This is a genomic window from Streptomyces virginiae (assembly GCF_000720455.1).
Lineage (GTDB): Bacteria > Actinomycetota > Actinomycetes > Streptomycetales > Streptomycetaceae > Streptomyces > Streptomyces virginiae.
The window spans coordinates 56,562-169,001 of sequence record NZ_JOAK01000003.1 but is presented as its reverse complement, the minus strand read 5'-3'; the positions used below and the strand labels follow the sequence as shown (position 1 = coordinate 169,001).

99 protein-coding genes and 1 pseudogene (2 of these 100 running past the window's edge) are annotated in these 112,440 nt (G+C 73.8%); 51 read left to right on the top strand and 49 right to left on the bottom strand.

Features of this window, described 5'->3' with window-relative positions; genetic code table 11:
- Positions 1-580: pseudogene (locus IG86_RS44140) on the bottom strand (DUF6777 domain-containing protein); its annotated part reaches 653 nt to the left of the window's first position; the annotation flags it as partial.
- A gap of 57 nt (positions 581-637) precedes the next feature.
- Here IG86_RS44140 and IG86_RS0106055 point away from each other — a divergent pair.
- On the top strand, positions 638-1,930 hold the full coding sequence (locus tag IG86_RS0106055) for a streptophobe family protein (protein ID WP_030818522.1): 1,293 nt from the start codon (positions 638-640) through the stop codon (positions 1,928-1,930).
- 60 nt (positions 1,931-1,990) lie between these two features.
- On the opposite strand, the gene IG86_RS0106050 is transcribed toward IG86_RS0106055, so the two are convergent.
- Positions 1,991-2,671, bottom strand: coding sequence for a hypothetical protein (locus IG86_RS0106050; protein WP_030895277.1), 681 nt, complete (start codon positions 2,669-2,671; stop codon positions 1,991-1,993).
- A 5-nt stretch (positions 2,672-2,676) separates the two neighbouring features.
- Positions 2,677-5,046, bottom strand: a complete 2,370-nt coding sequence (locus IG86_RS0106045; protein WP_030818526.1) for an FHA domain-containing protein — start codon at positions 5,044-5,046, stop codon at positions 2,677-2,679.
- A gap of 179 nt (positions 5,047-5,225) precedes the next feature.
- Here IG86_RS0106045 and IG86_RS0106040 point away from each other — a divergent pair, with 179 nt between their 5' ends.
- The 5 genes from IG86_RS0106040 to IG86_RS0106020 all read left to right on the top strand — a co-directional run bounded on the left by IG86_RS0106040 (position 5,226) and on the right by IG86_RS0106020 (position 10,492).
- On the top strand, positions 5,226-6,254 hold the full coding sequence (locus IG86_RS0106040; RefSeq protein WP_030895275.1) for a cation diffusion facilitator family transporter: 1,029 nt from the start codon (positions 5,226-5,228) through the stop codon (positions 6,252-6,254).
- Positions 6,255-6,284: 30 nt separating this feature from the next.
- Positions 6,285-6,806: an NUDIX hydrolase gene (locus IG86_RS0106035; RefSeq protein ID WP_030895273.1), complete on the top strand. Its 522-nt coding sequence runs from the start codon at positions 6,285-6,287 to the stop codon at positions 6,804-6,806.
- 48 nt (positions 6,807-6,854) lie between these two features.
- On the top strand, positions 6,855-8,105 hold the full coding sequence (locus tag IG86_RS0106030; protein ID WP_030895270.1) for a Tm-1-like ATP-binding domain-containing protein: 1,251 nt from the start codon (positions 6,855-6,857) through the stop codon (positions 8,103-8,105).
- Between the two features lie 153 nt (positions 8,106-8,258).
- Positions 8,259-9,884 carry a serine/threonine-protein kinase gene (locus IG86_RS0106025; RefSeq protein WP_030895268.1) on the top strand — a complete coding sequence of 542 codons (1,626 nt, stop codon included), beginning with the start codon at positions 8,259-8,261 and terminating at the stop codon, positions 9,882-9,884.
- Positions 9,881-10,492, top strand: coding sequence for a hypothetical protein (locus IG86_RS0106020; RefSeq protein ID WP_030895265.1), 612 nt, complete (start codon positions 9,881-9,883; stop codon positions 10,490-10,492). The genes IG86_RS0106025 and IG86_RS0106020 overlap by 4 nt, the downstream gene beginning before the upstream one ends.
- Here IG86_RS0106020 and IG86_RS0106015 read toward each other — a convergent pair.
- Positions 10,470-10,742, bottom strand: a complete 273-nt coding sequence (locus tag IG86_RS0106015; protein ID WP_045936872.1) for a DUF6191 domain-containing protein — start codon at positions 10,740-10,742, stop codon at positions 10,470-10,472. The genes IG86_RS0106020 and IG86_RS0106015 overlap by 23 nt on opposite strands.
- A 166-nt stretch (positions 10,743-10,908) precedes the next feature.
- The gene (locus IG86_RS0106010; protein WP_030818541.1) at positions 10,909-12,198 is read right to left on the bottom strand and encodes an ATP-binding protein; all 1,290 of its coding nucleotides are present in this window, start codon (positions 12,196-12,198) and stop codon (positions 10,909-10,911) included.
- A 162-nt stretch (positions 12,199-12,360) separates the two neighbouring features.
- On the opposite strand from IG86_RS0106010, the gene IG86_RS0106005 reads away from it, so the two are divergent.
- Both IG86_RS0106005 and IG86_RS0106000 read left to right on the top strand, forming a co-directional pair.
- Positions 12,361-13,815, top strand: a complete 1,455-nt coding sequence (locus IG86_RS0106005; protein WP_030895262.1) for a glycosyltransferase family 39 protein — start codon at positions 12,361-12,363, stop codon at positions 13,813-13,815.
- A 164-nt stretch (positions 13,816-13,979) separates the two neighbouring features.
- Positions 13,980-14,756 carry a trypsin-like serine peptidase gene (locus tag IG86_RS0106000; protein WP_030895259.1) on the top strand — a complete coding sequence of 259 codons (777 nt, stop codon included), beginning with the start codon at positions 13,980-13,982 and terminating at the stop codon, positions 14,754-14,756.
- Between the two features lie 43 nt (positions 14,757-14,799).
- Here the strand turns inward: IG86_RS0106000 and IG86_RS0105995 are convergent, their stop codons facing one another.
- The 6 genes from IG86_RS0105995 to IG86_RS0105970 form a co-directional block, all read right to left on the bottom strand.
- Positions 14,800-16,008: an acyltransferase family protein gene (locus tag IG86_RS0105995; protein ID WP_078848384.1), complete on the bottom strand. Its 1,209-nt coding sequence runs from the start codon at positions 16,006-16,008 to the stop codon at positions 14,800-14,802.
- 220 nt (positions 16,009-16,228) lie between these two features.
- Positions 16,229-16,720: an NUDIX hydrolase gene (locus IG86_RS0105990; RefSeq protein ID WP_030818549.1), complete on the bottom strand. Its 492-nt coding sequence runs from the start codon at positions 16,718-16,720 to the stop codon at positions 16,229-16,231.
- Between the two features lie 35 nt (positions 16,721-16,755).
- Positions 16,756-18,396 (bottom strand): apolipoprotein N-acyltransferase, encoded by a 1,641-nt coding sequence (lnt, locus tag IG86_RS0105985; RefSeq protein WP_078905812.1) that lies wholly within the window; start codon positions 18,394-18,396, stop codon positions 16,756-16,758.
- A gap of 96 nt (positions 18,397-18,492) precedes the next feature.
- Positions 18,493-19,008, bottom strand: a complete 516-nt coding sequence (locus tag IG86_RS0105980; RefSeq protein WP_030818553.1) for a hypothetical protein — start codon at positions 19,006-19,008, stop codon at positions 18,493-18,495.
- 70 nt (positions 19,009-19,078) lie between these two features.
- Positions 19,079-19,642 (bottom strand): dihydrofolate reductase family protein, encoded by a 564-nt coding sequence (locus tag IG86_RS0105975; protein ID WP_030818555.1) that lies wholly within the window; start codon positions 19,640-19,642, stop codon positions 19,079-19,081.
- Positions 19,643-19,726: 84 nt separating this feature from the next.
- A complete protein-coding gene (locus IG86_RS0105970; RefSeq protein ID WP_030818557.1) occupies positions 19,727-20,791 on the bottom strand; it encodes an FAD-dependent oxidoreductase in 1,065 nt (354 codons plus the stop codon).
- Positions 20,792-20,877: 86 nt separating this feature from the next.
- On the opposite strand from IG86_RS0105970, the gene IG86_RS0105965 reads away from it, so the two are divergent.
- Together IG86_RS0105965 and IG86_RS0105960 are read left to right on the top strand one after the other, a co-directional pair.
- Positions 20,878-21,468, top strand: a complete 591-nt coding sequence (locus tag IG86_RS0105965; protein WP_030818559.1) for a TetR/AcrR family transcriptional regulator — start codon at positions 20,878-20,880, stop codon at positions 21,466-21,468.
- Positions 21,465-22,397, top strand: coding sequence for an ADP-ribosylglycohydrolase family protein (locus tag IG86_RS0105960; RefSeq protein WP_030895237.1), 933 nt, complete (start codon positions 21,465-21,467; stop codon positions 22,395-22,397). Before IG86_RS0105965 ends, IG86_RS0105960 begins: the two co-directional genes overlap by 4 nt.
- A gap of 90 nt (positions 22,398-22,487) precedes the next feature.
- Here IG86_RS0105960 and IG86_RS0105955 read toward each other — a convergent pair whose 3' ends face one another.
- Positions 22,488-23,279 (bottom strand): glutamate racemase, encoded by a 792-nt coding sequence (locus IG86_RS0105955; protein ID WP_030895234.1) that lies wholly within the window; start codon positions 23,277-23,279, stop codon positions 22,488-22,490.
- A gap of 310 nt (positions 23,280-23,589) precedes the next feature.
- Here IG86_RS0105955 and IG86_RS0105950 point away from each other — a divergent pair, with 310 nt between their 5' ends.
- The 5 genes from IG86_RS0105950 (at position 23,590) to IG86_RS0105930 (ending at position 29,788) form a co-directional block, all read left to right on the top strand.
- Positions 23,590-24,780: a glycosyltransferase gene (locus IG86_RS0105950; RefSeq protein ID WP_030818565.1), complete on the top strand. Its 1,191-nt coding sequence runs from the start codon at positions 23,590-23,592 to the stop codon at positions 24,778-24,780.
- Positions 24,781-25,027: 247 nt separating this feature from the next.
- Positions 25,028-25,534: a DUF6643 family protein gene (locus IG86_RS0105945; RefSeq protein WP_030818567.1), complete on the top strand. Its 507-nt coding sequence runs from the start codon at positions 25,028-25,030 to the stop codon at positions 25,532-25,534.
- A 52-nt stretch (positions 25,535-25,586) separates the two neighbouring features.
- The gene (locus IG86_RS0105940; RefSeq protein WP_030895232.1) at positions 25,587-26,411 is read left to right on the top strand and encodes an MOSC domain-containing protein; all 825 of its coding nucleotides are present in this window, start codon (positions 25,587-25,589) and stop codon (positions 26,409-26,411) included.
- A 135-nt stretch (positions 26,412-26,546) separates the two neighbouring features.
- The gene (locus IG86_RS0105935) at positions 26,547-27,158 is read left to right on the top strand and encodes an Rv1733c family protein (protein WP_078905811.1); all 612 of its coding nucleotides are present in this window, start codon (positions 26,547-26,549) and stop codon (positions 27,156-27,158) included.
- A 146-nt stretch (positions 27,159-27,304) separates the two neighbouring features.
- Positions 27,305-29,788: a right-handed parallel beta-helix repeat-containing protein gene (locus tag IG86_RS0105930; protein ID WP_030895229.1), complete on the top strand. Its 2,484-nt coding sequence runs from the start codon at positions 27,305-27,307 to the stop codon at positions 29,786-29,788.
- Here IG86_RS0105930 and IG86_RS0105925 read toward each other — a convergent pair.
- Complete coding sequence (locus tag IG86_RS0105925) at positions 29,739-32,114, bottom strand: hypothetical protein (RefSeq protein ID WP_030818576.1); 2,376 nt, start codon at positions 32,112-32,114, stop codon at positions 29,739-29,741. The genes IG86_RS0105930 and IG86_RS0105925 overlap by 50 nt on opposite strands.
- A 230-nt stretch (positions 32,115-32,344) precedes the next feature.
- Here IG86_RS0105925 and IG86_RS0105920 point away from each other — a divergent pair, with 230 nt between their 5' ends.
- Positions 32,345-32,833: an SRPBCC family protein gene (locus IG86_RS0105920; RefSeq protein ID WP_030895226.1), complete on the top strand. Its 489-nt coding sequence runs from the start codon at positions 32,345-32,347 to the stop codon at positions 32,831-32,833.
- Here the strand turns inward: IG86_RS0105920 and IG86_RS40835 are convergent.
- Positions 32,814-33,782: an MBL fold metallo-hydrolase gene (locus IG86_RS40835; RefSeq protein WP_078905810.1), complete on the bottom strand. Its 969-nt coding sequence runs from the start codon at positions 33,780-33,782 to the stop codon at positions 32,814-32,816. The genes IG86_RS0105920 and IG86_RS40835 overlap by 20 nt on opposite strands.
- A gap of 59 nt (positions 33,783-33,841) precedes the next feature.
- Between IG86_RS40835 and IG86_RS0105910 the strand changes: the two genes are divergently transcribed.
- Positions 33,842-34,228, top strand: coding sequence for a winged helix-turn-helix transcriptional regulator (locus IG86_RS0105910; RefSeq protein WP_030895214.1), 387 nt, complete (start codon positions 33,842-33,844; stop codon positions 34,226-34,228).
- A 16-nt stretch (positions 34,229-34,244) separates the two neighbouring features.
- Here IG86_RS0105910 and IG86_RS0105905 read toward each other — a convergent pair whose 3' ends face one another.
- Positions 34,245-35,417, bottom strand: a complete 1,173-nt coding sequence (locus IG86_RS0105905) for a PLP-dependent cysteine synthase family protein (RefSeq protein WP_030818584.1) — start codon at positions 35,415-35,417, stop codon at positions 34,245-34,247.
- A gap of 199 nt (positions 35,418-35,616) precedes the next feature.
- Between IG86_RS0105905 and IG86_RS39715 the strand changes: the two genes are divergently transcribed.
- On the top strand, positions 35,617-36,165 hold the full coding sequence (locus tag IG86_RS39715; protein ID WP_030818587.1) for an ATP-binding protein: 549 nt from the start codon (positions 35,617-35,619) through the stop codon (positions 36,163-36,165).
- 155 nt (positions 36,166-36,320) lie between these two features.
- Positions 36,321-36,752 (top strand): barstar family protein, encoded by a 432-nt coding sequence (locus tag IG86_RS0105895; protein ID WP_030895208.1) that lies wholly within the window; start codon positions 36,321-36,323, stop codon positions 36,750-36,752.
- 73 nt (positions 36,753-36,825) lie between these two features.
- Here IG86_RS0105895 and IG86_RS0105890 read toward each other — a convergent pair whose 3' ends face one another.
- Complete coding sequence (locus IG86_RS0105890) at positions 36,826-38,103, bottom strand: ROK family protein (RefSeq protein WP_078848387.1); 1,278 nt, start codon at positions 38,101-38,103, stop codon at positions 36,826-36,828.
- A gap of 104 nt (positions 38,104-38,207) precedes the next feature.
- A complete protein-coding gene (locus IG86_RS0105885; RefSeq protein WP_030895206.1) occupies positions 38,208-38,864 on the bottom strand; it encodes an alpha-ketoglutarate-dependent dioxygenase AlkB family protein in 657 nt (218 codons plus the stop codon).
- 38 nt (positions 38,865-38,902) lie between these two features.
- On the opposite strand from IG86_RS0105885, the gene IG86_RS0105880 reads away from it, so the two are divergent.
- The 5 genes from IG86_RS0105880 (at position 38,903) to IG86_RS0105860 (ending at position 42,689) form a co-directional block, all read left to right on the top strand.
- Entirely contained in the window at positions 38,903-39,646 is a 744-nt protein-coding gene (locus IG86_RS0105880; RefSeq protein ID WP_030895204.1) for a maleylpyruvate isomerase family mycothiol-dependent enzyme, read from the top strand.
- A 121-nt stretch (positions 39,647-39,767) separates the two neighbouring features.
- Positions 39,768-40,313 carry a hypothetical protein gene (locus tag IG86_RS0105875; RefSeq protein ID WP_030895202.1) on the top strand — a complete coding sequence of 182 codons (546 nt, stop codon included), beginning with the start codon at positions 39,768-39,770 and terminating at the stop codon, positions 40,311-40,313.
- Between the two features lie 69 nt (positions 40,314-40,382).
- Positions 40,383-40,865: an MTH938/NDUFAF3 family protein gene (locus IG86_RS0105870; RefSeq protein WP_078905809.1), complete on the top strand. Its 483-nt coding sequence runs from the start codon at positions 40,383-40,385 to the stop codon at positions 40,863-40,865.
- Between the two features lie 100 nt (positions 40,866-40,965).
- Positions 40,966-42,063 (top strand): serine hydrolase domain-containing protein, encoded by a 1,098-nt coding sequence (locus IG86_RS0105865; RefSeq protein ID WP_157854770.1) that lies wholly within the window; start codon positions 40,966-40,968, stop codon positions 42,061-42,063.
- A 209-nt stretch (positions 42,064-42,272) separates the two neighbouring features.
- Entirely contained in the window at positions 42,273-42,689 is a 417-nt protein-coding gene (locus IG86_RS0105860) for a hypothetical protein (RefSeq protein WP_051784990.1), read from the top strand.
- 34 nt (positions 42,690-42,723) lie between these two features.
- Here the strand turns inward: IG86_RS0105860 and IG86_RS0105855 are convergent, their stop codons facing one another.
- Together IG86_RS0105855 and IG86_RS0105850 are read right to left on the bottom strand one after the other, a co-directional pair.
- Entirely contained in the window at positions 42,724-43,680 is a 957-nt protein-coding gene (locus IG86_RS0105855; protein WP_234316155.1) for a spherulation-specific family 4 protein, read from the bottom strand.
- 164 nt (positions 43,681-43,844) lie between these two features.
- Complete coding sequence (locus IG86_RS0105850) at positions 43,845-44,543, bottom strand: TetR/AcrR family transcriptional regulator (protein ID WP_030895192.1); 699 nt, start codon at positions 44,541-44,543, stop codon at positions 43,845-43,847.
- A 94-nt stretch (positions 44,544-44,637) separates the two neighbouring features.
- Between IG86_RS0105850 and IG86_RS0105845 the strand changes: the two genes are divergently transcribed.
- The gene (locus tag IG86_RS0105845) at positions 44,638-45,162 is read left to right on the top strand and encodes a nitroreductase/quinone reductase family protein (protein ID WP_173429163.1); all 525 of its coding nucleotides are present in this window, start codon (positions 44,638-44,640) and stop codon (positions 45,160-45,162) included.
- 17 nt (positions 45,163-45,179) lie between these two features.
- Here IG86_RS0105845 and IG86_RS39710 read toward each other — a convergent pair whose 3' ends face one another.
- Positions 45,180-45,530, bottom strand: coding sequence for a hypothetical protein (locus IG86_RS39710; RefSeq protein WP_051784989.1), 351 nt, complete (start codon positions 45,528-45,530; stop codon positions 45,180-45,182).
- A 154-nt stretch (positions 45,531-45,684) separates the two neighbouring features.
- Complete coding sequence (locus IG86_RS0105835; protein ID WP_045936881.1) at positions 45,685-46,884, bottom strand: geranylgeranyl reductase family protein; 1,200 nt, start codon at positions 46,882-46,884, stop codon at positions 45,685-45,687.
- Between the two features lie 347 nt (positions 46,885-47,231).
- Between IG86_RS0105835 and IG86_RS0105830 the strand changes: the two genes are divergently transcribed.
- Entirely contained in the window at positions 47,232-48,596 is a 1,365-nt protein-coding gene (locus IG86_RS0105830) for a dipeptidase (RefSeq protein ID WP_030818618.1), read from the top strand.
- Positions 48,597-48,745: 149 nt separating this feature from the next.
- Positions 48,746-49,441 carry an MBL fold metallo-hydrolase gene (locus IG86_RS0105825; protein WP_030818620.1) on the top strand — a complete coding sequence of 232 codons (696 nt, stop codon included), beginning with the start codon at positions 48,746-48,748 and terminating at the stop codon, positions 49,439-49,441.
- Between the two features lie 64 nt (positions 49,442-49,505).
- On the opposite strand, the gene IG86_RS0105820 is transcribed toward IG86_RS0105825, so the two are convergent.
- A complete protein-coding gene (locus IG86_RS0105820; RefSeq protein WP_030818622.1) occupies positions 49,506-50,543 on the bottom strand; it encodes an NUDIX hydrolase in 1,038 nt (345 codons plus the stop codon).
- A gap of 197 nt (positions 50,544-50,740) precedes the next feature.
- Between IG86_RS0105820 and IG86_RS0105815 the strand changes: the two genes are divergently transcribed.
- Positions 50,741-51,727: a LacI family DNA-binding transcriptional regulator gene (locus IG86_RS0105815; RefSeq protein ID WP_078905844.1), complete on the top strand. Its 987-nt coding sequence runs from the start codon at positions 50,741-50,743 to the stop codon at positions 51,725-51,727.
- A gap of 63 nt (positions 51,728-51,790) precedes the next feature.
- Here the strand turns inward: IG86_RS0105815 and IG86_RS0105810 are convergent, their stop codons facing one another.
- From IG86_RS0105810 to IG86_RS0105790, 5 genes are all read right to left on the bottom strand, one after another.
- On the bottom strand, positions 51,791-53,089 hold the full coding sequence (locus tag IG86_RS0105810) for a DUF6986 family protein (protein ID WP_030818626.1): 1,299 nt from the start codon (positions 53,087-53,089) through the stop codon (positions 51,791-51,793).
- Between the two features lie 182 nt (positions 53,090-53,271).
- The gene (locus IG86_RS0105805) at positions 53,272-54,234 is read right to left on the bottom strand and encodes an electron transfer flavoprotein subunit alpha/FixB family protein (protein WP_030818628.1); all 963 of its coding nucleotides are present in this window, start codon (positions 54,232-54,234) and stop codon (positions 53,272-53,274) included.
- A 60-nt stretch (positions 54,235-54,294) separates the two neighbouring features.
- The gene (locus tag IG86_RS0105800) at positions 54,295-55,080 is read right to left on the bottom strand and encodes an electron transfer flavoprotein subunit beta/FixA family protein (RefSeq protein ID WP_030030595.1); all 786 of its coding nucleotides are present in this window, start codon (positions 55,078-55,080) and stop codon (positions 54,295-54,297) included.
- A gap of 200 nt (positions 55,081-55,280) precedes the next feature.
- The gene (locus IG86_RS0105795) at positions 55,281-55,829 is read right to left on the bottom strand and encodes a flavin reductase family protein (protein WP_030818631.1); all 549 of its coding nucleotides are present in this window, start codon (positions 55,827-55,829) and stop codon (positions 55,281-55,283) included.
- Between the two features lie 286 nt (positions 55,830-56,115).
- On the bottom strand, positions 56,116-56,427 hold the full coding sequence (locus IG86_RS0105790) for a TlpA family protein disulfide reductase (RefSeq protein WP_030818633.1): 312 nt from the start codon (positions 56,425-56,427) through the stop codon (positions 56,116-56,118).
- A 313-nt stretch (positions 56,428-56,740) separates the two neighbouring features.
- On the opposite strand from IG86_RS0105790, the gene IG86_RS0105785 reads away from it, so the two are divergent.
- Complete coding sequence (locus tag IG86_RS0105785) at positions 56,741-57,463, top strand: lysophospholipid acyltransferase family protein (protein WP_030657609.1); 723 nt, start codon at positions 56,741-56,743, stop codon at positions 57,461-57,463.
- Positions 57,464-57,517: 54 nt separating this feature from the next.
- Here IG86_RS0105785 and IG86_RS0105780 read toward each other — a convergent pair whose 3' ends face one another.
- The 7 genes from IG86_RS0105780 to IG86_RS0105750 all read right to left on the bottom strand — a co-directional run bounded on the left by IG86_RS0105780 (position 57,518) and on the right by IG86_RS0105750 (position 64,285).
- Complete coding sequence (locus tag IG86_RS0105780; protein ID WP_030895180.1) at positions 57,518-57,940, bottom strand: hypothetical protein; 423 nt, start codon at positions 57,938-57,940, stop codon at positions 57,518-57,520.
- A gap of 109 nt (positions 57,941-58,049) precedes the next feature.
- Positions 58,050-58,700 carry a transglutaminase-like domain-containing protein gene (locus tag IG86_RS0105775; protein WP_051785034.1) on the bottom strand — a complete coding sequence of 217 codons (651 nt, stop codon included), beginning with the start codon at positions 58,698-58,700 and terminating at the stop codon, positions 58,050-58,052.
- Between the two features lie 95 nt (positions 58,701-58,795).
- A complete protein-coding gene (locus tag IG86_RS0105770; protein ID WP_030657603.1) occupies positions 58,796-59,857 on the bottom strand; it encodes a threonine aldolase family protein in 1,062 nt (353 codons plus the stop codon).
- Entirely contained in the window at positions 59,854-60,615 is a 762-nt protein-coding gene (locus IG86_RS0105765; protein WP_030818644.1) for an SDR family NAD(P)-dependent oxidoreductase, read from the bottom strand. The genes IG86_RS0105770 and IG86_RS0105765 overlap by 4 nt, the downstream gene beginning before the upstream one ends.
- A 26-nt stretch (positions 60,616-60,641) precedes the next feature.
- A complete protein-coding gene (locus tag IG86_RS0105760) occupies positions 60,642-62,048 on the bottom strand; it encodes a DUF6421 family protein (RefSeq protein WP_030818646.1) in 1,407 nt (468 codons plus the stop codon).
- An 81-nt stretch (positions 62,049-62,129) separates the two neighbouring features.
- The gene (locus IG86_RS0105755) at positions 62,130-63,203 is read right to left on the bottom strand and encodes an alpha/beta hydrolase (protein ID WP_244305783.1); all 1,074 of its coding nucleotides are present in this window, start codon (positions 63,201-63,203) and stop codon (positions 62,130-62,132) included.
- Positions 63,164-64,285, bottom strand: a complete 1,122-nt coding sequence (locus IG86_RS0105750) for an LLM class flavin-dependent oxidoreductase (protein WP_030895170.1) — start codon at positions 64,283-64,285, stop codon at positions 63,164-63,166. Before IG86_RS0105750 ends, IG86_RS0105755 begins: the two co-directional genes overlap by 40 nt.
- Positions 64,286-64,334: 49 nt before the next feature.
- Here IG86_RS0105750 and IG86_RS0105745 point away from each other — a divergent pair, with 49 nt between their 5' ends.
- Positions 64,335-64,979 carry a PadR family transcriptional regulator gene (locus IG86_RS0105745; protein WP_051784987.1) on the top strand — a complete coding sequence of 215 codons (645 nt, stop codon included), beginning with the start codon at positions 64,335-64,337 and terminating at the stop codon, positions 64,977-64,979.
- Between the two features lie 191 nt (positions 64,980-65,170).
- Positions 65,171-65,863, top strand: a complete 693-nt coding sequence (locus tag IG86_RS0105740; RefSeq protein ID WP_030895162.1) for a glycerophosphodiester phosphodiesterase — start codon at positions 65,171-65,173, stop codon at positions 65,861-65,863.
- Between the two features lie 13 nt (positions 65,864-65,876).
- Here the strand turns inward: IG86_RS0105740 and IG86_RS0105735 are convergent, their stop codons facing one another.
- The gene (locus IG86_RS0105735) at positions 65,877-66,422 is read right to left on the bottom strand and encodes a GNAT family N-acetyltransferase (protein WP_030818656.1); all 546 of its coding nucleotides are present in this window, start codon (positions 66,420-66,422) and stop codon (positions 65,877-65,879) included.
- A gap of 130 nt (positions 66,423-66,552) precedes the next feature.
- Here IG86_RS0105735 and IG86_RS0105730 point away from each other — a divergent pair, with 130 nt between their 5' ends.
- From IG86_RS0105730 to IG86_RS0105705, 5 genes are all read left to right on the top strand, one after another.
- The gene (locus IG86_RS0105730; RefSeq protein WP_078905808.1) at positions 66,553-67,116 is read left to right on the top strand and encodes a DUF5134 domain-containing protein; all 564 of its coding nucleotides are present in this window, start codon (positions 66,553-66,555) and stop codon (positions 67,114-67,116) included.
- An 81-nt stretch (positions 67,117-67,197) separates the two neighbouring features.
- Positions 67,198-68,136 carry a M56 family metallopeptidase gene (locus tag IG86_RS0105725; RefSeq protein WP_030818660.1) on the top strand — a complete coding sequence of 313 codons (939 nt, stop codon included), beginning with the start codon at positions 67,198-67,200 and terminating at the stop codon, positions 68,134-68,136.
- 114 nt (positions 68,137-68,250) lie between these two features.
- Positions 68,251-68,901 carry a phosphatase PAP2 family protein gene (locus tag IG86_RS0105720; protein ID WP_037941955.1) on the top strand — a complete coding sequence of 217 codons (651 nt, stop codon included), beginning with the start codon at positions 68,251-68,253 and terminating at the stop codon, positions 68,899-68,901.
- Positions 68,902-69,073: 172 nt separating this feature from the next.
- The gene (locus IG86_RS38370) at positions 69,074-70,231 is read left to right on the top strand and encodes a hypothetical protein (RefSeq protein WP_051784986.1); all 1,158 of its coding nucleotides are present in this window, start codon (positions 69,074-69,076) and stop codon (positions 70,229-70,231) included.
- Positions 70,232-70,386: 155 nt separating this feature from the next.
- Positions 70,387-71,016 carry a TetR/AcrR family transcriptional regulator gene (locus IG86_RS0105705; RefSeq protein ID WP_030818664.1) on the top strand — a complete coding sequence of 210 codons (630 nt, stop codon included), beginning with the start codon at positions 70,387-70,389 and terminating at the stop codon, positions 71,014-71,016.
- 11 nt (positions 71,017-71,027) lie between these two features.
- Here the strand turns inward: IG86_RS0105705 and IG86_RS0105700 are convergent, their stop codons facing one another.
- On the bottom strand, positions 71,028-72,524 hold the full coding sequence (locus IG86_RS0105700; RefSeq protein ID WP_051784985.1) for an LVIVD repeat-containing protein: 1,497 nt from the start codon (positions 72,522-72,524) through the stop codon (positions 71,028-71,030).
- A gap of 63 nt (positions 72,525-72,587) precedes the next feature.
- Here IG86_RS0105700 and IG86_RS0105695 point away from each other — a divergent pair, with 63 nt between their 5' ends.
- The 3 genes from IG86_RS0105695 to IG86_RS44135 all read left to right on the top strand — a co-directional run bounded on the left by IG86_RS0105695 (position 72,588) and on the right by IG86_RS44135 (position 75,620).
- Complete coding sequence (locus IG86_RS0105695) at positions 72,588-73,295, top strand: DUF305 domain-containing protein (protein WP_078905807.1); 708 nt, start codon at positions 72,588-72,590, stop codon at positions 73,293-73,295.
- 52 nt (positions 73,296-73,347) lie between these two features.
- A complete protein-coding gene (locus IG86_RS0105690) occupies positions 73,348-74,721 on the top strand; it encodes an FAD-dependent oxidoreductase (protein WP_030818670.1) in 1,374 nt (457 codons plus the stop codon).
- Between the two features lie 260 nt (positions 74,722-74,981).
- Positions 74,982-75,620 carry an MSCRAMM family protein gene (locus tag IG86_RS44135; RefSeq protein WP_234316158.1) on the top strand — a complete coding sequence of 213 codons (639 nt, stop codon included), beginning with the start codon at positions 74,982-74,984 and terminating at the stop codon, positions 75,618-75,620.
- Here the strand turns inward: IG86_RS44135 and IG86_RS0105680 are convergent.
- From IG86_RS0105680 to IG86_RS0105670, 3 genes are all read right to left on the bottom strand, one after another.
- A complete protein-coding gene (locus tag IG86_RS0105680; protein ID WP_030818674.1) occupies positions 75,610-75,957 on the bottom strand; it encodes an ArsR/SmtB family transcription factor in 348 nt (115 codons plus the stop codon). The genes IG86_RS44135 and IG86_RS0105680 overlap by 11 nt on opposite strands.
- Positions 75,958-76,090: 133 nt before the next feature.
- Entirely contained in the window at positions 76,091-77,200 is a 1,110-nt protein-coding gene (locus tag IG86_RS0105675) for an NADH:flavin oxidoreductase/NADH oxidase (protein ID WP_030818677.1), read from the bottom strand.
- Between the two features lie 79 nt (positions 77,201-77,279).
- Positions 77,280-78,620 carry a wax ester/triacylglycerol synthase family O-acyltransferase gene (locus tag IG86_RS0105670; RefSeq protein WP_030818679.1) on the bottom strand — a complete coding sequence of 447 codons (1,341 nt, stop codon included), beginning with the start codon at positions 78,618-78,620 and terminating at the stop codon, positions 77,280-77,282.
- A gap of 212 nt (positions 78,621-78,832) precedes the next feature.
- On the opposite strand from IG86_RS0105670, the gene IG86_RS0105665 reads away from it, so the two are divergent.
- The 3 genes from IG86_RS0105665 to IG86_RS0105655 all read left to right on the top strand — a co-directional run bounded on the left by IG86_RS0105665 (position 78,833) and on the right by IG86_RS0105655 (position 81,633).
- A complete protein-coding gene (locus tag IG86_RS0105665) occupies positions 78,833-79,924 on the top strand; it encodes a WD40/YVTN/BNR-like repeat-containing protein (RefSeq protein WP_030818681.1) in 1,092 nt (363 codons plus the stop codon).
- Positions 79,925-79,935: 11 nt separating this feature from the next.
- A complete protein-coding gene (locus IG86_RS0105660) occupies positions 79,936-80,622 on the top strand; it encodes a uracil-DNA glycosylase (protein WP_030818683.1) in 687 nt (228 codons plus the stop codon).
- A 96-nt stretch (positions 80,623-80,718) separates the two neighbouring features.
- A complete protein-coding gene (locus IG86_RS0105655) occupies positions 80,719-81,633 on the top strand; it encodes a sirohydrochlorin chelatase (protein WP_030657561.1) in 915 nt (304 codons plus the stop codon).
- Between the two features lie 84 nt (positions 81,634-81,717).
- On the opposite strand, the gene IG86_RS0105650 is transcribed toward IG86_RS0105655, so the two are convergent.
- The 3 genes from IG86_RS0105650 to IG86_RS0105640 all read right to left on the bottom strand — a co-directional run bounded on the left by IG86_RS0105650 (position 81,718) and on the right by IG86_RS0105640 (position 84,830).
- Positions 81,718-82,782, bottom strand: coding sequence for a lactonase family protein (locus IG86_RS0105650; RefSeq protein ID WP_030895137.1), 1,065 nt, complete (start codon positions 82,780-82,782; stop codon positions 81,718-81,720).
- Between the two features lie 54 nt (positions 82,783-82,836).
- Complete coding sequence (locus IG86_RS0105645; RefSeq protein WP_030895134.1) at positions 82,837-83,973, bottom strand: nitric oxide synthase oxygenase; 1,137 nt, start codon at positions 83,971-83,973, stop codon at positions 82,837-82,839.
- 269 nt (positions 83,974-84,242) lie between these two features.
- Entirely contained in the window at positions 84,243-84,830 is a 588-nt protein-coding gene (locus IG86_RS0105640) for a GNAT family N-acetyltransferase (RefSeq protein WP_030818687.1), read from the bottom strand.
- Between the two features lie 140 nt (positions 84,831-84,970).
- On the opposite strand from IG86_RS0105640, the gene IG86_RS0105635 reads away from it, so the two are divergent.
- On the top strand, positions 84,971-87,268 hold the full coding sequence (locus IG86_RS0105635) for a HelD family protein (RefSeq protein WP_051784984.1): 2,298 nt from the start codon (positions 84,971-84,973) through the stop codon (positions 87,266-87,268).
- Here the strand turns inward: IG86_RS0105635 and IG86_RS0105630 are convergent.
- Positions 87,258-88,760 carry an FUSC family protein gene (locus tag IG86_RS0105630; RefSeq protein WP_030895128.1) on the bottom strand — a complete coding sequence of 501 codons (1,503 nt, stop codon included), beginning with the start codon at positions 88,758-88,760 and terminating at the stop codon, positions 87,258-87,260. The two genes, IG86_RS0105635 and IG86_RS0105630, sit on opposite strands and share 11 nt — an antisense overlap.
- A gap of 369 nt (positions 88,761-89,129) precedes the next feature.
- Between IG86_RS0105630 and IG86_RS0105625 the strand changes: the two genes are divergently transcribed.
- Together IG86_RS0105625 and IG86_RS0105620 are read left to right on the top strand one after the other, a co-directional pair.
- Positions 89,130-89,600 carry a MarR family winged helix-turn-helix transcriptional regulator gene (locus IG86_RS0105625; RefSeq protein ID WP_030818690.1) on the top strand — a complete coding sequence of 157 codons (471 nt, stop codon included), beginning with the start codon at positions 89,130-89,132 and terminating at the stop codon, positions 89,598-89,600.
- A gap of 139 nt (positions 89,601-89,739) precedes the next feature.
- Positions 89,740-92,790 (top strand): AfsR/SARP family transcriptional regulator, encoded by a 3,051-nt coding sequence (locus IG86_RS0105620; protein WP_078905805.1) that lies wholly within the window; start codon positions 89,740-89,742, stop codon positions 92,788-92,790.
- A 188-nt stretch (positions 92,791-92,978) separates the two neighbouring features.
- Here the strand turns inward: IG86_RS0105620 and IG86_RS0105615 are convergent, their stop codons facing one another.
- Complete coding sequence (locus tag IG86_RS0105615) at positions 92,979-93,185, bottom strand: hypothetical protein (protein ID WP_030657546.1); 207 nt, start codon at positions 93,183-93,185, stop codon at positions 92,979-92,981.
- Positions 93,186-93,384: 199 nt separating this feature from the next.
- Here IG86_RS0105615 and IG86_RS0105610 point away from each other — a divergent pair, with 199 nt between their 5' ends.
- The 6 genes from IG86_RS0105610 (at position 93,385) to IG86_RS0105580 (ending at position 102,457) form a co-directional block, all read left to right on the top strand.
- Positions 93,385-95,259 (top strand): AfsR/SARP family transcriptional regulator, encoded by a 1,875-nt coding sequence (locus tag IG86_RS0105610; protein ID WP_051785033.1) that lies wholly within the window; start codon positions 93,385-93,387, stop codon positions 95,257-95,259.
- 91 nt (positions 95,260-95,350) lie between these two features.
- Positions 95,351-98,641: a non-ribosomal peptide synthetase gene (locus tag IG86_RS0105600; RefSeq protein ID WP_051784983.1), complete on the top strand. Its 3,291-nt coding sequence runs from the start codon at positions 95,351-95,353 to the stop codon at positions 98,639-98,641.
- 54 nt (positions 98,642-98,695) lie between these two features.
- Complete coding sequence (locus tag IG86_RS0105595) at positions 98,696-100,096, top strand: serine hydroxymethyltransferase (protein WP_078848397.1); 1,401 nt, start codon at positions 98,696-98,698, stop codon at positions 100,094-100,096.
- The gene (locus tag IG86_RS0105590; RefSeq protein WP_045936887.1) at positions 100,093-100,782 is read left to right on the top strand and encodes a DUF2461 domain-containing protein; all 690 of its coding nucleotides are present in this window, start codon (positions 100,093-100,095) and stop codon (positions 100,780-100,782) included. Before IG86_RS0105595 ends, IG86_RS0105590 begins: the two co-directional genes overlap by 4 nt.
- Positions 100,779-101,849, top strand: coding sequence for a threonine aldolase family protein (locus IG86_RS0105585; RefSeq protein WP_051784982.1), 1,071 nt, complete (start codon positions 100,779-100,781; stop codon positions 101,847-101,849). Before IG86_RS0105590 ends, IG86_RS0105585 begins: the two co-directional genes overlap by 4 nt.
- Before the next feature lie 26 nt (positions 101,850-101,875).
- Positions 101,876-102,457, top strand: coding sequence for a GNAT family N-acetyltransferase (locus IG86_RS0105580; protein ID WP_030818697.1), 582 nt, complete (start codon positions 101,876-101,878; stop codon positions 102,455-102,457).
- A 74-nt stretch (positions 102,458-102,531) separates the two neighbouring features.
- Here the strand turns inward: IG86_RS0105580 and IG86_RS0105575 are convergent, their stop codons facing one another.
- From IG86_RS0105575 to IG86_RS0105555, 5 genes are all read right to left on the bottom strand, one after another.
- Complete coding sequence (locus IG86_RS0105575; protein ID WP_030895111.1) at positions 102,532-103,677, bottom strand: acyl-CoA dehydrogenase family protein; 1,146 nt, start codon at positions 103,675-103,677, stop codon at positions 102,532-102,534.
- Positions 103,674-104,864: an acyl-CoA dehydrogenase family protein gene (locus IG86_RS0105570; protein WP_051734455.1), complete on the bottom strand. Its 1,191-nt coding sequence runs from the start codon at positions 104,862-104,864 to the stop codon at positions 103,674-103,676. The genes IG86_RS0105575 and IG86_RS0105570 overlap by 4 nt, the downstream gene beginning before the upstream one ends.
- 85 nt (positions 104,865-104,949) lie before the next feature.
- Positions 104,950-106,356 carry a condensation domain-containing protein gene (locus tag IG86_RS0105565; RefSeq protein WP_030895108.1) on the bottom strand — a complete coding sequence of 469 codons (1,407 nt, stop codon included), beginning with the start codon at positions 106,354-106,356 and terminating at the stop codon, positions 104,950-104,952.
- On the bottom strand, positions 106,356-109,712 hold the full coding sequence (locus IG86_RS0105560) for a non-ribosomal peptide synthetase (protein ID WP_051784981.1): 3,357 nt from the start codon (positions 109,710-109,712) through the stop codon (positions 106,356-106,358). The genes IG86_RS0105565 and IG86_RS0105560 overlap by 1 nt, the downstream gene beginning before the upstream one ends.
- Positions 109,705-112,440 carry the 3' portion of a non-ribosomal peptide synthetase gene (locus tag IG86_RS0105555; RefSeq protein ID WP_051784980.1) on the bottom strand. It continues 1,350 nt past the right edge of the window, so only the last 2,736 of its 4,086 coding nucleotides appear in the window; its start codon lies beyond the right edge, outside the window — the gene reads right to left on this strand; its stop codon occupies positions 109,705-109,707. Before IG86_RS0105555 ends, IG86_RS0105560 begins: the two co-directional genes overlap by 8 nt.

Below are 112,440 nucleotides of genomic sequence, written 5' to 3'. Positions count from 1 at the left end.
CGGGCTCCGCGGCCAGCACCTTGATCTGCTTCTCGACGTCGCAGCTCGCCACGTCCTGGGTGCCCCCGTACACGCCCGGGGCGGAACCGCTGACGCTCCGGGTGCCCGTGGTGGTGCCCTGGGTGGTGGGAGCGGCGCCGGTCCCGCTGGGGGACGGCGCCGGGCTCTGCGGTGGCGGGCTCTCCGGTGGCGGTGCGTCCTCCTTCACCACGGTGGACTCGGTGAAGGGGTCGGGGCCCGCGGCCGCGGCCGGCTGGAGGAACACCTCGCCCCCGGCGCTGGGGGCGCCGCCGGGCCGGGTCAGCACCACCGCCAGGGCCACGACCGCGACCACCGCGACGAGAGCGGTGGCGAGCCGTGGAACGGACCGCCACCAGGGAGCCTTGTCCGGCCCCGGACCGCCGGGACCGCCGGGACCGCCGGGACCGCCGGGCGGCCCGGTCGGGGGCGGGGGCGGCGGTACCTGCCGCCCGCCCGACAGCGGCCCGGAAGGCGGCCCCGTGGGTCGCTCTGACGACGGCTGCCAACCGGAGGAATGTGTGCTCACGGGCTCTTCTTCCCAGGAGGAGGGAGTTCCCATCGGACCATTGTGTGCGCCGTCCGGGTGGTGCCCGCAAGCCGGGAGTGCCACGGTTGCATGGTGAGCCAGACGCCCAGACCAGCATCGACCGGGGGCTCCGCGAGGGCCTGGCGCGACGCCCTCGTCACCGTCGTCGCGGGCTTCGCGGCGATGACCGCGGTGGCCGCGGCCGGCCTCGCGTGCGCGGGCGCCGGCGACCTCCCGGAAGGGGCGTTCCCGCACGTGCTCGCCGCGGTCGTCGTGATGGCGGCCGGCGGTACCGTGGAGGTGTCCGGCGACGCCGGCCTGCTGGCGGGCGTGGACGCGAGCCTGGCGGTGCTCCCGCTCTCCGTGAGTCTGGCGGGCGCCCTCGCGGCCGGCTACTGCTTCCTGCGTCCGCTGCACAACCGGGCCGTGGCCAGGCCCCGCGAACTCGTCGGCCGGGCCGTCCCGTTGGTCGTGCTGTGGCTGCTCGCGCTGCTCGCCGCCGCGTTCCTGGCCCGGCAGGACTTCGGCATCTCCGCCGACGACCCCACCGTCGCGGTGATCGGTGAACTCCTTGACTCCGCGCCGACGGTGGGCTTCCGCGCCGACGTGCCCGCCACCCTGCTGTTCGGACTGCTGTGGATCCTGGGCCTGTTGCTGATCGCCCTGCTGGTGTCGCGCAGGGCACCGCTCCCGGCCGGCCTGGTCCGCTTCCACACGGCGGTGCGTCCGGCCGCCTTCGCCACGACCCTGCTGCTCCTCTCGTACGTCGTGATCGGCGTCGTCGTGGCACTGGTGGTGGCCGCGACCCGGGGGGACGCCGGCCGGACCCTCGCCGTGGTCCTGCTCGGGTTGCCGAACCTCGTCTGGTTCGCGCTCACCCTGGGCTTCGGCGGAGCCTGGGAGGCCCGGGTCGAAGGGGCCTTCGGGCTGCCGATGCCGCAGCTGCTGGACGAGGTGCTGCGCGATGCCGACGGGGCCCCGGTCGACGTGGCGTCGTTCGCGGCGCGCGACCCGCGGGCGTGGTGGCTGGTGGTGGTGGCCGCCGTCCTGCTGCTGGGCACGGGTGTACTGGCGGCCCTACGGTCCCCCGCGCACGTCCGGCCCTGGCAGCACGCGCTCCATCTCGGCGCGGCCCTCGCCCTGGCCACCCTCGCGGTCTGCCTGCTGTGCCGGGTCCAGGCCGAGTACGGGCTGTCCCTCCTGGGCATCGGCGAGGTGGACGGCCTCGGCGGACAGCTCGTACTGAACCCCGTGCTGTGGCGGACGGTCGGCCTCGGGCTCCTCTGGGGTGCCGTGGCGGGCTTCCTCGGCGGCCTCCTGGCCCGCCCGCTGCACCGGCGCGGGCGGGTCGACGCGCCCGCCGCGGCGCCGGCTCACGGCTGACCCGCGCCCGTCGGCGGATGCCGTCCGCTCAGCGTCGCGCTTGCCTTCACTGCACTTGCCCTACTGCGCTTCGGGGTCCTGCGTGTCCACGATCCGGGTCGGGCCGGCGGTCGGGGCGGCCTGCCGGCCGGGTCCGCCCGCGTCCGGTCCGGCGGGCGGCGCATCGGGCCCCGCGCCGGCCCCGCGGCCTTCCGGCTCGGCCGGCGGCGACTGGGGCCCGTGGGTGTTTCCCGGCCCCTCGGTCACCGCGTACGTCGCCAGGCGCGTCCCGTCGCCGTACATCCACCGTCCCGAGGCCTCGTCGTAGAGCCAGACCGACTCCCCGTCGACGACGACGCCCGCCCGCAGCCCGCGCAGGGACCGCCGGAAGGCGTCGGTGTCGGCCCGGCCGGAGGCCAGTTCGTCCACGGCGTGCCGGTAGCGTTCGAGGGCGTCGGCGCCGCGCGCGAGCAGCGGCCTGGGGTCCTCGGCGCGTACCGACGGCCGCTCCCCCGTGGTCGGCGGCGGCTGCGGAACCGCGATGAGCAGCCGCCCGTCGACCCAGGCGCTCCATCCGTTGGCGCAGAGGATCTCCCCCCACTCCCCCCTTCGCGACAGCAGCTGGACGGGCAGGAAGGCGTCCAGGGCGGCGGTCGGCCGGGAGACGTCGGGGGCTTCCCATGCGGACAGCCCGGGGGGCGGCACCACGTGGGTGGGCCGGAAGTCGGCCACGGCGATCCCGGAATCCATCGAGCTGCTCATGAGGCCTACTTCCGCATGATCACGGGCTCGTGCCGGCGCAGCAGCCTCGCGACCAGCACCCCGAAGAGGACGGACAGGACCACCAGCATGCCCAGGTTCAGCAGCCACACCGCGGGCGTGTGGGCGAACAGCGGGTCGTCGGTGAGGGTTCCGGGCACGATCGCGCCGAGGTCGATGGTGCCCGCCATGGCGCCGAGGGCCCAGCGCGAGGGGACCAGCCAGGCCAGCTGCTCGATCACCGGCACGCCTTCGAGCTGCAGCAGCGCGCCGCAGAAGACCACCTGCACGATGGCGAGGAGGACCAGCAGCGGCATGGTGACCTCCTCCTTGCGCACCAGGGCGGAGATCAGCAGGCCGAGCATCATGGCGGTGAACGCGAGCAGTGCCACCGCGATGGTGATCTCGAGGAGGGGGTCCATGATCACGCCGTGGCCGCCCGGGGCGCTCAGGTCCACGCCGTAGAGGGCCACCAGGGTCAGCACCACGGCCTGGGCGACGGTGACGGCGCCCAGCACCACGACCTTCGACATCAGGTAGGCGGAGCGGGACAGCCCGACGGCCCGCTCCCGTCGGTAGATGATCCGTTCCTTGACCAGTTCGCGCACGGCGTTGGCGGCTCCGGTGAGGACCGCGCCGACGGACAGGATGAGCAGGGCGTTGATCGCGGTCTCCTGGGTGAGCCTGCTGCCGGCCAGGGCGCGGGCCATGGCTCCCATGACGAAGGGCAGCGCGATCATGATGGCGAGGAAGGTCCGGTCCGCGGAGAGTGCCGCCGCGTAGCGCCGGACGAGGGTGGACAGCTGGGAGCCCCAGCTCTGTGCCTTGGGTGGCGGGGCGTACGCGGCCGGGGCGGCCGCCGCCCGGCGGTCGGCGCCGTGCCACGGCTGGCGGGAGGCGCCCAGGACGTAGGTGCGGTGGGCCGTCGAGGCGGCGTACTCACCGGCCCAGTCACGGCCCGGCTGGTTCTCGAATGCTTCGAAGGCCTCCGGCCACTGGTCGGCGCCGAAGTAGCCGAGGGTCTCCCCGGGCGGTCCGTAGTAGGCGATGCGGCCGCCCGGGGCGAGGACCAGCAGCCGGTCGCAGACGTCGAGGCTGAGGACGCTGTGGGTGACGACGATGACGGTGCGGCCGTCGTCGGCGAGGCCGCGCAGCATGTGCATCACCGAGCGGTCCATACCCGGGTCGAGGCCGGAGGTCGGCTCGTCCAGGAAGAGCAGGGAGGGCTTCGTGAGCAGCTCCAGGGCGACGGACACCCGTTTGCGCTGGCCGCCGGAGAGGCTGTGGATGGGCTGGGCGGCCCGCTCGCCGAGGCCGAGTTCGCCGATCACCTCGTCCACCCGGGCCTGGCGTTCGGCCTTCGCGGTGTCCTGCGGGAAGCGCAGTTCGGCGGCGTAGGCGAGGGCGCGCCGGACGGTGAGCTGGGAGTGCAGGATGTCGTCCTGCGGTACGAGGCCGATGCGGCTGCGCAGTTCGGCGTAGTCGCGGTAGAGGTCGCGGCCGTCGTAGAGGACGGTGCCGCGGTCGGCCGGGCGCAGGCCGGTGAGAGCGCCGAGCAGGGTGGACTTGCCGGCTCCGCTGGGGCCGATGACGGCGAGCAGGCATTTGGCGCCCACCGGGAAGGAGACCTCTTCGAGGAGGGTCTTGCGGCCCCGGTCGACGGCGACGGTGAGGCCCTGGACGTCGAGGGTGACCTCGCCGGTGTCCTCGTACTCCTGGAGGCGGTCGCCGACGAGGCAGAAGGCCAGGTGGCCGATGCCGACGATGTCGCCCTCGGTGAGGGGCGCCGTGCCGGTGACGGGGGCGCCGTTGAGGTAGGTGCCGTTGTGGCTGCCGAGGTCGGCGATCTCGTAGGTGCCGTCGGCGAGGGCCCGGAGTTCGGCGTGCCGGCGCGACACGTCGAGCTCGTCGATGACGAGGTCGTTGTCGGTGGCGCGGCCGATGCGCACGGCGGTACGGGCGGGCAGCGGGAGTACGGCGCTGGGCCGCCGGAAGGTGGTGGTCATCGACGGGTTGGACACCCTGGCCGGCCCGGCGTCGGCGCTTCCCGGTCCGGGCCCGGGGGCGTTGAGGACGGCCCGGGGGCCGTCCGTCACGTCGCCGAAGCGCAGTTCGCTGCCGGCGCCGACGCTCCACTCGTGGACGCGGTGGCCGTCGGCCCAGGTGCCGTTGGTGCTGTCCTCGTCCTCGACCGTCCAGTGGTCGCCGTCGGGGCGCAGGACCGCGTGGTGCCAGGAGACGCGGGCGTCCTCGAAACAGATCTCGCAGAGCGGGTCCCTGCCGACGTGGTACGTCCGGCCCGGGCTCATCGGTGTGGAGCCCGTGTCCGTCTCCAGGACGAGCTCGGGCGCGGTCGGCACACCGGGGCGCTGGACCATGAGCAGATTTTCCCACGATCACACCTCCCCGGCAGCGGCCGGACAAAACCGCAGGTCAGAGGCCTCTTATGGGTAATGACAACGGTCCCCGTTGCAGCCTTTGCCAGTCGCGCCGGGGTGCGCTTCACTTCACGCGACGGAACCGAACAAACGGCTGCCGCGACGAGACGGGGGATGTCATGAGCGGGCATGACCACGGGCACGACGGCCACGGGCACGACGGCCACAGCCACGGCCACGGGCCCGGGGGCCACAGCCACGGCGTGGCCGCAGACGCCGACCGGTGCTGGCTGGCCATCGCGCTCGGCCTGATCGGCGCGTTCATGGCCATCGAGGTGGTCATCGGCGTCATGGCCCACTCCCTGGCCCTGATCTCCGACGCCGCCCACATGCTCACGGACGCCGTCTCGATCGTGCTCGCGCTCATCGCGATGCGGCTGGCGGCCCGCCCCGCCCGCGGTGGTTTCACGTACGGCCTCAAGCGCGCGGAGATACTCTCCGCCCAGGCCAACGGCCTGACGCTGCTCCTGCTGGCCGCGTGGCTGGCGTACGAGGCGGTGCGCCGGCTGATGGACCCGCCGCCGGTGGAGGGCGGGCTGGTCCTGGTGACGGCGCTCGCCGGCATCGTCGTCAACGTGGCGGCGGCCTGGTGCATCTCGCGGGCGAACCGGTCCTCGCTGGCGGTCGAGGGGGCCTACCAGCACGTCCTGAACGACCTGTTCGCCTTCATCGGGACGGCCGTCGCCGGTCTGATCGTCATGACGACCGGGTTCCGGCAGGCCGACGCGATCGCCACGCTGGTGGTCGTGGTCCTGATGGTGAAGGCGGGCTACGGGCTGGTCCGCGACTCCGGCCGGATCTTCCTGGAGGCCGCGCCCGCGAACGTGGACCCGGACGCGGTCGGCGACCGGCTCGTCGGACACCCGCCGGTCACCGAGGTCCACGACCTGCACATCTGGACGATCACCTCGGGGCAGGCGGCGCTCTCCGCGCACGTGCTGGTCGAACCGGCGGGCGACTGCCACGCCGTACGCCGGGAGCTGGAGCGGCTGCTGGAGAAGGAGTACGGCATCACGCACACCACCCTCCAGGTGGACCACGCGCAGGACTCCCTGCTGTCGGTCGGCCGGCGGGGCGAGGCCCCCTACGACCCGCACTGCGCGGACGCGCACGGGCCGGTGCACCGCGAGGGCCCGCACGATCACTGACCGGCGCCGGTACGGGGCATGTATGGGCCCATGACGTACAAGCGCAGCGCCGGACTGCTCCTCTTCCGGCGGACGGGGGACGGCTCGCGGCCGGAGCCCGGGAACGGGGCCGGGGTCGAGGCCGGGGCCGGGGCCGGGGTCGAGGTCCTGCTCGGGCACATGGGCGGCCCGTTGTGGTCGGGGAAGACCTCCGGGGACTGGGCCATCCCCAAAGGGGAGTACGGGCCGGAGGAGACTCCGCGCGACGCGGCCCGCCGGGAGTTCACCGAGGAGATCGGCCTGCCCCCGCCGGAGGGCGAGTACCTCCCGCTCGGCGAGGTACGCCTCTCCAGCGGCAAGCTGGTCACCATCTGGGCGGTGGAGGCGGACCTCGATCCGGCGCTCATGGTGCCGGGGACCTTCACCCTGGAGTGGCCGCCGCATTCGGGGAACGTACAGGAGTTCCCGGAGCTGGACCGGGTGGCCTGGTGCACTCCCGAGATGGCCCAGAACATGCTGATCCCGTCGCAACTACCCTTCCTGGAGCGGTTGTTGGTGCTGCTGAAGGCTTGACCAGAGCTCGTACTTGCCAACATCCGCGCCTGCCTGGACATTGCACGTATGACGAACGTCGTGCTGGTGGGAACCCTGGACACCAAGGGTGTGGAGTACGGCTGGCTGCGCGAGAGGCTGCTGCGCGCCGGCGTCGAAGTGGTACTGGTCGACACAGGAATCATGGGCGAACCCCGGGTGGCCGCGGACGTGACGCGCGCCGCGGTGGCCCGGGCCGCCGGAACCGAACTGTCCCTTCTGCGATCGGCCGCCGACCGGGGCGCGGCCGTGACCACGATGGCCCGGGGCGCCGAGGCGACCCTGTTGCGCCTGCACGCCGAGGGCCGGCTGCACGGAGTGCTCGCGATAGGCGGCAGCGGCGGAACCTCCATCGCCACCCGGGCGATGCGCGCCCTGCCGCTGGGCGTCCCCAAACTGATGGTCTCGTCCATGGCGTCCGGGGACGTCGCCCCGTACGTGGGCTCCTCGGACATCACGATGATGTACAGCGTGGTGGACATCGCGGGGATCAACAGTGTCTCCGAGCCGATCCTGGCCAACGCCGTGGCGGCCGTCGCCGGGATGGCCGGATCCTTCGCCCGCGCCGGGGCGGACCGCCCGCCCCGGCTGGGGGCGGGCCCCCGTCCGCTGGTGGCGGCGAGCATGGCGGGCGTGACCACGTCCGGCGTGGACGCGGCGCGCGAACGGCTGACCGAGCTGGGCTACGAGGTGCTGGTCTTCCACGTCAGCGGCACCGGCGGCCGCACCCTGGAGACCCTGGCCGGCCAGGGGGTGTTCGCCGGGGTCCTCGACCTCACCCTCAGCGAGCTGGCCGACGACCTGTGCGGGGGGATCCTGACCGCGGGGCCCGACCGGCTCAGCGCGGCCGGACGGGCCGGTGTGCCGCAGGTGGTGAGCCTGGGCGCGCTGGACATGGTGAAGTTCGGCCCGCTGGAGTCCCTGCCCCAGCGGGTCCTGGACCGGGGCGTCCACGTCCACAACCCGTCGATCACGGTCATCCGCACGAGCCGGGCGGAGTGCGCGGAACTCGGCCGCCGGGTGGCCGCCAAACTCCGTGCGGCGACCGGCCCCACGGCCGTCTGCGTCCCGCTCCGTGGACTGTCCACGCTCGGCGCGCCGGGCGGCCCGTACCATGACCCCCGCGCGGACCGGGCGCTGTTCTCGGCGCTGCGCGAGGGCTTGCGGGGCAGTGCCGCGCGGCTCTACGACTACGACACGCACATCAACGATCCGGCCTTCGGGCGGGCGGCCGCCGACCGGCTGCACGCCATGATCGGCACGGTGTCGGCCGCGGCCTGAGACACCGGCCGCGGTCGGGAACCGGCCGTGGCCGGAACCACGTCCCTTGGGGAGTCCGGTACGGGGCGGGCCGGTGAGCGGCCGGCCCCGTACCGGCCGCTGACATGGGCGGTTCGACGCAACACGGCAGGCAGCAGGCAGGGGGCAGGAACGATGAACGACACTCGGGCGGCATGGTCGGTCCCCGGTTACACGCAGGTCCGCGAGCTCGGCTCGGGCGGCAGCGGCCGGGTGGTGCTCGCCGTCCACGACGCCACGGGCACGGCGGTCGCGGTGAAGTACCTCAGCGACCGTCTGCGCGAGGACCCGGCCTTCGTCGGGGAGTTCCGGGCCGAGGCCCGGCTCCTGGGCGGGCTGGAGTCCCCGTACGTGGTGCGCCTGTACGAGTACGTGGAGGCGCCCGGCGGCGCGGCCATCGTCATGGAACTGGTGGACGGCATCTCCCTGCGCTCGCTGCTGAAGCAGTCCGGGCGGGCCGACGCCGAGGCGGCGCTGGTGGTCCTCAAGGGGTCGTTGCTCGGACTGGCGTCGGCACACCGGGCGGGCGTCGTCCACCGGGACTACAAGCCGGAGAACGTGCTCGTCGCGGCCGACGGCTCGTCGAAGCTGGTGGACTTCGGGATCGCGGCGAACCGCGGCTCCACGCCCGGTGTCGCCGGCACCCCCGCCTACATGGCACCCGAGCAGTGGCAGGGCCGGCCGGCGTCGCCCGCCGCCGACGTGTACGCGGCGACGGCGACCTTCTTCGAGTGCCTGACCGGGCGCAAGCCGTACGACGGGGAGAACTTCGCCGAACTGGCGGTGCAGCACATCGAGGCGCCGGTGCCCGAGACGGAGGCCCCGGAACCCGTGCGGCCGCTGATCCGGCGCGGCCTCGCCAAGGCACCCGAGCAGCGGCCGGAGAACGCCGAGGCGTTCGTGGCCGAGCTGGAGGACGTGGCGCTGGCCGCGTACGGGCCCGAGTGGGAGGAGCGCGGGCAGCGCAAGCTGGCTGCGCTGGCCGCGCTGCTGCCGCTGCTGTTCCCCTCGGCGGGCGCGCCCGCGGCGGGCACCACCGCGGTGGCGACGACGAAGCTGGACGGCGGTTCGGGCTGGGCCCCCGGCAAGCGCGGCTGGATCGCGGCGGGGGCGGCGCTGGTCCTCGGCGCGGTGCTGGTGTTGACGACGGACGCGATCGGCGCGGCCCCGGGCGGGGCCTCGGCGCTCAGTGCCTTCGCCACGACGAGCGCGGCCCCTCCCGGGTCGGCCTCCCCCACTCCCGGTGAGTCGGTGTCCGCTTCCACGTCGCCGGGCCCGAGCGCCTCGGCCTCGCCGAGCCCCACGCCGTCCGCGTCGGCCTCCGCTTCGGCTTCGGCCTCGGCCTGGCCGTCGCTGTCGCCGAGCCCCACCACCCCGACGCCGACGGTCAGCTGGTCCCCGACGCCGACGCCCACGCCGACGCCGACGCCGACCCTGCGGGTCACGAACGTCGCCGTGTCCCTCAAGACCGGTGTGTACCGGGGCGATGCGGCCGTCACGGTCTCCTCCCAGGGCACCGGGCCGGTGACCGTGGTGGTGGAGTGGTTCCTGGGCGGAGCGCAGGGCTCGTTGTCCGTCCCCGACGGCACCGAGTCGTTCACGGTCCAGGCCGGCTCGACCGTCACCACGAACAGGGTGCACACCTTCAGCCGTGACCGCGGCTGCTACGGCGGCGTCCGGGTGACCACCAAGCCGGCCGCCGGCAACAAGTCCGCGTCGGCCTCGCAGTACCTGCCGCGCTGCGTGGAGGTACCACGATGACCGACTCCCGCGCCCCCGAGGGCGACGACTACAGCGCGACCGTGCTCGGGAGCCACTGGTTCAGCGGACCGCCCGCGCCGGCCGGGGCGGTGGCACCCGACCGCGTCGAGGGGTCCGTGCTCCGGTTCGGGCCCGGCGTCACCGCCGCCATGCCGGCGCCGTTCCCGCTGGACGCGGCCGTGGCGGTGGCCGCCGTGCCCCGGCGGCGGCGGGGCGCCGGGCTGCGCCGGTACACGCTCGCCGCGGTCGTGCTGGCGGCGGTCCTCACCTACCTCGGATGGCAGCGGTTCGGGCCCGGGATCGAGGTCCGGGACGTGGCCGTGACCACCGATCCGGCCGGCCCGGCGTGCGACGCGACGGCCGACGTGGTGGCCGTCGTGGGCACCGACGGGCGGCCGGGGACGCTCACCTACCGCTGGGTCCGCAGCGACGGCACCCGGTCCGAGGAGCTGACCGAGCGGGTGCCGCGCGGGCAGAGCGAGGCGCGGCTGCACCTGCTGTGGACGTTCCGGGGGACGGGCAACTACCAGGCGAAGGCCGAGCTGCAGCTGCTGTCGCCGGCGCAGCGCACGGCTTCCGTGAACTTCACGTACCGCTGTACCCGGTAGCCGGGAGCCGGATGACGGCCCGTCCGCCGTCGAGGTCCACCCGGGAGCGGGGCGGCGCGCCGTCCTCCTCGTCGTCGCGCATGACCAGGGCGCTCTGCCGCTCCCTCAGCTCGTTCTGCTTGCCCGGCGAGAAGCCGGCGTGCAGCTGCTCGAACCCGGTGGAGGCGATCTGCCGCTGGCGACCGCCCATCCGCCAGGGCAGCGGTCCCGCGCGACCCGCCCGCACCAGTGCCATGTCGAGGAAGGCCATCGCGGTCAGCAGCAAGGCCAGCCCGGGGAGGGTCAGAAGATGACGAAGCCCATGCCCCGACGGTAGCCGACCCGGCCGCCCGGACCCCTGACGGGGCCGGGCACCGGCGTCGGTCCCGTCCCCCGCCGCAACCGGGGGACGGAGTACACAAGCGCGGTTCGGCGGTTCAGAAGCGCGCGTGCGCGGTGATGTCGGCCTCGAACTCGCCCGTCATCGCCGGGGTCACCGTCGGCCGGCACTGCCGGACGGCCTCCAGGTAGTCCGCCGTGGTCGCGCCGAGCTGTGCGGCCGCCGCGCCGCGCGCGCCCACCGCCTCCAGGTCCCGCTCGAAGGACACCTGCGCCGCGATCCGCGCCGCGTGCTCGATGTCGGCGGGCGTGAACAGTTCGGTCGCCTCGACCAGGGCGCTGACGTCGACGTCGGCGCGCCCCGCCGTGTAGCGGGCCCAGATCGCGGCGCGCGCCCCGGCGTCCGGGGTGCCGATCGGGATGAGGTAGTCGAAGCGGCCCGGGCGCAGGAAGGCCGGGTCGAGCGAGCGGATGGAGTTGGTGGCGCAGACGAGCAGCCGTTCGTCGCCCTCCCGGAAGCCCGGTATCAGTTTGAGCAGCTCGTTCGTCACGCCGTGGATCCCGCCGGGCTGCGCGGGCTCGGTGCGCACCGGGGCGATCTCCTCCACCTCGTCGATGAAGACGAGTACGCGCTCCAGTTCCGCGATCCGGGCGAAGGCGTCGCGCAGCGCGGCGGCCAGGTTGCCCTCGTCGGCGAGGCGCGAGGGCAGCAGTTCGACGAAGGGCCAGCCGAGCCGGGAGGCGATGGCCCGCGCGAAGGTGGTCTTGCCGGTGCCGGGCGGGCCGAAGAGGGTGATGGCGCGCGGCGGCCGCACTCCGTGCGAGGCGGCCCGTTCGGGTTCGGCGAGGGGCAGCACCACGCGCCGCTCGATGAGGTCCTTCTCCTTCTCCATGCCGGCGACCTTGGACCACAGGCCGTTCGGCAGGAAGCGGCCGCCGAGGTCGTCGAGGAGGCCGGCGGCCGGTCCGTGGAGCGGCTCGGTCTTCTCGAAGTAGGCGACGGCGGGCTGCCGGGTGTAGCCGGCGTTGAGGAGGCCTTCGCCGAGCAGGTCCTCCTCGGGCAGGACGTAGGCGATGCGGCCGACGCGGGCGGCGATGAGCCGCCGTTCCAGTTCGACGAGCAGGGCGCTGGCCAGGCCCCGGCCGCGCCAGCCGGCGGCGATGGCGATGCGCATGACCCAGGCGCGCTCCCCGGTGACGCAGGCGAGGGCCGCGCCGATGGGGACGCCCTGGTGGACGGCGACCACGCAGGGCTGCCGGCCGGTCAGTGCGCTGATGCACTCGGCGAGCGAGAAGACGGACTCCTGGCCGAGTTCGGCCGTGGTGTCGATCAGGTGGACCACCGCTGCGAGATCGCTCTCGCGGTAGTCGTGGATGAGCCAGTTCACCGGGTACCGCCCCTCGTTCGTGCTCCTTGCGGCCGAGGCTAGGGGCGGGCGGGCCCGTCGATCTCGCTCCGCGGTGCACAACAGGCGGTCGGGAAACCCTCCGTGGCGTCCATAGACTGGTGGCTTCCGCCCGAACGCCAGAGCGAGGACCCCAGCACCTTCATGCGTTGCCACATACCCGCGGCCCGACGCGGGCCCCTCCTCTGCCTGATCCCCTTCCTGTGGACACTGGCGTTCGGTCTGTGGGGGCTCTCCCGGCAGGACAGCGTGTGGCGGGACGAGGCGGCGACCTGGCAGGTGGCCGGCCGGCCGGCGGGCGAGATCTGGCGGATGCTCGGGAACGTCGACGCCGTCCACGGCCTGTACTACCTGCTGATGCACGGCCTCTTCGAGGTCTTCGGTGCCAGTACGACGACCCTGCGCCTGCCGTCCGTGCTGGCGATCGCGGCCGCCGCGGTGTGCGTGGCGGTGATCGGGCGGCGCCTGGCCGGCTTCTGGGCGGGGCTCGGCGGCGGCCTGGCGCTCGGGCTGCTGCCGGCCGTGCAGTTCTACCTCCAGGAGGGCCGTCCGTACGCGCTGGTCGCGGCGGGGGCCGGGGTGTCGGCCCTGCTGCTGGTGTCCCTCCTCGACGACCGGACCGGCCGGCGGGCGTGGCCGCGCTGGACGGCGTACGGGGCGGTCGTGCTGGTGTGCGCGCTGCTGAACTGGCTGTCCCTGCTGGTGCTGCCCGCGCACGCGGCGACCCTGTGGTGGGTGCGGGCGGGGCGCGGCGTGTGGCTGCGCTGGGCGGCGTACGGCTCCGCGGCGGTCTCGGGGGCGCTGCCGCTGGTCCTGTTCAGCCGGGGCCAGTCCGACCAGGTGTCCTGGATACCGCCGCTCACCTGGCACATGCTCATCGGCCCGGGGATCCTGCTGGCGATCGGCGCGCTCGGGGCGTGGGCGGACCGGCCGGACCGGTCGCGGCTCTCGGTGGCGGCGGTGGGGCTGCCGCTGCTGGCGGTGCCTCAGCTCGGCCTGATCGGGCTGTCGCTGGTCCAGCCGCTGTTCCTGGACCGGTACGTGCTGTTCACCATGGTGGGTCTCGCGCTGCTGATCGGTGCGGCCCTGGGTGCTGCCGTACGGGCCTGCGCGCCCCGGTTCCCGAAGGCGTCGGCCCTGCTGGTGCCGGGGCTGGTCGGGGTTTCGGTACTGGCCCTGCTGCCGGTGGAGCTGGGCAAGCGGGCCCCGGCCAGCCGGGTCGACGACGTGCTGGCGGTGGCCGGCGAGGTGGCCCGGCTGAAGCGGGACGGGGACGCCGTGCTGTTCGTGCCGGCGGCGCGGCGGGACACGGCGCTGGTCTCCCCGAAGGCCTTCACGGGCCTGACGGACCTGGCGCTGGCCGAGGGCCCGGTGGCCTCGGCCACGCTCAAGGGCGAGGAGGCGCAGCCGGCGCGGATCCGGGAGGCGCTGCTGGAGCAGCGGCGGGTGCTGCTGGTGACGGACTCGGCGAAGGTCGCGAAGGCTCCGTCGGCGGAGCGGGACAGGGCGAAGGCGGCGGTGCTGCGGGAGCGGTTCGCGGTGGTGGAGGACCGGCAGGTGCGGGGGCGCCGGGTGACGGTGTACGAGCGCCGCGACTGACGTGCGCGGCGGTGCGCGCCGCGGGCGTCTCGTCCGGGGCTGTGCCGTTCGGAACCGTCTCGTCCGGTCATGGCCCGGGTTTCACAGCGCGTTCACGGGATTCACAGGAGATTCATACGGAACTCCGTCCTCCGGTCATAGGTTCGGCGGGCAGGGTGGAAATCATGATCCCCGACGTGCTCCCCCGAACGGCCCGGCGCTCCCGTGCGCGGCGGGCATCACGGATCCTGCTCGCGCTGACCGCGATGGCCGCGCTGATCGGTGTGGACCTGCCCGATGCCGCCTCCGGGCCGCCGCTCGGCGTCACCGCGTGGGCCCGGCCCGGCGCCGAGGCCGACCGGGTGGGCGCCCTCTTCGCCGACGGCCTCGACGACGGGCACTTCTGCACCGCGGCGGTGGTGCGCAGCGACGACCGCGACGTGATCGCCACGGCGGCCCACTGCCTGGAGAAGACGGACACCACCGTCTTCGCACCGGGATACCGGGACGGGGACGCCCCGTACGGTCTGTGGAAGATCACCGGCGTGTTCGTGGCGCCGGAGTGGACCGCCGGGCAGGACCCGGACGCCGACATCGCCTTCGCGACGGTGGCCCCGGTGGACGGCGGGCAGACCCGCCGCGTCGAGGACCTCGTGGGCGGCTTCCCCGTCGCCGCCGAGCAGCCCTCCGGAGCCAGGGTGACGGTCATCGGCTACCCGAGGACGATGGAAGCCCCGCTGCGCTGCGCCAACGGCACCGACCTGCTCTCCCCGACCCAGCGCCGGATCGGCTGCCCCGATCTCAGCGGCGGCACCAGCGGCAGCCCCTGGCTGGTGGACGGCGCGCTGGCCGGGGTGCTCGGGGGCTACGAGGGCGGCGGGTCCGTGCCGGAGATCTCCTACAGCGCGGTGATGGGCGACCAGGCGGTGGAGCTGTACCGGGAGGCCGCCGTCGACGGCTGACGGCCGCCGGCCGGCTGACGCCGCCGGTGGTGTCGGCAGGACCTCAGGAGCGGACGGCCGGGACGCGCTCCGCCTCGGGCGCGGACGGCTGCGCGGGGAGCCGGCCGAGCGTCCCCGGACACGGGGTGCCCGAGCGGATGTCCTGCACCCCGCGTCGCAGGCTGTCGCGCAGCAGCCGGCCCAGCGGGCGTTCGACGAGCCGGTGGACGAGCCAGGCGATGGCCACCATGGCGGCGGTCACCCCGAGGGCCAGCGGGACGGGCGCGACGTCGCCGCGGAAGTGGTGGATGGCGGTCAGCCCGGCCATCATGTGGATCAGGTAGAGCGGGTAGGTGACCGCTCCGGCCTGCGGGAGCCAGCGCCACTGGACGTGGTCGAGGGCGCCGAGGGCTATGGCCGCCATGAGGGCGAAGCCGAGCACGATGATCACGTGGGCCGGCCAGGCGGGCGTCTGCTGGGTGGCGCTCCGGCCCAGGCTGGAGATCATGCGGGCGTGCACGTGGTGCTGCGCGAGGAGGAACTGCACGCCGACGACGGCCCACAGGACGGCGTTCGGCCGGAAGCGGCGCATCAGGTAGAAGGCGATGCCGGCGATGAAGTACGGGGACGCCGACGACACCGCGAAGAAGGACAGCAGACCGCTGTCGACGGTCGGTGCCACGACGCCGGCGAGGGTCCAGGCCCCGCAGAACAGGACGCAGTTGCGGTAGGTCACGCCGCGCATGACGACCAGCGCGAACAGTACGTAGAACTTGAGCTCGACGAAGAGCGTCCAGTACGCGTCGTCGACATGGGGGACCCCGACCCCCGCCTGGAGCATCGAGAGGTTCACCACGACGTCGCTGAACGACGCGACCTTGCGCACCTCGGGCCAGTTGAACAGCACGAGTGAGGTGAAGACCACCGCCGCCCAGTAGGCGGGGAAGAGCCGGGAGGCCCGGGAGACCGCGAAGTCACCCACGGTGCGGCCCCAGGCGCTCATACAGATCACGAAGCCGCTGACCAGGAAGAAGATCTCGACGCCGAGCCAGCCGTAGACGGCCAGCGCGTGCGCGACCGGGAAGACCCCCTCGGCCGGTTCGCCCCAGGCGCTGTCGAGGGCCGCGTAGTGGTAGAAGAGGACGGAGAGCGCGGCGAGGACCCGGATGCCGTCGAGGGCCGCGAGGCGCGGGCCCGGTGCTCCGGCGCGCGGGGCGCCGTCCCTCGGGCGCCCGCCCGTCCTCGATATGCCGGCCTTTCCACCTGCACTCATTCCTTGACCCCCGATGGATGTGTGACGGTCCCGGTCGGACCCGTCGGATCTGCGGAACCTTACAGCGCACGCGCGGCGGGTCCGGCCGACGCCCGTCGTGACCGGCACGACACCCGCCGGGACACGGCCCAGGGAGTGTCCGCAAAGTAGCGTCGGCCGCCCGGAGGGCAAGCGCGCGTGCCGGACCCCGCCGCGCAGGCGGGACTTTGCGGACACTCCCCTAGGGTGTGTCCGCGATCGCGGCGGGGACCTCGAACCAGGTGGGTTCGTCACGCAGGGCCCGGTGGATCCGGTCCAGGGCGAAGGACTCCAGCGGTGGCAGCGCGTCCACGTCGAACCAGGCCACTTCGAGTGACTCGTGGTCGTTGGCCCGTGCCTCGCCGCCGGTGGCCCGGCAGCGGAAGGTGATGTCCTGGAACTGGCAGACGTCGCCGTTGGGGTAGGTGATCGGTTCGAGCATCTGGACGAGGACCACGCGCTCGGGCACGCAAGTCACGGCCGTCTCCTCGTACACCTCGCGCACGGCGGTCTCGCCGGGCTGCTCGCCCGGCTCGGCGATACCGCCGACCACGGACCACCGCCCGGTGTCGGAGCGCCGGCCGAGCAGCACCCGGCCCCGGTCGTCGAGGACGATGGCCGTGACCCCGGGCAGCAGGAGCAGCTGGTGTCCGGCGGACTCACGGATTCGCCGGATGAAATCAGGTGTGGTCATCCCACGACCCTACGAGGCCGTGGCCCGGCCCCGCCTCAGACGGCGCGGCGGGCGCGGATCCGGCGGGCGACGAGTACGCCGAACCCGCTCGCGGCGAGCAACAGCAGGGCGTACTCGGGGAGCGGTCCGAGGACGGTGGCCGGGGTGCGGCCGGAGCGCAGCGGGATCTCGGCGACGAGCGCGTCCGCGGTGAACATCTTCGTCTGCGAGACGATCCGGCCGTCGGGGCGGATGACGGCGCTGACGCCGCTGGTGACGGGGACGAGGACGGTGCGGCTGTGCTCGACCGCGCGGACCCGGTCCATGGCGAGCTGCTGGTAGGTCATCTGGGTGCGGCCGAAGGTGGCGTTGTTGCTCGGTACGGCGATCACCTGGGCGCCGTCCCGGACGGTCGAGCGGACGGCGTCGTCGAAGGCGGCCTCGAAGCAGGTGACCATGCCGACACCGCTGCCGGCCATGTCGAAGACGCCGGGGTCCTTGCCGGGGCCGAAGTCGCGGCGCACCCGGTCCACGTCGGAGCTGAAGAGCCGGACGAAGGAGCGCATCGGGATGCGCTCGCCGAAGGGCTGGATCTTGCGCTTGTCGTAGGTCGCGGTGGGGCCCGCGACAGGGTCCCAGAGGATCATCGTGTTGCGCAGCGGGCCCGTCTCCGGGGCGACGACCGCGCCGATCGCGACGGGCACGCCGATGGCCTTGACCGCCTCGTCGATGACGGCGTGGGCGTCGGGTTCGGCGTAGGGGTCGAGGTCGGAGGAGTTCTCGGGCCAGACGACGAAGTCGGGCTTGGGGGCCTTGCCGGCCTTGACGTCCTCGGCGAGCTGGATGGTGCGCTTGACGTGGTTGTCGAGGACGGCCCGGCGCTGGGAGTTGAAGTCGAGGCCGAGGCGGGGCACGTTGCCCTGGATGACGGCGGCCACGACGGTGCTGTCCTCGGCGGCGTCGGAGACGAGCGGGCGCGCGGCGAGTGCGGCGCCGATCGGGGCGGCGACGGTGAGCGCGGTCAGCGCGGCTGTGGTGCGGCCGGGGTGGCGGCGGGCGATCCGCAGGGCCTCGTACAGGCCGAATCCGCAGAGGGCCACGCCGAAGGAGAGCAGCGGTGTGCCGCCGAGGGCGGCGAGCGGGGTGAAGACCCCGTCGGCCTGTCCGAAGGCGAGCTTGCCCCAGGGGAATCCACCGAAGGGCGCCCGGGCGCGCAGGGCCTCGCCCGCGACCCAGACGGCGGCGGCGAACACCGGCCAGGCGCGCAGCCGGCTCACGAGGGCGATGCCGAGGCCCGTCAGGCCGTAGAAGAGGGCTTCGAGGAAGGTCAGCGCGAGCCAGGGCACCGGGCCGACCTCCTCGCCGGTCCACACGAGGAGCGGCAGCAGGTAGCCGAGCCCGGCGAGGGTGCCGAGTCCGAAGCCCGCCCGCGGACGGCGGCCGTACAGGCAGCCGGCGAGCAGGGCGAGGGCGAGCGGAGCCAGCCACCACAGGGGGCGGGGCGGGAAGCTGAGGTAGAGCAGCACGCCGGACAGCGCGGCCAGGACGCACCGGACCAGCAGGGCTCGCCGGCGCCGCGGCGGCGCGGCCGGGCCGTCGGGGGGCGTCACGGAGGGCGTCCTGGGCTCGGCCGGGGCGTCGGCGGGCCGCGGGGGCTCGTCGCTCCAGGCGGCCTTGCGCGTCACACTGCTGCTCATCTGGCGGAGTGTACGTCCCCGCGCCCTCGGATCCCGTAAGCGCCTCGGCCCGTGCGGCGCGGGGTGAGGCGCTTGCGGGGGTCGGCGGGCGGGGGCTCAGCGGGCGAGGGTGCGCAGGTGGGCGCGGATGACGCGGACCGCGTTCTCGGCGTCGTCGACGGTCACCGTGAAGAGCTTGCCGTCCTCCAGGGTCAGTTCGAAGCCCTCGCCGCGCCGGACGATCACGGCGGTGCCCCTCTCGGGGCGCCAGCGGTAGCCCCAGCCGCCCCAGTGCTGCGGCGTGATCCCGGAGAGGAACTCGACCGAGGCCACGTCGGTGAGCGCGATCCTGCGGCGCGGGAACCCGACGTGCCCGCAGCGCACCAGGAGGGCCTCGGCGTCGATGGTGACGGAGACGTGCACGAAGGCGACCGTGCCGTAGACCATGAGGAGTCCGGCGGCGAGGCAGCCGGTCACGGCCATGAGGAGCGGGACGAAGCCGGACGTCCACGCGTTGTCGACGGCCAGCTCGACACCGAGCGCCACGCAGGCCGCACCGACCGCCGCGAGCAGCCACTGCATGGGGTTGGAGGCCCGGCCCGTCCAGAGCGGACCAGGGGGATGACCCGTCATACGTAGCAGCGTACCCACGCAACGCCACGGCACCACCGTCGCGCGCCCGAACGCCCGGCGGACGTGCGGGCTAGCGCACCACGCGGTAGCGGAGGTGGACGACCTTCGAGCCGAAGGTGCGCGTCCCGACGAGTTCGAGATCGACCCGGCGCCCCTCCTGGGCGAAGAACGGGATGCCGCCGCCGACCAGTACCGGGTGGACCATGACCCGGTACTCGTCGATCAGGTCCAGCGCGGCCGCCTCGGCGGCGAGCGTCGCGCCGCCGATCGCGATGTCGCCGTCCCCCGGCTCGGCCCGCAGCCGCTCGATCTCCTCCGCCAGGCCGCCGGAGGCCAGGCGGGCGTTGCCCTGCACCGCCGAGAGGGTGCTGGAGAACACCACCTTCGGGAGCGGGTTCCAGACCGCGATCCATTCGAGTGATGCGGCGTCGAGCGACGGGTCCTGGTCGGCGGTCTCCCAGTACAGCATCGTCTCGTAGAGCCGCCGCCCCAACAGGTGGACGCCGAGTTCCCGGGTCTCGTCGATCCAGAACCGGAAGACCTCTTCGTCGGGCGCCGTCCATTGGAAGTCTCCGTCCAGCCCGACGATGTAGCCGTCGAGCGAGACGCCCATCGCATAGGTCACGCGTCGCATCGGGAGCCCTCCTCGGTGAGGGTTCGACACTACGGCCGCCGGTCGCCGCGGACCCCGCCTGACGCGCGCGAACCCCGGCCCGCCTCAGGCGGGGAGCATGCGCAGGAGCGCGTCGCGCAGGGCCGGGTGGCGGGCGGTCATGAAGCGGTGCAGGGTGCGGGAGCCGAGGGCGACCCGCTGGGCGCGGCGGCGGCGCTCGGCGTCGTACGCGCGCAGGGCGCCGGGCAGCCCGCCCGGCCCGGCGGTGGCGACGGAGCGGGTCAGGGCCTCGGCGTCGAGGAGGGCGGTGCAGGCGCCCTGGCCGAGGTTGGGCGTCATGGCGTGGGCGGCGTCGCCGACGAGGGCGACCCGGCCGTCGGCGACGAAGGTGGGGAGCGCGGGGTACAGGTGGCGCATCTCGTACCGGATCCAGGTCGCGGGATCGGTCTCGGCCAGGACGCGCGGGACGGGGTCGTGCCAGTCGGCGAAGGCGTCCCGCACTTCGCGTGCGGTGGTGGCCGCGGGCACGGTGGCGTACCAGTTGGTGCGGCCTGGCTCGACTGGGGTCATGCCGAAGAAGCGGCCCCCGCCCCAGGTTTCGCCGTACAGCCCGGTCTCGAATCCGGCGATGCCGATCCAGGCGACCGTGCCGATCGGGCAGGGGCCGCTGCTGGTGCCGAAGCACGCCGTGCGCACCACGCTGTTGATGCCGTCGGCGCCGACGACCAGGTCGGCGCCGAGTGCGCCCGGGTCGGTCAGGGACCGCCCGTGGGCGATCGGCGCGCCGCCGAGACGGTCGAGCTCGGCGAGCAGCGCGTCGATCAGGTGGGGCCGGGCGATGAGCAGTTCGGGCCTGCCCGCCCTGCGCTCGATCCGCTCCAGCGGTAGGGCGGCCAGGACCTTGCCGTCGGGGCGCCGGATGCGGGCGCCCCGGTACGGGACGGCGCGCGCCCGCAGCGCGTCGCCGAGGCCGAGGCGGTCGAGCGCGATCTGGGCGGTCGGGTGGATGCCGAAGGCGGTTCCGTAGCGCTCGGGGGCGGCCCGCCGTTCCAGGACGGTCACCGTCCAGCCGGCCCGGCGCAGGCCGATGGCGGTGGCGAGCCCGCCGACCCCGGCGCCGACCACCACCGCCGTGCCGTCCCCGGTCCCGCGCACGGTCTCACCGGTCATGGCTCACCCTTCCGATCACGCCGACCGCTGTCACCGCAGCCGTGGTACTACATCTGTGGTACCACGACTGTGGTTATGCTGGCCACGTGAATCAGGACCGGAGGGACCGGCTGCGGGACGCGGCCGTCGCCGTACTGGCGGAGTCGGGCGGGCGCGGGCTGACCCACCGGGCCGTCGACGCGGCCGCCGACGTGCCGACGGGCACGGCCAAGAACTACTTCCCCACGCGCGACGCGCTGCTGCGGGCGGTGGCGGAACGCTGCCTGGAGCAGTACCGGGCGCTGGCCGCGTCCCTGGCGGGGGCCGGGCCGGGGCCTGCCGACCCGGACGGGCTCGCGGCGCTGCTCGCCGGGCTGCTGCGGGACGTGGCGGGGCCCGGGCGCCCCCGTGTCCTGGCCTATCTGGAGCTCCAGACCGAGGGGACGCGTCGGCCGTGGCTGGCCGCGCTCCTGGACCCGATCGCCGCGGCGGACTTCGCCGCGCACGCGCACCTGCTGCGCGCGGCCGGGCTGCCGGCCGGAGCCGAGCGGGCCCGGGCCCTGACCCTCGCCCTGCACGGCGCCGTCCCCCACCTGCTGGCCGGCGCACCGGCCACGCTGGCCGCCGCCGGCCTGGACGACCTGGACCGTTTCGCCCGCGGGCTGCTGGCCGCCGTACGCCCCGAGGGGGACCGGTGACCGCGCCCACCCGGCTCGACCGGGCCGTGGGAGCCGTGCTCGGCTCCGCCGCAGGTGACGCGCTCGGCGCGCCGTACGAGTTCGGGCCGGCGGGACAGTTGAGCGCGCGGGGCGAGGAGATGCGCGGGGGCGGCGGCTGGGATCCGGGCGAGGCGACGGACGACACCCAGATGGCCGTCCTGGTCGCCGAGTCGCTCCTGGAGCGAGGCGGCCTCGAACTCCCGGACGTCTTCGGCCGGTTCCAGCGGTGGGCGGCCGGGCAGCCCAAGGACATCGGCCTGCAGACGGAGGACGTGCTCACCAGTGGCGAACCCTGGGACCTCGCGGCGGCCCTGCACTTCCAGATCAACGCCCGGGCGGCCGGCAACGGTTCCCTGATGCGGGCCTCCGGCTCGGCCGTGTACTTCTCCGCCGCCGGACGTCAGGCGACCATGGACGCCGCGCGGCGGATCGCGGCGCTGACGCACGGCGACCAGGCGGCCTGGGAGGGGACCGCGATCCTGCACGAGCTCGTCCGCGTCGCCCTGGACGGCGCCGATCCGCTCGCGGCCCTGCCGGCCACGCTCGACGCCGTGCACCCGGACCACCGCGAACGCTACGGCTCGGTGCTCGCCCCGGACTGGCACCCGGGCCTGGCCACCGAGTTCAACGGGGCGGTGTGGCCCTGCCTGGGCTCGGCGGTGTGGGCGCTGCGGACCACCAGCGGGTTCGCGGAGGCCGTACGGGCCGCCGTGGACCTGGGCGGCGACACCGACACGGTGGCCGCGGTGACGGGTGCGCTGGCCGGCGCGCGGTACGGGCAGGGCGCCGTTCCCGCGCACTGGACGGCGCGGCTGCACGTACCGCTGCCCGGCTTCGGTGAGCGGGTCCTGTACGCGGACGATCTGCGCGCGCTGGCCCGGCGGCTCGTGGAGGCCGGCCCCCGCTGAAGTTCCGGTGGGCGGCCGCGCGAGCCCGCGCGGCCGCCGGTCGTGCGGGACCACCACGAGGGTCCCGTGGCTCGCGCGCGGTGGCGGGTGTCAGCCGACGGGCGCGCCCTGGCCCGCCAGGAGCCGGCCCTCGACGTACGCGAACGCGGCGGCGGGCAGCGCCGCTTCGCGGCCGCTGTGCAGCACGGTCAGGCCGCCCGTGCGGGGCAGGCCGGGCTCGGCGACGGCGCCGATCCGGCGCAGCGCCTGGGTGGCGACGGGCTCGGCGGAGCCGTAGTAGACCAGCGCCGCTCCCCCGGTCCGCGCGGCGAGGGCGGCCCGGATGGGGCTCTCGGTCAGCTCGTAGTGGGTGCATCCGAGCACCACGTCGGTGACGTCGGCCGGGGTCAGCGCTGCCGCCGCGGCGACGGCCGCGGTCACCGCCGCGTCGTCGGCCGCCTCCACGGCGTCGGCCAGTCCGGGGCAGGGCACCTCCGTGACGCGGGCGCCGGTGGCGAAGTCGCGGATCAGCCCGCGCTGGTAGGGGCTGCCGGTGGTGGCGGGGGTGGCCCAGATGGCCACCCTGCCGCCGGACGCGGCGGCGGGCTTGATCGCGGGTACGGTCCCGATGACCGGGATGTCCGGCTCCAGTTCCGCCCGCACGGCGTCCAGGGCGTGCACGGTGGCGGTGTTGCAGGCCACGATCAGCGCGTCGGGGCGGTGCTCCGCGGCGGCCCGGGCCACCGCGAGGGCCCGTCCGGTGAGGTCTTCGGGGGTCCGCGGGCCCCAGGGCATCCCGTCGGGGTCGGAGGACAGGACGAGATCCGCGTCCGGCCGCAGCCGCCGCACCGCCGCGGCCGCCGCGAGGAGGCCGATTCCGGAGTCCATGAGCGCGATCTTCACCCGGCCACTTTAGTCGACACCGGCTCCGGCGGGACCCGGCACCGGCCGGATCCCGCCCGCGCGCGCCGCCGGCCGGGCGCACCGCGGTGGACCGCCGCAGTGGACCGCCGCGGTGGACCACCGCACCCGCCCGCACCCGGGGAGCGGCGCACCAGCGGCCGCCCGCGTCCCCGGCCCCCGCGCGCCGCCGCGCCCGCCCGGACCGCCACGGGGTCACCGCAACACGCGTACCCGGCCCACCCCCGGAGGGCCGCCGCACCGGGACGGCCGGATGCGCGACAGGTCCCCGCCGGCCCGGCACACTGCCGCCATGGGCCTCCTCACCGGCGCCGCCGTCGCCACCGCCGCGTCCTACGCCTCCCTCGCCGCATGGCTCTGGCTCACCCTCGCCCAGGGCATGTTCTGGCGCACCGACGTCCGGCTCCCGCCGCGCGCCGCCCCCGCCCGCTGGCCGTCCGTCGCGATCGTCGTACCCGCCCGGGACGAGGCCGGGGTGCTGCCGCTGAGCCTGCCCTCGCTCATCGCCCAGGACTATCCCGGCGAGGCCGAGGTCATCCTCGTCGACGACGGCAGCACGGACGGCACGGGCGGCCTCGCGCTCCGGATCGCCGCCGGACAGCCGGGCCTTCCGCTCACCGTCGTCTCCCCCGGCGAGCCCGCCCCCGGCTGGACGGGCAAGCTGTGGGCGCTGCGCCACGGCATCTCGCTCGCCCGCACCGCGCACGCCACCGAGCCCGACTTCCTGCTGCTCACCGACGCCGACATCGCACACGAACCCGACAGTCTGCGCGAACTGGTCTGCGCCGCGACCTCCGCCGACCTCGACCTCGTCTCGCAGATGGCCCGCCTGCGCGTCGTCGGCCTGTGGGAACGCCTCGTGGTCCCGGCCTTCGTCTACTTCTTCGCCCAGCTCTACCCCTTCCGCCGGATCAACCGGCCCGGCGCCCGCACCGCCGCGGCCGCGGGCGGCTGCGTACTGCTGCGCACCGAAGCCGCCGTGCGGGCGGGCGTGCCCGACGGCATCCGCCAGGCCGTCATCGACGACGTCTCCCTGGCCCGGGCCGTGCAGGACTCCGGCGGCCGGATCTGGCTGGGGCTCGCGGAGCGGGTGGACAGCGTGCGCCCCTACCCGGCGCTCGCGGACCTGTGGCGGATGGTCTCGCGCAGCGCCTACGCGCAACTGCGCCACCAGCCCCTGCTGCTGGCCGGGACGGTCGCCGGGCTGGCGCTCGTCTACCTGGTGCCCCCGGCCGCCCTCCTGGCGGGCCTCGCCACCGGACGGACCTCCATGGCGTGGGCCGGGGGCCTCGCCTGGCTGCTGATGGCCGGCACGTACCTACCGATGATCCGCTACCACCGCCAGTCCGCCGCGCTCGCCCCGCTGCTTCCGTTCACGGCGCTGCTGTACCTCCTGATGACCGTCGACTCGGCCGTGCAGCACTACCGCGGGCGCGGGGCGTCGTGGAAGGGCCGTACCTATGCCCGTCCGAGCGACGCCTGAAACGGCGAACCCTTGTCCGGACCCGCGTCATCCGAGGTCACCGCGTTGTGACGCTGCGTCAGCAGAGAGTCGGTGCAACGCACAACCGGTCGGTACGAGTTGGAGCAAGGCGGGATGGAAGTGGCGAAATCGTGCACGTGAACGCCAAGTGAAAGCTGTGGCTCTGACCTGCGAATATGCAGGTCAGCGCGGTGTTGACGGCACCTCGCTATGGACCCGGTGAATTCGTGGGCTTAACTTATGTCTCATGACCTCCCCCCGCTCCACTTATGGCGGCGGTTACTACTCCGCGCCCTCCTTCCCGGACACCCCCATCTACGACTCCCTCGTCGCCGAACGCGGCACTCCGCAGATCGCCCCGATCCGCGTACCGGCCGCCTACGAGTCCCCGAGCGCGGGTTATTCGAGCGGTGGGTACCTGCCGGCCCTCCCGTCGGCCCTGCCCGCACTGCCGCCTGCCACCCCTCAGCAGCAGGCACCGGCGTACGGGTACCCCTACCAGCAGCAGGCCGCTCCGCAGCCGATGCCGCTGCAGAACGCGCCCGCGCCCTACATTCCGCAGCAACAGCCGGTGGCCGCCCGCGCCGGGTACGTGCCGCAGCCCCAGCCGCAGCAGCCCCGCCCGGCGGCCATGGCCACCGGCTACGAGGCGATGCGTCCGGCCGCGCCGCGACCCATGCAGGTGCCCGCTCCGGTCGCCGGCGCCTCGTACGAGGATCCGTACGGCCGCCCCTACCAGGGGCGCGGCTACTGACCCGGCCCCTCACGCGCGCCGGGACGGCGGAGCGGGCTGGCAGTATGCCCCCATGTCGAAGTTGCACGTTCAGGCGCTCCACGTCCACCCCGTCAAGTCGGTGGCGGGGACCGCTCCCGACGAGGTGGCCGTAGAGCCCTGGGGGCTGTCCGGGGACCGGCGGTGGGCCCTGATCGACCCGGAGGGGACGGTCATCACCCAACGCCGCCATCCCCGGCTGGCCCTGGCGTCGGCGCGCCCGGTGGGCGGCGGCCGGATCGCGGTGACCGCTCCGGACATGGCGGAGCTGGTCGTGGAGGTGCCCGAGCCCGGCCCGCTGGAGCCGGTGTCGCTGTTCGGGAAGAAGGTCGAGACCGTGGTCGCGGCGAGGGCCGCGGCCGACTGGTTCAGCGCGTTCCTCGGGGTTCCGGTACGGCTGGTGCATCTGGACGACCCTGCCGTCCGCCGTCCCGTGGACCCTGACTACGCACTGCCGGGCGAGACGGTGAGCCTGGCCGACGGCTATCCACTGCTGCTCACCACGCTCGCGTCGCTGGACGCCCTCAACTCTCTGATCGCGTTGGGGGACCATCCCGAGGAGGGCCCGCTGCCCATGAACCGTTTCCGTCCGAACGTCGTGGTCTCGGGGGCCGAGGCCTGGGCGGAGGACGGCTGGCAGCGTCTCGCGATCGGCGACGCCCTCTTCCGCGGCGCGCGCGAATGCGGCCGGTGCGTCGTCACCACGACCGACCAGCGGACGGCGGAGCGGGGCCGGGAACCGCTGAAGACGCTGGCCAGGCACCGGCGGATCGGCAAGTCGCTGGCCTTCGGGCGGCTGCTGGTGCCGCTGCGGCAGGGCACCCTGCACGTGGGCGACGAGGTCCGCATCCTGGCATGACCGCCGCGTCCGGGTGGCGACCGGACCACAGGAATGACACCTTCGGGGGGCTCCGCCCCCGAGCTGGAACCAACCGGCGTGACCAGGCCGTTGGAGCAGTCAGGACAGGAGACAGACGGTAGGGGGAGCCGGACCGTGCGGACAGCCATGGGTGTGTGGCGCTGGCGGCGCAATCCGCTGCGCAGGCCGACCGATCTCTTCGAGGCGTGGGTGGCGTTCGCGGCGCTGGTGTGCGTCGTGGTGGTGGCCCCGGCCGTCGGCTGGGTCGCGGGCCTGCGCGTGGACGGCACGCTCCAGCAGGCCGCGTACGAACAGCGGCAGGAGCGCCATCTCGTCCCGGCCGTGGTGGTCCGGCCCGCCCCGGCCCCGGACGAGGAGGTGTCCGCCGACCCGTCGGCGCAGCGGACGGCACCTCGGCGTACGCAGATCGTGGCATCCTGGACCGCGCCCGACGGCAGCAGCCACGAGGGCACGGTGCCGGCCGCGGAGGAACCACCACTGCCCGGCGACCGCTTCCGCATATGGACCGACGACCGGGGCCGGCTGGTGGGGCAGCCGCTGGACCCGTCCGCGGCCTCCTTCCACGCGGGGACGGCGGGCCTGGCCGCCGCGGCCGGGGTGGCCGTACTGGCCGTGACGGTCCGCCGCCTGGTCGTACGTCGGCTCATGCATCGTCGGTACATGCGTCTGGACCGGGCATGGGCGGCCGCCGGACCCGACTGGGGCCGGGCGGGCACGGGTGGCTGACCTGGCGGCCCATCGGCTCCGCGCGCGCTACGGTGGAGCGGCCGGACCGGTCTCTCCCGTGGCAACAGCCACCCGAGTGGCCTCGGACATCAGCGGCTCCGGCCGCATCGGCAGCGCGAGCACGAGGGTGGGGGCACGACAGCACCATGGTTCAGGGCACGGTCCAGGTGACGCACGGCGGCTCTTCGCGGTGGCGGCGCCGCTCCGGTGAATATCCGACGCTGACCGCCGCACTCGCCGTCGCGGGCGACGGGGACGTGCTGTCCATCGCCCCGGGCACCTACCGGGAGAACCTGGTGCTGCACCACGCCGTCACCCTGCGCGGGCCCGAGGACGGGTCGGGTTCGGTGCGGATCGCGCCCCTCGACGGCGTCGCGCTGACCCTGCGCGCCTCGGCCGTGGTGCAGGACCTGTATCTGGAGGGCCAGGACCGGGCGGCCCCGGCACTGCTGGTGGAGGACGGCTCCCCCGAGCTGACCGACCTGCGCGTGAGCACCCACTCGGCGGCCGGCATCGAGGTGCGCGGCCCCGGAGCCCGGCCCCTGGTGCGCCGCTGCACCGTCGAGAACCCGGCCGGCGTCGGCATCGCCGTACTGGACGGCGGCGGCGGGGTGTTCGAGGAGTGCGAGGTCGTGTCCTCGGGACAGACCGGGTTCTCGGTCCGCGGCGGCGGCCGGCCGCGCCTGGAGCGGTGCCGCATCCACCACTCGACGGGCGCGGGCATCACGGTCACCGGCGAGGGCTCGGGCCTGGAGGCCCTGGGCTGCGAGGTGTACGAGGTCAGGGGCGCCGGCGTGCAGATCGCCGCCCGCGCCGCCGCCCGCCTCACCGACTGCGCGGTGCACCGCACCTCGGCCGACGGGGTCACGCTCGACACCGACGCCGTCCTCACCCTGGCCGGGTGCGACATCCACGACATCCCGGAGAACGCCGTCGATCTCCGGTCGCGTTCGGTGCTCACCCTCAGCCGCACCTCGGTGCGCCGCTTCGGGCGCAACGGCCTGTCCGTGTGGGACCCGGGCACCCGGGTGGACGCCCACTCCTGCGAGATCCACGACAGCACCGGCGACTATCCGGCGGTGTGGGTCAGCGACGGCGCCACCGCCTCCCTGGACTCCTGCCGCGTCCACGACGTACCGGACGCGCTCTTCGTCCTGGACCGCGGGTCGAGCGTCGACGTCACCGACAGCGACCTGTCCCAGGTCCGCAACACCGCCGTCTCGGTCAGCGACGGGGCCACGGCGCAGCTCGACGACTGCCGCATCCGCGAAGCGGGCACCGGGGCCTGGTTCCGCGACCACGGCAGCGGCGGCACCCTCGCCGGCTGCACCATCGACGCCGTTCAGACCGGTGTGATCGTCACCAAGGGCGCCGACCCGACCCTGGAGCGCTGTACGGTCACCTCCCCCGCCGAGGCCGGTTTCTACGTGTCGGCGGGCGGCCGCGGCACCTTCAAGGCCTGCAGGGTGACGGACAGTTCCGGTTTCGGCTTCCACGTCCTCGACGGCTGCCGCACCACGCTGACGCGCTGCCACACGGAACGCTGCGCACGCGGCGGCTACGAGTTCGCCGAGGACGGGCCCGTCGCCGAGGAGTGCACCGGCGACGGGTCGGGCCTGCGGCCCGCGTCGGCGGCCGCGGCCGCGGCCGCGGCCCAGTCGGCCCCGGGCGGCGGCTTCACCGGGGCGCAGAGCGGGGTGCGTACCGTCACCGCGGCGCGCAGCCCCGTGGCGCAGCCGTCCCAGGCGGCCCCGGCGGCGTCCGTACCGCGGCCCGCGGATCCGGAGCCGGCCGGGGACGCGGCGGCCGCGCGGGCGTCCGGCGCGGTGCTGGGGCAGCTCGACGCGCTGGTGGGCCTGGACAGCGTCAAACGCGAGGTGCGGGCCCTCACCGACATGATCGAGGTGGGCCGGCGCCGGCAGCGGGCGGGCCTCAAGGCCGCCTCGGTGCGCCGGCACCTGGTCTTCACCGGCTCCCCCGGCACGGGGAAGACCACGGTCGCCCGGCTGTACGGGGAGATCCTCGCCTCCCTCGGGGTACTGGAGCGCGGGCACCTGGTCGAGGTGTCGCGCGTGGACCTGGTGGGCGAGCACATCGGCTCCACGGCGATCCGCACGCAGGAGGCCTTCGAACGGGCGCGCGGCGGCGTGCTGTTCATCGACGAGGCGTACGCGCTGGCCCCGGAGGACTCGGGCCGGGACTTCGGGCGCGAGGCGATCGACACACTGGTGAAGCTGATGGAGGACCACCGGGACGCGGTGGTGGTGATCGTCGCCGGATACACGGCGGAAATGGACCGCTTCCTGACCGTCAACCCGGGCGTGGCCTCGCGGTTCTCCCGGACCATCGCCTTCGGCGACTACGGCCCGGGGGAACTGCTGCGGATCGTGGAACAGCAGGCGGAGGAGCACGAGTACCGGCTCGGGGAGGGCACCGCCGAGGCCCTGCTGACGTATTTCACGGAGCTGCCCAAGGGGCCCGCCTTCGGCAACGGCCGCACCGCGCGCCAGACCTTCGAGTCGATGGTGGAGCGGCACGCGGGGCGGGTGGCCCAGCTGTCGGAGCCGAGCACGGACGAGCTCACCCTGCTGTTCCCGGCGGATCTGCCGACGCTGTCAGCCCCTTGCTGAGGCCGGGGCGCTGAGCGGGTACCTCGGCCCGGGCCGCCGTCTCCAGCCGGGCGAGGAGGGCGGCGCGTTCGGCGGCGAAGGCCGGGTCCGCCTGGTAGTCGGCGTGGCCGAGGATCGGCGCGGGCAGTGGGTGGCGGGCGCTGCGCCCGTAGGCGAGGGGGTCGGCGAGCGGGCCGCGGTCCACCTCCGGTGAGGCGGGGCCCGGCAGCGCGGGGCCGCCGATGGGGTCGGTGGCCCGCCAGAGGTTGCGCCAGCAGTCGACGTCGCGGTGCAGGGCGGTGAGCGGACCGGGGCCGAAGTAGGCGGGGAACCAGCGGCCGTAGAGGCGGGCGAGCGGGGATCCGTACGTGAGCAGCGCGACGCGGCGGCGGACGGGCGGCGGCAGTTGCCAGACGGCGGCCGCGGCGAGCACGCTGCCCTGCGAATGTCCGGAGATCACCAGCCGGCCGCCGGTGCGGCCGGTCCAGCCGGCCATCCGCCAGGTCAGGTCGGGGACGGCGCGCTCGGCGTAGCAGGGCGGGGCGAAGGGGTGGGCGGCGCGCGGCCAGAAGGTTCCGACGTCCCACAGGATCCCTATGGTCCGCCGGGCGGCCGGGTCCCGGTAGGCGCGGCGGCCCCAGGCGACGAAGAGGGCGATGCCGAGGCCGATCAGCCAGGAACCGGCGTCCTGGGCCGCGCGGGCGGCGACCTCCAGCAGCGGCGGGCCCCCGCGTGCGGCCTCGCCCGGGACGCTTCCGCTGAGCCAGGCTCCGGCCAGCGCGCCCGCGCCGAGCACCAGGGTGATCCCGGAGACGGCCGCGACGAACCAGGGCGCGGAGTCGGTGAGCGCGGCGGCCGTCCGCGCCCCGGCGATACGGCGGCTGCGCGCCGTGTCCGGGGTCTCCCCCGGGTATTCGGCCGCGACGGCCGCGGCGAGGCCGCGCCGGGCCCGGGCCGCCCGTACCGCGAACCAGGCGGCGAGGAGGGCCAGTACGAGGAGCAGCGGGGGCAGCACGGCGGCCTGCCAGGACAGCAGGACGGGCGGCCCGGGCAGCGGTGCGCCCGCCATGCCGGGGGTGGCTCCGCCGTCCAGCCAGTCGGCGACGCGCTGGGCGACCCCGCCGGACATGACCCCGCCGAGGGCGCAGCCGAGCATGGCGACGGCGGGGCCTCCGAGGCCGCGCAGGGCGGCCGCGGGATCGGGGGCCCTGCGGTACAGGTACCGGGCGACGACGGCGAGGGCCAGTACGCACAGGCCCTGCCCGAGCATGAGCACTCCGAAGGCGAAGTCCCCGGGGAGCCGGCCGGTGGAGGTCCAGCCCGGGCGCGACCAGCAGGCGTGCAGGAGGACGGCGGCGAGCAGGGCGAGGGCGGCTCCGGGCAGCAGGCTGACCGCGGCCCGGTCGAGGCGGTGGTCGGGGCGGTCCTCGCTGCGGCCGCGCCGGCAGACGACCCAGGCGACGGTGACGGCGCCTGCGGCGAGGAGGGCCTGGGTGATCCAGCCGAGGGCTTCGAGGGCGGGGGCGGCGGCCGTGGTCCGCCGGTCGTGGGCGGCGGTGGGTGCGGAGACGGCCACAGCGACGGTGAGCAGCCCGGCCGCGGTGTGCGCGGCCCGCAGCCGGGCCACGATGCGGCGCCCGTACCAGAATCCGGGGCGGCCGAGCGCGGGCGCGGTGTCGGAGGCGGTGTCCGGGTCGGCGGCTCCGGCGGGCGGCGGCTGGGATTCGTAGGCGCTCCAGGTGCGGTTCGACAGGAACCAGAGCAGCCCGGTCAGCGCGGTGGGGACCAGCGCGCCGAGGGCGAGGCGGCGTCCGGGCTGGGACCACCAGCCGCCGCCGTCGGGGGCGAGGAAGCCGAGCCGGGAGCCGGCGGCGGTACAGGTCGCGGAGCCCGCGCACTGCCAGGCGGCGAGGTCGAGCGCGACCTCGCAGGCGGCGGCGATCAGCAGGACGGTCAGGCTGAGCGCGAGGACGCGTACGAGGACCCCGTACGAGCGCACCGCACGCGGCGCGGGGTCGGCGTCGGGCCCGGTGGGGGCGGCCGGCCGGGCCCAGTGGGCGAGGTTGGCCACCATGAAGGGCAGGAGCAGCAGCCACAGGGCGCGGGCGCCGTTGCCGGAGGTGAGCCGGGACCAGCAGTAGGCCTCGGGGACGGGCAGGCCCGCGTACCGCTCGGGGTGCGCTTCGGCGTCGGCGTCGTCGGTGCGGCGGAACACGGCCGCGGTGGAGTCGCCGGTGACGCGCACGGTGCGCGGGTCGCCGAGCAGCTCGGCGGGGGAGGCTCCGGCGACTCCGTGGACCAGGAGTTCGAGGGCGAGGGGCGGGTCGGTGTGGGGGCGGTCGGGCACGGAGGCCTCCGCTCGCGGGGGGATCGGCGCGGCTCCAGCATCCCGCGCCACGGGGACGCTGCCCAGGCCCCGTCCGGGGGAATCCGCGGGCGGAATCGGGGACGGACGCGGATCGCCGGACGTGGGTTCCGGCGGGGAAGTCGAGGGGGGATCACAGCGGACTTCTCGGGTCCGCACGGCTATGGTGGCGCGCGCACGTCCGCCGGAACATCACCCCAGGAGGTACCGCCATGGCTCGCCGACTCCGCCCGGTGGGGCTGGACTTCATCGACGACGCGCCCGTCCGGCTGGTGTTCGCCGCGCAGGCTTCGGCGCCGCCCGAGGCCGTGTACCACGCGCTCGCCGATGAAGTGGAGGGCTGGCCGCGCTGGTTCAGGGCCGTGACGCTGGCCCGCCCGACCTACGGCGGGGCGGGCCGCGAGATCAAGCTGCTGGGCGGGGTGCACATGCAGGAGACGATCATGGCCGCGGATCCCGAACGGCGTTACGCGTACCGGGTCGACGCGACCAACGCGCCGGGGGTCCGGGCCCTGTTGGAGGAGTGGAGGCTGACTCCGGCCGGCTCCGGCACCCGCGTCCGCTGGACGTTCGCCGCGGACGGCCCGGCCGCGTTCCGCCTGGCCCTGACCGTCGCCCGCCCGGGCCTGGGGCACTCCTTCCGCACGGCGGTCCGCACCCTGGACGCCCGGCTCGCGGGCGTCAGCGGCCCCAACCGCTGAGCGCGGTGGGCGTGGTGGGCGTGGTGTTCGCGGTGAGGCGGGCGTATTCCCACGGGTCGTGCGCGCTGAAGACGGTGACCTCGTCCCCGTGGTCCCGGACGAGGTCGCGCAGGCGGTCCCGGGTCGCGGTGCGTGCCGTGGCGTCGGTCTGGGCTCCCCGCTGGACCGGATCGAGGACCGGGTGGTCGAGGGGCGGGGTGTGCTCCAGCTCGCCGTGATACATGTACGCGTCGCCCGCGTGCAGCAGCCACCGGCCGTCGTCGTCGCGCACCGCGACGCCCGCGTGGCCGGCCGAGTGGCCGGGCAGCGGCACCAGCAGCAGCTCGAATCCCAGCCCCTGCGGTCGTGCCACGCCGGGGAAGCCGAACCACGTCTCCCGCCGGTCCGTGCGCGCCGGTGTCAGCAGCGGGCCGTGCGCCCGGTGCGCCGGCATGAAGCCGTCGAGGCTGTGCCGGTGGTGCGCGGCCGCGGGGTCGGTGACGGCCCGGTACTCGTCGGGGTGCACGTGGACCCGCGCGTGCGGGAAGTCCGCCAGTCCTCCCGTGTGGTCCCGGTGCAGGTGGGTGAGGACGATGTGCCGCACGTCCTGTGGCGCGTACCCGCGTCGGACGACCTGGCGCAGCGCGCTCTGCGCCGGGTCCGGCGCGGGCCGGACGTAGGCCACCCAGTCCGCGCCCAGCGCCCGGTCGGGCTCTCGCAGGTCGGCTGTGCCGAGGCCGGTGTCGACCAGGACCGGGCCGTCCGTGTCCGTCTCGATGAGCAGGCAGTGGCAGACGGCGGCCAGTTCGCGGCCTCCGGCACCCGCGGGCGCCGTGGGTGCCGCGGGCGCCGTGGGTGCCGCGGGCGCCGTGGGTGCCGCGGGCGCCGTGGGTGTCGCGGGTGTCGCGGATGTCCCGCCGAGCGGTGTGATCGTCCGGAGCGAACCGCAGTTGAGATGATGGATGCGCACAAAGTCCCCCTGGAGGTACGCGGGCGGGCTGTTCGCAACGGACGTTAGGGCGGGCTTTCGTGACTCACCAAACGGTTGGACACGCACCGGCGGGTGCCCCGGGCGGCCCGCTGGAGGACTGCCCGGACAGCGCGCTCGTCCCGCCCGCCCGCGAACCGCACTGCCCGGTCGACATCACCCTCACCGCGCTGGGCGGCCGCTGGACACCGCTGGTCCTGCGGGAGTTCCTCCGCCGCGGCCAGGCCACCTACTCCGAGCTGTCCGCGGCCCTGCCCGCCCTCTCCGACAAGGTCCTCTCGGACCGGCTGGCCCAGTTGACCCGGGCGGGCGTCGTCGAACGCCACCGCACTCCCGGATGGCCGCCGCGGGTCCGCTACGTCCTGACAGGCCGGGGCCGGGCACTGGAGCCGGTGGTGCGCAGCATGTGGGAGTGGGGGAGCGCCTGAAGGACGACCGGCCGGCTCAGGCGGTCGGTTCGCGCCAGACGCCGGTCGTCAGCAGCGTGTCGAGGGTCTTCGCGTACGGGGCGATGTCGAGGCCCTGGGCCGCCACCCACTCGTCGGAGTAGTACTTGTCCAGGTAGCGGTCGCCCGGGTCGCACAGCAGGGTGACGACGCTGCCGGTACGGCCCTCCGCCACCATTTCCGAGACGATCTTCAGGGCGCTCCACAGGCCGGTGCCGGTCGAGCCGCCCGCCTTGCGCCCTATGGCCGTCTCCAGGGCGCGGCAGGCGGCGACGCTCGCCGCGTCCGGGACCTTCATCATCCGGTCGATGGCGCCGGGCACGAAGCTCGGCTCCATGCGCGGGCGGCCGATGCCCTCGATGCGCGAGCCGCAATCGCTGCTCGCCTCGGGGTCGTTGTGGGTCCAGCCCTCGAAGAAGCAGGAGTTCTCCGGGTCCGGGACGCAGATGCGGGTGTCGTGCTGCATGTAGTGCACGTACCGCGCGATGGTCGCCGACGTGCCACCGGTGCCGGCGGTCGCCACGATCCAGGCGGGCTCGGGGAAACGTTCCAGCTTGAGCTGCTGGTACATCGATTCGGCGATGTTGTTGTTGCCCCGCCAGTCCGTGGCCCGCTCCGCGTACGTGAACTGGTCCATGTAGTGCCCGCCGGTGCGGGCGGCGAGCTCCGCCGACGCCTCGTACATCTTCATCGGGTCGTCCACGAAGTGGCATTCGCCGCCGTGGAATTCGATGAGGCGGCACTTCTCCGGGCTGGTCGTGCGCGGCATGACGGCGATGAACGGGACACCGATCAGCTTGGCGAAGTACGCCTCGGAGACGGCGGTCGAGCCGGACGAGGCCTCGATGACGGGGCGGCCGGGCCGGACCCAGCCGTTGCACAGGGCGTAGAGGAACAGCGAGCGGGCGAGGCGGTGCTTGAGGGAGCCCGTCGGGTGCGTGGACTCGTCCTTGAGGTAGAGGTCGATGCCCCATGCCTCGGGGAGCGGGAACTTCAGCAGGTGGGTGTCCGCGGAGCGGTTCGCGTCGGCCTGGACCTTGCGCACGGCCTCTTTCAGCCAGGCGCGGTAGTCCGCGTCGCTGCGGTCGACGTCGACGGTCGTGGCGGTCGTGGCGGTCGTGCCGGTGGTGACTGGGGTGCCGCTGTTGCCGGTAGTGCCGGTGGTGCTCATGCGCCGCGCTCCTTCATGGGTCTACTTCGCCCCCTGCTTTCGCAATGTACCTCTCTCACCTGCACAAACAGTCACTTTGGGTATCTATGCGGATCGCTTTCGATCGCGTTCGGTTGCACTGCGCGGCACCGTGGGTGACCCTGGTGGAGCATTACCGAGGGTGCAGCACCCGTAACACTCATGTCGGGGAGTCGCAGCCGTGATCAGTCATTCCCGCAGGCACTGCGTCGTCGAACTGCAGGCCTTGCCGTCGCGGATCGGCCAAATCCGCAGAATCGTCTCGGCCCAACTGCGCCACTGGCAGCTCGATCCGCTCATAGACCGGGCTGCGCTCGGCGTGACGGAGCTGCTGAGCAACGTCCACCGCCATGCGCAGCCGGACAAGACCTGCGTCGTCGAGATCGAGCTCCGGCTCGGGCGGCTGACGGTCTCGGTCATCGACAGCGATCCGCGGCTTCCGGTGCTGCGCGGGGCGCCGGCCGGGCCGCTGGAGACCAGCGGCCGCGGGCTCGCCCTCGTGGAGGCGCTCAGCGAGGCCTGGGGCGTGCGCGAACGGCCCGACGGGCCGGGCAAGGTGGTCTGGTTCTCCCTGACGGCGACGCCCGCGCCGGTCGCGCCGACGCTCCCGGTCTCGATCGTGGCCAGGCCCGCGCGGGAACCCGCGCGCACGGTGGTCGTGGCCGTCGACCCGGCCACCGTCCCGGCCGCGCTCCCGGTTCCCTCGCCGGTCACCGCGAGCCCGGCCTGATCGGCCCGGACAGGGGAGCGGCGGCCGGTGCCACGGGGCCTCCGCGGGCCCATGCGGTTGCCTCAACCGGGCTGCCGGCCCCGGGTGCCGGCCGCTCACACACTGATCAGCGGGCGTGATCCGGGCCGGGAGGACGCACCGGTACGGTTCTGGGCATGGTGATCGACAGGGGCTTGCACGAGGTTTCCGGTGCGGACATCGCCGGGGTGGTCGAGGAAGCCGTCCGCCAGGGCGTTCCCGTGTTCACGCTCTCCACCGGCGGGCGGACCGATGAGGAGGCGTTCTTCGAGGCGGTGCGGGAGACCCTTCCCTCGGACCCGCCGCTCGGGACCTCCCGCAGGGTGTGGGAAGCCCTCTCGGATTCGGTGTGGAGCGGGCTCCATGCGCTGGAAACTCCCCGCGTGGTCATCGTCTGGCCCGACGCCCGGCCCGTCGCGGACGCGCGAGGTGATTTCTGGATTGCGTTGGACATCCTCCGTGACCTGGTCGCGACCCTCGCCGAGGCCCGGTACACCGGCGGAAGGCCGACTCAGGTCTCGGTCTACGTCGCCCCGGCCTCAAGCGGAGAAGCACCGGCGGAAGGTTGAACGGCTTCCCCCGTCGAAGGTGTCGGGCCGGCCACCTGGCCGCCGCGAGCCGGCACGATCGGCGAGTCACCCCCTAGGCCAGGGCTCCCAGCGGGTCGTCGAGCACGGGCTGCCAGGCCAGTTCCGCCGCACCGACCAGGCTGTTGTGGTCCAGGGTGCACGGCAGGATGGGCACGCCCCCGCTGCGGCCCCACAGGCTGCGGTCCGCGACGACCGCCCGGAGCCGCTCCGGGTCGGCGTAGAGCAGTTCCCGGTGCAGGCCGCCCAGGATGATCCGGTCCGGGTTCAGGATGTTGACCAGGCCCGCGAGGCCCAGGCCGAGCCGGTCGATCAGCTCCTCGGTGGCCGCCCGTACCGCCGGCTCCCCTGGTTCCTCGCGCAGCAGGTCACGGGCCTGCTGGAGCAGCGACACCTCGGGGCCGGGGCTGCGGCCGGCCGCGGTGAGGAAGGCCAGCGGGTCCGCCTCCACGTCCAGGCAGCCGCGGCCGCCGCAGTGGCAGGCCCGCCCCTCGGGGTTCACCGTGAGGTGGCCGACCTCCAGGGCCAGGCCGGAACTTCCGCTGTGCAGACGGCCGTCCAGCACCAGGGCCCCGCCGACCCCTCGGTGCCCGGTGGCGACGCACAGCAGGTGCTGCGCGCTGCGGCCCGCGCCGTGCCGGTGCTCGGCGAGCGCCGCGAGGTTGACGTCGTTCCCGGTCAGAGCCGGTCCGTCGATCCCGGCGGCCTTCACGCACTCCGCGAAGATGTCCCGTACGGGGGAGCCGGCCGGCCAGGCCAGGTGCAGCGGGTTCAGGGCCGTGCCGTCCGGTTCGGCGACCGCCGAGGGGACCGCGAGACCGGCGCCGACGCAGCGTCGGCCGCTCTCCGCGAGCAGCTCCGCGCCGGCCCGCACGACCGCGCCGAGCACCTGTGCCGGGTCCGCGGAGACGGTGACCTTGCCGGGGGCGGTGGCCACGATGCGGCCGCCGAGCCCCACCAGGGCGGCCCGGAAGCCGTCCGAGTGCACCTGGGCCGCGAGCGCCACCGGCCCGTCCTCGGCCACCGAGAGGCGGTGCGAGGGACGGCCCTGGGCTCCGCCGGTGCCTGCGGTGCCGCCCGAGGCGCCGGGGCGGGAGTCGACCCGGATCAGTCCGAGCGCCTCCAGTTCGGCCGCGACCGCGCCGGCGGTGGCACGGGTGACGCCCAGCTCGGCGGTCAGCACCGCACGGGTCGGGGCGCGGCCGGTGTGGACGAGCTCCAGCGCCGGCCCGAGCGCGCCGCGGCCGCGTTCCAGTTTGGTCCGCGTGCCGGTGCTCGACACCGATGGCGTGGTCGCATCCCCCATCCGCGGTGGGGCCCCGTTGCCGTTCATGGCATCGATCCTCGCATGATCGGAGGGCGCCGGACGCCGCCCCCGGGGGTGTCCCGCCGATCACGCCGGGCAGCGCGGACCCGGCCTGATCGGCAAGACACCCCCTAGCCCAGGCCGCCGACCCTGAGCGTGATGTTGAGCCGCCCGCTCAGCCCGAGCGCCCGCGGACCCGTGCCCGGCAGGACCTTCGGCACTCCGTGGTAGGCCTGCCGGCTGGGGCCGCCGAAGACGAAGAGGTCCCCGCTGCGCAGCTCCACGTCCCGGTAGGGGCGTCCGCGCGAGGCGGTGTTCCCGAAGCGGAAGAGGCAGCTGTCGCCGAGGCTGAGCGAGACCACCGGCGCCGGGGACTTCTCCTCCGCGTCGCGGTGCATGCCCATGCGGGAGTCCCCGTCGTAGAAGTTGATCAGCGCGATGTCGTAGGCGGCCGCGCCGGGCTCCGGCGACACCCCGTAGGCGGCGGCGACCGCTTCCCCGCCCAGCTCGGCGAGCCAGTGCGGCATCGGCTTGACCGGCTCCCCGTCCCCGTCGACGGCGGTGCGGGCGTATCCGTACGGGTACCAGTGCAGGCCCAGGCACACCTGCCGGGCGGTCATCACCCCGCCGCCGGGGGTGCGTACGGTGCGCAGGCCGGCAGGCGGGCGGGCCCACTCGCGGCAGGCCGCCAGCAACTCGCCCTGCCGGTGCTCACCGAGCCAGTCGGGCACGTGCACCGCGCCGGGGGCGATCACGGTCCGCTCGCGCGGGAAGAGTTCCCCGTCCATCCCTCCATTGTCGGTGCCGGGGCTGTAAGACTCCCGGTATGGAGATCACCGAGTACGTGAAGACCCTCGCCCGGGAAGGCGCGCTGCTCGCCGACGTGGCAGAACGAGCCGGTACGGATGCCTTCGTCCCGTCCTGTCCGGGCTGGCACGTCACCGACCTGCTGCGGCACACCGGGTCGGTGCACCGCTGGGCCGCCGCCTACGTCGCGGAGGGGCGGCTGGAGCCCACGGGGTTCCCCGAGGCTCCGGAACTGGTCGACGGCGAGCTCCTGGCGTGGTTCCGGCAGGGCCATGCGGATCTGGTGCGGACGCTGACGGAGGCGCCGGACGACGTGCAGTGCTGGACCTTCCTCCCGACGGCCCCGGCGTCGCCGGTGGCGTTCTGGGCCCGGCGGCAGGCCCATGAGACCACCGTGCACCGGATGGACGCGGAGACCGCACTGGGCGTCGTCTTCTCGCCGGTGCCGCCGGAGTTCGCGGAGGACGGGGTGGACGAGCTGCTCACCGGCTTCCACGCGCGGCCGCGCAGCCGGGTGCGTACCCCGCAGCCGCGGACGATGCGGATCCGCGCCGCCGACACGGGCGCGGTGTGGACCGTCCACCTGTCACCGGCGCCGCCGCGCACGGTGCCGGGCGACCTCGGCGACGCGGTCGACTGCGAGGTGACCGGCGAGGCGGCCTGGCTGTACGCGGCGCTGTGGAACCGGCAGCCGCTGGCGGGTCCAGGGGTGACGGGCGACCTGTCGCTGGCGGCGCTGTGGATGGAGACGGCCGAAATCTGACCGCTCCGCCGGGGGCGGCGGCGTCGGCGGCCGCCATCGGCGCCCGCCACCCACCCCCCGGCCGGAGACCTGCGCGGACCAGCGGTTATGGTCACCTCCTCAACGATCACGGGGGTAGCAGATGTTCGGTTCCACGGTGCGCGGCGCGGCGTTGACCGCGGTGGTTCTGGCGGGGTTCGCGGTCTCCTGCGCTGCGGATCCGGCCACGCCGGGTACCGCGCCCTCGGCATCCTCCGCTTCCTCCACGCCCTCTGCGGCCTCCACGCCGTCCGCGTCCTCGCTGCCGGACGCGTCGGAAGCGGGCCGGGCCGCGCCTTCGGCGTCCCGCGGGCCGTCCTCCTCCGCCCTGCCCGGCACCGCGCCGGAGAAGGTCCGGGACGCCTTCGCGGGGCTGCAGGCCACGCTGGACGGTTCGTGCACGCCCGCCGAATGCGCCTACTTCCTCGGCCGGGTCTACGACGAACTCCACGGCCTGGACGCGGCGATGAAGGCGGACCCGAAGGGTCCCGGGCACTTCCCGGAGCCGATCGCGCTGGTCGCGAAGCTCGACGCCGAGCTGGGCGGGGACCGGAGCTTCAAGAACCTGAAGGAACACCAGACGCTGCTGATCGGCACCCGCGACAAGATCAACACTTGGATGCAGGGCCACCCGGACGACTACCGCTGACCCGGGCCGGGCGGTCCCGCTCCGCGAAAGGCCCGCGCTGGTGATCATCGCGGCTGCGATGCTGGCCGCATGAGCGATGCCGACGCCGACGCCCGTACCGATGCGCGTACCGATGCCCGCACCGATGGCCGCTCCGACGGTGACACCGCGTCCGGCCCGCCCGGTGCCGCCGCGCCGGAGGGTACGGGCCGGTCCCCGGGGATCAGCCGCCTGGAATGGGGCGTGATGGAAGTCGAAGGCCTGCCTCCCGGCAAGGACTTCGTCCTGTATCCGGGCGGCGGCCACCCGTGGGACTGGGCCGCGCACGGCACCCGGCACTCCCCCGGGGTCCAGCCCGGGGACGTCCGCGAGCTGCTGGAGCGCGGGGCGACGGTCCTCGTCCTCAGCCTGGGCATGGACGAACGGCTCCGGATCGCACCGCCGACCCTGGAGCTGCTCCGGCAGACGGGCGTGGAGGTGCACGTGCGGGAGACCCGGGCGGCCGCCACGCTCTACGACTCCCTCGCGGCCGGCGGCCGGCCCGTGGGCGGCCTCTTCCACTCGACCTGCTGACCCCTCGGGCCGGCTGCGCGCGGAGCCCGGCCGGCTCTTGATCGACTGGCCGGGGCGCGGCCGCCGGAGGAGCCTCGGCAGTGGGAGGAAGGTGTTCCGCGTGCATCGGAGGTCGTCGTCGTACACCGCCGGGGCCGCCATGGTCCTGGTCGCGCTCACCGGTGTCGCGACCCCACGGGCGTACGCGGCCGACGACGACCGCGCGCAGCGTAGCGCGGCAGTGCTCCGGGAGCTGGTGCCGTCCCCCGACGGCCCGGGGTGCGCGGCCGCGGTCGGCGAGCGCGGTGAAGTCGTCTGGGAGGCGGGGAGGGGCAAGGCCGACCTGGCCACCGGGCGTGGCATCACCTCGAAGACGGTCTTCGACATGGCGTCGAATTCCAAGCAGTTCACCGCGGATGCCGTTCTCCTGCTGGCCGGGCGGCATCAACTCTCGCTGGACGACCCCCTGTCCGACTTCCTCGACGACCCGCCCGTCTGGACCCGCAAGGTGACGCTGGGGGACCTGATGCGTCACACCAGCGGCATTCCCGACTACCAGGACCTGTTGGAGGCCAAGGGCGTCGAGGTCACGGATCCGGCCGGCCAGCAGGAGGCGATCGCGGCCGTCCTCGCCTCGCGGCCGGAGGGTCCGCCGGGCAAGCGGTTCTCGTACTCCAACTCCAACTACGTCCTGCTGGCCCATGTCGTCGAAAAGGTCACCGGGAAGCCGTTCCCGGCCTTCCTGCAGCAGGAGTTCTTCACTCCGCTGCACCTGCGCATGACGTTGTCCCCGGCGGTGGACGTTCCCGGGAAGGCGAAGTCGTACGCCGAGAAGGACGGTTCCTTCACCCCCGACGCCTCCCCCTGGAAGCAGTACGGGGACGGGTCCGTGCAGACCACTCCGGGGGAGATGGTCCGCTGGGCCGACAACTACCGCACCGGGCGCGTCGGCGGACCCGCGCTGCTCACCGCAGTCACGCGTGGAGCGGTCGGCGTGGGCGACGTGCTGCGCGGGCGCGGCATCGAGGCGGGCCGGTACGGGGCCGGGATGCTCCTCCTTCCCGACAACAGCCTGGTGCACCGCGGCGACTGGGAGCAGTTCCACAGCACCTTCAAGGTGAGCCCGGACCGGAACACCGCGGTCACCGTGGTGTGCAACGCGGACTCTCCCGACCACTTCCGGGCGGCGAACCGGCTGCTGGCGATCTGGACCACATGACGTCGCGTCCGATCACCCGACCACCCGCGAGACGGGGCCGGGCGGGGAGAAGGGGGTACGCACCGGCTCCGGAGTCGCGGTCGGCGAGGCGCGTCGGCGGCGGCGCGGACGGGATCGACTCGCTCGTCACCAGGGCCGTCGGCGCCGCCCGGTACGCGGAGCAGCCGAATCTCCGGTGCAGTTGCTGCTCCTGCTGGAGCGGGCTGCCTATGCACGGCCGCTTCGAGACGTACGTCCGGCCCGACCGCGCCTTCGCCGCGTGGCCCATGCACGACGACCGGACGGTGGTCATCTGCGGGGTCCCGATGCGTGGCGTCGCGGCCGACCGGGCGGACGTCGAGGCGGGTTGCCCGGCCACGATCGCGCCGGCCCCGGCGTTCGCGGAACGGGCAGCGTCCGCCACCCGCGAGAGTCGCCTCGTGGGAGCGGCGGTACCGAACTTCTTCCGCAGGCCGTACGGTCCCGGCCGGGCGATGGTCGGCGACGCCGGGTACGTCAGGGACTTCATCACCGCCCGGGGCATCCGGGGCACCTTCCGCGACGCCGAGTTGTGCGGACGGGCCCTCGACGAGACCTTCACCGGCCGGCCCCCGGCGCCGGTCCCGGTCCCGGTCCCGGCTCCCTGAACGCCGCCGTCACGTGGCCGCCGGCGTGACATCCCTACCCGAGGGTGGCCGCGTAGCTGGTCTGGGAGGTGTACTTCCAGGTCGGGCCCGTGTTCCACGGGTTGGGCATGACCGTGTCCGTGGCGTAGGCGTAGCCCGCGCCGCGGTCGAAGGCGGTGCGGAGGGTGGCGCGCATCGCCCCGTCGCCGGGCACGTCGTGGACCAGGTGCCAGAAGGCCGTGCCGCTCGGGTCGAGTTCGGTGCCGGGGCGGTAGCCGGAGTCGTGGTCGAAGACGTTGCCGCCGAGCCAGCCCGCGCCGGTGTAGGCGGCGTAGGTGTCCTCGTAGGTGACGAAGACGTCCGCGGTCCGGCGGCCGGGCTCCAGGTAGCAGTCGGCTATGGCGGTTCCGGGGTTGTTGACGACGAGGTCGGGGACGGCGGGGTCGGCGGCGTTCATGGTGTCCTGGACGTAGCGGCGCAGCTCGGCGTAGTGGTCGCGGGTGGCGTTGGCGGGGCCGCAGTCGCGGCTGACGACGTCGAAGAAGATGCCGTCGACGTGGAGGCGGCCGTCGGGGGTCTTGAGGTAGTTGTCGACGGATGCCTTGACGGCGGCGATGTCGCGGTTGCCGTGGTCGGTGTGCACGTAGCCGAGCACTTTGGTCCGCTCGCCGGTGGAGGTGGTGCGGGCGCGGAGCGCGTCGGCGCGGGCCCGCCACGGGGCGTCGAAGGGGGCGTCGCCGTTGCCCGGGTTCAGTACGACCACCGAGGGCGCCGGGCCGGCCTTGGTGAGGTCGGTCAGCATGCGGTCGTTCGCCATCACGTAGGCGGGGACGCCGATCTCCAGGCCCCGTACGCCGGGCAGCCGGGGGGTGGGGGGCCGGGTGGGCGCCGGGGCGGCGGCCGCAGCGGACCCGGCGGACGCTTCGCGCTGCGGCGTTGCGGCGGACGGCGCCGGCGCGGCCAGCAGGACGGTGGCCAGGACGGCGTACAAGGCCTTCTCCGCGCGAGGCATGAACGTTTCCTCCGATGGAGGCGGGGTGGGGGACCCGAGGAACACTAGACGGACGGCCCGTCGTTCAAGGCTGAACCTCCTGTATTGGCCTGAGGAACAGCAGAGCGAGCCGTCGCCCCATCACGTGAATTCGCGCGGGGACGCCCCCCTCCCCCGCCGTCCTGTCATACGGCGGGCAGTCCGACCCCGTGCGCCAGTTGACCCGCCGCGTGGGTGAAGAAGGCGGACCGTTCCTCGACGACCCCCTGGAACTGGCCGAACAGTTCGAAGGAGACGAGCCCGGCGAGCTGCGCCCAGGCGGCGACGAGGGCGGCGACGACCGCCGGCGGCAGGCCCTCGGCGAACTCGGCGGCCATCCGGCCGGCCTCGGGGCCCAGGGCCGGCGGGAGCGGCGGGAGGGCGAGGCCGCGCCCCTCGAACGCGGCGCGGACGATGCCGATGAGGACGTTGCCGACCCGGGAGGCGGGGCCGATGGTGTCGGCGGGGGCGCTGTAGCCGGGGACCGGGGAGCCGTAGACGAGGGCGTATTCGTGCGGGTGCTCCAGTGCCCACGCGCGGACGGCCTCGCAGGCGGCGATCCAGCGGTCGCGGGGCGGGGCTCCTGCGGCGTGGGCGCGGGCGTCGGCCTGCTCGGCGGCGGCGCCGAGGCTGTCGTACGCGTCGATGATGAGCGCGGTCAGCAGCTCGTCGCGGCTCGGGAAGTAGCGGTAGAGGGCCGAGGAGACCATGCCCAGCTCGCGGGCGACGGCGCGCAGGGAGAGTTTGGCGGCGCCCTCGGCGGCGAGCCGGCGGCGGGCCTCGTCCTTGATGGCGGCGGTGACCTCGATACGGGCCCGTTCCCTGGCCCCTCGCACGGTGTTCATGCGGGTCAGTGTGCCACGCGGGCGGAGCACTGCCCAGAAAACGGATCGCCGATCTATTTCGAGAGCAGTGCTCTTGCTTTGGTGCGTCGATCCGATGCACACTGATCTCAAGCGAGAGCACTGCTCTCCCGATGCAGAAGACGGCCCGGAGGTCCTCGTGAACGCGCCCACCCCGTACTACGTCCAGGCCGGCCCGCTCGTCACGCGCTTCAACTCGTTCTTCGGCAAACTGGCCCGTGTCGGCATCAGCCTGGCCGGCAGCGCCGAGCTCTCGGTGCGCGGCCGCACGTCCGGCAAGATGCAGCGCATCCCGGTCAATCCGCACCGGTACGAGGGCGCCGAGTACCTCGTCTCGGCCCGCGGCCACTCCCAGTGGGTCCGCAACATGCGGGTGGCGGGCGGCGGCGAGCTGCGCGTGGGGCGGAAGGTGCGCGCGTTCACCGTCGTCGAGATCGCCGACCCGGTCGAGAAGGCCGCGATCCTGCGCACCTACCTGGAGAAGTGGGGCTGGGAGGTCAACCAGTTCTTCCGGGGCGTCGACGCGAAGGCCTCGGACGCGGAGATCCAGGCCATCGCCGGCGACCACCCCGTCTTCCGGATCGTCCCCGCGTCGAGGTGACAGGCCGCGAACCCGGCTCAGCCGCGCCACCTCAGCAGCCGTTCGGCCAGGTGGTGGCACCACAGCCAGAGGGGCAGCCGGCGGTGCGGGACGAAGGACCACAGGTCGTCGTCGGCCTCGTTGCCGCGCGGGCAGCCGCGCGGCAGCTCCAGGCACCGCCGGTCCACCGTGCGGTGGATCCGCGCGACGTGCGCCGGCGCGACGACCCCTTGTCCGCGGACCTCCCGGTCCGGTGACTCCAGGGCCCTGGCCACCACCGGCAGCGCCACCGAGGGGGCGGGGTGGTTGAGCGCGAGCGCGATCACCTCCACCCCGACCGTCGGCTCGTTCCGCGCGAAGGCCGCGAGGACCACGTCCGGCCGGTCCACCCGGTTGAGGTTCGCGCCGCTCCGCCGGTCCGGCTCCCCGGGCCCGGGCCCAGACCCGGCCGAGATCCGGCCGAGATCCGGTCCCAGACCCGGGCCCGGGGCCCCGGCCCGGGCCCCGGGCCCGGGCAGTCGTCCGGGTCTTCGCGCACGGCTCCTATCCCCGGTCGCCGCTCCGCGCCGCCGCCTGCCGCGCGTCCAGCGCGTGCAGCGCCTTGCGCGCCAGCGGGTACGTACGGACCATGTCGGCCAGGGTCGTCGCACCCCGCGTGATGCGGGCGAAGGCCCGCCACGCCGGACGGAAGCCGGTGATCGCCGCGTGCAGCAGCCCCGGCCGGGCCTCGAAGACGGTCAGCATCCGCTTGCCGACGCCCATCTCGACGCCCAGCCCGGCCTTCACCGCGAAGGCGTAGTTGAGGGCCTGCCGGCGCGCGTCCACCGCGTCCTGCGCCTCGGCGATCTTCACCGCCCACTCCCCCGCGAGCCGCCCCGAGCGCAGTGCGAAGGAGATGCCCTCGCGGGTCCACGGCTCCAGCAGTCCGGCCGCGTCGCCCGCGACCAGGACCCGGCCGCGCGAGAGCGGCGAGTCGGGCTTGCGGCACCGCGTGAGGTGCCCGGAGGAGACGGCCGGTTCGAAGCCGGCGAGTCCGAGGCGGGCGATGAAGTCGTCCAGGTACCGCTTGGTCGCGGCACCCTCGCCCTTGGCCGAGATCACCCCGACCGTGAGGGTGTCGCCCTTGGGGAAGACCCAGCCGTAACTGCCGGGCAGCGGACCCCAGTCGATCAGCACCCGCCCCTTCCAGTCCTCCGCCACCGTCGCGGGGACGGGGATCTCCGCCTCCAGGCCCAGGTCCACCTGGTCCATCTCGACGCCCACGTGCGCGCCGATCCGGCTCGCGCTGCCGTCCGCGCCGACCACCGCGCGCGCCAGAACGGTCTCCCCGTCGGCCAGCACCACGGCGACGGTGCGCCGGTCGGGCACGGCCGTCCCGTGCTGCTCCACGCGGGCCACGGCCGTGCCCGTACGGACGGTGGCGCCCGCCTTCTCCGCCTCCGCGACCAGCCCCGCGTCGAACTCGGGCCGGTTGATGAGCCCGAACAGCATGTGCTTCGAGCGGCGGGTACGGGTCAGCTTGCCGTCCATGGAGAAGGTGACCGCGTGGATGCGGTCCTTGAGGGGCAGGACGAAGCCCGGCGGGAGGGCGTCGCGCGAGGGGCCGATGATGCCGCCGCCACACGTCTTGTACCGGGGCAGTTCGGCCTTCTCCAGCAGCAGGACGCGCCGCCCCGCCGTGGCCGCCGCGTGCGCGGCGGAGGACCCTGCCGGTCCGGCTCCGACCACGACCACGTCCCACACCTCGCCGGCTCCCCCGGCCACCTCGTCGCCCGCCCCCTGCCCGGCCGGGCCCGCGCCCGTGCCTGCGTCCGCTCCGGCCGCGGCGTCCATGCCCGCGCCTTCGCCTGCATCCGCGCCTTCGCCTGCATCCGCACCTGCGTCGCGTACGTCGTCGTCGCTGCTCACGATGTGTTGCTGCTCCTGATCACCCGGTTGCTCCGATGCCGGTGAAATCCTACGGCGAGACGCCGCCCCACCCTGCTGTGCGAAGATCGGACCGTCTTTTCGCCGCACCCGGCATACGCGCATCCCGCGCATGCGCGGGATGCGTACACGGATACAACGTCGCACCCAAAAGGAGCGTGCCCATGTCCCAGAATCCGATCGCCGAGACCATCGCCTCGATGATGCCCCGCGCCAAGCAGGAGCTGACCGAGCTGGTGGCCTTCCAGTCGGTGGCGGACTGGGCGCAGTTCCCCCGCAGCGAGAGCGAGGCCGCGGCGAACTGGGTGGCCGACGCCCTGCGCGTCGAGGGCTTCCGGGACGTGGCTCTGCTCGACACCCCCGACGGCACGCAGTCCGTGTACGGCTTCCTGCCCGGCCCCGAGGGCGCGCCGACCGTACTGCTGTACGCGCACTACGACGTGCAGCCGCCGCTGGACGACGACGCCTGGATCTCCCCGGCCTTCGAGCTGACCGAACGCGACGGTCGCTGGTACGGGCGCGGCGCGGCCGACTGCAAGGGCGGGTTCATCATGCACCTGCTGGCGCTGCGCGCCCTGAAGGCCAACGGCGGTGTGCCGGTGAGCGTGAAGGTGATCGTCGAGGGCTCGGAGGAGCAGGGCACCGGCGGTCTCCAGCAGTACGCGGAGGCGCACCCGGAGCTGCTGACCGCCGACACCATCGTCATCGGCGACGCGGGCAACTTCCGCCTCGGCCTGCCGACGGTGACCGCCACCCTGCGCGGCATGTGCCTGCTCAAGGTGAAGATCGACACGCTGGGCGGCAACCTGCACTCCGGCATGTTCGGCGGTGCCGCGCCCGACGCGCTGGCCGCGCTGATCCGCGTGCTCGACTCGCTGCGCGCCGCGGACGGTTCCACGACCGTCGACGGCCTCGCCTCGGACGAGGTGTGGGAGGGCCTGCAGTACCCGGAGGCGGACTTCCGCACCGACGCGAAGGTGCTGGACGGCGTCGAGCTGATCGGCGAGGGCACCATCGCCGACCGCCTGTGGGCCCGCCCGGCCGTCACCGTGCTCGGCATCGACTGCCCCCCGGTCGTCGGCGCGACGCCGTCCGTGCACGCGAGCGCCGGCGCGCTGATCAGCCTGCGCGTGCCGCCGGGCGTGGACACCGGCGAGGCGATCAAGCTGCTCCAGGCCCACCTGGAGGCGCACACGCCGTGGAAGGCGCGTCTCGAACTGGAGGTGGTCGGCCAGGGCCAGCCGTTCCAGGCGGACACCGACAGCCCGGCGTACGCGTCGATGCGCACGGCCCTGGAGGCCGCCTACCCCGGCCAGGAGATGCAGATCAGCGGCATGGGCGGGTCGATCCCGCTGTGCAACACGCTGACGTCGCTGTACCCGCAGGCGGAGATGCTGCTGATCGGGCTGAGCGAGCCGGAGGCGCAGATCCACGCGGTCAACGAGAGCGTGTCGCCGGAGGAGCTGGAGCGCCTGTCGGTGGCCGAGGCCCTCTTCCTCGTCAACTACGCGGAGTCCAAGCGCGCCTGATCCGGCCGGACCCGGTACGCGTCGGCCCGGCACCCGCCGGCCCGGTACGCGCCGCTCCGTTTACGCCCAGGGCGCAGTGTGCCCTGGGCGTACTCCGCTGACGGTGAAGTCGCGTGCCCGGGGCGGCGGACCGTCCGTACGTTCACCGTATGGATCTCGTCGAAGTGCTCCCGAACCGGCTCCACATGCTCCGCTTCCCCATCGGCCAGGCGTACCTCTGGCAGGACGGCGGAGCGCTCACCCTCGTCGACGCGGGCAACGCCGGATCAGCGGCGGCGATCGAAGGGGCGATACGTTCCCTCGGGTTGCTCCCCGAGCGGCTTGAGCGGATCGTCCTCACGCACTGCCACCGCGACCACGTGGGCGCGGCCGGTGAACTCGCCGCCCGCTGGGGGGCCCGGGTGCTCGCGCACCGGCTGGACGCGCCCGTGATCCGGGGCGAGCGGCCCGTTCCCGAACCGGTGCTCCTGGACTGGGAGATCCCCTTGTACGCGCACGGCCTGACCGTTCCCGAGGCCCCGCCCACCCCGGTCGACCGCGAGCTGGAGGACGGGGACGAGCTGGGCTTCGGGGACGGGGCGTACGTCGTCCACGCCCCGGGCCACACCGACGGCAGCATCGGCATCCACCTGCCGCGCCACGGTGTGCTGTTCGCGGGTGACTGCGTCGCCGCCGTCGGCCCGCTGATGCTGGGTGTCTTCAACGTCGACCGCGTCAGGGCGATCGAGTCGTTCCGGCGGCTGGCCGGGCTCGAACCGTCGGTCGCCTGCTTCGGCCACGGCGATCCCCTCACGGTGGCCACCGCCTCCGCCCTGGCCGAGGCCGCCGCCGACACCCCTGCCTGACCGCGGGCCAGTGAGCCGGCACCGGGCGCCCCGGAGGCGAACCGGGCCATGGGCAGCAACCACCTCAGCCGGTGGGGACGCCCGCCTCCAGGTAGAGGGGGCGGCCGCGTTCGCGGGCGCGCAGGGCCCAGCGCAGGCGTTCGTAGCGGTGCTGTGGCAGGAGTTCCGCGGCCTCGGCCTCCGTCACGAAGCGCCAGGCCCGCAGTTCGGGGCCCGGCAGCCGGAGGCGGGCGGCCGTCTCGGGCGTGAGGCGGCCGCCGTCGAAGAGCAGGCGCAGCCCTCCGAAGCCGGGGGGCTGCGGGCGTTCCCAGTCGACCACGAGGAGCCCGGGCGTCCGGTCCAGGACGAGGCCCAGTTCCTCCGCGACCTCCCGTACGCCGGCGCACGCGGGTGCCTCGCCGGCTTCGACAACGCCTCCCGGGAACTCCCAGCCCGCCTTGTACGTCGGGTCCACCAGCAGCACCCGGTCCTGCTCGTCGAAGAGCAGCACCCCGGCGGCGACCGTCTCCCGCGTGGGCTCCGGGGTCTGCACGATGTCGCAGACCCGGGCGGTCTCCGAGCGGACGGCTTCGGCGATCCGCTCGGCGGTTTCGCGGACGGTCAGGGTCCCGTTGTCGATGACGTGCGCGTCGCCGGTGAGCCAGCCGAGCGCCTCCTGGTAGGCCGGGATGTGGTCGTAGGCCCACTGCCGGACCCGCAGGTCCACGTCCTGCGGGTCCCCGGGCTCGGTGCGGGTCGCTGTCCGCTCCCGAAGGATCGTTTCCGCAGGGGCGAGCAGCACGTGCCGCACCGGGATGCGCCGCGCCGCCAGCCCGCCGAAGATCTCGTCCCGGTAGTCCTGGCGCAGCAGCGTCATCGGGACCACGAGTACCCCGCCCACTTCCGCGAGCATCGCCGCGGCCGTGTCCACGACCAGCCGCCGCCAACTCGGCAGGTCCTGGTAGTCGGTGACCTCCGCCAGCCGCTTGGGCGGCAGCAGCACCCGCAGCGCGTCGCCGATGAACTCCGGGTCGAACAGGGTGCTGTCCGGGAGGATTGCGGTCAGTTCACGGGCCGTGCTGGTCTTCCCGGCGCTGAACGTGCCGTTGATCCAGACAATCACGTCTACCCCTCTCCCCATGGCTCGTCCGGAGCCCCCAGTGGCTTGCCCGCCCCACCCTGCCACGAAAACCTCACTATCGGCCGAGTGCTTATCCTCAAGGTCACGAGCCCGCACGCTCGCCCGAGTACCAGGGAGGATTCACGACCGTGCCCCACAACCGCCGCACGTCCGACCCCCGCTACGGCAACCGGCCGACCATGAAGGACGTGGCGGCCCAGGCGGGCGTCGGCCTCAAGACGGTGTCCCGGGTGGTGAACGGCGAGCCGGGCGTCACCCCCGAGACGGAGAAGCGGGTCCTGGAGGCCATCGAGGCCCTTGGCTTCCGCCGCAACGACAGCGCACGCGTGCTGCGCAAGGGCCGTACCGCCACGGTCGGCCTGGTCCTGGAGGACCTCGCCGACCCCTTCTACGGTCCACTGAACCGGGCCGTGGAGGAGGTGGCCCGCGCGCACGGGGCGCTGCTCATCAACGGTTCCAGCGCCGAGGACCCGGACCGGGAGCGGGAGTTGGCGCTCGCGCTGTGCGCCCGCCGGGTGGACGGCCTGATCGTGATCCCGGCCGGGAACGACCACCGTTACCTGGAGCCGGAGATGCGGGCGGGGGTGGCCACGGTGTTCGTGGACCGGCCGGCCGGCGGGATCGACGCCGACGTGGTGCTGTCGGACAACTTCGGCGGGGCCCTCGGCGGCGTCGCCCACCTGATCGCGGGCGGCCACCGCCGGATCGGTTTCATCGGGGACCACCCCCGCATCCACACGGCGACGGAGCGCCTGCGCGGCTACCGCGCGGCCATGGCGGAGGCGGGCCTCGCCGTGGCCGGATCCTGGGTCTCGCTCGGCTCGACGGACCCCGACCGGGTCGCGGCGGCGGCCAGGTCGATGCTCGCGGGCCCGGAGCCGGTGACCGCAGTCTTCGCGGGGAACAACCGGGTGACGGTCACGGTGGTACGGGTCCTGGCCGCGCTGGAGCGCCCGGTGGCCCTGGTCGGCTTCGACGACTTCGAGCTGGCGGACCTGCTGCGGCCTGGCGTCACGGTGGTCGCCCAGGACCCGGCGGCGCTGGGCCGGGTGGCCACGGACCGCCTCTTCCAGCGCCTGGCCGGAGCCGGGCTCCCCCCGTCCCGCACCGAACTCCCCACCCGCCTCATCCCCCGCGGCTCGGGCGAACTCCCGCCGGCGGTCTGACCCCCCGCCCACGCCGACGGCCCGGCCCCGGGAGAACGGGGCCGGGCCGATGGGGTTCGGGAGTCAGGCGGTCGCCGTCAGGGTCGCCGAGCGGCGCGGGATGGCGAAGGCGTCGAGTTCGGCGCGGGTCAGACCGGTCAGGGCGGTGACCTCGTCGGCGCCCACCGCGCCGCAGTCGAGGCCGCGGACCAGGTACCCGGCCAGGGCCTTGGCGGTGGCCGGCTCGTCCATCACGTCGCCCTCGATCTTGGCCACGTACGCCTTCAGGCGCGCGGCGGCGGCCTCCAGGCCCTCGCGGTAGAAGGTGAAGACGGCCGCGTAGCGGGTGGGCAGGTGCGCCGGGTGCATGTCCCAGCCCTGGTAGTAGGCACGGGCCAGGGCGCGGCGGGTGAGGCCGTAGTGGAGCTTCCAGCCCTCGTGGACCTTCTCGGTGGTGCCGATCGGCAGCACGTTGGTGGAGCCGTCGGAGACGCGTACGCCGGTGCCGGCGGCCGCGACCTGCATGATCGCCTTCGCGTGGTCGGCGGCGGGGTGGTCGCTGGCCTGGTACGCGGCGGACACGCCGACGCAGGCGCTGTAGTCGAAGGTGCCGTAGTGCAGGCCGGTGGCGCGGCCCTTGGACGCCTCGATCATCCGGGCGACGGTGGCGGTGCCGTCGGAGGCCAGGATGGACTGGCTGGTCTCGATCTGGATCTCGAAGCCGATCCGGCCCGGGCGCAGGCCGCGGGTGCTCTCGAAGGCCTCCAGCAGCTTGACGAAGGCGCTGACCTGCTCGGCGTAGGTGACCTTCGGGAGCGTGAGGACGAGACCCTCGGGCAGGCCGCCGTGCTCCAGCAGGCCGGAGAGGAAGATGTCCGTGGTGCGGATGCCGCGGTCGCGGACGTTGGATTCCATGCACTTCATGCGGATGCCCATGTACGGCGCGTTCGTGCCGTTGGAGAAGGCCTCCGAGACGAGGCGGGCGGCGCGGGCCGCGGCCTGGTCCTCCTCCTCGTCGGAGCGGACGCCGAAGCCGTCCTCGAAGTCGACGCGGAGGTCCTCGACGGGCTCGCGCAGGAGCTTGGCGCGGACGCGGTCGTAGACCGGTACGGCCAGGTCGTCGGAGATGCCGAGGACCTTGGCGAAGGTGGCGGCGTCCGGGGCGTGCTCGTCGAGCGCGGCCAGGGCCTGGTCGCCCCACGAGCGGATGGTGTCCGCGGCGAAGACGTCACCGGGCACGTAGACGGTGTGGATGGGCTGCCGGGTGCCGGGGTCGCCCGGGTAGTGGCGCGCGAGCTCCGCGTCCACCGGCGCGAGGGAGGCGCTGATGCCCTCGCTGACCGCGCCTGCGAGGCTCGTCGCCACCTTCTCCTGCTGACCCATCGTACACTCTCCTCTTTTCCGCTTCACGGAAGCTTAGATCCGCATAGCAGAATTTAGTCACGCGGTTCCGCTCCGTCAATGGTCCCTCGGCCGCCCGGGACAAACGACTCGGGGCCGCGCGGTGAGAATCACCACACGGCCCCGGAGAAGCGGTACTACGAAGAGAAACGCAGGTCAGGCGGTCAGCCCTTGCGCGCCTTGATCTCGTCGGTCAGCTGCGGGACGACCGCGAAGAGGTCGCCGACCACGCCGTAGTCGACGAGGTCGAAGATCGGGGCCTCGGCGTCCTTGTTGATGGCCACGATGGTCTTCGAGGTCTGCATGCCGGCCCGGTGCTGGATCGCGCCCGAGATGCCGGAGGCGATGTAGAGCTGCGGGGAGACCGACTTGCCGGTCTGGCCGACCTGGTTGGTGTGCGGGTACCAGCCGGCGTCGACGGCGGCGCGCGAGGCGCCGACGGCCGCGCCGAGGGAGTCCGCGAGGGCCTCGATGATGCCGAAGTTCTCGGCACCGTTGACGCCGCGGCCGCCGGAGACCACGATCGCGGCCTCGGTCAGCTCGGGACGGCCGGTCGACTCGCGCGGGGTGCGGCCGGTGACCTTGGTACCGGTGGCCAGGGCGCCGAAGGTGACGGCGAGCGCCTCGACGGCGCCGGCGGCCGGAGCGGCCTCGACCGGAGCCGAGTTCGGCTTGACGGTGATGACCGGGGTGCCCTTGGAGACGCGGGACTTGGTGGTGAACGAGGCGGCGAAGGCCGACTGCGTCGCGACCGGGCCCTCGTCACCCGCCTCCAGGTCGACGGCGTCGGTGATGATGCCGGAGCCGATGCGCACGGCCAGGCGGGCGGCGATCTCCTTGCCCTCGGCGGAGGACGGGACGAGCACGGCGGCCGGGGAGACGGCCTCGTACGCGGCCTGCAGCGCGTCCACCTTCGGTACGACGAGGTACTCGGTGAACTCGGGGGCGTCGGCGGTGAGGACCTTGACCGCGCCGTGCTCGGCGAGCACCGCGGCGGTGGCGTCGGCACCGGCGCCCAGGGCGACGGCGACGGGCTCGCCGATGCGGCGGGCCAGCGTCAGCAGCTCGAGGGTGGGCTTGCGGACGGCGCCGTCCACGTGGTCGACGTAGACGAGAACTTCAGCCATGGGACTGCTCTCCTGCTATTGCGAAGTGTCTGGGGGCTTTGAGGGGGATGACCGAAGCTCTTAGATGAACTTCTGGCCGGCCAGGAACTCGGCCAGCTGCTTGCCGCCCTCGCCCTCGTCCTTGACGATCGTGCCGGCGGTGCGCGCCGGGCGCTGCGCCGCGGAGTCCACCGCGGTCCAGGAGCCTTCCAGACCGACCTCGTCGGCCTCGATCTCCAGGTCCTCGAGGTCCCAGGACTCGACCGGCTTCTTCTTCGCGGCCATGATGCCCTTGAAGGACGGGTAGCGGGCCTCGCCCGACTGGTCCGTCACCGAGACGAGCGCGGGGAGGGAGGCCTCCAGCTGCTCGCTCGCGGTGTCGCCGTCGCGGCGGCCGGTCACGGTGCCGTCCTCGACCTTGACCTCGGAGAGCAGGGTGACCTGCGGGACGCCCAGGCGCTCGGCAAGGATCGCCGGGAGGACGCCCATGGTGCCGTCGGTGGACGCCATGCCCGTGATGACCAGGTCGTAACCGGCCTTCTCGATGGCCTTGGCGAGCACCAGCGAGGTGCCCATGACGTCCGTGCCGTGGAGGTCGTCGTCCTCGACGTGGATGGCCTTGTCGGCGCCCATCGACAGCGCCTTGCGCAGCGCGTCCTTGGCGTCCTCGGGACCCACCGTCAGAACGGTGATCTCCGCGTCGTCGGCCTCGTCGGCGATCTGCAGCGCCTGCTCGACGGCGTACTCGTCGAGCTCCGACAGCAGGCCGTCGACGTCGTCACGGTTGACGGTCAAGTCCTCGGTGAACTGCCGGTCGCCAGTGGCGTCGGGCACGTACTTCACACAGACAACGATCCTCAGGCTCACGCCGGCTCTCCTACCGCATCGTCTTTTCGTGTACCGCCTTATGCAGGCAGCATAGGCGCCTTGTCGGGCGGATCCCGATCGGGGCGGCCCGCGCCCCGAAGGGAATGTTACTCGTCAGTACACCTTGGGTCCCACCAAGTCGCAAGGTCGGCGAACTGTGATCTGCCCAACGCCGCCCGACCCGCCCCAGCAGGGACGATTCAGTCGCGCAGCGCGTTGAAGCGCCCCTGGTGGTAGAGCAGCGGACGACCCTCTCCGGCCGGGTCACCCACGACCGCCTGCGCGATGATCACACGGTGTTCCCCGGCGGGCACCCTCGCCACCACCCGGCACACCAGCCACGCCAGCACGCCGTCCAGGACCGGAACCCCGTGCGGTCCGGCGGCCCAGCCGGTGGCGGGCCCGAAACGGTCGGCTCCACTGCGCGCGAACAGGCCCGCCAGCTCACGTTGGTGCTCGCCGAGTATGTGGACGCCGAGGTACTCGCTGTCACGCACCGCGGGCCAGCTGGAGGCCCCGGTGCCGATCGTGAAGGAGAGCAGCGGCGGGTCGGCGGAGACGGAGTTGAGCGAGGTGGCGGTGAAGCCCACCGGCCGTCCGCCGTCCTGGGAGGTGATCACCGCGACTCCGGCGGCGTGCTGCCGGAAGACGGAGCGCAGGAGGTCGGGCGAGCCGGGACGGCCGGCGCCGGAAAGAGGGGAAGCGGCCGTCGGGACCGTCGGGACCGTCGGGACCGTCGGAGCACTCATCAGGGTTCTGCCTTCTGCCGCAGGACGTGCGGGCACAGTCGGGATCACGGGCGGGTCGTTCAGTGATCCTGACAGCGCGCGCTCGCGTGGCGGACGAGGTCCACATGAGGCCGTCCGTAGAGCAGGAGTTCATACCGCATACGGTCAGCCTGGCGATCTCCCGTGGACGCAGTCAAGCGGGATCGGGCAGATGTCAGGCGCGTCACGCGGTGTGCGGGCGCGCGCACCGGCGCGCCCGGGCCCCCCGGTTCCGGGCGCCCCGCCGGCCGGACCGTTCGCCGTCCCGTCATACGGCGGCGCCGAGCGCGGCGATCACGTCGGCCTTGCGCGGCATGCCGGCCGCCCGCCGCACGATCCGGCCGGCGGCGTCCAGGACGAGCACGGTCGGGGTCTTCTCGATGCCCAGGGCCCGCACCAGGTCGAGCCGCTCCTCGGCGTCGATCTCGATGTGCGCGACTCCGCCGACCATGGCCGCCACCTCGGCGAGGATCCGCCGCGTGGCCCGGCAGGGCTGGCAGAAGGCGCTGGAGAACTGCACCAGAGTGGCCCGCCGGCCCGGCTCCGCTCCCAGTTCCGCGGCGCCCAGGAGCGCCGGCACGCCGTCGGCCCGACCACCGGCCCGGCCGTCGCACCGACCGTCGGACCGGTCGTCCCGTCCGTGTTCCCGCCCGAGCACCCGCACTCCCGTCACCGCTGTCTCCTTCGCGTACGTACATGATCGTCGTACGCTCGTACGTGGATGGACACCCGGCGGGCCCCGGGCATTCCCGGCGTGACGAGAATCTCTCCGGGCACGGGCGTCTGGACTGGCCAGCGGCCCGCGTTTGGGGCACCATCCCCAAGGGTCGCGTACCTACGCTTCCGTAACTTCCGGCCGGGAGCACCTCCCCAGGCAGAAAGCGGGTCTCCCCATGGCTGAGCTCGTCTACCCTCCGGTGATCGGCGCCGCGCACGGGCTGTTCCGCGCGCTCGACATCCGCATCGACATGAAGGGCACCGAGAACATCCCCCGCAAGGGCGGTGCGGTCCTGGTGTCGAACCACATCGGCTACCTCGACTTCATCTTCGCCGGCCTGACGGCGCGGCCGCAGAAACGCCTGGTGCGCTTCATGGCGAAGGAGTCGGTGTTCCGGCACAAGGTGTCCGGCCCGCTGATGCGCGCGATGAAGCACATCCCGGTGGACCGCAAGCAGGGCGAGACGGCGTACCAGCACGCGCTGGAGTCGCTGCGCTCCGGTGAGATCATCGGGGTCTTCCCCGAGGCGACGATCTCCCAGTCCTTCACGCTGAAGAGCTTCAAGTCGGGTGCGGCCCGCATGGCGCAGGAGGCCGGCGTCCCGCTGATCCCGGTGGCGCTGTGGGGCACGCAGCGGCTGTGGACCAAGGGCCGTCCCAAGAACCTCAAGCGCAGCCACATCCCCGTGACGATGCGGGTGGGCGAGCCGATCGAGGCGCCCACCGACCAGTACGCCGGGGCGATCACGCGCCGGCTGCGCGAGCGCGTGCAGGAGCTGCTGGACGCCGCCCAGCGCGCCTACCCGGAGAAGCCGCGGGGTACCGAGGACTCCTGGTGGCTGCCGGCCCACCTGGGCGGCACGGCGCCGACCGCGGCCCAGGTGCGCGAAGCGGGCTGAGCCCCACCCTCGCACGGTGCGGCTCCGCCCCCCGGAGGGGAGCGGAGCCACGTCTCAGTGCCGGTGGGGCCGGCCGCCGTCCCCGGAGCCGTCCGGAGGACCGCAGGGGGCTTTGACGCACTGCCACTTCGGTTCCTTCGGGACGTGCGGCCCGTGGTCCGAGCCCTTCCCCGGGCTGTCGGGGGGCCCGCACGGGGCCGTGATGCACTGCCACTGCGGGTTCTTCGGAACGTGCACCCCACCGTCGGAGCCGCCCTTGCCGGGACGCTTCTTGCCCCACGTGCCGTCCTTCTTCCACGTGTCGTGGTGGTCCTTGTCCGGCCGCTCGCCGTGCCGGTCCGCCACGGCCGCGTGCGGGGTGGCAGGGGCGGCAGGGGTGGCTGCGAACGAGGTCGTGGGCACCAGTACGGCTCCGGCGGCCACGGCGGCCGTGGCCGCGAACAGGGCCAGCCGTCGCGTGCGAACGGTGTGGGTCATGGTGGTTCTCCTCCGACGAGAGAGCGGAACGGACATCTCCAGTACGCCCCGCCCCGCGCCGCGCGTCACGCCCCTGCATCCCGTGGCTTGACACCCGCCGGCCCCCCTGTCAGAGGGCCCGGTTCGTCATCACGTCGAGGCCCGTACCCGCGGCGGACGCCGGGAGCGCGGTCGGCAGCCTGCGCCACAGCTCCTGGCGGTCGGCGGACTCCCGGAGGGCCGTGAGCACCGCCGGGTGGGGGGCCGCGTACAGCTCGGGGTGATCGACCTCGCCCAGTTCCGGGCGGACGGGGAAGGCCAGGCGTTCCTCGGCGAGATCGAACCGCGCGTCCACCCCGGGCTTGTTGCCGCGCGGGTCGAGCCGGCTCCAGCGCTCCCCGCCGGGCAGGTGCAGGGCGATCAGCCCGTGGACGAGGGGGTTCGAGCCGTCGTCGTCGGCCAGGCGCTGGTAGCACAGCGCGGCCGGGATCCCCTGGGCGCGCAGCAGGGCGACCAGGGCGTGGGACTTGGCGTGGCAGATGCCGTTGCGCGTTCCCAGTACGGCGGAGGCCTTCCAGGTGACCCGTGGGTCCCCGGAGTCGGCCGAGTGCGCGATGGTGTCGCGAACGAACTCGAAGGCGGCCTCGGCGTATGAGTATGCGTCGCCGGTCGTGGACCAGAGGGCTTCTGCTGTTTCCAGCACGAGGGGATGCCAGTGGTCTATGGCCTCGTCCGAGGCCAAGTACGCGAGGACGTCGGGGTTTTGCTGGATCAGCTGCATGGCCCGGAGCATAGGCATGCCACCCACCGCGAATCAATGAATTTACGGTGGGCGGCATACATATGCAGTCAGGCGGAGAGGCCGATCACCCGGAACTAGCGGGCGAGCTCCTCCTTGAGGGCCTGGAGGAAGCCGTCCACGTCCTCCACCTGGGTGTCGAAGCCGCACATCCAGCGGACGTCACCCGCAGCCTCGTCCCAGAAGTAGAAGCGGTAACGCTTCTGCAGACGCCGCGACACCTCGTGCGGCAGCCGCGCGAACACCGCGTTCGCCTGCACCGGGTAGAGGATCTCCACGCCGTCGGTCTCGCGGACCCCGGCGGCGAGCCGCTGCGCCATCTCGTTGGCGTGGCGGGCGTTGCGCAGCCACAGGTCCTTGGCGAGCAGCGCTTCGAGCTGCACCGACACGAAGCGCATCTTCGAGGCGAGCTGCATCGACATCTTGCGGATGTGCTTCATCTGCCGGACCGCGTCCGGGTTGAGCACGACGATGGCCTCGCCGAACATCATGCCGTTCTTGGTGCCGCCGTAGGACAGCACGTCGACGCCGACCGTGTTGGTGAAGGTGCGCATCGGCACGTTGAGCGAGGCCGCGGCGTTGGCTATCCGGGCACCGTCGAGGTGGACCTTCATGCCGAGCCCGTGGGCGTGGTCGCAGATGGCCTTGATCTCGTCCGGCGTGTAGACCGTGCCGAGCTCGGTGTTCTGGGTGATCGAGACGACCTGCGGCATCGCGCGGTGCTCGTCCTCGAAGCCCCAGGCCTCCTGGTCGATCAGCTCGGGCGTGAGCTTGCCGTCCGGGGTGGGCACGGCGAGCAGCTTGAGCCCGGCCATCCGCTCCGGCGCGCCGCCCTCGTCCACGTTGATGTGGGCGCTCTTGGCGCAGATCACGGCGCCCCAGCGGTCGGTCATCGCCTGGAGGGCGGTGACGTTGGCGCCGGTGCCGTTGAAGACCGGGAAGGCCTCCGCGTACGGTCCGAAGTGGCTGCGGATGATCTTCTGCAGGTGTTCGGTGTACTCGTCCTCGCCGTAGGAGATCTGGTGACCTCCGTTGGCGAGGGCGAGGGCCTCCAGGATCTCCGGATGGACCCCCGCGTAGTTGTCGCTGGCGAAGCCGCGCACTGCCGGATCGTGGTGCCGGCGGGCATCGGTCTTCACGGTTGCGGAGTGAGCCACAGACGCTGTCCGTTCACATCGATGGCGGGCCGCTCCCACACGCCGGCGATGGCCTCGGCCAGCTCCTTCACGTCGGTGAAGCCCGCGAACTTCGCATTGGGACGCTCGGCGCGCATCGCGTCGTGCACCAGTGCCTTGATGACCAGGATCGCAGCTGCCGCGCCGGGACCCTCGTCACCCCCCGCCTTGCGGAAGGAGTCCGCCATGGCGAGGGTCCAGGCCTCGGCGGCCGCCTTGCCCGCGTTGTAGGCGGCGTTGTTGGCGACCGGCTTGTGCGCGCCGGACTGGCTCACCAGGACGTAGCGCCCGCGGTCGCTGCGCAGGAGCCCGTCGTGGAAGGCCAGCGAGGTGTGCTGGACGGTGCGGATGAGGAGCTTCTCCAAGAAGGCCCAGTCCGCGAGGTCGACGTCGGTGAAGGTCTTGCTGCCGCGCCAGCCGCCGACGAGGTGGACCAGTCCGTCGATCCGCCCGAACTCCTTCTCGGTGTGCTCGGCCCAGGCCTTCGTGGCGTCCAGGTCGAGCAGGTCCACGGTGTCACCGGTGATGGTGGCGCCGCCGTGGGCGTAGCGGGCCGCGTCCACGGCTTCCGCGAGGCGCGCCGCGTCGGCGTCGGACGCGACGACGGTCGCGCCCGCCTCGGCGAGGCGGAGCAGGGCGGCGCGGCCCGCGGGCCCGCCGGCCCCGGCCACCGCCACCACCGCTCCGTGCAGCTTTCCGTTGCCGTTCCCGGAGCCGTTCATCTGTGCAGCCTCCTGTGGGCGAGTGCTCACGCGGCGACCCGCTCGGCGTGCTCTGCGTTCAGAGCGGTGATGCCCTTGGTCGAGGCGATGGTGCCCTTGAGCTTCTTGGCGAGCGCCTCAAAGAACATGCTGAGCGGAAACTCGTCCGGAAGCACGTCGTCGACCAGCTTGCGCGGCGGCTGCGTCAGGTCCAGCGCGTCGGCGCCCTTGGCCCACTTGGAACCCGGGTGCGGGGCGAGGTAGGTCGAGACGAGCTCGTAGGCCTTGAACCAGTGGACCAGCTTCGGGCGGTCGATGCCGGCCCGGTAGAGGTCCTCGATCTCGGCGCACAGCTGGTTGGTGACCTGCGGGGCGCGCATCCAGTCGATCTTCAGCTTGTTGTCCGTCCAGCGCACGACGTCGTGCTTGTGGAGGTAGGCGAAGAGCAGCTGGCCGCCGAGACCGTCGTAGTTGCGGTTGCGGTCGCCGGAGACGGGGAAGCGGAACATCCGGTCGAAGAGGACGGCGTACTGCACGTCACGGCCGTGCTCGTTGCCCTCGGACTCCAGCTTCACGGCCTCCTTGAAGGCGGTGAGGTCGCAGCGCAGCTCCTCCAGGCCGTACATCCAGAACGGCTGGCGCTGCTTGATCATGAAGGGGTCGAACGGCAGGTCGCCGTGGCTGTGGGTGCGGTCGTGGACCATGTCCCACAGGACGAAGGCCTTCTCGCAGCGCTCCTGGTCGTCGACCATGCGCGCGATGTCCTCGGGCAGGTCGATGCCCAGGATGTCCACGGCGGCCGCGGTCACCTTGCGGTAGCGGGCGGCCTCGCGGTCGCAGAAGATGCCGCCCCAGGTGAAGCGCTCGGGGGCCTCGCGCACGGCGATGGTCTCCGGGAACAGCACGGCGGAGTGCGTGTCGTAGCCGGGGGTGAAGTCCTCGAAGGTGATGCCGAGGAAGAGCGGGTTGTCGTAGCGGGTGCGCTCCAGCTCGGAGAGCCACTCGGGCCACACCATCTTCAGCACGACGGCCTCGAGGTTGCGGTCCGGGTTGCCGTTCTGCGTGTACATCGGGAAGACGACGAGGTGCTGCAGGCCGTCGGCGCGCTCGGCGGCCGGGTGGAAGGCCAGCAGGGAGTCGAGGAAGTCCGGCACGCGGAAGTCGTCCGCGGCCCACTTGCGCAGGTCGCCGATGAGCGCCTGGTGGTACGCGGTGGCGTGCGGGAGCAGCGGGGACAGCACCTCGACGGCGCCGATCACGCGCTCGACCGCGGCGCGGACGGTGGCGCGGGCGTGCTCGCCCTCGGCCTCGAAGTCGATGGAACCGTCGGCCGCCTGCCAAGGGCGGATCTCCTCCACGGCGGCCTTGAGCTCGGGCCACGCAGGGTGGTCTACCACCCGCGCCCCAGCGGATATCACGGCACCGCCGACGCCCGGCACAAGAGTTTCCGTCATGTCACTTCCTCCACAGGAGAACCTCACGTCCGCACAGCGTATGCGTGCGAGGCTCTCCCGCTCAAGAGGCAATTCGGGAAATTATCCTGCGTCACCCCCTGCTTCACCGAAAGTCTTCCCGTTCGTCAGGGTGGAACTGATAGCTCCGCCCAGTCGCGCCAAGGCTTCACATGCCTGTGGCAGTACCCCGGCCAGTCCCAGGAAGCCGTGGAACATGCCGGGGTGGCCGTCCAGGACCGACCGGATCCCGCTCCGCGCCAGCCTGCGGTGGTACGCGCGGCCGTCGTCCCGCAGCGGGTCGCACCCGGCGACCACCAGGTGGGCGGGCGGCAGCCCGGTGAGGTCCGCGCGCAGCGGGGAGGCCAGCGGATGACCGCCGTCGCCGCCGGGGCCCAGGTACTGCTCCCAGAACCAGCGCATGTGCGCGGCGGTCAGGAAGCAGCCCTCGGCGGCGGTCCGGTACGACGCCCGGTCCTGGGCGGCGTCCAGCGCGGGATAGACCAGCGCCTGGAGGGCGACGGGCGGTCCCCCGCGCTCGCGGGCGAGCAGCAGCGAGGCGGCCGCCAGGTTGCCGCCCGAGCTGTCCCCGGCCACGACCAGGGCGGCCGGATCGCCGCCCAGCTCGTCGAGGTGGCGCCCGGCCCAGCGCAGCGCCGCGTACGCGTCCTCCGCGGCCGCCGGGAAGCGGTGCTCGGGGGCCCGCCGGTAGTCCACCGAGACCACGGCCGCGCCGGCCGCCCGCGAGAGGTGGCGGGCGGTGGTGTCATGGGTGTCCAGGTCGCACAGGACCCACCCGCCGCCGTGGCAGAACACCACCGTCGGGCGGGGGGCCGGCCACCGCTGCGGGTCGGGCAGGTAGATCCGCACGGGTACGGGCGGGGCGCCGGGCGGGCCGGGGACGGTCCGGTCCCGGGTGGCCCCGACGCGCGGCCGGCCGGCGGGCGGACGGGAGGCGGCCGCCAGGATCCGCCGGGCTTCGTCGGCGCCGGTGACACCGCGGCCGAGGTCCGGGAACGCGGCGGCGAGGGCGTCGACGTAGGGCACGGCGGCCGGGTCGAGGCGGTCCCGGGCCCGGCCCCGGCCCCTGCGCCCGCCCCGGTCCCGGGCGGCGGCCATCATCGGCTCCGGAAGTGCGGGATGACCTTCTCGCCCCACTGGCGCAGGGTCTCCATGCACGCCTCCTGCTCCACCGTGCCCATCTGGATCAGGCACATGATCTCGTCGGCCCCGGCCTCCCGGAGCCGCTCCACATGGGCGATGGCGTCGTCGGCGGTGCCGTAGGCGTGATCGGCGTTGAAGGTGGCCGTGGAAGTCGGCCGGACCGGGATGTCCAGCTCGTGCAGCCGCGCCACCACCTGCTCGGCGGCCCTGCGCATCTCCCCCGCCTCGTCGGCGCCCGCGACCACGGCCTCGTCCGGGACGCCCGCGCCGCCGTACCAGTGGCCGATGGACTGGGCGAAGAAGCGCTGGCCCCGGATGCCGATCCGCCGCGCCCGTTCGCCGTCGTCGAGGACGATCGTCGGACACAGCACGGAGAAGTGGTCGTTCACGACCGTGGACACGAAACGGCTCCCGTCCCGGCCGGCGATCGCCGTGTCGTAGACGGACCGCATCTGCGCGATCGAACCGGGCCCGGCGAAGCCCATCACCAGCGCCCCGACGCCCAGTTCGGCCGCCTGGACCAGGGTCTCGCCGCGGCTGCACGCCAGGAACAGCGGCGGGTGCGGGGTCTGCCGCGGCCGCGGCAGGATGGGGTGCGGATCGATGTCGATCAGTTCGCCGTGGTACTCCAGCTCCTCCTCCTGCCAGGCCCTGCCGATGATCCGCAGGGCCTCCTCGACCTCCGCCGTGGTCCGCTCCCTGTCCACCCCGCACAGCGAGGTCTCCTGTTCGGTGCCGCCGCGCCCGGCGCCGAGGTCCAGGCGCCCGCCGGAGAGCAGGTCGAGCATCGCGGCCCGCTCGGCGACCCGTACCGGGTGGTTGAAGTTGAAGGGCATGCACACCACGCCGTGCCCGATGCGTATGGTGTTCGTCCTGGCCGCGACCCAGGTCAGGAAGATCTCCGGGGCCGACATGTGCGCGTACCACTTCAGGGAGTGGTGCTCCACGGCCCAGATCCGGTCGAATCCCATGCGTTCCGCGAGCACCGCCTGCTCCACGCAGTCGTGGATGAGCCGGTGCTCGCGCTCCACCGTCGGGTCGGCCAGCTGTGCCTCGAAGATGACGGAGAATTTCACGGTGCCTCCAGGGTTGCGTCCCGTGCCCGGTCTTACTTCAATTCGGAATATGACTAGTAGTCACACGTCGAAGAAGCAAGAGAAGAAGCAGGACCCGGACCTCCCGCCGACCGCGTGGGCCGTTCTCGGCCTGCTGTCCTTCCCCGGCGAGCGCACCGGCTACGAGCTGAAGAAGTGGGCGGACTCCTCGCTGCGCTTCTTCTACTGGTCACCGGCCATCAGCCAGATCTACGCGGAGCTGCGCCGTCTGGAGGAACTGGGGTACGCGGCCTCCGCGCGCTCGGGACCGCAGGAGGCACGGGCCAAGCGCCGCTACTCCATCACCGGAGCCGGGCGCGAGGCGCTGTCGGGCTGGGCCGCCGGCACCGCGGAGGCCGGCCCGCCGGTGCTCAAGCACGGGCTGCTGCTGCGGATCTGGCTCGGCCACCTGGCCGAACCGGCGCGGCTGCGCGCGATGGTCGGCGAGCACCTGGAACGCACCCGGGCCGAACTGGCCGCCGTACGGGAGGCCATGGAGCAGGCGGCCGGCGTGGCGGAGTGGGCCTTCCCGGCCCTCGCGCTGCGCTGGAGCGAGCGGCAGCACCTGGCCGAACTGGAGCTGGGCGAGGCCCTGCTGACCGACCTGGCGGAACTCTCCCCGCAGGAGGGTGGGGGCGGGCGTCAAGCCGTTGGGGACTCGCCCACGCCCGGGTGACGCGGCGGGGCCGCGGGATGCCCGCCGGGGGCGCACAACCCTGGCGGGAAGCGGTCGGTGGCGCTTCCGCGGGGCCGTGCACGCACGGTCCCTATCCACGACGGGCGCACTAGCATGCGACCTCATCGCGCGCGGCCGGTAGGGACACCGCGACCGCGCGGGGAGCCGCCGTCGACGGAAGCGAGAGAACCTTGACTTTCCTCACCATCGGTCACCGCGGGGTCATGGGTGTCGAACCGGAGAACACCCTGCGGTCGTATCTCCGAGCGGAACGTTCCGGCATGGACGCCATCGCCCTGGACCTCCGGCTCAGCAAGGACGGCGTCCTCGTCGCCGTGCACGACCCCGAGGTGGACCGGACCACCGACGGCTCCGGGGCCGTCGCCGACCTGACCCTGGCCGAGCTGCGCGGGCTGGACGCCGGTCAGGGCGAGCGCGTGCCGGTGTTCGAGGAGGTGCTGGAGGCGGTCCGGTCGCCCCTCCAGGTGTCCGTCGGGGACGTGGCCGCGGCCACGGCGCTCGCGGAGCTGGTCCTGCGCCGCGACCTGGTCTCCCGGGTGGAGATCGCCTCCGCCGACGGGGCGCTGCTCGCCGAGGCGGCCCGGCGGGTGCCGGGCGTGCGGACCACGCTGTTCGTGGAGTTCCTCGGCGGCGACACGGAGGCCGTCGTGGACCGGGCGCTGGCCGCGGGCGCGGCGACGATCTCCCTGGACGTCCGCCGCATCGCCCTGGAGGTGGTGGAGGCGGCCCACGCGGCGGGCCTGCGCGTGACGGGTCTGGCGGTCGACACCCTGGACCGGCTGCGGCTGGCGCGGGCGCTCGGACTGGACGGTGTGACCACGGACTTCCCGGAGATCCGCAGCACGGGCCGCTTCACCGCCTGAGCGGCGGCGGGCGTCAGTTCTGGAGCGGCTTGACCAGCAGTTCGAAGGCGAGGTCGTCGCGCAGCGGGATACCGAAGCGCTCGTCGCCGTACGGGAAGGGGCTCAGCTCGCCGGTGCGCCGGTAGCCGCGGCGCACGTAGTAGGCGATGAGCTCCTCCCGTACGTTCACCACCGTCATCCGCATCTCGTCGGCGCCCCACGTGTCGCGGGCGCGGCGCTCCGCCTCGGCGAGGATCTCCTTGCCGAGGCCGCCGCCCTGGAGCCCGGGGCGGACGGCGAACATGCCGAAGTAGGCGTGGTCGCCGCGGTGTTCGATGTGGCAGCAGGCCACGAGCTCGCCCGCGCGCTCGACGACGAGGAGCACCCCGTCCGGGCTGTCGATGACGGCGCGGACCCCGTCCGGGTCGGTGCGCTGTCCGTCCAGGTAGTCGGCCTCGGTGGTCCATCCGGCCCGGCTGGCGTCCCCGCGGTAGGCGGACTCCACGAGCACCACCAGTTCCGGTACGTCCGCCTCGACGGCGCTGCGGAAGCTGAGGGCTGCGGGCTGGGCGGTCGACATGGGCGCTCCGTTCGGTGCGGTGGCATATGACATGCCTGGGACGGCAGGGAGAGCCTATCCCGGAGCCGCGTGAGCCCCGCGTGAGAAGGGCATCTCTCCCCGTGACGCCGACGAACCGGGAGGTTCCGCCGTGCACGGATCCGCCTCGTCCCTGTCCGCCTCCGTCTCCTCCTGGCTGCTGGTGCTCCTGTGCGCGGTGAGCGGTGCGTACTGCCTGCGGCGGGTACGCGGGTGGGGCGGATGGGGCGGGGCCGCCGCCGGTGAGGCGGTGATGGGGTTCGGCATGGCGCTGATGGCGGTGCCCCTGGGGGGCGGCGGCGCGTGGCGGCCGGCCGTGCTCGGCGCGGTCTTCTGCGCGGCGGCCCTGCACGCCGTGTGGCTGCTGCGGGGCGGGCTGCACCACGCGCACCACCTGGTGGGGTCGCTGACGATGGTCTACATGGCCGCCAGCGCGGGATCCGGGAACGGACACGGCGCGGGGCTGCCGCTGCTGACCGGTGCGCTCCTGCTCTACTACGCCGGCTACGTGGTGCTCGGCGGAACGCGGCTGATCACCGCGGGCGGACCGGCCGCTGCGGCTGCCGCGCCCACCGCCCACGCCGCCCATGCGGCCCACGCCGCGCCCACGGAACTGATCAGGGCCTGCCGACTCGCCATGGGAATGGGGATGTTGGCGATGCTGCTGTCGATGTGACGGCGTCCGGGAACGTGTCCTGCGTCACCAATGCCGCCGTCTCATACCCGCAGGTAGCCCCGCACTCATAGGCTGGTGGCCATGATGGTCCCCGCCGCTCTCCTGATGCTCGGCGCCCTGACCGCGGTGCTCGCTCCCCGTCTGCTGGCCCGGGCCCAATGGCCCGAGCGCGAACCGGTCGTGGCCCTGTGGGTGTGGCAGTGCGTCGTCGGGGCGGTGCTGCTGTGCTTCGGACTGTCCATGCTGCTGAGCGCCGCCGCGGCCTGGCAGGCGGTCCGGGGCCGGCTCTTCGCCGTCGCCCCGCACGGGGTCGTCGACGCCTACGCCCTGGGTGCGTCCGGCGGCCCCTGGGCCGCCGGCACCGCCCTCGTCCTCGCGGGCGGCGGCCTGTGGACCGCGGCGATGCTCACCGGGGAGGTCCTGCGGGCCCGGGCCCGGCGGCGCGCGCAGGGCAGCGAACTGCTGGAGCGGGCCCCGCTGCTGCCCGGGGAGGACCCCGCGGGCGCACGGCTCGTCGTACTGGAGGGTCCGCGCCCGGACGCCTGGTGGCTGCCGGGAGCGGCCCCGCAGCTGGTCGTCACCACGGCGGCGCTCGGCCGGTTGAAGGGCAGCCAGCTGGACGCCGTCATGGCGCACGAGCAGGGGCACGCGACGGCCCGGCACGACTGGCTGCTGCACTGTTCGCGGGCGCTGGCCCGGGGCTTCCCGCAGGTGCCGGTGTTCGCGGCCTTCGAGGCGGAGATGCACCGGCTGGTGGAACTGGCCGCCGACGACATGGCCTCGCGGCGGTTCGGGCGGCTGACGGTCGCGCTGGCGCTCGTCGGACTCAACGAGGACCGTGGGGTGTTCGCCGCCTCCTCGGCGCCGGAGGCCCACGTCCCGCAGCGGGTGCGCAGGCTGCTGTCGGCCGCGCCCCGGCTCTCGCCGGGCCGCCGGCTGCGGCTGACGGCACTGGCCACGCTGGTGCCGGCGATCCCCCTCGTGGTGGCCTTCGTACCGGGACTGAGTGCGCTGACCTAGGGAGTGTCCGCACAGTAGCGTCGGCCGCCCGGAGGGCGGGCAGGCGGGACTTTGCGGACACGACCCAGGGGGTGTCCGGCGGACCGACGGGGCGGCCGGTGCAAGGATCCCGGTATGCGGAACGATCACTTTCGGTGGGTGGGGATCGGCTGCGCGCTGCTCGGGGCGGTTCTGACCGCCCTGGTGGTGGCGGGCTGGCAGCCGCTCCTGGCCCTGGACGAGCGGATCGCGAGGGAGCTGCACGCCCACGCCGTCGTCCACTCCGGGGTCACGCGGTCCATGCGGGTGCTGTCCGACTGGGTCTGGGACCCGTGGGCCATGCGGGCGCTGGCCGCGGTGGCCTGCTCGCTGTTGTGGTGGCGCGGCGACCGGGAGCGGGCCGTGCGGGTGGCGCTGGCCGCGGTGGCGGCGACGGTGGTGCAGCAGGGACTGAAGGCAGCGGTGGGACGCGAGCGTCCGGTGTGGTCGGACCCGGTGGATTCGGCGCACTTCGCGGCCTACCCGTCCGGCCACGCCCTGACGGCGACGGTGGTGTGCGGGATGCTGCTGTGGCTGATCCGGACGCCGCGCCCCACGTGGGCCCCGGCCGCCTGGGCCGTGGCGGCCGTCTCGGTGCTCGGCGTCGGTTTCACCCGGCTCTACCTGGGCGTGCACTGGCTCTCGGACGTGGTGGCCGGCTGGCTGCTGGGCGCGGCCCTGGTGGTCCTGGCGACGTCGGTCTCCATCGGCGGCCGCAGACCTGCCCCGCGCCCGCAGGAACACTGAAGGAACTGAAGAAGGGGGCGTCCGGGGGACGGCCGTCCCAGGGCCGATCGGCGTAGTCGCCCCATCGTTTCTCCGGTGAACCCCATCGGCCGGCCGGGCGAGTTGCCGTGCAGGCGCGCCCGGCTCCTGCCGACCCTCGTCGTGCAGCCGTGACGTGAGCCAGGGAGGCCTGATGGCGGACGCGAAGGATGGGCCACCGGTCGAGAAGGGGTGGCTGAGGCAGACGAAGGGCTGGATCCGCGTCCGGATGCCGTTCAGCGCCTCCCGCGCAGAAATGGGCCCGTGGGAGCAGAAGGAGGGGCTGCGCGCGAGGATCTCCGAGCTGGAGGCCATCCTGGACGCCCTGTTGACACGGGCATTGGCCGACCCGGAGCGACGCGACCTGGCACCGGCCTACGGGGAGAAGGCCGTCGAGGGCCTCCGGCAGGCCCGGTCCGTGCTGGAACACCACTCGCATCCGCGCGTACGGCGGGCGGCGCACCTCGGGGTCGCCCAGTCGCACGTCGACACGGCCTTGAACCTCATGGTCTGGATGGCCTCCGGCGAGGACATCCAGGCGCTGCTCCCGCAGATGCTGGCGCTGATCGACGAGCACTTCGCCGCCGACGACCCGCGGCGCATCCGTGCGGCGGAGCTCGCGCGCAAGATCCAGCACGACGAGCTCGACCCGGGCGCGCCCGCCGTCAGCCTCACGCCGAGCGAGCGTGCCTTCCTCGCCGAGACGGTCAGCAGGGCCAGACGACTCCTGCGGAGGGAGACCCTCCGCGTCCGCAGCTTCGTCTGGATCGTCGCCTCCGTGACCGGGGCCCTGTTTCTGGCCGCGACCTTGATCGCGGTGCTGACCTTCGCGTGGAAGAACGCGATTCCGCTGTGCTTCACCCCGGAGAGCGGCGGCGAGTACGAGGTGGTGTGCCCGTCGAACAGCACGGACACCGGTACGACGCCACCGACCACCGCCATGCTCGCCGCGACCACTCAGAAGTACGACTACATCGTCGTCGAGACCGTCGGTGTCGTGGCCGCTGCCATCGCGTCCGCCGCGACCCTGCGGCGGATCAGGGGGACCGCACTGCCCTACAACGTGCCGGTCGTCCTGGCCCTCCTGAAGCTGCCGACGGGAGCCCTCACGGCTCCGCTGGGACTGCTCCTCATGCGCGGCGGCTTCGTTCCGGGTCTCAGCGCTCTCGACTCCACGGCTCAGATCATCGCGTGGGCCATCATCTTCGGGTACTCCCAGCAGCTGTTCACCAAGTTCGTGGACAGCCAGGGGCAGGCTGTTCTGGACGCCGTCCGCGGGCCGAACGGCATGCCGACGACTCCCCAACTCTGACACCGGGCCTGATGCGCGACGCCTTGCCGAGCCCCTGGAACCGGGGCCGGCCGCGAGTGGCGTGGCCTGCCCTGGATGATCCCCCGTGTCACCCAGAGCAGGCGACCCCGTGCGCTGAGTATATTGGCTGTGAGCCAGTCAACGCAGGAGTAAGCATGTCCCCGCGCAGCGCATCGGTCAATGAAGAATTGCGCAGACGTTCCCGGGAGCGGCTGCTGCGGTCCACGGTGGAGCTCGTCGCCGAGCGCGGCTACGAGGCCACGACGCTCGGCGACATCGCCGACCGGGCCGGCGCGGCGCGCGGCCTGGTCTCGTACTACTTCCCGGGCAAACGGCAGTTGCTGCAGTCGGCCGTGCACCGGCTGATGCACCTCACCCTGCACGCCGCGCTGGAACGGCAGCCGCGCACGGAGGACGGGCGCGAGCGGCTGGCGCGTGCCATCGACGCGATCCTGGGGCTCGCCCGGGACGAACCGCTGCTGATGCGGACGCACATGGCGGGCATCCTCACGGCCGACGGTTTCGTGCAGTGCCCGGAGCAGCGGCGGCTGGCCGAACTGCTGCGGGACACCGTCGCCCGGTACGGCTCGGCGGACGTGGACGCGGACTATCCGCTGCTGCGCGCCCTGCTGATGGGCGCGGTCGTGGCGGTGCTGCTGCCCGGGGCCCCGATGCCGGCGGCCCGTCTGCGGGCGGAGCTGTTCCAGCGCTACGGGCTGGACTGGGATCTGGGTGTTCCGCCGGACGGCGGGCCGCCCGGCGGAACGTTTCCCTCACGCCTCTGACCTCACGCGGTTCAGTGGTACTCGGGCTGGGTCTGCACGTTGAGCCGGTCCATGCGGACCCACTTGGCGCTGTCGGTGCGCCGGTCGTCGAGCCGCAGCACGTCGAGGCCCTTGGTGATGTCGTTCGAGTAGATGTGCCCGTTGTAGTAGTAGGCCGACCAGGACCCGCCGAGGCCCAGCTTGTCCGTCGTCAGCGGTCCGCGTTCGAAGTAGGCGATCTCCCTGGGCCGGTCGGAGTCGGTGAACTCCCACACCGAGACGCCGCCCTGGTACCAGGCCTGCACCATGATGTCGCGGCCGCCGCCGACCGGGACCAGCGAGCCGTTGTGGGCCACGCAGTTCTCGGTGTCGGCCTGGTGGCGCGGGATCTTGAAGTAGCTGCGGAAGGAGAGTTTGCGCTGGTCGCCGCGGCCGGTGATGTCGTAGATCCCGTCCGCGCCGCGGTTGGGTCCGGTGGCCTCGTTGCAGGTGGCGCCGCCACCGCCGCCGAGTTCGTCGGTGAACACCACCTTGTTCGCCCGCTCGTTGAAGGTGGCCGAGTGCCAGAACGCGAAGTTCACGTTGTCCTGGACCCGGTCGATGACGCGCGGCTGCTCGGGCCGGCTGATGTCGAAGAGGATGCCGTCGCCCATGCAGGCTCCGGCGGCGAGGTCCTTCGACGGGAGCACGGTGATGTCGTGGCAGCCGGTGGTCTTGGAGACGCCGGGGTTGGTGGGCGCGCCCGGGTTGCCGCCGTCGGGGAAGAGGACCGGGAAGGCCACGACGGCGGCCTGCGTCGGGCTCTTCTTCGGGACCTTCACCACGGAGATGCCGTCGTGCGGCGGCCGGCAGTCGGGGAAGGCCTCGTTCGGGGAGTAGGAGGCGACGTAGAGGTAGATGTCCTTGCGGCCCGGGACCAGGGTGTGGGTGTGGGAACCGCAGGCCGTCTCGACGGACTTGATGTACCGGGGGTTCTTCTTGTCCTTGATGTCGAAGATCTTGATGCCCTCCCACGAGGACTTCTCCGTCGCGGGCTGCGAGACGCTGTTGCAGGAGTCGTCGCTGCGGGAGGAGTCGGTGGAGAGGAAGAGGAGGTCGCCGTCGACGGATATGTCGTTCTGCCCGCCGGGGCAGAGCACCTCGGTGACCTTCTTCGGTGCCTTCGGGTTGGCGATGTCGTAGATCGTGAAGCCGTTGTAGTTGCCCGCGTAGGCGTACCTGCCCTGGAACGCGAGGTCCGAGTTGATCACCGTGGGGTCGGTCGAGGGGATGTTGGCCAGGGGTTTGATGTTGGCGCTGTGCACGATCTCGTCCTGGCCGGGGATGCCGCCCGGGGCGAGTTCCCCGCCGTCGGAGGGTGCGGTGCTCTGATGGTTGCCGTGGCCGGTCGTTAAGTCGCCCGGGTCGGGGGTGGCCGCCGCCGGTCCGGCCGCCAGGAGGGTCGTGAGGAGTCCGGCCGCCGCGGCGACCACTCCCACCCTCCTCTTGTGCGCTCTCCTGGTGTGGAGCGAGGTCACTGTGCCTCCCATGGGAGCCCGATCGGTTCCTTCCACAGGGGAACGGAACCAGGACCCCGGCAGTATCTTCCCTTCATGGACATGGCAAAAGACCTCCGGGGCCGCAAGGCCTTAACCGTGCGGCCCCTCCGGTTCGCCGCGGCGACGGCGACCGCCGGCCTCCTGCTGACGCTCACCGCCTGCCAGGACGACGCGGCGGACCGGGCCGACGACGGGCGGGCCTCGATCGTCGCGCCCGGCCGGCCCGGCGAGAAGTCGCGCACCCTGACCCCTGAGCAGGCCGCCAAGGCCAAACCCGACGACAGTCCGAACGCCGCCGACCACTCCTACGTGCAGCGGATGATCGAACACCACCGGCAGGCGCTGACGATGAGCGCGCTGGCACCCGAGCGCGCCGCGTCCGATCCGGTCAAGCGGCTCGCCGAGCGCATCACCGCCGCCCAGAAGCCCGAAATCGGCGCGATGCAGAAGTGGTTGTCCCGCCATCCGGCACCGGCGGCGGGCACCGGCGGCCCCTCCGCCGGTCACGACCACGGCCATGCCCAGGACCACGGTTCGATGCCGGGCATGGCGACCGAACAGCAATTGGGGGAGCTGACCGCCGCCAGGGGAGCCGACTTCGACCGGCTCTTCCTCAAGCTGATGACCGCCCACCACGAGGGGGCCGTGACGATGGCGGGCGAGGCGCTGGCCGGCGGGAACAACCTGGCCGTCGAGGAGATGGCCAACGAGGTCGTGGCGACGCAGAGCGCCGAGATCCACCGGATGCGCGCGATGGGCTGACTGACGCCGGGGCCGGTGTCATGCTGGGACCACCTGCGGGAGGAGCTCCGCCGTGCTTCGTGTCGCCGTCGTCGGATCGGGCCCCAGCGGGGTCTACGCGGCTCAGACGCTGGTCCAGCAGCGCGAGGTGCCGGGGGTGCGGGTCGACGTACTGGACCGGCTCCCCGCCCCGTACGGGCTCGTACGGTACGGGGTCGCGCCGGACCACGAGAAGATCAAGTCGCTCCAGGGCAGCCTGCGCACCGTACTGGAGGACGAGCGGATCCGCTTCCTCGGGAACGTCGAGGTCGGCGGGGCCGCCCTGCCCGCGCAGCGGCTGCTGGAGCTCTACCACGCGGTCGTGTACTGCGTGGGCGCGGCGCGGGACCGGATGCTGGGGATCCCCGGTGAGGAGCTGGCCGGGGTGCACTCCGCGACGGCCTTCGTGTCCTGGTACAGCGGGCACCCGGACGCCGCCGCCGAGGTCTTCGACCTGCCCGGGGTCGACGCGGCGGTGGTGGTCGGGGCGGGCAACGTCGCGGTGGACGTGACCCGGATCCTGGCCCGCGGCCCGGCCGAGCTGGCCCCGACGGACATGCCGCAGCCGGCGCTCGGCGCGCTCGCGGACAGCGGGGTGCGCAGGGTGTCGATGGTGGCCCGACGCGGGCCCTCGCAGGCCAGGTTCACCACCAAGGAGCTGCGGGAGCTGGGCACGCTGCCGGGTGTCGACGCCTGGGCGGACCCGGCCGAGCTGGCGCTGGACCCCCTGTACGCCGATCCGGGCGCGGCCGCCGCGCTGCCGGCGGTGGCGCGGCGCAACCTGGAGGTGCTGCGCGGCTGGGCCGGGGAGGCGCCGACCGGGGGCCCGCGCCGCATCGCGCTGCGGTTCTACCTGCGCCCGGTGGAGATCCTCGGCGGGCCCGACGGGCGGGTCGCCGGGGTGCGCTTCGAGCGGACGGCCCCCGACGGCCGCGGCGGGGTGACCGGGACGGGCGTCCACGAGGACGTCGGGGCGCAACTGGTGCTGCGCTCGGTGGGGTACATGGGCGTGCCCCTGGCCGGGCTGCCCTTCGACCCGGCGAAGGGCACGGTTCCGCACGCGGCGGGACGGGTGCTGCGCGCGGGCCGGGCCTCGGTCGGCGAGTACGTGGCGGGCTGGATCAAGCGGGGCCCGACCGGGGTGATCGGCACGAACCGGCCGTGCGCGAAGGAGACCGCGTCCTCGCTGCTCCAGGACGCGGGGGCGCTGGCCCGGCGCGAGCTGCCCGGGGACCCGCTGGAGGCCCTGCGCGCGGCGGGTCTGAGCCCGGTGGAGTGGCCGGGCTGGCTGGCCATCGAGTCGGCCGAGGCGGAGCTGGGGCGCTCCCTGGGCCGTCGCTCGGTCAAGATCCCCGACTGGCCGGGCCTGTTGGGCGCGGCGGGCACGGCGGGCTCGGCCCGGGCGTAGGCCGCTCCGCCGCGGCGGGGAGACGGATCCGGTACGCGACCCGGCCATGCCCGCAGGCGCCTGCGGCGCGCAGGGGCCCGGCGTGGGCCGTCCCCTCGGACCACCCCCTTCTGCCCTGCGCCGTCCCTCCCCGGAAGCGCTTCCGGGTGGTCGCCCGGCCCCGGATGGCCTCGCCGGGGAGTGTCGCCGTGCCGGCCCGGGCGCGCGGGCCGATCATGTCGCTGGACCGAAGCCCCGGAACAGCGTGCGGATGGAGTGTCATGGCAGCGAACGGAATCCGCCGGGCGTGGGGCGGGTGGCGGCCCTTGTTCCTCGGGACGGCGACGGCGGCCCTGCTGGTCGCGGCGCCCTCGTACTCCGCGGCGGCCGGGACGGGCCCGGGCGCCGCGAACCAGCCGGGCGTCGCGGGCCAGGCCGCCCGGCATGCCGCCCGGTGCCCGGAGCACGGCAACGGCCCGGGCGCCGCGCCCGCCCACTCCCTCGGCGTTGCGGGGTGGTGTCCTCCGCCCCTCTGCAATGCCGGGCCAGCGGGCTGTGAGGGCCCTGGTGTACCCCTCGGCGACGTGACCGTCGTCAAGGAGGACTCGGCGACGGCAAGCCCCCTGGGCGGCGCCGTCTTCCAGCTCTGGGAGGAGACCAACGGCATCCCGGGACTCCAGCCCACCGGCAGCGACCCGGACACCGCGATCGGCGACACCTGCACCACGGCAGCCGACGGCACCTGCACCCGCACCCTGCCGACCGGCACCTACTACTGGCAGGAAACCCAGGCCCCGCCCGGCTACGACCTGCCCTTGAACCCCGTCTTCGGTCCCCTGGTGCTCACCCAGGAGAACATCACCGAAGGCGCGACCGTGACCGCCGACAACACGCCGACGCCCGGCGGCCTCAGGACGTGAGCCGGGACGACTCGGCCGCGGCCGCCGTCAGGACGCTGTCGAGGAGGCCGGGGAAGAGCGCCTCCAGGTCGTCCCGGCGCAGGGCGTTGAGCTTGGTGGTGCCGCGGTAGGCCTGGCGTACGACACCGCTCTCCCGCAGGACGCGGAAGTGGTGGGTGGTCGTCGACTTGGTGACCGGCAGGTCGAAGTGCGAGCAGGCCAGGTCGTCCGCCGAGCCGGCCAGGTCCAGGACGATGGAGAGCCGCACCGGGTCGGACAGGGCGTGCAGCACGCCCTCCAGGCGGATCTCGGCCGTCTCCGGGTGGGCCAGGGTGCGGGAGGTGTCCCGATCCGTCATGTCCCTGCTCCGCTCGCTCGGCTTGGTTCGGTCCCCCATGGTACGAGAGTCGCCGAAGGAGGCGTGGGGGTCGGGGAAATCGGCGGGAACGGGTGGGTGCGGCCGCGCCCCCCGGGCCGCGGCCGCACCGCCGTCACCAGGAGCGGTGGTACTGCTCGGGCGTACGGATCTCCGCGCCCAGCTCGTCGGCCGCACGGCGGGCCCAGTACGGGTCGCGCAGCAGCTCGCGGCCCAGCAGGACCGCGTCGGCCTCGCCGTTGGCCAGGATCTTCTCGGCCTGCTCGGGCTCGGTGATCAGGCCGACGGCGGCCACGGGGAGGGTCGTCTCGGCCTTCACCCGGGCGGCGAACGGCACCTGGTAGCCGGGGCCGAGCGGGATGTTCACCCCGGGGGCGAGGCCGCCGGTGGAGACGTCGAGGAGGTCCACGCCGTGCTCCTCCAGGAGGCGGGCCAGACGCACGGTCTCGTCCGCGGTCCAGCCGTCCTCCTCCAGCCAGTCGGTGGCGGAGATCCGGAAGAACAGCGGGAGCTCCTCGGGCCACACCGCGCGGACGGCGTCCACGACCTCCAGGGCGAAGCGGGTCCGGTTCTCGAAGGAACCCCCGTAGGAGTCGGTGCGCCTGTTGCTGTGCGGGGAGAGGAACTCCCCGATGAGGTAGCCGTGGGCGCCGTGGATCTCGACGACCTCGTAGCCGGCGGCGAGCGCGCGCTCCGCCGCGGCCGCGAACTGGCCGGTGATCTCCGCGATCTCATCGGCCGTCAGCTCGTGCGGCACCGGGTGGCTCTCGGCGAACGGCACGGCGCTGGGCGCGACCGGCTGCCAGCCGTGCGCGTCGGCGCCGACCGGTGCGCCGCCCTTCCAGGTCCGGTCGGTGGACGCCTTGCGGCCGGCGTGGGCGATCTGGATGCCCGGGACGGTGCCCCGGGCCTTGAGGAAGCCGGTGATCCGGCGCAGGGCCTCGACCTGGGTGTCGTTCCAGATGCCGAGGTCGTACGGGGAGATCCGGCCTTCCGGGGAGACCGCGGTGGCCTCCTGGATGATCAGGCCGGTGCCGCCGGTCGCGCGGGCGGCGTAGTGGGCGAAGTGCCAGTCGTGGGCCACGCCGGCGTTCGGCCCGAAGGCCTCGGCGCTGTACTGGCACATCGCGGCCATCCACACCCGGTTCGGGACGGTGACCGATCGCAGGGTGTACGGCTCGAACAGGGCGGCGAAGGCGGCGGGTACGGCGGGGGCAGCACTCATCGGGGCTCTCCAGAGGTCACCGGGCGCGCCGGGATCGGCGGCTAAGTACGAGGATCACCATACTACGAATCTCCTCGTACTACGAGACCTCTCGTACAAGTGCGTCGAGCTCCGCGCGCAGCGCCCCGGCCAGCGCCGCCAGGTCCGGCACGGCGGCCGCGTCGGCGACCAGCCCGTAGTGCACCGTCCCCTTGTAGGTGGAGACCGCGACCGCGAGGGACTGGCCGCGGGCCAGCGGGGCGAGCGGGTAGACCTCGTGGACCCGGCTTCCGCCGAGGGAGAAGGTGAGGCCGGGCAGCGGGACGCTGGTGACGAGGATGTCGTAGAGGAGCCGGGCCGCCTGGGCGACGAGGGGGCCGCCGAGCCGGTGGCCGAGCGGATGGACGTGGTCCGCGAGGAGGGCGACGGCCCCCGCACCCCGGGCGGGCCCGGCGTCCTTGTTGCGGTCCATGCCGGCGCGTACGTGGTCCAGCCGGCGCAGCGCGTCGGGCTCGGCGAGCGGCAGCCGGAGCAGGTAGCCGGAGAGCCGGTTGCCGGCGCCTTCGGCGCCCCGGGGTCCGCGGCGGCGGGACACGGGGATCAGGGCCCGCGGCCCGGCCCCCAGGGGTTCGGGGTCGCCGCGTTCCGCCAGCCAGCGCCGCAGGGCGCCCGCGACCAGGGTGATCAGCACGTCGTTGACGGTGCCGCCGGCCCCCTTGCGGATCAGGTTGACCTCGTCCAGATCGAGGGCGAGTCCGGCGACGGTACGGGTGCCCGCGCCGGTGGGGTCGGCGGTGAGCGCGGCCGGGACCCCGAGCGGCAGTCCGCCGCGGGCCATGGCGGCGCCGATCTCCAGGGCCTGGCCGACGCCCTGGACACGGGCGGCGAGGGCTCCGGGGAGCCGGCTCAGGACGGAGCCGGCCCGCTGTCCGGGAACCGGGCGCGCCGGTGCACGCGGCCCGGGGACCTCGTCGAACAGCGCGGCCGCGAGGGCGAGGGCGCCCAAGCCGTCGGCGAGGGCGTGGTGGAACTTGAAGAGCACGGCGAAGGTGTCCGGATCCGGCCCGGCCAGCACGTGCGCCTCCCACGGCGGCAGCTCCCGGTCCAGGGGGCGGGCCATCAGCGGCCCTGCTGCCTCGTGCACGCGGGTGCGGTCCGTGCGGACGAGGAAGACGTGCCGCGCCGGGTCGAAGGCGGGGTCCGGCGACCAGGCGGCGGCGCCGAGCGGCAGCAGTACGTCCCGGATCCGGCGGCGCAGGCCGGGCACGGCGGCGCAGCGTGCGGCCAGGAGCGCGGCGGCGCGCTCGGCGGCGCGCCCGTCGCCTGAACCGGGTTGTCCGGCGGTGCGGAAGACGGCGAGGGCGCCCAGGTGCATGGGATGGTCGGCGGATTCCATCCGCCAGAAGGCGAGATCGAGCGGAGACAGGTGCTCGGTGGCCACATACGTCCTCTCACGTGCGGCAGCAGTGGCTTGAAGTCAACCCATCGCGAACACCCCTATGCAAGGCGCAATCATTTCCAGGCGGTAAATGATCGGTATAGATCATCCGATGTGAGGTGCGCTGCGCCCACCGGGCTCTTGTCTGTGGGCGGGTGCAGACTGGCCGGAAAGACGCTCCGTGAAGAAGGCGACGAGGTCCGGAGGTGCCGGCCATGGCCGACGTACTGCTGCTCGTGGGAACCCGCAAGGGACTGTTCATCGGTCGTCGCCGCGGCGACGGTCCGTGGGAGTTCGACGGGCCCCACTTCAATGCCCAGGCCGTCTACGCGGTCGCCGTCGACCGGCGGGGACCGGCCCCGCGGCTGCTGGTCGGCGGGGACAGCACCCACTGGGGGCCGTCCGTCTTCAGCTCCGACGACCTGGGGGCGACCTGGCGGGAACCGGCCAGGGCGGCCGTGAAGTTCCCCCAGGACACCGGCGCCTCGCTGGAGCGGGTCTGGCAGCTCCAGCCGGCCGGCGCCGAGGCCCCCGACGTGGTGTACGCGGGGACGGAGCCGGCGGCGCTGTTCCGTTCGACGGACCGGGGCGAGTCCTTCGAGCTGGTCCGCCCGCTGTGGGAGCACCCGAGCCGCGGCAAGTGGGTCCCGGGCGGCGGCGGCGAGGGGCTGCACACGGTGATCACCGATCCCCGCGACCCGGACTCGGTGACCGTGGCCGTCTCGACCGCCGGGGTGTTCCGGACCAAGGACGGCGGGGCCAGCTGGGAGCCGTCCAACCAGGGGGTCTCGGCGGTGTTCCTGCCGGATCCGAACCCCGAGTTCGGCCAGTGCGTGCACAAGATCGCCCAGGACGCCGGCGACACGGACCGGCTGTACCTGCAGAACCACTGGGGCGTCTACCGCAGCGACGACGCGGGGGCCCGCTGGACCGACATCGGCGGCGGGCTGCCCTCCGACTTCGGCTTCGCGGTGGCGGCCCATCCGCACCGGCCGGACACCGCCTACGTCTTCCCGCTCAACGCCGACTCGGACCGGGTCCCGGCCGAGCACCGGTGCCGGGTCTTCCGCACCGAGGACGCGGGCGCCACCTGGGAGCCGCTGACGCGCGGGCTGCCGGACTCCGACCACTACGGCACGGTGCTCCGCGACGCGCTCTGCACGGACGACGCGGACCCGGCGGGCATCTACTTCGGCAACCGCAACGGCGAGCTGTACGCCAGCCACGACGACGGCGACAGCTGGCAGTTGCTCGCCGAGCACCTGCCGGACGTCCTGTGCGTGCGGGCGGCGACGATCGGCCAGTAGAGTGATCCACCGTGGCAGCACGACCGTTGAACGAGATCGTCGAGCCGGGCTGGGCCCGCGCTCTGGAGCCGGTGGCGATGCAGATCGCCGCGATGGGCGACTTCCTGCGAGCCGAGATCGCGGCGGGGAGGACGTACGTCCCCGCCGGGGCCAATGTGCTGCGCGCCTTCCAGCAGCCGTTCGACGAGGTCAAGGTCCTCATCGTCGGCCAGGACCCGTACCCGACACCGGGGCACGCGGTGGGCCTGTCCTTCTCGGTGGCCCCCGACGTGCGGCCGGTGCCGCCGAGCCTGGACAACATCTTCCTGGAGATGCACCGGGACATAGGGACCGGCCGGCCCGCGAACGGCGACCTCACCCCGTGGACCCGCCAGGGCGTGCTGCTGCTCAACCGCTCGCTCACGACGGCGCCCCGCCGGTCGAACGCGCACCAGGGCAAGGGCTGGGAGGCGGTCACCGACCAGGCGATCCGGGCCCTCGCCGCGCGGGGCAAGCCGCTGGTCTCCATCCTGTGGGGCCGGGCGGCCCGCAACCTGCGGCCGCTCCTCGGCGACCTGCCGGTGGTGGAGTCCTCGCACCCCTCCCCCAAGTCGGCGGACTACGGCTTCTTCGGCTCGCGGCCGTTCAGCAGGACGAACGAGCTGCTGGTGGGCCAGGGTTCACAGCCTGTGGACTGGCGCTTGCCGTCCGTCAGTTGAGCGTATCTGCAATTCAACGGATAAATACGGACAGATGCGGCACGAGAAGGCCCTGCCCGAACACCTTGTTCCGATAAGCCAGTAGCATGCGGCGCCATGAGCTCCCCCACTGGCCCCGCAAATGGCCTGCCCGTACGAATGCCGCGACCCCGCCCGACCGGACGGCACCGCCGGCCCGAGCCCGCGGCTGCGCCCGAGGGCGCGCCCGCGCTGGTGCTCGCCGTGCCCGGTGCGCCGTCGGCCGCCTCGCGGGGGCTCGCGGAAGAGATCATCAGCATCGGCCGCTCCGAGCTGCCGGGCCTCGACGCCCGCATCGGTTTCCTCGAGGGTGACGACGCCTCCGAGTTCCCGTCCCTGTCCGGCGTGCTGAGCGCCATCGCGGCCGACCGGACCGCGCGTGCGGAGTTCGCGCGTGCCGCCGGTCACGAGGTGCCCGAGCAGACCGGCCCGGACGCCGTGGTCGTCCCGCTGCTGGCCGGTCCGGACAGCGACCTGCTGCGCCGGATGCGCCAGGCGCTGATGGACTCCTCCGCCGCCGCCGAACTGGCCGACGTCCTCGGCCCGCACCCGCTGCTGGCCGAGGGCCTGCACGTGCGTCTCTCCGAGGCCGGCCTGGCCCGCGCCGACCGCGCCCGCCTCTTCACCGTCACCACCGCCGCCGACGGCATCGTCCTGGCCACCACCGGTGGCGAGGAGGCCGTCCAGGCCGCCGGGATCACGGGCATGCTGCTCGCCGCCCGGCTCGCCGTGCCCGTCCAGGCCGCCGCGCTGGACCAGGAGGGCTCGGTGGCCGCGGTCGCCGAGCAGCTGCGCCGCGAGGGCTCCACGCAGCTCGCGCTCGCCCCGTACCTGATCGGCCCGGAGGCCGCGGACGGGCTGCTGGACACCGCCTGCAAGGAGGCCGACTGCGCCACCGCCGAGGTGCTCGGCGCCTACCCGGCACTCGGCAAGCTGGCCGTCGCGCAGTACACGGCGGCGCTGGGGATCCCCCAGGGCTCCCCTGCGCACTGATCGGCCCGATACGACGCGAAGGCCCCCGCCGACCCCGGTTTCCCCGGCGGGCGGGGGCTTTCGCGTCGTCCGGCCCGGATCCGCTCAGCCGAGGACCACACAGGTCGCGGCGGGCACGGGCAGCGAGCCCGCCCGGTGCGGCTGGCCGGTCAGCGGGTCCACGTCGAACCAGGTGACGTCGCCCGAGTGCTCGTTGGCCGCGTAGAGGCGGCTCCCCGCGCCGTCCACGGCGAGGTCCCGGGGCCACGCGCCGCCGCAGTCCACGGCGCCGGTGAGCCGCGGTTTCCCGGGCCCGTCGGCGAGCGACAGGGTGACGATCACGTCGGCTCCGCGGACTGCCGCCCAGACGAACCGCCCGTCGGGCGAGGCCACGACCGCCGAGGGGTACGCCCGTACGGCGCCTGAGGCGCCCGAGGAGACGACCGGAACCTCGCCGACCGGTTCCAGGTGCCCCGAGGCGCCGTTCCAGCGGCAGACGGTCACCTGCGGCTCCAGCTCGTGCAGGACGTAGACGGTGTCGCCCTCCGGGTGGAAGACCAGGTGGCGCGGCCCCGTCCCGGCGCGCAGCGGCGCCTCGGCGTGCACCCGCAGCTCGCCCGTGACGGCGTCCGGCGCGCAGACCCGCACCGAGTCGGTGCCGAGGTCCACGCTGAGCACCCAGCGGCCGGTCGGGTCGGGCAGCACCTGGTGGGCGTGCGGACCGGCCTGCCGTGCGGTGTCGGGGCCGGAGCCCCGGTGCGCCAGGACGCGGGCCGGGCCGTCCGGGCTGCCGTCGGCGGCCAGCGCGAGGCTGCTGACGCTGCCCGAGGTGTAGTTGGCCGTGAACAGGCGGCGTCCGGCGACGCTGACGTGGGTGGGGCCGGAGCCGCCGACGCGCACGGGGGCGCCCAGCGGGGCGAGGCCCTCGGCGGTGGGCCGGAAGGCCGCGACCTCGCCCCGCTCGGTCTCGCTCACCGCGTACAGGACACCGGTGTCCCGGGCGAGGGCGAGGTACGACGGATCCTCGGCGGTGGTGACCGAGAGCCGGGTCAGCGCCCCGGTCTTCGGATCCACGGCCGCGATGGTCACACCGCGGCCGCCCCCCGAGGTGAAGGAGCCGATGTAGGCCCGGTGTTCGCCGCTTCGGTCCTTGCTGTCGGCGCCGCCCACAGGAACCCCTCTCACCGCTGTCGGATCCGTCCGGAGCCGACGGTAACAGAAGGTCTAGACCAAATCCCGTCCCTGGGCCCGTTCCCGCGCGCCGGAGTGGTGGACGTAGGCCGTGTTGCTGGGGCGGTCCTCGTAGGTGCGGTGGAAGACCGGGGTGGCCGAGCCGGAGATCGGCGGCACGATCCAGGACCAGTCCGCGCCCACCTCGCGCCCTTTGCGCTCCTCCCGTTCCATGTGGGAGAGGAAGCGCCGGGACTCGCTGTGGTGGTCGGCGATGGTGACCCCGGCGCGGTCGAAGGAGTGCAGGACCGCCCGGTTGAGCTCGACGAGGGCCCGGTCCTTCCACAGCGAGCGGTCGCTGGAGGTGTCCAGGCCCAGGCGGCGGGCGACGGCGGGCAGGAGGTTGTAGCGGTCGGTGTCGGCGAGGTTGCGCGCGCCGATCTCGGTGCCCATGTACCAGCCGTTGAAGGGGGCGGCCGGGTAGTGGATGCCCCCGATCTCCAGGCACATGTTGGAGATGGCCGGTACGGCGTGCCAGCGAAGGCCCCAGTCGGCCCAGCCGTCGCCGTCGGGGTGGTCGATCGGCACCTCCAGGACGGCGTCCGCGGGGGTGTCGAACCACCGCGGTTTGTCGTCGACGCCCTGGACCACCAGGGGGAGGAGGTCGAAGGGGGTGCCGGCGCCGCCGGACCAGCCGAGCTGGAGCAGGGCCTCGGTCAGCGGGGCGTTGCGGGCGTCGCCGACGGTTATGGAGGGGTGGTCGCCGTAGCCGGCGTACCTGACGAGCTGCTCGCTCCAGATCACCGGCCCCGGCCGGTCCGGGGTCTCCGGGGCGAAGACCGTGATGGTGGGCCTGACGCGGCCGCCGTTCGTCGCCTCGCGCAGGTGGTCGAAGCATTCGGCGGCGATCGCGTCGGCGTCGGTGAGCCCGCGGCGGTCGCGGACCCGCAGCGAGTTCCAGTACAGCCTGCCTATGCAGCGGTTGCTGTTGCGCCAGGCCACGCGCGCTCCGTGGACCAGCTCGGCGGGCGTGTGCACGTAGGTGCCGGTGTCCGCGAGCTCCGCCCTCACGGCGGCGAGCCGGGCGCGCGGATCACCCGCGCCGGCGTTCTCCCGGTGGAAGAGTCGGATGAACTCCTCGGCCGCCTGCCACACCTGTGCGGTGGTGGAGCGCTGTTGAAGAATTTCCATTCCGGCGGGTTACCCCCTGTCCGACCAGATCCACCCTGTACGTGCCGGATGAATGTGCAGTAAACAATTACCCGTTGTACCTGCCGCAGGTCAGCGGCGTGCGGCAGGAGCTCCCGGAACACTCCTCCGGGTGATCCTCATGGATCGGGCTGCGGGCAGGGGGCGTGAAGGCGTACGATCCGGCGCGTTCGGGGAACTGACGGCGTGTCGGGCGCCCCCGCGCACGGACTGCGCGGGCCCCTGTACGCGGGTCGTGCGGGTGCCGCGGGTCAGGGGCAGGGGCGGCTCATGAACAGCGCCCGCTCGCCCGCGGAGGGCGTGCCGCCGTAGAGGGCGGTGTCGAGGCCGCACAAGGTGAATCCCATGCGCCGGTAGGCGTGCACGGCCGGGGCGTTGACCGAGCTGACCTCCAGCCAGAGGTGCTCCGCGCCCCGTTCGCGGGCGAACTCGGCGGCGTGTTCCATCAGGGCGCTGCCGATCCCGCGGCCCCGGTGGCCGGGCGCGACCTCGATGTCCTCGACGGTCAGCCGCCGGTTCCACGCGGCGTAGCCGACGGCGGCGAACCCGCACAGCACCTCGCCGTCGAGGGCCACGAAGGTGCGCACGTCCGCGTCCACGTCGGGGCCCCGGGCGCCGGCGAACCCCTGCTCGTCGTGCTCCTCGGGCGGGAACGCCTTGTGTACGGGCGGGTCGACGGGGACCTCGCGGAGCAGGAAGCCCCAGCCGTCGCCGGAGGCGGTCACCTCGAAGACGGTGGGGGTGGTGAAGGAGCTGTCCAGGGCCTCGATGGCGGCCGCGTCCTCGGGGCGGGCGAGGCGGTAGACGATTCCGCCGGCCGGGCCGTGTGGGGTGGTCATGAGATCCACCGTACGCAAAAAATCCCCCGGCCGAATTCGCTGCCGAGGGAGGAGAAGGCGTATATTGAATAGTTCGCGACTTCACCTTGGGCGAGAGCGCGAAAAGCTTACGAGGACACTGTATCGCGGCGGGAGTGCAATTGTCAACCGAGGAATTCCGGAAAGAGCAGCAATTCATCACCGATCTCTATCGGCGCCTCGACGACCTGCGCGACCAGGCCGAACAGGCGGTCGAAGGGGCATTGCGGGACGTCGGAACAGGCTTTCAGGCACGCCTGGAGCGCGATGTCATGGTGGCCGAGCAGTCCGGTCTGCTGTCCGCCCTGAATGCCGGTGAGAACGGCCTCTGTTTCGGGCGTCTGGAGTTCTCCGACGGCGGCGACCACCACATCGGCCGCATCGGGATCCGCGCGGACGACACGGAACGCACCCCCCTGGTCCTGGACTGGCGGGCCGAGGTCGCCCGCCCCTTCTACCTCGCCACCGGACACACCCCCATGGGGCTGCGCCGCCGCCGGCACATCAGCAGCCGGGGCCGGGTGGTCACCGCACTGCACGACGAGATCCTCGACCTGACCGACGCGGAGCGCACAGGCCACGAGGGCGCCGACGCGGACGCCGTACTGCTGGCCGCGCTCGACGCCGCCCGGACCGGCCGCATGCACGACATCGTGCGGACCATCCAGGCCGAGCAGGACCGGGTCATCCGCTCCACGCACCGCGGGGTGCTGGTCGTCGAGGGCGGGCCCGGCACCGGCAAGACCGCGGTCGCGCTGCACCGCGCCGCGTACCTGCTGTACGCCCACCGCCAGCTGCTCGCCAAGCGCGGCGTGCTGATCGTGGGCCCGGGTCCGGCCTTCCTGGGCTACATCGGCGGGGTGCTGCCGGCGCTGGGCGAGACGGGCGTGCTGCTGTCCACCCCGGGCGAGCTGTTCCCCGGGGTCCACGCCACCGGCACCGACCGCCCCGGGGCCGCCGCGGTGAAGGGCCGCGCCTCGATGGCTCGGGTCCTCGCCAGGGTCGTGGCCGACCGGCAGCGCCTGCCGGAACACGTGCCGGCGGACACCGGCGAGGAGTACGACACCGTCCCCGAGGCCGCGCTGGAGATCGACCACGACGACTACGGGACCCTGCTGCTGGACCGCACGATGGCCCACGAGGCGCGGGACCGGGCCCGGGCCACCGGGCTGCCGCACAACCAGGCGCGTCCGGCCTTCGCCTTCCGGATCATCGACGCGCTCACCGCGCAGCTCGCCGACCGCCTCGGCGCCGATCCGTACGGCGGTCCGAACCTGCTCGGCCCGGACGACGTCGCCCAGCTCGGCAAGGAGATCGCGACGAGCCGCGCCGTGCACGCGGCCATCGACTCGCTGTGGCCCTCCCTCACCCCGCAGCGGCTGATCGCCGACTTCCTGGCGGACCCCACGCACCTGCCCGCGGACGAGGCCCGGCTGATCCGGCGCGCCCCCTCGGCCCGGCCCGACTGGACCCCGGCCGACGTACCGCTCCTGGACGAGGCGGCCGAGCTGCTCGGCGAGGACGACAGCGCGCTGCGCGCCGCCGAGGAGCGGCAGCGGCAGCGGCGCATCGCGTACGCGCAGGGGGTGCTGGACGTGTCCGCGGGTTCGCAGTCGTACGAGTTCGAGGACGAGGAGAACGAGTACCTCGCGGCGCACGACATCATCGACGCCGAGAGGATGGCGGAGCGCCACGAGGAGGCCGACCACCGCAGCACCGCCGAGCGTGCCGCTGCCGACCGCACCTGGGCCTTCGGGCACGTGATCGTGGACGAGGCGCAGGAGCTGTCGGAGATGGCGTGGCGGCTGCTGATGCGGCGCTGCCCGACCCGTTCGATGACGCTGGTCGGGGATCCGGCGCAGACCGGCGACGAGGCGGGCTGCGGGTCCTGGGAGCGGATCCTCTCGCCGTACGTGGGCGAGCGCTGGGAGCTGGTCCGGCTCGGGGTCAACTACCGCACGCCCGCCGAGATCATGGAGGTGGCGGCGGCCGTGCTGCGGGAACGCGATCCCGGCTTCGAGCCGCCGCGTTCGGTACGGTCCACCGGGGTGCGGCCGTGGGCGCGGGCGGCCGGGGACCTCGCGGGGGCGGTCGCGGAGGCCGTGGAGCGGGACCGGCCGGCCGAGGGACGGCTCGCGGTGATCGCGCCGCGGGAGCGGCACGCGGCGCTGGCGGCGGTGCTGCCGGGGGTACGGGAGGGCGCGGAGCCCGATCTGACCCAGGAGGTCGTCCTGCTGGATCCGCGGCAGGCCAAGGGGCTGGAGTTCGACACGGTGATCGTGGTGGAGCCGGCCGGGTTCGAGCCGAGCGACCTGTACGTGGCGCTGACCCGGGCCACCCAGGCCCTGGGGGTGGTGCACAGCCCCGGCCGGGCGCCCGCGGGGCGGGCGGCGGCCTGGGGCGGGCTGCTCAGGCGCTGATGACGAACGGCGCCTTCGGGTCGCTGCCCAGCGGGGTGGCCAGCTCGGTGAGGGCCCGCTCCAGGCCCTGGAGGTGGGCGAGCGCGGGCTCGGCGGTACCGACGGGCGAGGCGGCGGTGCCCGCCGCCTCGGGTCCTTCGAGCTCCCGCTCGCCCGCGGTCAGCGCCTGTACCGCCGCCTCGACGCGCCAGCAGGCCGCGGCGAGGCGGGCGTCGCGGCCCGCGTCCGGGTCGGCGGCGACGGTGACCAGGCCGCGCACCTCGCGGGCGCAGTCGTCGAGCAGGGCGATGACCTGGCCGGCGCGGGCCTTGCGCGCACGGAACGGGCTGAGCGGGTGGACGAGCGGCGCGAGCGCCATCCGGACCCGGGCCAGCAGGGTCTCCAGCTCCGCGGCGTGCGGGGCGGGATCGGCCGTCGGGGAGCCGGCGAGGCGGGCGGTGGCCTGGGCGGTGGCCGCGTGCACGCAGTGCAGGGCGCGCTGGATCCAGGCGTCGTTGGTGGCGTGCGTGGTGACCGGCAGGACGAGCACGACGGCCAGCGCGGCGCACGCGGCGCCGACGGCCGTCTCCTCCAGGCGCAGCACGAGCAGGCCGGGGTCGAGCACGCCGAGGAGGCCGTAGAGCAGCCCGGCCATCAGCGTGACCGCGAGGATCATCCAGCTGTACGAGACGGCGGCCGTGTAGAAGATCCCGAAGACGCAGGCGGCGACGAGGAGGGCGGTGGGCAGGGGCGCACCGTCCAGCGGGATGGCGATCAGTACGCCGGCGGCCACGCCGACGACGGTGCCGAGCACCCGGCGGAAGCCGCGGACCAGCGTCTCGCCGCGGGAGGCGGTGTTGACGAAGATCCACCAGGCGGTGCCGACGGCCCAGTACCAGCGGTCCTCGGAGAGCGCCTGGCCGACGGCGAGGGCGACGGCGCAGGCGGCCGTCGCCTGGAAGGCCTGGCGGGTGGTGTGTCTGGCCAGGCCGCGGCCGGGCAGCGGCGCGGGGGCGGCGGGCGGCGGGGTGCGCCGCTCGATGGGCCAGAGCAGGAACCGCACGGCGGCGGACGCGGCCAGGGCCAGGCCGACGGCGGCGTACAGCTCGGGGAGCTGGGCGGGCAGTGCGTGCAGGAACTGCGTGATGAAGAAGTTCATGAACGCGAAGATCCCGAGCGCGTGTCCGCGCGGGCCCCAGCGGCGGGCGTAGACCCCGCAGAAGACGACGAGGACGAAGGCGGCGTCCCGCAGCGGGGTCATCCCGTGCAGGGCGGTGGCCAGGGCCAGGACCGGGAATCCGGCGGCGGGCAGCAGGGCGGTGGTGACGGCCTGGCGGCGCACGGTCGGGTCGGTGACGGTGAAGAGCGCGAGCAGGGCCGCGAGTCCGCCGGTGATGGAGGCGGTCAGGGAGAGACCGCACAGTTCGGCGAGGGCGACGGCGGCGCCGACGCCGATCACCGCGCGGGCCGCGTTCCTGAGCCTCAGACGCCCCGGATCCGGAGCTACGAACATCCTCTTCACAGCGGTGTGCCGCCCCCCTGGAGTGGTGCGCGCCGGGCCGGCGCCGCCCGGGGGTGGTGGGCGGCGGACGGGCACGGCGAAGGCGCCGCGCTCCGGAACCGGCCTCGTTGCCGTCCGGCGCTGCGCGGCGCCGTAAGTACATGGATACGACACAGATAAGCACCTGGCGGCCCACTGGCTCAACTCGACCCCCGCGACCAGGGCCATTGGCCCACCTACTGGGGAGTTCTGTAGGCCATGGTCCTGCCAACGGACCAGTCCGGCCCGGCACCTCCGCTCCGGCCCCGCACGACTCTCGTCCGCGTGACCACGCGCTGTTATCGTGCAGCGACCCGGAAGACGTACGGAAGGGGACCGGCGTTGACGCGTACAGCGGAGTCCGGGGAGGCCGAGGCGTTCAGCCGGGCCGCCGTGGCCGTCTTCCGGCTGAACGGCCGGTTCACCGCGGCCGTCGACCGGCTGACGCTGTCGTTCGGTCTGAGCGCGGCGCGCTGGCAGGTCCTGAGCACGGTGACGGACGAGTCCTTGTCCGTCTCCGAGGTGGCCCGCCGGGTGGGGACCACCCGGCAGAGCGTCCAGCGCATAGCGGACCTGCTCGTACGGCAGGGGCTGGCGCTCTACCTGGACAATCCGGCGCACCGGCGGGCGAAACTGCTCGCCGCCACCGAGCGGGGCGCGGCCGCGAAGCGGGAGATCGACTCCTGTCTGGCCGAATCGGCCCGGCACCTGTGCGCGAGCCTGGGCGGCGAGGAGGAGGTACGGCGAACGGCCGAGATCATTCGGGGGCTGTCGGGCGCGCTGTCCTCGCTCGGCACCGGCGACTCTCCGTGAGGAGCCCGCTCGGCCCTACCGCTATACGGACAAGATGGCCGGAAACAGCCGACGTTTTTCCCAAGAGTTGACTGCACCGAGGAATCGTCTTTGCGGTACCGTTCGCGCCTGACGCGGGGTTTCAAAGGCGGGGGACCTGTTGAATCGGTTTGTCTTCAGACTGCTGGGGCCACTGCTCGTCCAGGCCGATGACGGCCCCTTGCGCATCAACGGCCGGCGCCAGGCGACGGTCCTCGCGATGCTGGTGCTCTATGCCGACCGCGTCGTCTCGGTGGACACCCTGGTGGACGCCGTCTGGCCGGATTCACCTCCCGCGACGGCACGGAACCAGATCGCCATCTGCGTGGCCACCCTGCGCAAGACCTTCAAGCAGGCCGGGGTGACCGATCTGCTGATCACCTCTCCCCCGGGCTACCTGCTGGCCAAGGGTGAGCACCGCGTCGACGTCCAGGAGTTCCTGGAGCGGGCCGACCAGGGCCGCGACGCCGCCCGGCACGGCCGTACCGAAGAGGCCTGCACGCTGTTCGAGGAGGCGCTGAGCATCTGGCGGGGCTCGGCCCTCGAGGAGACGCCCGGCTCCCGGCTGGAGGCCGAGGCGACGCGGCTGGAGCAGATGAGGCTCACCCTCGTCGAGGAGCGCGCGGGGCTGATGCTCCAGCTGGGCCGCCACCGCGCGCTCATCGGCGAGCTCACCGAGCTGGTGGCGCGGCACCCGCTGCGCGAGCAGTGCCGGGAGCACCTCATGCTGGCCCTGTACCGGTCGGGCCAGCGGGCCGAGGCCCTCGACGTGTTCCTGACCGGCCGCCGGTTACTGACCGAGCAGCTCGGGATCGAACCCGGTCCGGGGCTGCGGCAGTTGCACGACCTGATCCTGCGGGACTCGCCGGAACTGACCCGGCCCCCGGCCGTGGTCACCCCGGCGCCGGCCGCCGTGCACACGATCCCGGCCCAACTGCCCGCGGGAGTCATGGCGTTCACCGGGCGGCAGCGGGAGATGGCCTCGCTGGACCGGCTGCTGAAGGAGCCGTACAACCCGCACACCCCGGCGCTGGCGACGATCGTGGGCGTGGGCGGCGTGGGCAAGACGGCGCTGGCGGTGCACTGGGCGAGCCAGGTCGCGGACCAGTTCCCCGACGGCCAGCTCTTCGCCGATCTGCGCGGCTACGACGAGGAGCAGGCGCCGGTGTCCCCCGCCGCCGTGCTCGACCGCTTCCTGCGCGCCCTCGGGATCGCCGCACCCCAGGTCCCGGCAGACCCCGACGAGCGGGCCTCGCTGCTGCGGAGCCTGCTGAGCACCCGCAAGACGCTGATCGTCCTGGACAACGTGCGCTCCTTCCACCAGCTCAGACCCCTGCTGCCCGGCGGCGGGCGCAGCGTGGTGCTGGCCACCAGCCGGGAGAACCTGGGCGACCTCACCGGGGACTACACGGCGCTCAGCATCCGGCTGCGGATGCTGGAGCCGACCGAGGCGACGGCCCTGCTGATCAAACTCGCCGGGGCGGACCGGTTCGGCAGCGACCCGGTGGCCGTGGAGCAGCTCGGCGCGCTCTGCGACTGCCTGCCGCTGGCGCTGCGGATCGCCGGGGCCCGGCTGGCGGCCAAGCCCAACCTGAGCGTGCGCAGTCTGGTGGAGCGGCTGCGCGACCACCGGTCCCGGCTCGACGTGCTGAGCCCGGGCGAGGGCGGGGTGCGCGCCGGCTTCCGGCTGACCTACCGGGACCTGCCGGCGGAGGCGGCCCGGATGTACCGGCGCCTCGGGCTGCTGCGCACGGCGGACTTCGCGGCCTGGGCGGGGGCGGCCGTGCTGGACACCAGCGTGTGGCACGCGGAGGAGCTGATCGACCACCTGGTCGACGCCCAGCTGCTGGAGGTGGCCGAGGCGGCGCCGGGCCGGGCGGCCCGCTACCGCTTCCAGGACCTGCTGCGGCTCTTCGCCCGGGAGCGGGCGGAGGCGGACGAGCCGGAGGCGGAGACGGACGCGGCGCTGGAGCGGGCGTTCGGCGCGTGGCTGTGGCTGGCCGAGGAGGCGCACCGGCGGATCGACGGACGGGACTTCCCGGTGGGCCGGCCGGCGGCGCCCGCCCCCGGCTTCCTGGGCGAGCTCGCCGACGAGCTGCTGGGCTCGCCGATGGACTGGTTCGAGTCGGAGCGCACCGCCGTGACCGACGTGGTGGCGCAGGCGGCGGAGACGGGCCGGGCCGGCTACGCCTGGATGCTGACCGAGAGCGCGGTGCCGCACTTCGAGACGAAGAACTACCTGGAGGACTGGCAGCGCAGCGCCGAGCAGGCCCTGGCCTCGGCCCGGCGGGCCGGCGACGAGCCGGGCGAGGCGACGATGCTGCGGCTCCTGGGGTCGCTGGCGATCTACCAGCGGCGCTACGAGCAGGCCGAGGGCTGGAACATGGCCGCGCTGCGGCTGCTGCGCACCACCGGTGACCTGGGCGGGGCGGCGCTCGCCCAGCGGAACCTGGCGATGTGCGCGCGGTTCCAGGGCGACTGGGAGCGGGCGCTGGAGTACTGCGAGGCGGCGCTCAGCGGTTTCCACGCGTCCGGTGACATCGGCAACGAGGCCCATCTGCTGGGTTTCCAGGCGCAGATCGAGCTGGACCGGGGCAACGTGGGCGGCGCGCTGCCGCTGGCGCAGGAGGCGGTGGCGCTCAGTCGGCGTACCGGCTCGGTGCGGGCGGAGGCCCAGAGCGTGTACCGGCTGGCCGAGGTGCGGCTGCGCGCGGGGGATCTCGGCGAGGCGGCCGAGGCGTTCGGCGCGGTGCTGCGGCTGACCCGCGGTGAGGGCGACCGGGTCGGTGAGGCCCATGCGTTGCGGGGCCTCGGGCAGACGCAGTGGAGCCAGGGCCTGCTGCAGGCGGCGGGGGAGACGCTGCGGCAGGCCCTGGAGATCACTGATGAACTGGCGGACCGGTTCCTGTCCGCCCGGGTAGAGACGGACCTCGGGTGCGTGGACGCGCTCGGGGGCCGCTGCGGGGAGGCGGCGGAGAGGTTCCGGCGGGCCTGTGCCGGCTTCGGCGAGGTCGGCGCGCAGCCCTGGCGGGCGCAGGCGGGCCGGTTGCTGGCGGCCGTGCAGGATGCGGGGGGTGGTGAGGCACCGGGCGGTGGGGGGCCCGGAGGGCTGCCGCATCGTTCCTTCACTCCGGAGGAACTGACGGAGCTGCTGGCGCATCCGGCGAACTGACGCCCGTCCGGTACGGCTCGGGCCGCGGCGGTGGAATGCGCGGACGTGCGGTGCTGCTGTGCTGCTGTGCTGCTGTGCTGCTGTGCTGCGGGTTTACCGGGTGCGGATCCGCGATGGTGCGGTGGTCCGGTCCGTGGTGGTGCGGGCGGAGCGGAGCGGCGCGTAGGTGGGGGGGCGCCGGCGGACGGTCAGCCCCAGGGCATGTCGCCGTTCGTGCCGGCGGAGCCCGGGTGCGAGGGGTGCAGCGGCTTGACGACTCCCCAGGGCATGTCGTCCGCCTGGACGCTGGTGCTCGCCGGCGCCGTGAGGGCCGTGGCCGCCCCCGTGCCCACGAACATACCCGCAAGAACGACCAGGCAAGCGGCCGTCGTCTTCGCCGTCCGGGTGCTGCGCATCTCGGATTCCCCTCTCGGTGGATCATCACTGCCGCTCGCTGCGGCACGAATGGAACAGTAGGGACGGCTCCTTTCTCTTCCGTGTTCCATCGATTTCGTGACCCCGGCCCCCCTCGAAATCGCCACGATATCGAGGGGACAACGGGCTCCTCTAGCTTCGTTCGAAGATTCTTCTCAGGAATCACGGATGGGGCGGTACATGGAATTCCGAGTGCTCGGGCCAGTAGAGGTACGGCGGGACGGCCACCGGGTCGCGTTCTCCGGGGCGAAGCTGCACACCGTGCTCGCGGCGCTCCTCCTGGCCCGCGAAGAGGTCGTGTCGGACGAACGGCTGTGCCGGCTGCTGTGGGGCTGGGCGCCCCCGGCCACCGTCAGCGCACAGCTCTACACCTATATTTCGCGCCTGCGCAAGATTCTCGGCGCCGAAGTAATGATCGATCGCAGACCGCCTGGATATGCCATGAGCATCGGTAATGCGACCGTCGACCTGAACGAATTCGAGAAGCTGGCGCTCGCCGGCCGCGAGGCACTGATCAAAGAGGACTTCGAAAGGGCCGGTGAGCTGCTGCGCGACGCCCTGGCCCGGTGGAACGGGCAGCCCTTCGCGAACGCCACGGAATACCTCGCCGACGCCGAGGCCCCGCGGCTGACGGAGGCGCGGGCCGTCACCCTGGAGCACCGCATCGCCGCGGACCTCGCCCTCGGCCGGCACGAGCAGATCACCGGTGAACTCACCGGACTGGTAGCCGAGTTCCCGCTGCGCGAGCGCATCCGGTGCCAGCTGATGACGGCCCTGTGCCGGTCCGGCCGGCAGGCCGACGCCATCCACCTCTACCACCACGGACGGGCGGTGCTCGCGGACGAGCTCGGGGTCAATCCCGGCGAGGAGCTCCAGGCCACCTACCGGGCGCTGCTCGACGGCACGCTCGACCGGTGGCCGGGCTCCGCCCCCGCCGCGCGCGCGGGCGCCCGGCCGCGGGCCGCCGGCCCGTCGGCCGGGACTCCGGCCATGCTGCCCCCGGACACCGTCGACTTCACGGGACGGGGGCCGGAGCTGGAGCTGGTGTGCCGCGCCCTGACCCCCGACGGGCAGGGCGCCGGACGGCCCCGCCGGGTCCTGGTCACCGGCATGGCGGGGCTGGGCAAGACCGCACTGGCCGTCCACGCGGCCCACCGCTGCCAGCGGCACTTCCCCGACGGGCAGCTGTACGCCGACCTGCGCGGCCCGGACGGCACCCCGCAGCACCCGGCCCGGGTACTGCGCCGTCTGCTGCGGGCGCTGGGCCCGACGGACGACGTACCGGTCACCGACGACCAGGACCAGCTGGTGCGCCTCTACCGGGAGCGGACCCGGGGCAGGCAGCTGCTCATCGTGCTGGACAACGCCTCGGGGGCCGCCCAGCTGGGGCCGCTGCTGCCCAACACCCCGGAGCCGGCCGTGCTGGTGACCGGGCGTACGGCCCTGCCCACCGTGGCCGGAGCGCACACCGTGGCCCTCGCGCCCCTGGAACCCCGGGACTCCCTGGACCTGCTCGCCGCGGCGGCCGGTCCGGCCCGGGTGGCGGGCGCTCCCCGCGCCGCGACCGCGATCGTCGAGCACTGCGCGGGCCTGCCGCTGGCGCTGCGGATCGTCGGGACCCGGATCGCGGCCCGGCCGCACTGCACCCCCGACCGGCTCGCCCGCCGGCTGGCGGATCCCGTCACCCGGCTGCGGGAGCTGCACTCCGGCGACATGGACGTGCACACCTCCCTGCTGCCGTCCTGGCGTGCGCTGGAGCCCGAGGTGCGGGCGGTGTTCCCGGCGCTGGCCGCGCTGGGCCCGGAGCCGTTCCCGGCCGCCGAGGCGGCGACGGCGCTGGACCTGGCGGAGGCCGAGGCCGAGCGGCTGCTGGAGGCGCTCGCCGACGCGGCCCTGCTGGAGGTCAGCGGCGCGGACGAGTGGGGGCAGCCCTGCTACCTGTTCCACCCGCTCGTACGGCTCTTCGCGCTCTCCCTGGAGGAGGGGCGGGCGGCGGTGCCCGGCGAGCGGGCCGGCCGCACGGAGCATAACCGGCGGCTAACTCACCGCCCCTAGCCTCGCCCTGCCCCGCAGCAGGGCGTCCCGGCCCGTACCCATCCCGAGCACGCACACGCCAACGGCCCGTAACACCGAATGGAGTTGGACCATGACCGAGCTCCTGCCCGCTCGCGCGGACAGTGCCGCGTCCTTCCCGATGACCGAGACGCAGCAGGCACTGATGATCGGGCGAGGCGAAGCCGTCGAGATGGGCGGCATCGGCTGCTACGGATACTTCGAGTGGGAGCGCGCGGACCTCGACCCCGAACGGTTCGCCGACGCCTGGCGCAAGGTGGTCGCCCGGCACGACATGCTCCGCGCGATCGGCGGCACCGACGGCACCCAGTGGGTGCCGTCCGACCCGCTGCCGTTCGCGATACCGGTCGTTGACCTGACCGGCCTGTCCGCCGACGCCGCCCGGGAGCACCTCGCCGCGCTGCGCGAGGAGATGAGCCATGTGGTCTTCCCGGTCGGCAGCTGGCCGCTGTTCGACCTGCGGATCGTCCGGCTGGGCGGTCCGGAGAACCTCGGCCGGGTGCACCTGGGCATCGACCTGCAGGTGCTGGACGCCTCCAGCGCCTTCCAGGTGCTCTTCCCCGAGCTGGTCGACCTGTACGAGGACCCGGACGCGGAACTGCCGGAGCCCGGCATCGGCTTCGCCGAGTACGCCCGCTGGCGGGCCGACGCCCTGCCGCACACCGAGGCCTTCCGGGCCGCCCGCGACTACTGGGTGCAGCGCGTGCCCACCCTGCCGCCGGCCCCGTCGCTGCCCACGGGCGGCCCCGCCGGGGACACCGGCGAGGTGCGCTTCGACCGGCGCGAGCACCGCCTCTCCCCCGCCGACTGGCAGCGGTTCACCGAGCGGGCGCACGGGGCGGGCCTGACCCCGTCGGTGCTGCTCACCGCGGCCTTCGCCGAGGTGGTCCGGGCCTGGGCGGAGGAGTCCGACTTCACGATCAACTACCCGGTCTTCCAGCGCCCGGCGGTGCACCCGGACATCACCGGCGTGCTCGGTGACTTCACCAACGCGGTGATGCTCGCCGCCGACGGTTCGGGGGCGACCTTCCTGGACCGTGCGCACGCCCTGCGCGACCAGCTCGCCCGCGACGTGGAGCACGGCTCCTTCAACGGTGTGCGCGTACTGCGGGAGCTGACGCGTCTGCACGGTGTGGGCGCGCAGGCCGGGATGCCCGTGGTCGTCACCAGCCTCCTCGACTACCCGGTGCGCCGGCCCGTCACGGACCTGGGCCGGGAGGTGTACTCGATCTCGCAGACCCCGCAGGTGACCCTCGACGTGCAGCTGCGCGAGCTGGCCGGCGAGCTCCGGGTCATCTGGGACTTCGTCGACGGCGCGTTCGCGCCCGGTTTCGTCGACGCCGCCTTCGGCGTGTACGTGGACCTGCTGGCGCGGCTCACCGACGACCCGGACAGCCTGCACACCGCTCGCTTCGACCTGATCCCGCCGGCCGAGCGGGAGCTGCGCCGGCAGGTCAACGACACCTCCGGGCAGATCCCGTACACCACCCTGCACGAGCTGTTCGCCCGGCAGGCCGACCTCACGCCCGACGCCGAGGCCGTGGTGGACGCCTCCGGGCGGCGGCTCAGCTACGCCGAACTGGCCTCGTACGCCTGGCGGATCGGGCACACGCTGCGCGAGCACGGGGCGGCCCCGGGCGAGCTGGTCGCCGTGGTGATGGAGAAGGGCTGGGAGCAGTACGCAGCGGTGTACGGGATCCTCGCCTCCGGCGCCGCCTACCTGCCGCTGGACGCCTCCGTGCCGCCGGAGCGGCTGCGCCGGCTGCTCGCCGAGGCCAAGGTCGACCGGATCCTCACGCAGTCCTCGCTGGACTCCCGGATCAGCTGGCCGCCCACGGCCCGCCGCTACCGGGTGGACAAGGACTTCGAGACCGGCGCCGCCACCCGGCCCGACACCGCGCAGACCCCGGCGGACCTCGCGTACACGATCTTCACCTCGGGTTCGACGGGCGAACCCAAGGGCGTGATGGTCGACCACATCGGTGTGGTCAACCTGATCCGCGACGTCGCGGAGCGCTTCGAGGTCGGCGCGCGGGACCGGCTGCTGGCCATCTCGGGGCTGCACTTCGACGCCTCGATCTACGACGTCTTCGGGGTGCTCACGCAGGGTGGGACCGTGGTGGTGCCGCCGCCGTTCGAGCACGCCGAGCCCGACGTGTGGGCGGATCTGGTGCAGGCGGAGCAGGTCACGCTGTGGAACTCCGTGCCCGTCCTGATGGAACTCCTCGTCGGCGAGGCGGAGGTGCGCGAGCGGCGCGGGGGCGGCCGGCCGCTGGAGTCCCTGCGGCTGTCGGTGCTCTCCGGAGACTGGATCCCGCTGACCCTGCCGGACCGGCTGCGGGCGCAGAGCCCGCGGATCCAGGTCGTGGGGTCGGGCGGCCCCACGGAGACGATCTGCTGGTCGCTGTTCCAGCCGATCGGCGAGGTCGACCCGTCCTGGACGAGCATCCCGTACGGCAAGCCGATCACCAACCAGCGCTACTACATCGTCGACGGGGCGTCGTACGAGCGACCGCTCGGTGTCGTCGGCGAGATGGCCGTGGCCAGCGACGTCGGCCTCGCGCTCGGCTACTGGAACGACGCCGAGCGCACGGCGAGCCGCTTCGTGCGCCTCCCGGAGACCGGCGAACGCGCCTATCTGACCGGTGACCTGGGCCGGTACCTGCCGGACGGGAGCATCGAGATCCTGGGCCGGGACGACTTCCAGGTGAAGATCCAGGGGCACCGGATCGAGCTGGGCGAGATCGAGGCCGTGCTGCGCCAGGACGCCGAGGTCGAGGCGGCCGTGGTCGTGGCGCCCGCCAGCGCCCACGGGGTACGGCGGCTGCACGCCTTCGTCGTGGCCGGGCCCGGCTCGGACGCCGGCGCGGCGGACCGGGTGCTGGAGCGGCTCGCCGCGCAGCTCCCCGGCTACATGGTGCCGACCGCGATCACCGTGCTGGACGAGCTGCCGCTGACCCGCAACGGCAAGGTCGACCGGCTGCTGCTGGCCTCCTCCGCGGGGAGCCGGCAGTCCGCCGACGACGCGGCCGTGCGGGACGCCGGTGACGGGCCGGGCAGCGCGCTGGAGCTGGTGCTGTGCGCGGCGGTCGCCGACATCCTCGGCCTGGACGGGGTGGCTCCCGGCGACAACTTCTTCACCCTGGGCGGCGATTCGCTCAGCGGGACCCGGCTCGCGGGACTGCTCAAGGAGCTGCTCGGGGTGCCGGTGCCCGTCAAGACCGTGTTCCAGACCCCGGTGGTCCGCGAGCTGGCCGAGAAGATCGCCGCGGACGAGCAGCACGGCGCGGAGGCGGTCGCGGCAGCCGAGGCCTTCGGCGAGCTGGAGGCCGACGGGACGGACACCGCCGATGCGGACGGCTGAGGACACCGCCCGGTTCAGCACGGCCATCACGGACGATTCCGAGAGGGGACAGTCATGAGTCTCACCCTGCCCGCGCCCGTCACCGGTCCACTGGACGAGGACGGGCTCCCGGACGGCGCACCGCCGGCGCCCGCGCCGGACCTGGTCGATTTCGCCGCGCACGCCAACACCCGGCTGAGAGAACGCGATTCCGTCCTGTACGACCTGCTGGCCCGGGAGTCGGCGCGCCAGCGCGACACCCTGATGATGGTGGCGGCGTCCAGCGTCGCGGACCCCTCCGTGCTGGCCTGCGAGGGCAGCGCGCTGGGGAACCTGACCGCCGAGGGGTACCCCGGCAACCGCTACCACGCGGGCTGCGGCGTCGCCGACGAGATCGAGCGCCTGGCGATCGAGCGGGCGTGCGCGGCCTTCGGGGCGCAGGACGCGATCGTGCAGCCGCACTCCGGGTCGTCCGCGAACCTCGCCGTGATCACGGCGCTGCTGAGCCCGGGCGACAGCCTGCTCGGTCTCGACCTCGACTGCGGCGGCCACCTCACCCACGGCTCCCCCGCCTCGGTGACGGGCCGGTACTACCGCGCCCACGGCTACCGGGTGACGCCGGAGGGGCTGCTCGACTACGACCAGATCCGTGAACTGGCGCTGGAGCACCGGCCGAAGCTGATCGTGTGCGGGGCGAGCGCGTATCCCCGCAGCATCGACTTCGCCCGGTTCCGGGAGATCGCGGACGAGGCCAACGCCTATCTCATGGCCGACATCTCGCACATCGCGGGACTGGTCGCGGCCGGCCTCCACCAGAGCCCGGTCGACCACGCGCACGTGACCACCACCAGCACCTACAAGCAGCTGTACGGGCCGCGCGGCGGGCTGATCCTGCTGGGCCGCGAGGCCCGCAGGGCGGGCCCCGAGCGCGGCACCCTGGCAGCCACCCTGCGCCGGGCGGTGTTCCCCTTCACCCAGGGCACTCCCGACCTGGCGTCGGTGGCGGCCAAGGCCCGCGCGCTGGACTTCGTGGCCAGCCCCGACTTCGCCGAGGTCGCCAAGCGGCTGGCCGACGGTGCGCAGGCGATCGCCGAGCGGCTCCTGGACCGGGGCTTCCGGCTGGTCACGGGCGGCACGGACACCCACATGGTGCTGCTCGACCTGCGCGGCACCGGCGTCACCGGGGACGTCGCCGAAGAGGCCCTGGAGTCCTGCGGGATCGTCGTCAACCGCAACCGCGTCCCCGGGGACACCACACCGGTCCGGGTGACGGGGGGCTTGCGGCTGGGGACCAACACGCTGGCCGCGCGCGGGATGGACCGGACGGTGGCCGCCGAGTGCGCCGACCTGGTCGCGGACGTGCTGGCGGCACTCGCCGCGCCCGGCGGCGTGCTGCCGGACGCGCTGCGCGACCGGGTCCGCACCCGGGTCTCCGAGCTGTGCGCCGCCCACCCCCTGCCGGGGTACCTGCCGTGACCTTCAGCGGCTTCCCGCCCTCGGCACTGCGCCTGTACGAGGACCTCGCGGCCGACAACAGCAAGGAGGCGTGGCGGCTGCGCCACCGCGAGCGGTACGAGCGTGACGTGCGTGCGCCGATGGACGAGCTGGCCGCTGAACTGGGCACGTTCTTCGAGGAGTGGGCCGGGCCGGCGGGGGTGCAGGTGCTCGGCCCGGTCCGGGACACCCGGATGTCCCACGACAAGTCCCCGTACAAGACCTACCAGGGCGCCTATCTGGACCTGCTGCCCTGTCTGGGCCTGTGGGTGCACCTGGACCGGGACGGGCTGTACGCCTCCGGCCGCTGGTACCCGTACGCCGGGGCCGAGGTCGCCCGCTACCGCGCCGCCGTCGAGGAGGAGGACGGCGGCGCGGAGCTGGCGCTCATCACGGGCCGGCTGGCGCGGGCGGGCTTCGTCCTGGGCGGGGACCGGCTCAAGTCCCGGCCGCGGGGCGTGCCCGCGGACCACCCTCGGCTGGACCTGCTGCGCCACCGCAAGATCGACGCGGGGCGCCGCTACGGTCCGGCCGCGGGCCTGCACACGGCGCGCGCCGGGGAACTCGTACGGGAGACCTGGCTGCTGGTACGGCCGCTGCTGGACTGGATGGCGGCCCGTGAACTCACCCCGAAGCCCCGAGAACGAGGAGTTGACGACCCGTCATGACCACAGGTGGTTGCGGCATCGCCGATCTGCGCAGCGACACGGTGACCCGGCCGGGGCCCGGGATGCGGGCCGCGATGGCCGGCGCGGAGGTCGGTGACGACCTCTTCGGGGAGGATCCGACCGTCCGCGCCCTGGAGGAGCGCCTCGCCGGGCTCTTCGGCTTTCCGGCGGCGCTGTTCACGCCGTCCGGGGTGATGGCCAACCAGATCGCGCTCCAGCTCCTCGTCGCTCCCGGCGAGGAGCTGGTGTGCGACGCCGAGGCGCACGTCCTGGCCCACGAGGAGGCCTCCCCGGCCCGCTACGGCGGGATCCAGACCCGTACGGTGACGGCCGAACGGGGGGTGATCACCCCGGCCCTGCTGGCGGGGGTGCTCCGGCGGGGGAACGCGTACACCCTGGGCACGCGCGCGGTGGAGGTGGAGCAGACCCACACCCGGGCCGGCGGTACGGTCCACCCGCTGGACACGCTGCGGGCGGTGCGCGAGCTGACGTCCGTCGCGGGCGTGGCGGTCCACATGGACGGCGCCCGGATCTGGAACGCGATGGCCGCGACCGGGACGCCGGCGGCGCGGTACGGGGCGACCGCCGATTCGCTGTCGGTGTGCCTGTCCAAGGGGCTGGGCGCACCGGTCGGTTCGGTGCTGCTGCTCCGGTCCGAACACCTGCCCCGGGCCAGGAAGCTGCGGCACGGACTGGGCGGCGGCATGCGGCAGTCGGGCATCCTGGCCGCTGCGGGGCTCTACGCCCTGGACCATCACGTGGAGCGGATCGCCGAGGACCACGACCACGCCGGGCTGCTGGCGGCGGGGCTGCGGGACGCGGGCTTCCCCGTGCGCCCGCCCGAGACCAACATCGTCCTCGTCGGGGTGCCGGGCGCCGACGAGGTCGTCGCACGGGCCGCGAAGGAAGGAGTGCTGGTGACCGCCCCGGACCCGGATACCGTCCGGCTGGTCACCCATCTGGACGCAGGACGCAAGGCGTGTCGGCGCGCCCTGGAGGTGCTGACCGCCGTTATGACCGATGTCGTCGCCGGAGCGCGTGAGAGCGCGCCGGCGGGACGTTCGTAAGAAGCGGAAGAGAGCGAAGTAGCAGCATGAGTTTAGAAGTCCGGCCCGCCACGGCGGATCTGTGGGACGACGTCCGCCGGGTGCTCCAGCCGAAGAAGAGCGCCCACACGTGCTGGTGCATGGCGTGGCGGCTGACCACCGGCGACTACGGGCGGATGACCGCGGAGGAGCGGGGCGAGCACCTGCGCACCCTCACGGAGAAGGCCGATCCCCCGCCGGGGGTCCTGGGGTTCCTGGACGGCGAGGTGGCCGGCTGGTGCAACGTGGCGCCGCGCCGCCAGCTGGACCGGCTCACCTCCTCGAAGACGATCACGCCGGTGGACGACGTGCCCGTGTGGTCGGTGACCTGTTTCGTCGTGCGCAAGGAGTTCCGCGGGAAGGGGGTCGCCTCGGGTCTGCTGGAGGGGGCCGTCGAGCACGCGCGGGCGAACGGCGCGCCCGCCGTCGAGGGCTATCCGGTGGATCCCGAGGGCGGCAGGGTGAACCCGACCCTCGCCTACGTCGGGACGATGGACATGTTCGAGCGGGCCGGCTTCCGCCGGATCCAGCGCACCGAGGCGAAGAGCGACAAGCGCCACCGCTGGATCGTCCGCCGCGACCTGGTCTGACCGTCGCCGCCGGTAGCGATGCCCAGGGAAGGGGCTCACGCACTGCGGGGGCCCCTTCCCTCGTGCGGGGCGGGTCAGGGGGTGTGCGCCGCGGTGTCCCACAGCTGGGCGGGACGCCCGCAGCGCAGGGCCTCCCATGCCGCGCGGCGGTAGCAGCCGGCCACCAGGCCGTCCCGGACGAGACCGGAGGCGCCGTGCAGGTGCACCGCGTCACGTGTCACGTCGAGGGTGGTCTCGGCCGTGAGGGCGATCAGCCCGGCGGCCTCCCCCGGGGTGAGCCGGCCCTCGTCGAGGTCGCGTGCGGCGTCGCCGACGGCCCAGCGGACGGCGTCCAGCCGGGCCAGGAGCCCGGCCACCCGCAGCCGGGGTCCCTGGTGCTTGACCAGGGCCTGGCCGAACTGCTGGCGACCGCGGATCCGGGAGACGACCGCGGTCAGGGCGGCCGCGGTGATCCCGGCCAGCAGCGATGCCTGGTGGACGGCGGCGCGCAGGCCGACGCGGGCGAGGGCGTGTTCGGCGGCGACCCCGCGCAGCAGCACCGATCCGGCCGGGATCCGTGCCTCGTCGAAGACGGCTCCGGCGACGGCTCCCCCGCCGTGGTCGCGCAGCGGGCGTACGGTGACGCCCGCCGTGGGCAGGTCGACGAGGGCGACGCAGGGGCCGTCGGGGCCGCTCGCCAGGACCAGCAGGGCGTCCGGCCCGACGCCGGCGGCGAACGGGCCGCCGGTGCCGGTGAGGACGACGCCCGCGCCGTCGCCGTCGGGTTTCCAGGCGATGCCCGGCGGCACGGCGCCGCGCGGGTCGGGCAGCCGGCCGGGGACGGCCAGCTGGAGTTCCCCGGCGCGCACCCGGTCGAGCCGGTCGTCGGTGCCCTCGGGGGCGAGGGGGCCGAGTGCGGAGAGCACGTCGAGCGCGAGGAGGGTGTCGGCCAGCGGGACGGGCTGCATCGCGTTGCCGGCCTCCTCGCAGACCATGGCGAGGACGGCCTGGCCGAGGTCGAGGCCCTCCTTCTCGATGGGCAGGGCGAACTCCCAGGCCCCGACCTGGGTGAGTGCCTCCCAGGCGCCGGCGGGGGTGTCCCCGTCGACCTCCAGGCCCTGCCGTACGGTGAGCCGGAGCTGCCGGAAGAGCGAGTCCTCGTCCTCCCGCTCCCGCCACCGCTCGGGCGCCGCGCCGGCCGCCCCGTCCGTACCGCTGCCGTTGACCGCGTGGGTCGTCATGGCCGTACCTCCGCCCCTGAGTCGAGACGCAGCCGGGCCAGCGTCTCCAGCATCATTTCGGCGGTGCCGCCGGATATCCGCATCCCCGGGGCTTCGCGCATCGCCGAATCGAGTGGGTGTGCCACCCCGTCGACCTCCGGGTCGTCGAGGGTCATGCTGGTGTCGCCGTCGAGTTCGGCGGCCCACCAGGCCACCTCCGCGGCGAGTTCGGTGGTGTACCACTTCGCGGCGGCGGCCTCGTCCTCGTTGAGCTCGCCCCGGTCGAGGCGGGTGAGGACGCGGCGCACGAGGGTGCCCGCCGCGAGGAGCCGGGCGTTGAGTTTGGCCAGGCCGATCTGGTCGTGCTGGCCGGCCTCCAGCCGGTCGGTGTGGGCCTCCAGCCGTTCGACCGCGGCCCGGTACCAGCGCAGCGCCTTGACGTAGTAGTCGAGGCCGGTGCGTTCGAAGGCCAGTGTCTTGACGACGATCGCCCAGCCCTGGCCGATGCCGCCGACGACGTCGTCGGCGGTGACGGCCACGCCGTCGAGGGCGACCTCGTGGAAGGCGTCGTCGCCGATGCCGGGGATCTGCCGGATCGTGACGCCGGGCTGGGCCAGGGGCACGAGGAAGAGGCTGAAGGCGTCGTCCTCGCCGCGGGCCAGGCACAGCCCGTAGTCCGCGAAGCGGGCGAAGAGGGAGTGGACCTTGGTGCCGTAGAGCTTGTAGCCGCCCCTGCCGTCGGAGACGGCGCGGGTGGAGAGGATGTTGAGGTCGGAGCCGGCCTGCGGTTCGCTGAAGAGCACGCAGCCGAAGGAGGTGCCGTCGGCGAAACCGGGCAGGTGGCGCGCCTTCATCTGCGGGCTCGCGACGTTGAGCAGGGTGGAGCCGACGATCTGCACGGTGAGGGTGTGCAGCAGGTCGGGGACGTCGTGCATGGCGAGTTCCTCGACCAGCACGGCGGCCGCGACCTGGCTGACGCCGCGGCCTCCGTACTCCTCGGGCCACTGGGGGGCGAGGAGGCCCCGTTCGCCCAGGGCCCGGTGGATGGGCCGGGGGTCCCGGGTGCGCCGGGCCTCGGCGACGGGGGCGGACACCAGGATGTCGTGGATGTCCTCGCGCAGGGCCCGCATGGGGGTGCGGGGCACGCCGGCCCCGCTCCGTACGAGCCCGCAGTCCGCGGGCGCGCGGTAGAACTCGGTGGTGAGCACGGGCAACTCCCTAGGCGGGTCTGGGTGGGTCCGGGTGGGGATCGCAGGGCGGGGGGGCCGGGGCGCGGTGGCCCCGGCCCCCCGCTCAGTGCCGGGTGGTGGTGACCGGGGAGGCGGGGGCGGCGACGGCCCGGTCCAGTACCTCCTCGATCCCGGTGAGCAGGCCCCGCACGTCCTCGGGCGTGGCCGCGTGCCGGTTGTACTCGGCGGTGCCGCCGATCTCGCCGTCCCGCTCCACCAGGCCCACGCAGGCGAGGGCGGCGGCCGGGTCGGGGCTGTAGAGCTCCAGGTGGCGTGCGGGCGGTCCGGGCAGCTGGCCGACCTCGATGCCCGGCAGGTCCAGCGGTACGGCCGGGTAGTTGTGGAGGGCGAACAGGACGTTGTAGGGCGGGGGCGTGCCGTCACCGAACAGCACGTCGACGGGCAGGCGCTGGTGGGCCAGGGCCTCGGCCACGGCGGTGCGGGTGCGGTGCAGGAGCTCGCGGAAGGAGGGCCCGCCCGCGAGGTCGAGCCGGATCGGCACGACGGTGGTGTACTGCCCGACGGCGCCTTCGAGCGGTGCGGCGAACCGGCCGGCGGCCGGGGTGCCGATCACGACGGAGGTACGGCCGTCCCTGCGGGCCAGTACGACGCCGAGCGCGGCGAGCAGGGTCATGAACGGAGTGGCCCCTTCGGCCGCGCCCAGCTCCAGCCCGGCGTCGACGGGGCCGCGGGCCAGCCGTACGGGCAGGTGTCCGCGCTCGAAGCCGCCGGGGGCCCGGGGCGCGGGCGGGTCGGCCGCGAACACCGCCCGGCGGCGGGTGAGTTCGGCGGTGCCGTCCGGTCCGGCGAGCCAGCGGTGCTGCCAGTCGGCGTAGTCGGGGAACTGGAGTTCGGGCGGGGTGAGGTCCTCCGGGCCCTCGCGGTAGCCGGCGGCGAGGTCCGCGAGGAAGACCCCCGAGGACCAGCCGTCGAAGACCGCGAGGTGGGAGGCGAGGATCAGCACGTGCTCGTCGGGCGCGGTCCGCAGCAGCCGGAAGGCGCTGGTGCGGCCGCTCTCCAGGTCCAGGACGGTGGAGGCGCTCTCGGTGAGCTGCAGGGCGGTCCGCTCGGCGGCGGCCTGCGGGGTGAAGCCCGACAGGTCGGCCCGGGTGAGCCGCAGGACCGGTTCCCCGTCCACGTGCAGCCGCGGCTGGTCGGCGGTGGAGCGGACCAGCCGGGTGCGCAGCGCCTCGTGGCGGCGCAGCACCCCGGTGAGGGCCTCCTCCAGCCGTCGTGGGTCGAGGGGGCCGGTCAGCCGCAGCGCGTGGGAGCCGGTGGCGACGGCCGGGTGGGTGCGCTCGCGGCGCCACAGCCGGGTCTGGAGGGCGGTGGGCGGGACCGGCCCCGCGCCGGAGCGCGGGGCCGGGTGTGCGGGTACGGGCCGGCGGGCGGCCAGCATCAGGCGGGCGAGCTCGCGCTTGCCCTCGGGGAGCGCGGCGAGCGCTCCCTCCAGCCCGGCCGGTCCGGCCATCAGGGTCCCTCCGGCTGCTGGAGGGAGCCGAGGAGGGCGGCGGCCTCTTCGTCGCTCATGTTCTCGATCTGCTCGAAGACCGCGAGCAGCCGGTCCTGTTCGCCGGCGGCCTCGGCCTTCGCGGCGCGGACGAGTTCGGCGAGGCCCGAGACGGTCGGGCGGCCGAAGAAGTCGGCGAGGGCGATGTCGATGCCGAAGAGGGCGCGGACCCGGGAGACGACGATGGTGGCCTGGAGGGAGCTGCCGCCCAGGGCGAAGAAGTCGCCTTCGACGTCCGGGTTCTGCCATTCCAGGAGGGGGGTGAGGATGTCGCGGCAGATCTGCTCCTCGACGGCGTCGCGCGGCGGGGTCCCGCCCTGCGCCGAGTGCTCCGTGGGCAGGGGCAGGGCGGCGGTGTCGACCTTGCCGTGGGGGGTCAGCGGCAGCTCGTCCAGGACGACGACCACCGGGACCATGTAGCCGGGGAGCCGGACGGCCGTGTAGGCGCGCAGGCCCTCGGCGTCGGCGACCTCCGAGGCGTAGGAGCCGACCTGCTCGACGGTGACGTAGGCGGCCAGCATGCGCTCGCCGCCCGCGGCGGGCTGGGCCACCACGACGGCCTGCTGCACGGAGGGGTGCCCGGTCAGGACGGCCTCGACCTCGCCGGGCTCGATGCGGTGGCCGCGGACCTTGAGCTGGCGGTCGGTGCGGCCGAGGAAGTCCAGGTTGCCGCCGGGCAGCCAGCGCACCAGGTCGCCGGTGCGGTAGAGGCGGGCGGTCTCGGGGCCGTCGGCGTAGGGGTTGTCCGCGAAGCGTTCGGCGGTCAGGTCGGGGCGGCCCAGGTAGCCGCGGGCCACGCCGGGGCCGGCCACGCACAGTTCGCCGGGGACGCCGGGCGGCACCGGGCGCAGCCGCTCGTCGAGGACGAACGCCTGGTGGCCGGGCATGGGGCGGCCGATCGGCGGGTTGCGGTCGTAGCTGCCGGTGCAGTCCATCAGCGTGACGGCGACGGTCGCCTCGGTGGGCCCGTAGCCGTTGACGAACCTCCGCTCCCCCGCGGTCCATTCGGCGACGAGCCGGCCGGGGAAGGCCTCGCCGCCCACCGAGACCAGGCGCAGGTCGGGCAGGGCCGCCTGGTCGAGGAGCGGCAGGAGGGCGGGCGGGAGTTCGGCGACGGTGACCGCGTCCTCGCGCATCCGTGCCTGGAGCAGGGCCGGGTCGCGGCGTTCGTCGTCGGTGGCGATGACGAGCGAGCCGCCGGCCAGCAGGGTGGTGAAGATCTCGAAGACGGAGACGTCGAAGGTGAGGGGGGCGAACTGCAGCACCCGGTCCTCGGCCTTGATCTCGTAGGCCTTGGCGATGGTGCGGGAGAAGTGCGTGACCGAGCGGTGCTCGATCATGACGCCCTTGGGGGTTCCGCTGCTGCCGGAGGTGTAGAGCACGTAGGCCAGGTCGGCGGGGGTGGAGCTGAGGGCGAGGGAGGGGACCTCCCGGACGGGGGCCGCGGTCCCGGTGTTGACGAGTTCCAGGGGTACGGGCAGTTGTGCGCTCTCGTCGACGAGGGCGTGGCGGACCTTGGCGTCGGCCAGGACCGTACGGGTCCGCTCGGCCGGGGCCGCCGGGTCGACCGGGATGTAGTGGGCGCCCGCCTTGAGGACGCCGAGGACGCCGGCGACGGCGGCCGGGCCGCGGGCCACGCACACGGCGACGGGGTCTCCGTGTCCGACGCCCCGGTCGCGCAGCCGGTGGGCGATGGCCTCGGACCAGCGGTCGAGGGCCGCGTAGTCCAGCCGCGTGGCGCCGTGCCGGACGGCGACGGCGTCGGGGTGGATGGTGGCCCGCTCGCGGAAGGCGCGGTCCAGGGTGGTGGTCCAGGCGGCCTCGTCGACGGGGCCGCCGCGGGACAGCTCGCGGGCGTGCCGGGAGGCGGCCGGCTCCTCGACCAGGCTGATGTCGCCGACCCGCAGGTCGGGGTTGTCGGCGACCTGCTCCAGGACCTGCCGGAAGGCGGCGAGGAGGGCACTGGCCGTGCCGTGCCGGTAGAGGGAGGTGTTGTATTCGAGGGAGAGTTCCAGGCCGTCGTTCTCGCCGACGAGGAAGCTCATGTCGAACTTGGCTGCCCCGTCGTGCAGTTGGTCCATGGCGAACTCGACGTCCGCGGCCTGCGCCCGGTGGGTGCCCCAGCGTCCGAGCGAGGTGAACTCGATCTGGAAGAGCGGGTGGCGCAGCGGGTCGCGGACCGGGCGGACGGCCTCGACGACCTGCTCGAAGGGCAGTTCGCTGCTGGTGAAGGAGTCCATCACGGAGGCCGCGGTGCGGGTGACGAGCTCGCGGAAGGTGAGCCCGTCGGTGACCTCGGTCCGCAGGGTGATCATCTGGACGAAGCAGCCGATGACCTGTTCCAGGTCGGGGTGCGGGCGGGAGGCGCTCGCGGTGCCGACGACGACGTCCTCGGTGCGGGTCCAGTGCCGCAGCAGCGCGTTGAAGGCGGCCAGCAGGGTGGTGAAGACGGTGGTGCTGCCCGCGTCGGCGAGCTCGGTGAGCCGGTCCAGCAGCTTCTGGTCGAGGGTCAGTTTCAGGCCGCGGCCGTCGCCCTTGGTCTCGGGACCGCGCGGGTGGTCGGGCATGACCTCGGTGGCGACGGCGCCGGCGAGGATCTGGCGCCATTTGGCGGAGAGCGCCCGGCCGTGCTCGTCGTTCTCCAGCTTGGCCCGCTGCCAGGCCGCGAAGTCCGCGTACTCGACGGCGAGTCTGGGGGCTTCGGGGCGCTTGCCCGCGGCGGCCGCGGCGTAGCTGGTGGTCAGCTCCTCGGTGAAGATGCGGGTCGAGCCCGGATCCCAGGCGATGTGGTGGACGACCCAGAGCAGGACGTGCCGGTCCGCGGCGAGGCGCACCAGGTGGGCACGGACGGGCGGGGCGGCGGCCAGGTCGAAGGGGGCTGCTGCGCAGCCGGCCGTCAGCTCGGCGAGTTCGCGGTCGGCGTCCTCGCTGCCCGACAGGTCGGTGCTCTGGATGCCGAGGACGAAGGAGGGGACCGGTTCCTGCCAGGGGACTCCGTCGATCTCGACGAGTTTGCTGTGGAGCACCTGGTGGCGGGCGACGACGGCGTTGAGCGCCTCGTGCAGGGCGGCCCGGTCGAGCGGACCGCCGAGGGTTATGGAGAGGGCTATGTTGTTGCGGGCCTTGCCGGCGCCGAGCTTGTCGACGAACCACATCTGCTCCTGCTGGAAGGAGGAGCGGGAGCGCGGTCCGTGGTCGGCGCGCTTGAGTTCGACGCGGCGGCCCACGCCGGCCGTCATCTGGTTGCGCATCCTGCCCAGCAGCCGGGAGCGCTGTCCCTGGGGCAGGCGGCCGAGCCGTTCGGCGAGATCAGACATGGTTTCCTCCGTTGCGGTGCAGGTCGGCGAGCAGGGCGGCGAGCCGGTCGGGGAGGTGCTTGGCGAAGTAGTGGCGGCCACCGGGGATCACGGCGAGCCTCACGTCGGCCGCGTAGCGGCTCCAGGCGCGGTAGCCGTCCTCGTAGCCGTCGGTGGCGTCGTCGGCGTCGCCGATGATGCAGGTGAGCGGGGTGGCCAGGGGCCGGTCGTAGCCGGCCGGGGTGCGGGCGAAGAAGCGGGCGGCCTCGGTCATGTCGTGCCGCACCATCCGCAGGACGGCGGTGAGGTCGCGGTCGTCGAGGACGCCGTCGAAGCCGTCCATGGTGGTCAGGTAGGCGACGAGGTCGTCGTCGCCGGAGACGCGTTCCATCTCCAGGGCGTACTCCGGGTCCTCCTCGGGGAGGGCCGCGGCGAGGTCCAGGGCGACCGGGCGCTGTCCGAGCCGTTCGAGGACGTGGGTGGTCTCCAGCGCGGTGACGACTCCGGCGCAGTGGCCGTAGACCGCGTACGGGCCCCGTACGGTTCGGGCGATCTCCCGGGCGGCGAGTTCCGCGAAGTCGGGGACCGGCAGCATCGGGCCGGGGCGCAGCGGGTCGTGTCCGGGCGGGGAGACGGCCAGCAGCTCGATGTGCGGCGGGAGCTGGGCCGCGAGCGGCTGGTAGGCGATGGCGTCGCCGCCGCCGTGGGGGAAGCAGACCAGGGTCAGGGAGGTGGTACCGGGCGGGCGTTCGGGGGTGAGCCGGTGCAGCAGGCGGTGCGCCCCCGTGCCGGCGGCGCCGAGTTCGGCGGTGCGGGCCGCGAGGCCGGCCGGAGTCGGGTTGCTGAAGAGGTCGACCACGCGCAGGGCGGCGGCCCCGCCGTCGGGCAGGGCGGCGGCGACGGCCCGTACGGCGCGCACGGCGGCGAAGGAGTCCCCGCCCAGGGCGAAGAAGTCGTCGTCGGGCGCCACCTCGGCCACGCCGAGCACCTCGGCCCAGACGGCGGCGATCCGCAGGGCGACGGGGTCGCCGTCCGCCGGTGCGGCCGCGGGCCGGTCCGCGACGGGGACGGCGGGGCGCGGGTCGGGCAGGGCGCCGCGGTCCACCTTGCCGTTGGGGCTGAGCGGCAGCCGCTCCAGCAGCACCAGTTCGGCGGGGACGCAGTGCGGGGGCAGGACCGCGCCGAGTGCGGTGCGCAGGGCGGCGGTGTCGAGGTCGGCGCCGTCCTCGGGGACGACGTAGCCGACGAGGCGGTCCGATCCGGCGGCGGTACGGCGGGCGGCGACGACGGCTTCACGGACGCCGGGGCGGTCGCGCAGCGCGCTCTCCACCTCGCCGGGCTCGATGCGGAGCCCGTTGAGCTTGATCCGGAAGTCGGTGCGGCCGAGGAGTTCGATGGTGCCGTCCGTGCCGTAGCGGGCCAGGTCGCCGGTGCGGTAGAGGCGTTCGGTGCGGCCGGGTTCCAGCTCGACGTGGACGAACTTCTCCTCGGTGAGCTCGGGCCGGTTCAGGTAGCCGCGGGCCAGTCCGACTCCGCCGAGGTGGAGTTCGCCGGGCACGCCGACGGGGACCAGGCGGTCGTGCGGGTCGAGTACGTAGGTGCGCTGGTTGGCCATGGGGCGGCCGTACGGGAGCTTCGTCCACTGCGGATCGACGCGGCCCACCCGGTACTCCACCGAATGGATGGACGCCTCGGTCGCCCCGCCGAGTGCCACGAAGGACAGCTCGGGCGCGAAGGCGCGGATCCGGTCGGGCTGGGTGACGGGGATCCAGTCACCGCCGAGGAACGCGGTGCGCAGCTTCGGCAGTCGGGGGCCGCCGGCGTGTTCGAGCTGGTCGACGAGGAGGCCGAGGAGGGCGGGGGCGGAGTTCCAGACGGTGACCGCGTGCCGGTCGACGAGGTCGGCCCAGTGGGCCGGGTCCTTGGCGGCGGCCGGGTCGGGCAGGACGAGCGTGCCGCCCGCCGCCAGGATGCCGAGGGTTTCGTAGACGCTCATGTCGAAGCTGGGCGAGGACAGCGCGAGCACCGAGTCGCCGGGGCCGATGCCGTACGAGCGGTTGAGGTCGAGGAGGTTGTTGACCACGCCGCGGTGCTCCAGGGCGATCCCCTTGGGGGTGCCGGTGGAGCCCGAGGTGAAGATGACGTAGGCGAGGTCCCGGGCGGTGACGGGGACGTCGGGCCGGGTCGCGGGGAGTTCGGCGAGGGCGGCCCGGTCGGCGTCCAGGAGCACCCGTGCGGTGCCGTCGGGGACGGTCAGCCGGCCGATGAGCTCCGCGTCGGAGACGACGATGGGCGGCGCGGCGTCCTCCAGCAGCAGGGCGAGGCGCTCTGCGGGGTAGTCCGGGTCGAGGGGTACGTAGGCCCCGCCGGACTTCAGGACGGCGAGGATCGCGGTGACCAGGCCGGGGCCGCGGCGCAGGCACAGGGCCACGGTCCGGCCGGGGCCCGCCCCGGCCCCGGCGAGCCGGTGCGCGAGACGGTTGGCGCGCTCCTCCAGCTCCCGGTAGGTGACGCTCCAGCCGCCGAGTCCGCCGAGGACCACGGCGGGCGCGTCGGGCCGGCGGTCGGCGTGCTGCTCGAAGAGGTGGTGCAGGCAGGCGTCCTGGGGGAAGGGGGCGCGGGTGGCGTTCCAGTCGTCCAGGGCGGCGTGCCGTTCGGCGTCGGTGAGCAGCGGCAGGGCGGACAGCGGGGCGTCGGGGCGGTCGACGGCGCCTTCGAGGGTGGTGAGGAAGTGGCCGAGCAGCCGGTC

What these genes read in the sequence shown, in the direction of transcription:
- IG86_RS0105875 (WP_030895202.1), top strand. Translation starts at nt 39,768, where the DNA reads ATGTTCGGTTCCACGGTGCGCGGCGCGGCGTTGACCGCGGTGGTTCTG.
- IG86_RS0105725 (WP_030818660.1), top strand. Translation starts at nt 67,198, where the DNA reads ATGATGGTCCCCGCCGCTCTCCTGATGCTCGGCGCCCTGACCGCGGTG.
- IG86_RS0105885 (WP_030895206.1), bottom strand. Translation starts at nt 38,864, where the DNA reads ATGGACGGGGAACTCTTCCCGCGCGAGCGGACCGTGATCGCCCCCGGC.
- IG86_RS0106045 (WP_030818526.1), bottom strand. Translation starts at nt 5,046, where the DNA reads ATGGTCCAGCGCCCCGGTGTGCCGACCGCGCCCGAGCTCGTCCTGGAG.
- IG86_RS0105720 (WP_037941955.1), top strand. Translation starts at nt 68,251, where the DNA reads ATGCGGAACGATCACTTTCGGTGGGTGGGGATCGGCTGCGCGCTGCTC.
- IG86_RS0105975 (WP_030818555.1), bottom strand. Translation starts at nt 19,642, where the DNA reads ATGCGACGCGTGACCTATGCGATGGGCGTCTCGCTCGACGGCTACATC.
- IG86_RS0106040 (WP_030895275.1), top strand. Translation starts at nt 5,226, where the DNA reads ATGAGCGGGCATGACCACGGGCACGACGGCCACGGGCACGACGGCCAC.
- IG86_RS0105880 (WP_030895204.1), top strand. Translation starts at nt 38,903, where the DNA reads ATGGAGATCACCGAGTACGTGAAGACCCTCGCCCGGGAAGGCGCGCTG.
- IG86_RS0105780 (WP_030895180.1), bottom strand. Translation starts at nt 57,940, where the DNA reads ATGACCCACACCGTTCGCACGCGACGGCTGGCCCTGTTCGCGGCCACG.
- IG86_RS0105920 (WP_030895226.1), top strand. Translation starts at nt 32,345, where the DNA reads ATGGCTCGCCGACTCCGCCCGGTGGGGCTGGACTTCATCGACGACGCG.
- IG86_RS0106020 (WP_030895265.1), top strand. Translation starts at nt 9,881, where the DNA reads ATGACCGACTCCCGCGCCCCCGAGGGCGACGACTACAGCGCGACCGTG.
- IG86_RS0105970 (WP_030818557.1), bottom strand. Translation starts at nt 20,791, where the DNA reads ATGACCGGTGAGACCGTGCGCGGGACCGGGGACGGCACGGCGGTGGTG.
- IG86_RS0105805 (WP_030818628.1), bottom strand. Translation starts at nt 54,234, where the DNA reads ATGGCTGAAGTTCTCGTCTACGTCGACCACGTGGACGGCGCCGTCCGC.
- IG86_RS0105665 (WP_030818681.1), top strand. Translation starts at nt 78,833, where the DNA reads ATGGCCGACGTACTGCTGCTCGTGGGAACCCGCAAGGGACTGTTCATC.
- lnt (WP_078905812.1), bottom strand. Translation starts at nt 18,396, where the DNA reads ATGAGCAGCAGTGTGACGCGCAAGGCCGCCTGGAGCGACGAGCCCCCG.
- IG86_RS0105940 (WP_030895232.1), top strand. Translation starts at nt 25,587, where the DNA reads ATGTCGAAGTTGCACGTTCAGGCGCTCCACGTCCACCCCGTCAAGTCG.
- IG86_RS0105815 (WP_078905844.1), top strand. Translation starts at nt 50,741, where the DNA reads ATGAAGGACGTGGCGGCCCAGGCGGGCGTCGGCCTCAAGACGGTGTCC.
- IG86_RS0105705 (WP_030818664.1), top strand. Translation starts at nt 70,387, where the DNA reads ATGTCCCCGCGCAGCGCATCGGTCAATGAAGAATTGCGCAGACGTTCC.
- IG86_RS0105560 (WP_051784981.1), bottom strand. Translation starts at nt 109,712, where the DNA reads ATGTCTGATCTCGCCGAACGGCTCGGCCGCCTGCCCCAGGGACAGCGC.
- IG86_RS38370 (WP_051784986.1), top strand. Translation starts at nt 69,074, where the DNA reads ATGGCGGACGCGAAGGATGGGCCACCGGTCGAGAAGGGGTGGCTGAGG.
- IG86_RS0105950 (WP_030818565.1), top strand. Translation starts at nt 23,590, where the DNA reads ATGGGCCTCCTCACCGGCGCCGCCGTCGCCACCGCCGCGTCCTACGCC.
- IG86_RS0105830 (WP_030818618.1), top strand. Translation starts at nt 47,232, where the DNA reads ATGTCCCAGAATCCGATCGCCGAGACCATCGCCTCGATGATGCCCCGC.
- IG86_RS0105735 (WP_030818656.1), bottom strand. Translation starts at nt 66,422, where the DNA reads ATGTCGACCGCCCAGCCCGCAGCCCTCAGCTTCCGCAGCGCCGTCGAG.
- IG86_RS0105775 (WP_051785034.1), bottom strand. Translation starts at nt 58,700, where the DNA reads ATGCAGCTGATCCAGCAAAACCCCGACGTCCTCGCGTACTTGGCCTCG.
- IG86_RS0105905 (WP_030818584.1), bottom strand. Translation starts at nt 35,417, where the DNA reads ATGAGCACCACCGGCACTACCGGCAACAGCGGCACCCCAGTCACCACC.
- IG86_RS0105855 (WP_234316155.1), bottom strand. Translation starts at nt 43,680, where the DNA reads ATGCCTCGCGCGGAGAAGGCCTTGTACGCCGTCCTGGCCACCGTCCTG.
- IG86_RS0105655 (WP_030657561.1), top strand. Translation starts at nt 80,719, where the DNA reads ATGAGCTCCCCCACTGGCCCCGCAAATGGCCTGCCCGTACGAATGCCG.
- IG86_RS0105895 (WP_030895208.1), top strand. Translation starts at nt 36,321, where the DNA reads ATGGTGATCGACAGGGGCTTGCACGAGGTTTCCGGTGCGGACATCGCC.
- IG86_RS0105580 (WP_030818697.1), top strand. Translation starts at nt 101,876, where the DNA reads ATGAGTTTAGAAGTCCGGCCCGCCACGGCGGATCTGTGGGACGACGTC.
- IG86_RS0105695 (WP_078905807.1), top strand. Translation starts at nt 72,588, where the DNA reads ATGGACATGGCAAAAGACCTCCGGGGCCGCAAGGCCTTAACCGTGCGG.
- IG86_RS0106030 (WP_030895270.1), top strand. Translation starts at nt 6,855, where the DNA reads ATGACGAACGTCGTGCTGGTGGGAACCCTGGACACCAAGGGTGTGGAG.
- IG86_RS0105745 (WP_051784987.1), top strand. Translation starts at nt 64,335, where the DNA reads ATGACTAGTAGTCACACGTCGAAGAAGCAAGAGAAGAAGCAGGACCCG.
- IG86_RS0105850 (WP_030895192.1), bottom strand. Translation starts at nt 44,543, where the DNA reads ATGAACACCGTGCGAGGGGCCAGGGAACGGGCCCGTATCGAGGTCACC.
- IG86_RS0106005 (WP_030895262.1), top strand. Translation starts at nt 12,361, where the DNA reads ATGCGTTGCCACATACCCGCGGCCCGACGCGGGCCCCTCCTCTGCCTG.
- IG86_RS44135 (WP_234316158.1), top strand. Translation starts at nt 74,982, where the DNA reads ATGGCAGCGAACGGAATCCGCCGGGCGTGGGGCGGGTGGCGGCCCTTG.
- IG86_RS0105945 (WP_030818567.1), top strand. Translation starts at nt 25,028, where the DNA reads ATGACCTCCCCCCGCTCCACTTATGGCGGCGGTTACTACTCCGCGCCC.
- IG86_RS0105595 (WP_078848397.1), top strand. Translation starts at nt 98,696, where the DNA reads ATGAGTCTCACCCTGCCCGCGCCCGTCACCGGTCCACTGGACGAGGAC.
- IG86_RS0105980 (WP_030818553.1), bottom strand. Translation starts at nt 19,008, where the DNA reads ATGACGGGTCATCCCCCTGGTCCGCTCTGGACGGGCCGGGCCTCCAAC.
- IG86_RS0105610 (WP_051785033.1), top strand. Translation starts at nt 93,385, where the DNA reads ATGGAATTCCGAGTGCTCGGGCCAGTAGAGGTACGGCGGGACGGCCAC.
- IG86_RS0105675 (WP_030818677.1), bottom strand. Translation starts at nt 77,200, where the DNA reads ATGAGTGCTGCCCCCGCCGTACCCGCCGCCTTCGCCGCCCTGTTCGAG.
- IG86_RS0105795 (WP_030818631.1), bottom strand. Translation starts at nt 55,829, where the DNA reads ATGAGTGCTCCGACGGTCCCGACGGTCCCGACGGTCCCGACGGCCGCT.
- IG86_RS0106055 (WP_030818522.1), top strand. Translation starts at nt 638, where the DNA reads ATGGTGAGCCAGACGCCCAGACCAGCATCGACCGGGGGCTCCGCGAGG.
- IG86_RS0105810 (WP_030818626.1), bottom strand. Translation starts at nt 53,089, where the DNA reads ATGGGTCAGCAGGAGAAGGTGGCGACGAGCCTCGCAGGCGCGGTCAGC.
- IG86_RS0106035 (WP_030895273.1), top strand. Translation starts at nt 6,285, where the DNA reads ATGACGTACAAGCGCAGCGCCGGACTGCTCCTCTTCCGGCGGACGGGG.
- IG86_RS0106025 (WP_030895268.1), top strand. Translation starts at nt 8,259, where the DNA reads ATGAACGACACTCGGGCGGCATGGTCGGTCCCCGGTTACACGCAGGTC.
- IG86_RS0105680 (WP_030818674.1), bottom strand. Translation starts at nt 75,957, where the DNA reads ATGACGGATCGGGACACCTCCCGCACCCTGGCCCACCCGGAGACGGCC.
- IG86_RS0106050 (WP_030895277.1), bottom strand. Translation starts at nt 2,671, where the DNA reads ATGAGCAGCTCGATGGATTCCGGGATCGCCGTGGCCGACTTCCGGCCC.
- IG86_RS0105575 (WP_030895111.1), bottom strand. Translation starts at nt 103,677, where the DNA reads ATGACGACCCACGCGGTCAACGGCAGCGGTACGGACGGGGCGGCCGGC.
- IG86_RS0105930 (WP_030895229.1), top strand. Translation starts at nt 27,305, where the DNA reads ATGGTTCAGGGCACGGTCCAGGTGACGCACGGCGGCTCTTCGCGGTGG.
- IG86_RS0105995 (WP_078848384.1), bottom strand. Translation starts at nt 16,008, where the DNA reads ATGAGTGCAGGTGGAAAGGCCGGCATATCGAGGACGGGCGGGCGCCCG.
- IG86_RS0105785 (WP_030657609.1), top strand. Translation starts at nt 56,741, where the DNA reads ATGGCTGAGCTCGTCTACCCTCCGGTGATCGGCGCCGCGCACGGGCTG.
- IG86_RS0105870 (WP_078905809.1), top strand. Translation starts at nt 40,383, where the DNA reads ATGAGCGATGCCGACGCCGACGCCCGTACCGATGCGCGTACCGATGCC.
- IG86_RS0105760 (WP_030818646.1), bottom strand. Translation starts at nt 62,048, where the DNA reads ATGACGGAAACTCTTGTGCCGGGCGTCGGCGGTGCCGTGATATCCGCT.
- IG86_RS0105845 (WP_173429163.1), top strand. Translation starts at nt 44,638, where the DNA reads ATGCACACTGATCTCAAGCGAGAGCACTGCTCTCCCGATGCAGAAGAC.
- IG86_RS0105615 (WP_030657546.1), bottom strand. Translation starts at nt 93,185, where the DNA reads ATGCGCAGCACCCGGACGGCGAAGACGACGGCCGCTTGCCTGGTCGTT.
- IG86_RS0105990 (WP_030818549.1), bottom strand. Translation starts at nt 16,720, where the DNA reads ATGACCACACCTGATTTCATCCGGCGAATCCGTGAGTCCGCCGGACAC.
- IG86_RS0105700 (WP_051784985.1), bottom strand. Translation starts at nt 72,524, where the DNA reads ATGGGAGGCACAGTGACCTCGCTCCACACCAGGAGAGCGCACAAGAGG.
- IG86_RS0105565 (WP_030895108.1), bottom strand. Translation starts at nt 106,356, where the DNA reads ATGGCCGGACCGGCCGGGCTGGAGGGAGCGCTCGCCGCGCTCCCCGAG.
- IG86_RS0105860 (WP_051784990.1), top strand. Translation starts at nt 42,273, where the DNA reads ATGCACGGCCGCTTCGAGACGTACGTCCGGCCCGACCGCGCCTTCGCC.
- IG86_RS0105585 (WP_051784982.1), top strand. Translation starts at nt 100,779, where the DNA reads ATGACCACAGGTGGTTGCGGCATCGCCGATCTGCGCAGCGACACGGTG.
- IG86_RS0105825 (WP_030818620.1), top strand. Translation starts at nt 48,746, where the DNA reads ATGGATCTCGTCGAAGTGCTCCCGAACCGGCTCCACATGCTCCGCTTC.
- IG86_RS0106000 (WP_030895259.1), top strand. Translation starts at nt 13,980, where the DNA reads ATGATCCCCGACGTGCTCCCCCGAACGGCCCGGCGCTCCCGTGCGCGG.
- IG86_RS0105645 (WP_030895134.1), bottom strand. Translation starts at nt 83,973, where the DNA reads ATGGAAATTCTTCAACAGCGCTCCACCACCGCACAGGTGTGGCAGGCG.
- IG86_RS0105600 (WP_051784983.1), top strand. Translation starts at nt 95,351, where the DNA reads ATGACCGAGCTCCTGCCCGCTCGCGCGGACAGTGCCGCGTCCTTCCCG.
- IG86_RS0105765 (WP_030818644.1), bottom strand. Translation starts at nt 60,615, where the DNA reads ATGAACGGCTCCGGGAACGGCAACGGAAAGCTGCACGGAGCGGTGGTG.
- IG86_RS0105890 (WP_078848387.1), bottom strand. Translation starts at nt 38,103, where the DNA reads ATGAACGGCAACGGGGCCCCACCGCGGATGGGGGATGCGACCACGCCA.
- IG86_RS0106015 (WP_045936872.1), bottom strand. Translation starts at nt 10,742, where the DNA reads ATGGCCTTCCTCGACATGGCACTGGTGCGGGCGGGTCGCGCGGGACCG.
- IG86_RS0105640 (WP_030818687.1), bottom strand. Translation starts at nt 84,830, where the DNA reads ATGACCACCCCACACGGCCCGGCCGGCGGAATCGTCTACCGCCTCGCC.
- IG86_RS0105630 (WP_030895128.1), bottom strand. Translation starts at nt 88,760, where the DNA reads ATGTTCGTAGCTCCGGATCCGGGGCGTCTGAGGCTCAGGAACGCGGCC.